111 protein-coding genes, 1 tRNA gene, 4 pseudogenes and 1 riboswitch are annotated in these 107,186 nt (G+C 67.0%); of the genes and pseudogenes, 51 read left to right on the forward strand and 65 right to left on the reverse strand.

The genetic code is table 11. From position 1 onward, the window contains the following. Positions 1 to 475 precede the first annotated feature (475 nt). The 15 genes from hflC to ACYDAT_RS02815 form a co-directional block, all read right to left on the reverse strand. Positions 476 to 1,339, reverse strand: a complete 864-nt coding sequence (gene hflC / locus ACYDAT_RS02745; RefSeq protein WP_461439586.1) for a protease modulator HflC — start codon at positions 1,337 to 1,339, stop codon at positions 476 to 478. Continuing rightward, positions 1,336 to 2,466: an FtsH protease activity modulator HflK gene (hflK, locus tag ACYDAT_RS02750; protein WP_461448413.1), complete on the reverse strand. Its 1,131-nt coding sequence runs from the start codon at positions 2,464 to 2,466 to the stop codon at positions 1,336 to 1,338. Before hflK ends, hflC begins: the two co-directional genes overlap by 4 nt. Positions 2,467 to 2,706: 240 nt before the next feature. Beyond that, on the reverse strand, positions 2,707 to 3,996 hold the full coding sequence (gene hflX, locus ACYDAT_RS02755; protein ID WP_461448469.1) for a ribosome rescue GTPase HflX: 1,290 nt from the start codon (positions 3,994 to 3,996) through the stop codon (positions 2,707 to 2,709). A gap of 5 nt (positions 3,997 to 4,001) precedes the next feature. Beyond that, positions 4,002 to 4,265 (reverse strand): RNA chaperone Hfq, encoded by a 264-nt coding sequence (gene hfq / locus ACYDAT_RS02760; RefSeq protein WP_461439584.1) that lies wholly within the window; start codon positions 4,263 to 4,265, stop codon positions 4,002 to 4,004. A 75-nt stretch (positions 4,266 to 4,340) separates the two neighbouring features. After that, entirely contained in the window at positions 4,341 to 5,318 is a 978-nt protein-coding gene (miaA, locus tag ACYDAT_RS02765) for a tRNA (adenosine(37)-N6)-dimethylallyltransferase MiaA (protein ID WP_461448414.1), read from the reverse strand. A 10-nt stretch (positions 5,319 to 5,328) separates the two neighbouring features. Beyond that, positions 5,329 to 6,942 carry a sulfotransferase family protein gene (locus tag ACYDAT_RS02770; protein ID WP_461439587.1) on the reverse strand — a complete coding sequence of 538 codons (1,614 nt, stop codon included), beginning with the start codon at positions 6,940 to 6,942 and terminating at the stop codon, positions 5,329 to 5,331. Next, the gene (locus ACYDAT_RS02775; RefSeq protein ID WP_461439582.1) at positions 6,942 to 7,592 is read right to left on the reverse strand and encodes a DNA-3-methyladenine glycosylase family protein; all 651 of its coding nucleotides are present in this window, start codon (positions 7,590 to 7,592) and stop codon (positions 6,942 to 6,944) included. The genes ACYDAT_RS02770 and ACYDAT_RS02775 overlap by 1 nt, the downstream gene beginning before the upstream one ends. A gap of 101 nt (positions 7,593 to 7,693) precedes the next feature. Beyond that, complete coding sequence (locus ACYDAT_RS02780) at positions 7,694 to 8,104, reverse strand: DUF423 domain-containing protein (protein WP_461448415.1); 411 nt, start codon at positions 8,102 to 8,104, stop codon at positions 7,694 to 7,696. Continuing rightward, positions 8,101 to 9,213 (reverse strand): hypothetical protein, encoded by a 1,113-nt coding sequence (locus ACYDAT_RS02785; protein ID WP_461448416.1) that lies wholly within the window; start codon positions 9,211 to 9,213, stop codon positions 8,101 to 8,103. Before ACYDAT_RS02785 ends, ACYDAT_RS02780 begins: the two co-directional genes overlap by 4 nt. Next, a complete protein-coding gene (locus ACYDAT_RS02790; RefSeq protein ID WP_461441228.1) occupies positions 9,210 to 11,021 on the reverse strand; it encodes a Gldg family protein in 1,812 nt (603 codons plus the stop codon). Before ACYDAT_RS02790 ends, ACYDAT_RS02785 begins: the two co-directional genes overlap by 4 nt. Then, a complete protein-coding gene (locus tag ACYDAT_RS02795) occupies positions 11,021 to 11,755 on the reverse strand; it encodes an ABC transporter permease (RefSeq protein ID WP_461439578.1) in 735 nt (244 codons plus the stop codon). The genes ACYDAT_RS02790 and ACYDAT_RS02795 overlap by 1 nt, the downstream gene beginning before the upstream one ends. Next, positions 11,752 to 12,735, reverse strand: a complete 984-nt coding sequence (locus ACYDAT_RS02800) for an ABC transporter ATP-binding protein (RefSeq protein WP_461441227.1) — start codon at positions 12,733 to 12,735, stop codon at positions 11,752 to 11,754. Before ACYDAT_RS02800 ends, ACYDAT_RS02795 begins: the two co-directional genes overlap by 4 nt. 49 nt (positions 12,736 to 12,784) lie before the next feature. Next, positions 12,785 to 14,101 (reverse strand): polyketide cyclase, encoded by a 1,317-nt coding sequence (locus ACYDAT_RS02805; RefSeq protein ID WP_461439576.1) that lies wholly within the window; start codon positions 14,099 to 14,101, stop codon positions 12,785 to 12,787. A gap of 179 nt (positions 14,102 to 14,280) precedes the next feature. Then, positions 14,281 to 14,922, reverse strand: coding sequence for a response regulator (locus tag ACYDAT_RS02810; protein WP_297899957.1), 642 nt, complete (start codon positions 14,920 to 14,922; stop codon positions 14,281 to 14,283). Continuing rightward, positions 14,919 to 16,088 carry a sensor histidine kinase gene (locus ACYDAT_RS02815; protein ID WP_461439575.1) on the reverse strand — a complete coding sequence of 390 codons (1,170 nt, stop codon included), beginning with the start codon at positions 16,086 to 16,088 and terminating at the stop codon, positions 14,919 to 14,921. Before ACYDAT_RS02815 ends, ACYDAT_RS02810 begins: the two co-directional genes overlap by 4 nt. Positions 16,089 to 16,237: 149 nt before the next feature. On the opposite strand from ACYDAT_RS02815, the gene ACYDAT_RS02820 reads away from it, so the two are divergent. The 6 genes from ACYDAT_RS02820 to ribBA all read left to right on the forward strand — a co-directional run bounded on the left by ACYDAT_RS02820 (position 16,238) and on the right by ribBA (position 20,718). Then, positions 16,238 to 16,843 (forward strand): GNAT family N-acetyltransferase, encoded by a 606-nt coding sequence (locus tag ACYDAT_RS02820; RefSeq protein WP_461439574.1) that lies wholly within the window; start codon positions 16,238 to 16,240, stop codon positions 16,841 to 16,843. 8 nt (positions 16,844 to 16,851) lie between these two features. Then, positions 16,852 to 17,643 (forward strand): septum site-determining protein MinC, encoded by a 792-nt coding sequence (gene minC, locus ACYDAT_RS02825; RefSeq protein ID WP_461448417.1) that lies wholly within the window; start codon positions 16,852 to 16,854, stop codon positions 17,641 to 17,643. Positions 17,644 to 17,694: 51 nt separating this feature from the next. After that, the gene (gene minD / locus ACYDAT_RS02830) at positions 17,695 to 18,507 is read left to right on the forward strand and encodes a septum site-determining protein MinD (protein WP_461440117.1); all 813 of its coding nucleotides are present in this window, start codon (positions 17,695 to 17,697) and stop codon (positions 18,505 to 18,507) included. A 54-nt stretch (positions 18,508 to 18,561) separates the two neighbouring features. Further along, entirely contained in the window at positions 18,562 to 18,831 is a 270-nt protein-coding gene (gene minE, locus ACYDAT_RS02835) for a cell division topological specificity factor MinE (protein ID WP_461440116.1), read from the forward strand. Between the two features lie 255 nt (positions 18,832 to 19,086). Beyond that, a complete protein-coding gene (locus ACYDAT_RS02840) occupies positions 19,087 to 19,587 on the forward strand; it encodes a hypothetical protein (RefSeq protein ID WP_461448418.1) in 501 nt (166 codons plus the stop codon). Between the two features lie 33 nt (positions 19,588 to 19,620). Beyond that, complete coding sequence (gene ribBA / locus ACYDAT_RS02845; protein WP_297922662.1) at positions 19,621 to 20,718, forward strand: bifunctional 3,4-dihydroxy-2-butanone-4-phosphate synthase/GTP cyclohydrolase II; 1,098 nt, start codon at positions 19,621 to 19,623, stop codon at positions 20,716 to 20,718. A gap of 111 nt (positions 20,719 to 20,829) precedes the next feature. Here ribBA and ACYDAT_RS02850 read toward each other — a convergent pair whose 3' ends face one another. Next, positions 20,830 to 21,039 (reverse strand): phage integrase N-terminal SAM-like domain-containing protein, encoded by a 210-nt coding sequence (locus ACYDAT_RS02850; RefSeq protein WP_461440119.1) that lies wholly within the window; start codon positions 21,037 to 21,039, stop codon positions 20,830 to 20,832. A gap of 681 nt (positions 21,040 to 21,720) precedes the next feature. On the opposite strand from ACYDAT_RS02850, the gene ACYDAT_RS02855 reads away from it, so the two are divergent. From ACYDAT_RS02855 to ACYDAT_RS02870, 4 genes are all read left to right on the forward strand, one after another. Further along, entirely contained in the window at positions 21,721 to 22,104 is a 384-nt protein-coding gene (locus ACYDAT_RS02855) for a DUF302 domain-containing protein (RefSeq protein WP_461440114.1), read from the forward strand. A 267-nt stretch (positions 22,105 to 22,371) separates the two neighbouring features. Then, entirely contained in the window at positions 22,372 to 22,875 is a 504-nt protein-coding gene (locus ACYDAT_RS02860) for a hypothetical protein (protein WP_461440113.1), read from the forward strand. Positions 22,876 to 23,012: 137 nt separating this feature from the next. Further along, positions 23,013 to 23,399 carry a hypothetical protein gene (locus tag ACYDAT_RS02865; RefSeq protein WP_461448419.1) on the forward strand — a complete coding sequence of 129 codons (387 nt, stop codon included), beginning with the start codon at positions 23,013 to 23,015 and terminating at the stop codon, positions 23,397 to 23,399. 34 nt (positions 23,400 to 23,433) lie between these two features. Next, positions 23,434 to 24,186, forward strand: coding sequence for a M90 family metallopeptidase (locus tag ACYDAT_RS02870; RefSeq protein ID WP_461448420.1), 753 nt, complete (start codon positions 23,434 to 23,436; stop codon positions 24,184 to 24,186). 18 nt (positions 24,187 to 24,204) lie between these two features. Here ACYDAT_RS02870 and ACYDAT_RS02875 read toward each other — a convergent pair. From ACYDAT_RS02875 to dusA, 9 genes and pseudogenes are all read right to left on the reverse strand, one after another. Next, a pseudogene (locus ACYDAT_RS02875) lies at positions 24,205 to 24,549 on the reverse strand (ATP-binding protein); the annotation flags it as partial. Between the two features lie 54 nt (positions 24,550 to 24,603). Next, a complete protein-coding gene (locus ACYDAT_RS02880) occupies positions 24,604 to 24,924 on the reverse strand; it encodes a type II toxin-antitoxin system RelE/ParE family toxin (protein WP_461448421.1) in 321 nt (106 codons plus the stop codon). Beyond that, positions 24,921 to 25,199: a ribbon-helix-helix domain-containing protein gene (locus tag ACYDAT_RS02885; RefSeq protein WP_461440109.1), complete on the reverse strand. Its 279-nt coding sequence runs from the start codon at positions 25,197 to 25,199 to the stop codon at positions 24,921 to 24,923. The genes ACYDAT_RS02880 and ACYDAT_RS02885 overlap by 4 nt, the downstream gene beginning before the upstream one ends. A gap of 147 nt (positions 25,200 to 25,346) precedes the next feature. Then, the gene (locus tag ACYDAT_RS02890) at positions 25,347 to 26,744 is read right to left on the reverse strand and encodes an ATP-binding protein (RefSeq protein ID WP_461440108.1); all 1,398 of its coding nucleotides are present in this window, start codon (positions 26,742 to 26,744) and stop codon (positions 25,347 to 25,349) included. Continuing rightward, positions 26,734 to 27,426, reverse strand: coding sequence for a response regulator transcription factor (locus ACYDAT_RS02895; RefSeq protein WP_461440107.1), 693 nt, complete (start codon positions 27,424 to 27,426; stop codon positions 26,734 to 26,736). Before ACYDAT_RS02895 ends, ACYDAT_RS02890 begins: the two co-directional genes overlap by 11 nt. Then, complete coding sequence (locus ACYDAT_RS02900; protein WP_461440106.1) at positions 27,426 to 27,677, reverse strand: PepSY domain-containing protein; 252 nt, start codon at positions 27,675 to 27,677, stop codon at positions 27,426 to 27,428. The genes ACYDAT_RS02895 and ACYDAT_RS02900 overlap by 1 nt, the downstream gene beginning before the upstream one ends. 208 nt (positions 27,678 to 27,885) lie before the next feature. Then, positions 27,886 to 28,272, reverse strand: coding sequence for a helix-turn-helix domain-containing protein (locus ACYDAT_RS02905; protein WP_461448422.1), 387 nt, complete (start codon positions 28,270 to 28,272; stop codon positions 27,886 to 27,888). Between the two features lie 47 nt (positions 28,273 to 28,319). Further along, on the reverse strand, positions 28,320 to 28,577 hold the full coding sequence (locus ACYDAT_RS02910; protein WP_461448423.1) for a hypothetical protein: 258 nt from the start codon (positions 28,575 to 28,577) through the stop codon (positions 28,320 to 28,322). Positions 28,578 to 28,672: 95 nt separating this feature from the next. Continuing rightward, entirely contained in the window at positions 28,673 to 29,701 is a 1,029-nt protein-coding gene (gene dusA / locus ACYDAT_RS02915; RefSeq protein ID WP_461448424.1) for a tRNA dihydrouridine(20/20a) synthase DusA, read from the reverse strand. Positions 29,702 to 29,798: 97 nt separating this feature from the next. Here dusA and ACYDAT_RS02920 point away from each other — a divergent pair, with 97 nt between their 5' ends. The 7 genes from ACYDAT_RS02920 (at position 29,799) to ACYDAT_RS02950 (ending at position 36,294) form a co-directional block, all read left to right on the forward strand. Continuing rightward, a complete protein-coding gene (locus tag ACYDAT_RS02920) occupies positions 29,799 to 30,713 on the forward strand; it encodes an ATP-grasp domain-containing protein (RefSeq protein ID WP_461439954.1) in 915 nt (304 codons plus the stop codon). 101 nt (positions 30,714 to 30,814) lie between these two features. After that, on the forward strand, positions 30,815 to 31,561 hold the full coding sequence (locus ACYDAT_RS02925) for an electron transfer flavoprotein subunit beta/FixA family protein (protein ID WP_461439953.1): 747 nt from the start codon (positions 30,815 to 30,817) through the stop codon (positions 31,559 to 31,561). 17 nt (positions 31,562 to 31,578) lie between these two features. Beyond that, entirely contained in the window at positions 31,579 to 32,520 is a 942-nt protein-coding gene (locus ACYDAT_RS02930; protein ID WP_461439952.1) for an electron transfer flavoprotein subunit alpha/FixB family protein, read from the forward strand. A 94-nt stretch (positions 32,521 to 32,614) separates the two neighbouring features. Continuing rightward, the gene (locus tag ACYDAT_RS02935) at positions 32,615 to 34,591 is read left to right on the forward strand and encodes an acetoacetate--CoA ligase (RefSeq protein WP_461448425.1); all 1,977 of its coding nucleotides are present in this window, start codon (positions 32,615 to 32,617) and stop codon (positions 34,589 to 34,591) included. Positions 34,592 to 34,643: 52 nt separating this feature from the next. After that, positions 34,644 to 35,573, forward strand: a complete 930-nt coding sequence (locus ACYDAT_RS02940; RefSeq protein WP_461448470.1) for a DMT family transporter — start codon at positions 34,644 to 34,646, stop codon at positions 35,571 to 35,573. Between the two features lie 39 nt (positions 35,574 to 35,612). Next, positions 35,613 to 35,924: a YkgJ family cysteine cluster protein gene (locus ACYDAT_RS02945; RefSeq protein ID WP_461439949.1), complete on the forward strand. Its 312-nt coding sequence runs from the start codon at positions 35,613 to 35,615 to the stop codon at positions 35,922 to 35,924. 13 nt (positions 35,925 to 35,937) lie between these two features. Then, entirely contained in the window at positions 35,938 to 36,294 is a 357-nt protein-coding gene (locus ACYDAT_RS02950; RefSeq protein ID WP_461439948.1) for a GIY-YIG nuclease family protein, read from the forward strand. On the opposite strand, the gene ACYDAT_RS02955 is transcribed toward ACYDAT_RS02950, so the two are convergent. Further along, positions 36,240 to 37,424, reverse strand: a complete 1,185-nt coding sequence (locus ACYDAT_RS02955) for a BaiN/RdsA family NAD(P)/FAD-dependent oxidoreductase (protein ID WP_461439947.1) — start codon at positions 37,422 to 37,424, stop codon at positions 36,240 to 36,242. The genes ACYDAT_RS02950 and ACYDAT_RS02955 overlap by 55 nt on opposite strands. Positions 37,425 to 37,733: 309 nt before the next feature. Continuing rightward, entirely contained in the window at positions 37,734 to 38,387 is a 654-nt protein-coding gene (locus ACYDAT_RS02960; protein ID WP_461439946.1) for a Pr6Pr family membrane protein, read from the reverse strand. A gap of 287 nt (positions 38,388 to 38,674) precedes the next feature. Between ACYDAT_RS02960 and dacB the strand changes: the two genes are divergently transcribed. Together dacB and ACYDAT_RS02970 are read left to right on the forward strand one after the other, a co-directional pair. Then, complete coding sequence (gene dacB, locus ACYDAT_RS02965; protein WP_461448426.1) at positions 38,675 to 40,360, forward strand: D-alanyl-D-alanine carboxypeptidase/D-alanyl-D-alanine endopeptidase; 1,686 nt, start codon at positions 38,675 to 38,677, stop codon at positions 40,358 to 40,360. Then, entirely contained in the window at positions 40,261 to 40,704 is a 444-nt protein-coding gene (locus ACYDAT_RS02970) for a phospholipase D-like domain-containing protein (protein WP_461439944.1), read from the forward strand. Before dacB ends, ACYDAT_RS02970 begins: the two co-directional genes overlap by 100 nt. Positions 40,705 to 40,715: 11 nt before the next feature. On the opposite strand, the gene rfaE2 is transcribed toward ACYDAT_RS02970, so the two are convergent. Next, the gene (gene rfaE2, locus ACYDAT_RS02975; RefSeq protein ID WP_461448427.1) at positions 40,716 to 41,780 is read right to left on the reverse strand and encodes a D-glycero-beta-D-manno-heptose 1-phosphate adenylyltransferase; all 1,065 of its coding nucleotides are present in this window, start codon (positions 41,778 to 41,780) and stop codon (positions 40,716 to 40,718) included. 218 nt (positions 41,781 to 41,998) lie between these two features. Between rfaE2 and ACYDAT_RS02980 the strand changes: the two genes are divergently transcribed. Continuing rightward, a complete protein-coding gene (locus ACYDAT_RS02980; protein ID WP_461448428.1) occupies positions 41,999 to 42,577 on the forward strand; it encodes a D-glycero-alpha-D-manno-heptose-1,7-bisphosphate 7-phosphatase in 579 nt (192 codons plus the stop codon). Positions 42,578 to 42,685: 108 nt separating this feature from the next. Here ACYDAT_RS02980 and ACYDAT_RS02985 read toward each other — a convergent pair whose 3' ends face one another. The 4 genes from ACYDAT_RS02985 to ACYDAT_RS03000 form a co-directional block, all read right to left on the reverse strand. Beyond that, a complete protein-coding gene (locus tag ACYDAT_RS02985; RefSeq protein ID WP_461440671.1) occupies positions 42,686 to 43,231 on the reverse strand; it encodes a hypothetical protein in 546 nt (181 codons plus the stop codon). 103 nt (positions 43,232 to 43,334) lie between these two features. After that, the gene (locus tag ACYDAT_RS02990) at positions 43,335 to 46,499 is read right to left on the reverse strand and encodes a valine--tRNA ligase (RefSeq protein WP_461448471.1); all 3,165 of its coding nucleotides are present in this window, start codon (positions 46,497 to 46,499) and stop codon (positions 43,335 to 43,337) included. 168 nt (positions 46,500 to 46,667) lie between these two features. Beyond that, positions 46,668 to 48,818: a M3 family metallopeptidase gene (locus tag ACYDAT_RS02995; protein ID WP_461448429.1), complete on the reverse strand. Its 2,151-nt coding sequence runs from the start codon at positions 48,816 to 48,818 to the stop codon at positions 46,668 to 46,670. A gap of 337 nt (positions 48,819 to 49,155) precedes the next feature. Then, complete coding sequence (locus tag ACYDAT_RS03000) at positions 49,156 to 49,356, reverse strand: hypothetical protein (RefSeq protein ID WP_461448430.1); 201 nt, start codon at positions 49,354 to 49,356, stop codon at positions 49,156 to 49,158. 73 nt (positions 49,357 to 49,429) lie between these two features. Here ACYDAT_RS03000 and ACYDAT_RS03005 point away from each other — a divergent pair, with 73 nt between their 5' ends. The 5 genes and pseudogenes from ACYDAT_RS03005 (at position 49,430) to ACYDAT_RS03025 (ending at position 52,354) form a co-directional block, all read left to right on the forward strand. After that, on the forward strand, positions 49,430 to 49,663 hold the full coding sequence (locus ACYDAT_RS03005) for a hypothetical protein (protein WP_461440221.1): 234 nt from the start codon (positions 49,430 to 49,432) through the stop codon (positions 49,661 to 49,663). A gap of 61 nt (positions 49,664 to 49,724) precedes the next feature. After that, positions 49,725 to 50,741: pseudogene (locus ACYDAT_RS03010) on the forward strand (cytosine permease); the annotation flags it as partial. A gap of 67 nt (positions 50,742 to 50,808) precedes the next feature. Then, positions 50,809 to 51,225, forward strand: coding sequence for a cytosine permease (locus ACYDAT_RS03015; protein ID WP_461448431.1), 417 nt, complete (start codon positions 50,809 to 50,811; stop codon positions 51,223 to 51,225). Positions 51,226 to 51,274: 49 nt separating this feature from the next. Continuing rightward, positions 51,275 to 51,556 (forward strand): annotated as a pseudogene (locus ACYDAT_RS03020) (IS1634-like element ISCARN23 family transposase); the annotation flags it as partial. Positions 51,557 to 51,631: 75 nt separating this feature from the next. After that, a riboswitch (yybP-ykoY riboswitch) is annotated at positions 51,632 to 51,715 on the forward strand. 81 nt (positions 51,716 to 51,796) lie between these two features. After that, on the forward strand, positions 51,797 to 52,354 hold the full coding sequence (locus ACYDAT_RS03025; protein ID WP_461440223.1) for a TMEM165/GDT1 family protein: 558 nt from the start codon (positions 51,797 to 51,799) through the stop codon (positions 52,352 to 52,354). A 111-nt stretch (positions 52,355 to 52,465) separates the two neighbouring features. On the opposite strand, the gene ACYDAT_RS03030 is transcribed toward ACYDAT_RS03025, so the two are convergent. The 5 genes from ACYDAT_RS03030 to ribH all read right to left on the reverse strand — a co-directional run bounded on the left by ACYDAT_RS03030 (position 52,466) and on the right by ribH (position 56,973). Then, complete coding sequence (locus ACYDAT_RS03030; RefSeq protein WP_461448432.1) at positions 52,466 to 54,118, reverse strand: S53 family peptidase; 1,653 nt, start codon at positions 54,116 to 54,118, stop codon at positions 52,466 to 52,468. 266 nt (positions 54,119 to 54,384) lie between these two features. After that, a complete protein-coding gene (locus ACYDAT_RS03035; RefSeq protein ID WP_461448433.1) occupies positions 54,385 to 54,879 on the reverse strand; it encodes a phosphatidylglycerophosphatase A family protein in 495 nt (164 codons plus the stop codon). Beyond that, complete coding sequence (gene thiL, locus ACYDAT_RS03040; protein ID WP_461440539.1) at positions 54,876 to 55,841, reverse strand: thiamine-phosphate kinase; 966 nt, start codon at positions 55,839 to 55,841, stop codon at positions 54,876 to 54,878. Before thiL ends, ACYDAT_RS03035 begins: the two co-directional genes overlap by 4 nt. 185 nt (positions 55,842 to 56,026) lie before the next feature. After that, positions 56,027 to 56,509, reverse strand: a complete 483-nt coding sequence (nusB, locus tag ACYDAT_RS03045; protein WP_461440538.1) for a transcription antitermination factor NusB — start codon at positions 56,507 to 56,509, stop codon at positions 56,027 to 56,029. Then, on the reverse strand, positions 56,506 to 56,973 hold the full coding sequence (ribH, locus tag ACYDAT_RS03050) for a 6,7-dimethyl-8-ribityllumazine synthase (RefSeq protein WP_461440537.1): 468 nt from the start codon (positions 56,971 to 56,973) through the stop codon (positions 56,506 to 56,508). The genes nusB and ribH overlap by 4 nt, the downstream gene beginning before the upstream one ends. 291 nt (positions 56,974 to 57,264) lie before the next feature. Here ribH and ACYDAT_RS03055 point away from each other — a divergent pair, with 291 nt between their 5' ends. Genes ACYDAT_RS03055 through ACYDAT_RS03065 form a run of 3 tightly spaced genes read left to right on the forward strand, consistent with a single transcriptional unit; the run spans position 57,265 to position 59,940 of the window. Further along, a complete protein-coding gene (locus ACYDAT_RS03055; RefSeq protein ID WP_461448434.1) occupies positions 57,265 to 58,278 on the forward strand; it encodes an aminoglycoside phosphotransferase family protein in 1,014 nt (337 codons plus the stop codon). Continuing rightward, entirely contained in the window at positions 58,275 to 58,979 is a 705-nt protein-coding gene (gene murU, locus ACYDAT_RS03060; protein ID WP_461448435.1) for an N-acetylmuramate alpha-1-phosphate uridylyltransferase MurU, read from the forward strand. Before ACYDAT_RS03055 ends, murU begins: the two co-directional genes overlap by 4 nt. A 49-nt stretch (positions 58,980 to 59,028) precedes the next feature. Continuing rightward, positions 59,029 to 59,940, forward strand: coding sequence for a restriction endonuclease (locus ACYDAT_RS03065; RefSeq protein WP_461448436.1), 912 nt, complete (start codon positions 59,029 to 59,031; stop codon positions 59,938 to 59,940). Positions 59,941 to 59,967: 27 nt separating this feature from the next. Here the strand turns inward: ACYDAT_RS03065 and ychF are convergent, their stop codons facing one another. The 8 genes from ychF to ACYDAT_RS03105 form a co-directional block, all read right to left on the reverse strand. After that, on the reverse strand, positions 59,968 to 61,059 hold the full coding sequence (gene ychF, locus ACYDAT_RS03070) for a redox-regulated ATPase YchF (protein WP_461448437.1): 1,092 nt from the start codon (positions 61,057 to 61,059) through the stop codon (positions 59,968 to 59,970). A gap of 216 nt (positions 61,060 to 61,275) precedes the next feature. Further along, on the reverse strand, positions 61,276 to 61,890 hold the full coding sequence (pth, locus tag ACYDAT_RS03075) for an aminoacyl-tRNA hydrolase (protein ID WP_461448438.1): 615 nt from the start codon (positions 61,888 to 61,890) through the stop codon (positions 61,276 to 61,278). A gap of 45 nt (positions 61,891 to 61,935) precedes the next feature. Further along, the gene (locus ACYDAT_RS03080) at positions 61,936 to 62,652 is read right to left on the reverse strand and encodes a 50S ribosomal protein L25/general stress protein Ctc (protein WP_461448439.1); all 717 of its coding nucleotides are present in this window, start codon (positions 62,650 to 62,652) and stop codon (positions 61,936 to 61,938) included. Positions 62,653 to 62,998: 346 nt separating this feature from the next. Then, positions 62,999 to 63,937, reverse strand: coding sequence for a ribose-phosphate diphosphokinase (locus ACYDAT_RS03085; protein WP_461440393.1), 939 nt, complete (start codon positions 63,935 to 63,937; stop codon positions 62,999 to 63,001). 293 nt (positions 63,938 to 64,230) lie between these two features. Further along, positions 64,231 to 64,305 (reverse strand) — tRNA-Gln (locus ACYDAT_RS03090). Between the two features lie 33 nt (positions 64,306 to 64,338). After that, positions 64,339 to 65,217: a 4-(cytidine 5'-diphospho)-2-C-methyl-D-erythritol kinase gene (gene ispE, locus ACYDAT_RS03095; protein WP_461448440.1), complete on the reverse strand. Its 879-nt coding sequence runs from the start codon at positions 65,215 to 65,217 to the stop codon at positions 64,339 to 64,341. Beyond that, positions 65,198 to 65,875, reverse strand: coding sequence for a lipoprotein insertase outer membrane protein LolB (lolB, locus tag ACYDAT_RS03100; RefSeq protein ID WP_461448441.1), 678 nt, complete (start codon positions 65,873 to 65,875; stop codon positions 65,198 to 65,200). The genes ispE and lolB overlap by 20 nt, the downstream gene beginning before the upstream one ends. Continuing rightward, a complete protein-coding gene (locus tag ACYDAT_RS03105) occupies positions 65,872 to 67,617 on the reverse strand; it encodes a tetratricopeptide repeat protein (protein ID WP_461448442.1) in 1,746 nt (581 codons plus the stop codon). The genes lolB and ACYDAT_RS03105 overlap by 4 nt, the downstream gene beginning before the upstream one ends. A 117-nt stretch (positions 67,618 to 67,734) precedes the next feature. Between ACYDAT_RS03105 and hemA the strand changes: the two genes are divergently transcribed. From hemA to ppk2, 4 genes are all read left to right on the forward strand, one after another. Beyond that, positions 67,735 to 69,000, forward strand: coding sequence for a glutamyl-tRNA reductase (gene hemA, locus ACYDAT_RS03110; protein WP_461448443.1), 1,266 nt, complete (start codon positions 67,735 to 67,737; stop codon positions 68,998 to 69,000). After that, on the forward strand, positions 68,997 to 70,079 hold the full coding sequence (gene prfA, locus ACYDAT_RS03115) for a peptide chain release factor 1 (protein WP_461439339.1): 1,083 nt from the start codon (positions 68,997 to 68,999) through the stop codon (positions 70,077 to 70,079). Before hemA ends, prfA begins: the two co-directional genes overlap by 4 nt. Further along, positions 70,076 to 72,163 carry an O-linked N-acetylglucosamine transferase, SPINDLY family protein gene (locus tag ACYDAT_RS03120; RefSeq protein WP_461448444.1) on the forward strand — a complete coding sequence of 696 codons (2,088 nt, stop codon included), beginning with the start codon at positions 70,076 to 70,078 and terminating at the stop codon, positions 72,161 to 72,163. The genes prfA and ACYDAT_RS03120 overlap by 4 nt, the downstream gene beginning before the upstream one ends. A gap of 198 nt (positions 72,164 to 72,361) precedes the next feature. Next, positions 72,362 to 73,159 (forward strand): polyphosphate kinase 2, encoded by a 798-nt coding sequence (gene ppk2 / locus ACYDAT_RS03125; protein ID WP_461448445.1) that lies wholly within the window; start codon positions 72,362 to 72,364, stop codon positions 73,157 to 73,159. A gap of 328 nt (positions 73,160 to 73,487) precedes the next feature. Here ppk2 and ACYDAT_RS03130 read toward each other — a convergent pair whose 3' ends face one another. From ACYDAT_RS03130 to ACYDAT_RS03140, 3 genes are read right to left on the reverse strand one after another with little or no spacing between them, the layout of a single operon-like run. Beyond that, positions 73,488 to 73,760, reverse strand: coding sequence for an acylphosphatase (locus ACYDAT_RS03130; protein WP_461439342.1), 273 nt, complete (start codon positions 73,758 to 73,760; stop codon positions 73,488 to 73,490). Next, positions 73,757 to 74,275 carry a TlpA disulfide reductase family protein gene (locus tag ACYDAT_RS03135; RefSeq protein ID WP_461448446.1) on the reverse strand — a complete coding sequence of 173 codons (519 nt, stop codon included), beginning with the start codon at positions 74,273 to 74,275 and terminating at the stop codon, positions 73,757 to 73,759. Before ACYDAT_RS03135 ends, ACYDAT_RS03130 begins: the two co-directional genes overlap by 4 nt. A gap of 11 nt (positions 74,276 to 74,286) precedes the next feature. Then, complete coding sequence (locus ACYDAT_RS03140; protein WP_461448447.1) at positions 74,287 to 75,555, reverse strand: YihY family inner membrane protein; 1,269 nt, start codon at positions 75,553 to 75,555, stop codon at positions 74,287 to 74,289. An 89-nt stretch (positions 75,556 to 75,644) separates the two neighbouring features. On the opposite strand from ACYDAT_RS03140, the gene wrbA reads away from it, so the two are divergent. The 4 genes from wrbA (at position 75,645) to ACYDAT_RS03160 (ending at position 79,175) form a co-directional block, all read left to right on the forward strand. Then, on the forward strand, positions 75,645 to 76,241 hold the full coding sequence (wrbA, locus tag ACYDAT_RS03145; protein WP_461441201.1) for an NAD(P)H:quinone oxidoreductase: 597 nt from the start codon (positions 75,645 to 75,647) through the stop codon (positions 76,239 to 76,241). A gap of 34 nt (positions 76,242 to 76,275) precedes the next feature. Beyond that, complete coding sequence (locus ACYDAT_RS03150; protein ID WP_461439346.1) at positions 76,276 to 76,602, forward strand: DUF2069 domain-containing protein; 327 nt, start codon at positions 76,276 to 76,278, stop codon at positions 76,600 to 76,602. 203 nt (positions 76,603 to 76,805) lie between these two features. Continuing rightward, a complete protein-coding gene (locus tag ACYDAT_RS03155) occupies positions 76,806 to 78,458 on the forward strand; it encodes an acyl-CoA dehydrogenase family protein (protein WP_461448448.1) in 1,653 nt (550 codons plus the stop codon). A gap of 225 nt (positions 78,459 to 78,683) precedes the next feature. Next, positions 78,684 to 79,175 (forward strand): asparaginase domain-containing protein, encoded by a 492-nt coding sequence (locus ACYDAT_RS03160; RefSeq protein WP_461448449.1) that lies wholly within the window; start codon positions 78,684 to 78,686, stop codon positions 79,173 to 79,175. Positions 79,176 to 79,347: 172 nt separating this feature from the next. Here the strand turns inward: ACYDAT_RS03160 and ispH are convergent, their stop codons facing one another. Genes ispH through murJ form a run of 5 tightly spaced genes read right to left on the reverse strand, consistent with a single transcriptional unit; the run spans position 79,348 to position 86,532 of the window. Beyond that, entirely contained in the window at positions 79,348 to 80,283 is a 936-nt protein-coding gene (gene ispH, locus ACYDAT_RS03165; protein WP_461439349.1) for a 4-hydroxy-3-methylbut-2-enyl diphosphate reductase, read from the reverse strand. A gap of 28 nt (positions 80,284 to 80,311) precedes the next feature. Continuing rightward, a complete protein-coding gene (gene lspA / locus ACYDAT_RS03170; protein WP_461439350.1) occupies positions 80,312 to 80,812 on the reverse strand; it encodes a signal peptidase II in 501 nt (166 codons plus the stop codon). Positions 80,813 to 80,823: 11 nt separating this feature from the next. After that, positions 80,824 to 83,805 carry an isoleucine--tRNA ligase gene (gene ileS, locus ACYDAT_RS03175; RefSeq protein WP_461448450.1) on the reverse strand — a complete coding sequence of 994 codons (2,982 nt, stop codon included), beginning with the start codon at positions 83,803 to 83,805 and terminating at the stop codon, positions 80,824 to 80,826. An 11-nt stretch (positions 83,806 to 83,816) separates the two neighbouring features. Beyond that, on the reverse strand, positions 83,817 to 84,884 hold the full coding sequence (ribF, locus tag ACYDAT_RS03180; protein ID WP_461448451.1) for a riboflavin biosynthesis protein RibF: 1,068 nt from the start codon (positions 84,882 to 84,884) through the stop codon (positions 83,817 to 83,819). Positions 84,885 to 84,915: 31 nt separating this feature from the next. Further along, complete coding sequence (gene murJ / locus ACYDAT_RS03185) at positions 84,916 to 86,532, reverse strand: murein biosynthesis integral membrane protein MurJ (RefSeq protein ID WP_461439353.1); 1,617 nt, start codon at positions 86,530 to 86,532, stop codon at positions 84,916 to 84,918. Between the two features lie 164 nt (positions 86,533 to 86,696). Here murJ and rpsT point away from each other — a divergent pair, with 164 nt between their 5' ends. After that, positions 86,697 to 86,960: a 30S ribosomal protein S20 gene (rpsT, locus tag ACYDAT_RS03190; protein WP_297905734.1), complete on the forward strand. Its 264-nt coding sequence runs from the start codon at positions 86,697 to 86,699 to the stop codon at positions 86,958 to 86,960. A gap of 89 nt (positions 86,961 to 87,049) precedes the next feature. On the opposite strand, the gene cgtA is transcribed toward rpsT, so the two are convergent. The 4 genes from cgtA to ACYDAT_RS03210 form a co-directional block, all read right to left on the reverse strand. Then, positions 87,050 to 88,132 carry an Obg family GTPase CgtA gene (gene cgtA, locus ACYDAT_RS03195; protein ID WP_461448452.1) on the reverse strand — a complete coding sequence of 361 codons (1,083 nt, stop codon included), beginning with the start codon at positions 88,130 to 88,132 and terminating at the stop codon, positions 87,050 to 87,052. Positions 88,133 to 88,348: 216 nt separating this feature from the next. Then, entirely contained in the window at positions 88,349 to 88,606 is a 258-nt protein-coding gene (rpmA, locus tag ACYDAT_RS03200) for a 50S ribosomal protein L27 (RefSeq protein WP_461439355.1), read from the reverse strand. 17 nt (positions 88,607 to 88,623) lie between these two features. Further along, positions 88,624 to 88,938 carry a 50S ribosomal protein L21 gene (gene rplU / locus ACYDAT_RS03205; protein WP_461448453.1) on the reverse strand — a complete coding sequence of 105 codons (315 nt, stop codon included), beginning with the start codon at positions 88,936 to 88,938 and terminating at the stop codon, positions 88,624 to 88,626. Between the two features lie 69 nt (positions 88,939 to 89,007). After that, positions 89,008 to 89,565, reverse strand: coding sequence for a phage integrase N-terminal SAM-like domain-containing protein (locus ACYDAT_RS03210; protein ID WP_461448454.1), 558 nt, complete (start codon positions 89,563 to 89,565; stop codon positions 89,008 to 89,010). Between the two features lie 607 nt (positions 89,566 to 90,172). Here ACYDAT_RS03210 and ACYDAT_RS03215 point away from each other — a divergent pair. From ACYDAT_RS03215 to ACYDAT_RS03240, 6 genes are all read left to right on the forward strand, one after another. Then, complete coding sequence (locus ACYDAT_RS03215; RefSeq protein ID WP_461448455.1) at positions 90,173 to 90,835, forward strand: homing endonuclease associated repeat-containing protein; 663 nt, start codon at positions 90,173 to 90,175, stop codon at positions 90,833 to 90,835. Positions 90,836 to 90,949: 114 nt separating this feature from the next. Continuing rightward, positions 90,950 to 91,345: a GNAT family N-acetyltransferase gene (locus tag ACYDAT_RS03220; protein ID WP_461448456.1), complete on the forward strand. Its 396-nt coding sequence runs from the start codon at positions 90,950 to 90,952 to the stop codon at positions 91,343 to 91,345. 85 nt (positions 91,346 to 91,430) lie between these two features. After that, positions 91,431 to 91,817 (forward strand): hypothetical protein, encoded by a 387-nt coding sequence (locus ACYDAT_RS03225; RefSeq protein WP_461448457.1) that lies wholly within the window; start codon positions 91,431 to 91,433, stop codon positions 91,815 to 91,817. A gap of 104 nt (positions 91,818 to 91,921) precedes the next feature. Then, on the forward strand, positions 91,922 to 92,308 hold the full coding sequence (locus ACYDAT_RS03230) for a hypothetical protein (protein ID WP_461448458.1): 387 nt from the start codon (positions 91,922 to 91,924) through the stop codon (positions 92,306 to 92,308). Beyond that, positions 92,305 to 92,436, forward strand: a complete 132-nt coding sequence (locus ACYDAT_RS03235; protein WP_461448459.1) for a hypothetical protein — start codon at positions 92,305 to 92,307, stop codon at positions 92,434 to 92,436. The genes ACYDAT_RS03230 and ACYDAT_RS03235 overlap by 4 nt, the downstream gene beginning before the upstream one ends. A gap of 1 nt (position 92,437) precedes the next feature. Then, positions 92,438 to 92,956, forward strand: a complete 519-nt coding sequence (locus ACYDAT_RS03240; RefSeq protein WP_461448460.1) for a GNAT family N-acetyltransferase — start codon at positions 92,438 to 92,440, stop codon at positions 92,954 to 92,956. Between the two features lie 198 nt (positions 92,957 to 93,154). Here the strand turns inward: ACYDAT_RS03240 and ACYDAT_RS03245 are convergent, their stop codons facing one another. Beyond that, positions 93,155 to 93,808 carry a DUF2059 domain-containing protein gene (locus tag ACYDAT_RS03245; protein ID WP_461448461.1) on the reverse strand — a complete coding sequence of 218 codons (654 nt, stop codon included), beginning with the start codon at positions 93,806 to 93,808 and terminating at the stop codon, positions 93,155 to 93,157. Positions 93,809 to 93,951: 143 nt separating this feature from the next. Between ACYDAT_RS03245 and uvrA the strand changes: the two genes are divergently transcribed. From uvrA to ACYDAT_RS03285, 8 genes are all read left to right on the forward strand, one after another. Continuing rightward, positions 93,952 to 96,819 (forward strand): excinuclease ABC subunit UvrA, encoded by a 2,868-nt coding sequence (gene uvrA, locus ACYDAT_RS03250; protein WP_461448462.1) that lies wholly within the window; start codon positions 93,952 to 93,954, stop codon positions 96,817 to 96,819. Further along, positions 96,816 to 97,316: an acyl-CoA thioesterase gene (locus ACYDAT_RS03255; RefSeq protein ID WP_461438669.1), complete on the forward strand. Its 501-nt coding sequence runs from the start codon at positions 96,816 to 96,818 to the stop codon at positions 97,314 to 97,316. Before uvrA ends, ACYDAT_RS03255 begins: the two co-directional genes overlap by 4 nt. Positions 97,317 to 97,413: 97 nt before the next feature. Continuing rightward, entirely contained in the window at positions 97,414 to 98,892 is a 1,479-nt protein-coding gene (locus ACYDAT_RS03260; RefSeq protein WP_461448463.1) for a DUF4139 domain-containing protein, read from the forward strand. A 9-nt stretch (positions 98,893 to 98,901) separates the two neighbouring features. After that, positions 98,902 to 99,663 (forward strand): enoyl-CoA hydratase/isomerase family protein, encoded by a 762-nt coding sequence (locus tag ACYDAT_RS03265; protein WP_461438671.1) that lies wholly within the window; start codon positions 98,902 to 98,904, stop codon positions 99,661 to 99,663. A gap of 127 nt (positions 99,664 to 99,790) precedes the next feature. Beyond that, positions 99,791 to 100,318 (forward strand): GspH/FimT family pseudopilin, encoded by a 528-nt coding sequence (locus ACYDAT_RS03270; RefSeq protein WP_461438672.1) that lies wholly within the window; start codon positions 99,791 to 99,793, stop codon positions 100,316 to 100,318. Between the two features lie 73 nt (positions 100,319 to 100,391). Further along, positions 100,392 to 100,859, forward strand: coding sequence for an SET domain-containing protein (locus ACYDAT_RS03275; RefSeq protein WP_461448464.1), 468 nt, complete (start codon positions 100,392 to 100,394; stop codon positions 100,857 to 100,859). Positions 100,860 to 100,882: 23 nt separating this feature from the next. Beyond that, complete coding sequence (locus tag ACYDAT_RS03280; RefSeq protein ID WP_461448465.1) at positions 100,883 to 101,425, forward strand: GNAT family N-acetyltransferase; 543 nt, start codon at positions 100,883 to 100,885, stop codon at positions 101,423 to 101,425. 66 nt (positions 101,426 to 101,491) lie between these two features. Continuing rightward, positions 101,492 to 102,103 carry a HutD/Ves family protein gene (locus ACYDAT_RS03285; RefSeq protein ID WP_461448466.1) on the forward strand — a complete coding sequence of 204 codons (612 nt, stop codon included), beginning with the start codon at positions 101,492 to 101,494 and terminating at the stop codon, positions 102,101 to 102,103. Positions 102,104 to 102,130: 27 nt separating this feature from the next. Here ACYDAT_RS03285 and ACYDAT_RS03290 read toward each other — a convergent pair whose 3' ends face one another. From ACYDAT_RS03290 to ACYDAT_RS03320, 7 genes and pseudogenes are all read right to left on the reverse strand, one after another. Next, positions 102,131 to 102,463: a non-heme iron oxygenase ferredoxin subunit gene (locus tag ACYDAT_RS03290; RefSeq protein WP_461438675.1), complete on the reverse strand. Its 333-nt coding sequence runs from the start codon at positions 102,461 to 102,463 to the stop codon at positions 102,131 to 102,133. Continuing rightward, positions 102,460 to 103,008 carry a GNAT family N-acetyltransferase gene (locus ACYDAT_RS03295; RefSeq protein ID WP_461438676.1) on the reverse strand — a complete coding sequence of 183 codons (549 nt, stop codon included), beginning with the start codon at positions 103,006 to 103,008 and terminating at the stop codon, positions 102,460 to 102,462. The genes ACYDAT_RS03290 and ACYDAT_RS03295 overlap by 4 nt, the downstream gene beginning before the upstream one ends. Further along, positions 103,008 to 103,472, reverse strand: coding sequence for an iron-sulfur cluster assembly scaffold protein (locus ACYDAT_RS03300; RefSeq protein WP_461438677.1), 465 nt, complete (start codon positions 103,470 to 103,472; stop codon positions 103,008 to 103,010). Before ACYDAT_RS03300 ends, ACYDAT_RS03295 begins: the two co-directional genes overlap by 1 nt. Continuing rightward, positions 103,469 to 104,716 (reverse strand): aminotransferase class V-fold PLP-dependent enzyme, encoded by a 1,248-nt coding sequence (locus tag ACYDAT_RS03305; RefSeq protein WP_461438678.1) that lies wholly within the window; start codon positions 104,714 to 104,716, stop codon positions 103,469 to 103,471. The genes ACYDAT_RS03300 and ACYDAT_RS03305 overlap by 4 nt, the downstream gene beginning before the upstream one ends. Positions 104,717 to 104,747: 31 nt before the next feature. Continuing rightward, entirely contained in the window at positions 104,748 to 106,034 is a 1,287-nt protein-coding gene (locus tag ACYDAT_RS03310; RefSeq protein WP_461448467.1) for a SufD family Fe-S cluster assembly protein, read from the reverse strand. Beyond that, positions 106,031 to 106,783 (reverse strand): Fe-S cluster assembly ATPase SufC, encoded by a 753-nt coding sequence (gene sufC / locus ACYDAT_RS03315; RefSeq protein WP_461448468.1) that lies wholly within the window; start codon positions 106,781 to 106,783, stop codon positions 106,031 to 106,033. The genes ACYDAT_RS03310 and sufC overlap by 4 nt, the downstream gene beginning before the upstream one ends. Beyond that, positions 106,777 to 107,186, reverse strand: a pseudogene (locus ACYDAT_RS03320) (SAM-dependent methyltransferase); the annotation flags it as partial. The gene sufC and the pseudogene ACYDAT_RS03320, both read right to left, overlap by 7 nt.

Genomic DNA, 107,186 nt, shown 5'->3' on the forward strand with positions numbered 1-107,186 from the left:
CTATCCGCAGCAGTTCGCAAGCGCGGGCACTCGCCCCCATTGGGCGCCCAGAATGACTACGGATTTACCCATGACGTTCTCGATTTGATGCGCGTTGAAGTTCAGATGTGAGCCCCTTTCCTACCGGGAGACGACCAACGGAAGTCCCTAAGGGACGAACCAACGGAAGTCCCTAAGGGAGGGGTTGGGGTGAGGATACGGCGTCGGCCGAGACTTCAGTGGAGCATGCTGATCGCCGCGTCGCTCCGAACCCATCCGGCGCTGGGCGCCATCCTACGGCAGGCTCAGGACAGGCTCTTGTCCCGACCCTCACGCACGGCGCTCGGGCGTTCGCCAGCCCATGATCTGCCCGCGGAAGATCATGGGCGCGCTGACTCACCCCTGTGGCAAAAGGGGGAAAACAGATCGCGGCGATCAATGCCGCGCGCACAACGGTTCCGGCCCCATCGGGGCTGAAGATTGTGCGGCGTTCAACTCACTGACCCGGCGCGTCGAAGTAGTGCAGGAACTCGGAATTGGGCTTCAGCAGCAGCACGCCATGGCCCTGACCGAAACTGCGCCGGTAGGCTTCCAGCGAACGGTAGAAGACGAAAAATTTCGGGTCTTGACCGTAGGCCTTGGCGTAGGTCTCAGCCGCCTGCGCGTCACCCTGACCGCGCAGCTCCGAGGCCTGGCTATCGGCTTGCGCCACCAGCACCTGCGCCTGCTTGTCGGCGTCGGCGCGAATCTTGGCGGCGGCTTCCTCGCCGCTGGAACGCAACGCGTTGGCCAGGCTCATGCGCTCGGCGCTCATGCGCTTGAATACCGACTCGCTGACCGACTCGGGCAGATCGATCTGCTTGATGCGCACATCGACGATCTGCACGCCCAGCGTGCGCATGGCCGAGGTATTGGCCTGATCGCGCACGCGCTTGGTCACATCGTTGCGGCCACCCGACACCAGCTCATCCAGCGGCAGCGCGCTGAACTCGAAACGCAACGCGTCCTTGACCATGGGGCTGAGGCGCGCCTCGGCCTGGGTCTCGCTACCCGCGGTGGACTGGTAGAACAGCGCCGGATTGGCCACGCGCCACTTCACGTAGAAATCGACGTTGACCACTTTCTTTTCGGCGGTGAAGTAGCGCTCCGGCTGCGCATTGAGGGTAAGAATGCGCTTGTCGAATTTCACGTCCTCCTGCACGAACGGCAGCTTGAAATGCAGACCCGGTTTGTAGTCGCTGCGCACGATGCGCCCGAACTGCAGCAGCAGCGCCGACTGATCCTGGCGCACGGTGAACATGCTGTTGTAGCCGAGCAGCACCAGCAACACGGCGATGGCGATGAGGATGGGCTTGCTCATGACTGACCTCCCTGCGTGCTGCCGGCCGAGGTGATCGGAACCGTGCTTTGCGACGCAGCCGCCGAGCTGCTGCTTGCCGCGGGCGCTTGCAATTCAGCGCCCACACCCGGCAACAGCGCCGTGGGCGTGGTCGGCGCGGGCGCGCTGGGGTGCGGCAAGGGCAAATAGATCAAGTTGCGGCCCGTGCCCTCATCGACCACCTTGGTGTTGGCGGCCATGACCTGTTCGATGGTTTCCAGCCACAGGCGCTTGCGCGTCACCGCGGGCGCGGCGCGGTATTCCTTGAGCATGGCCAGGAAACGCTGCGAATCACCTTGCGCGCGCACCTCGCGCGTGATCTCGTAGGCCTGCGCGCTGGCGACGATGCGCGCCGCGTTGCCGCGCGCCTCGGGCAGGATCTTGCTGGCGTAGGCCTTGGCCTCGTCCTCGATGCGCTGCTTGTCCTCGCGCGCCCTGTTGACGTCGTCGAACGCGGCTTTCACCTCGGCCGGCGGCGAAATGTTCTGGAAATTGACCTCGGTGATGGTGATGCCGGTGTTGTAGCTGTTGAGCAGTTGCTGCAGGGACTGTTGCGTGGCCGCCACCATGGCCGCGCCCTCGCCGGACAGAATCGTATCCATGGTGCTGGCGCCGACCACGCGCCGCACCGCGGCCTCGGCGGCCTGACGCACGGCCTCGTCCGGATCTTGCATGGAAAACAGATACTGCTCGGCGTTGTTGACCTGGTACTGGATGTTGAAATCGACCTGCACGATATTCTCGTCCTTGGTCAGCATCTGCATCTTGTCCGAGACCGAGCGCACCGAGGTCATGTCGACCTTGCGCACGTTTTCAAACGGCCGCGGCAGCACGAAATGGAAGCCGGGTGGCAGGGTGCGATCATAGGCGCCGAAGCGCGTCACCACGCCAACCTGACTGGCATTGATCACGGCCCACGAATCGAACAGCAGCCAGGCCAGCAGCAGGGCGACGATGATCGTGCCCACGCCGCCGGCACCGCCGCCGCGAAAATTGCCGAGACGCTGGCGCAGACGCTTCAGCCAGGCCTCCAAATCGGGGCCTTTACCGCCACCAGTACCGCGTCCCCACGGGTCGCGTTGGCCGCCGCCGGGCTCATTCCAGGCCATGTCGTGTCACTCGTCAGATGAATGTTCAGGGCTGCGCACACCGCGCACAGGCTGCACCAGCGTACGCAATCGAAGCCGCCGTGCTGCTCGGGTTCGACGCCGCACAGAACCCTGCGCGGGAAGCGATGCAGCATCACCAGGCGGCGCGCGCCGCGCATGTCCCCAAGGGCATGCGTCGCGCAGCCGCGGCATTTTAGCAGCCTGCGCGCGTCTGCCGGCGCGCGCGGCGAAAGATCAGGTTCACGGCAGCGGCCCCAGCAGCGCATTCAGCGCGGCGCCAGCCTGGGCGCGTAGCGGCTCCAGCACGCTGCGCGGCGCGTCGATCTGCAAATGCCAGCCGCGGTCGTCGAAGTGCTCCGCGGCGAGCGCGCCCAGCACCTTGAGCCGCGCATGCAGGCGTCCAGCGTGCGCATCGAGATGCAGCTCGCCGCGCACGCGCGCGCCGCCCAGGCGCTGACCCAGCGCGCTGCGCAGCAGATCCAGCCCAGACTCGCGCGCCGCGGCCAGCCACACGCGCTGCGCATCACCGGCGCCATCGCGATCCAGCGACGGCTGCCGATCCAGCAAATCGATCTTGTTCATGACTTGCAACTGGGGCACCGCGCCGGCGCCGATTTCCTCGAGCACCTCGTTGACCACCCGGATGTGCTGCTCGCGCTCGGGATCCGCGGCGTCGGTGACGTGCAGCAGCAGATCGGCGTCGCGCGCCTCGGCCAACGTGGCGCGAAACGCGGCCACCAGATCGTGCGGCAGCTTGCGCACGAAACCGACCGTATCGGCCAGCACCACCGGACCGCAACCCAGTTCCACGATGCGGCGCACGGTGGGATCGAGCGTGGCGAACAGCTTGTCGGCGGCGTAAACATCCGCGCTGGTCAGTGCGTTGAACAGGGTCGATTTGCCGGCGTTGGTATAACCGACCAGCGCCACGCGCAACACACCGGCATCGAGGCGCGCGCGGCGCTGCTGGCCGCGCTGCGTGTGCACCTTGTCGAGCCGGCGCTGCAGTTGCTTGACGCGCTCGCCGAGCAGGCGGCGGTCGGTTTCGAGCTGGGTTTCGCCAGGGCCGCGCATGCCGATACCGCCGCGCTGGCGCTCGAGATGGGTCCAGCCGCGCACCAGGCGCGTGGCCAGGTGCTTGAGTTGCGCCAGCTCGACTTCGAGCTTGCCTTCGTGCGAGCGCGCGCGCTGCGCGAAGATGTCCAGGATCAGCCCGGCGCGATCGACCACGCGCACGCCAAGATGCGCTTCGAGATTGCGCTCCTGCACCGGGCTGAGCGCGTGATCGACCAGCACCAGATTGGCGTCCAGTGCCGCGATCAGGGCCTTGATTTCGTCGGCCTTGCCGCTGCCGATGTAGAAGCGCGGATTGGGCGCATCGACGCGCGCGCCAATGCGTTCCAGCACTTCCGCGCCGGCCGAGCGCGCCAGTTCCTCGAACTCGCGCGCGTCGGCTTCGGCATCGCTGCCGTTGCGCGCGTGCGGCAGCACCAGCAACGCGCGTTCGCCTTTCTTGCCGCGTTCGAACAGGGTTTTCAGGTCTTGTCGTCCTGTGCTTCGGACGCGCTCTCGGCGTCATCTTCGTTGCCTACGCGCACCGCGCGCGACGGCACCACGGTGGAGATGGCGTGCTTGTAAACCATCTGGCTGACCTGGTTGCGCAGCAGCACCACGAACTGGTCGAACGATTCGATGGTGCCCTGCAATTTGATGCCGTTGACCAGGTACACCGACACCGGAATGCGCTCGCGGCGCAATACGTTCAAAAATGGATCCTGCAGCGATTGTCCTTTGGACATTTGACTACCCCTCGCACGCGGGTCGGCCAAAAGAGCACGTCGCACCGGCGACGGTCCCGACCCAACGCCGCGAGTTTAACGCAAGCCTGCGGCGCTGCCGCGATCTGTGGCGCCAAGAAAGTCATGCACCAGCGCCGCGGCGCGCGCGAGCAGATCAGCGGCAAACGGCTCCAGCGCATGAATGTCGGCCTCGGCGCGCAGCCAGGTGAGCTGACGCTTGGCCAATTGCCGGCTGGCGTGGATGGCCTGCATGCGGAACTCGGCGAAATCGGTCGCGTCACGCAGATACGCCCAAGCCTGACGATAACCCACCGCGCGCAAGGCCGGCAACTCGGCATGCAAGTCGGCGCGCGCGCGCAGGCGCCGCACCTCATCCAGAAAACCTGCGCCCAGCATCGCATCAAAGCGCGCCGCGATGCGCTGACGCAGCGCTGCGCGATCCTGCGGCAGCAACACTAGCTTCAGCACGCGCCACGGCAAGGCTTCACCACCGCGCTGCTGCAACACGCTGAGCGGCTCGCCGCTGCGCGCGATCACCTCCAGCGCACGCTGGATGCGCTGCGTATCCGTGGGCCGGATACGTTGCGCGGCCGCTGCATCCAGCGCGGCGAGGCGCGCATGCAGCGCCGGCCAGCCGCGCGCGGCGGCCTCGGCGGTCAACTGCGCGCGCAGCGCGGGATCGGCCTCGGGCAGCGGCGACAGACCGCGCTGAAGCGCGCGAAAGTACAAGCCGGTGCCACCGACCAGCAGCGGCACGCACCCGGCCGCCTGCGCGGCCTGCATCTCGCGCAACGCATCGGCGCGGAATTCGGCGGCCGAGTAAGGCTGCGCCGGGTCGCGCACATCCAGCAGCGCGTGCGGGTAGCGCGCCAACGTGGCCGCGTCGGGCTTGGCCGTGCCGATATCCATGCCGCGATACACCAGCGCCGAATCGACGCTGATCAGCGCCAGTGGAAAGCGCTCGGCCAGCGCACAGGCCAGCGCGGTCTTGCCGCTGGCGGTGGGACCCATCAGGAAGATCGCGGGCGGTAGCGCGGCACCGGCCTTGCTCATGCGCCGCCACTCACGCCCACGACTCGGGAATCGTATCCAGCAGCTCCGGCAGATACGGCGCCCAGGGCTTCCACGCATCGAGCGCATCACGATGCACTTTCTGCCGTGCCTGCCAGACGCTGGCGGTACGGATCGACTCGGGCGCCGTTGACGCCGCGCCAACGGCCGCCTCGGGCAGATCGAGAAACGCATGCAACTCGGCCAGCACCGCGTCGGTGTCGCTGACCAGACGCGTGTAATCCAGTGCGTAGAAAGGCACCGGCAGCGTGGCGCGCCAGTGTCGCATCAGCCGCGCCTCGCCGCGCGCGAACGCGGCGATGTCGGCGAAATCGTAGGCATAGCCGTTGTCCTCATGCGCGAACATCTGCCGATAAATCGACAGCGCGGTAGCACGCGCGCCGCGCTGGCAATGGATCACGCGCAACCCGGGCAGCAGCGCCGCGGCCATGCCCAGATGACGAAAGTTGAGCGGGTTTTTGTCCACGATCACGCGCGCCGGCGCATCGTCGCGGCGCAGTTGCGCCGCGTATAGCGTCGCGGATTCGCGCATCTGCGCGACCTGCCGGCCGCCGGTTTCGACGTGCAAGGCCAGTTGCGCCAGCCAGTTCAGCTCACCGCGATTGCGCACCTCGGGATGCCGCGCCAGCAGACTGGCGGTGAGCGTGGTGCCGGTGCGCGGCAAGCCGACGATGAGCACCGGGGCAAAGCCCAGCCGCTGCGCTTGCGGCGGTGGCGCGGGCTGCACGATCTGGCGCTGCACGAAGGCATCGAAGCCACGCGCCGACCACTCCACGCGCGGGCGCATGGCCGCGTTGGCGGCGCGCAGCTGCGGCACGGCCTGATCGAACGCGCCGACATCGGCCAGCACCTTGGCCCAGGCGAAGCGCGCGGCGATGCCGGCCTCGCTGGACGGATCGGATGCGTGCGCGGCCCGCTCGATCAACCGCGCATCGGCTTCGTCGAGCTGCTGGAAGCGGTGCGCCGCGGCCAGCCGCAACCAGCCCGAGGCGAACTGCGGCTGCATGGCCAGCGCGCGGCGCAAATGCACGCGCGCCTGTTCGAAGCGGCCCAGCTCCAGCGCCAGCTCGCCGGCGGCGGCGTGCATCCCACCATCCTCGGGCATCTGCCTGAGTGCACGCCGGGTGAGATCCAGCGCAGCACGCGCATCGTCGCATTCGCGCATGAATGCCAGCGCATCGCGCCACTGCGCGTCGGTCGGCAACGCTGGCAGTGAGTCCAGCGCCACCTGTGCCGCCGCCTGCAGTCGCCCTTCGCTGCGCAGCAAATGCGCCAGTGAAGCCGCCGCGCCGGCGTGCGTCGGCTGCACCGCCAGCACCGCGCGCAACTCGCGCTCGGCGGCGTGCCGTTCATCGACCATGCGCAGGCCGTTGCCCAGCAGATAACGCAGCTCGATCTGTTCGGGGTGGCGCTGCAAGCCCTGCTCAGCCAGCGCGATGGCGGCGCCCGCGGCCTGCTGCTGCAGCAAGCCCTGCACCAGCGCCGACCAGTCGTCCGCGCGCGGCAAGGCGGCGAGCAGCGCGCGCAACAAGTTGTCGTAGGCACCGCCCACGCCCAGACGCTGACTGTCGCCGCGAAACGTCGTCAGCAGCGCGCTGCTATCCATCACGCGCTTTTGCCACGTGCGTGCGCGACCACGCGCCACAGATAAAACCCGGCCAGGCTGCGGTACGGCGCCCAGCAGGCACCACGCTGGGCCAGCGCGCGTGCGCTGGGCGGCCTGTCCAGTTCATCGACCAGCGCCGCGCCCTGACGCACGCCCAGATCGTCCAACGGCAGCACATCCGGGCGCCCGAGGCGGAACATCAGCAGCATCTCCACGGTCCAGCGGCCGATGCCGCGCACCGGCGTCAGCGCCTCGATGATGGCCGCATCGCTCATGCGTTCCAGCGCGGTTGCGCCGGGAATCGCACCGGCCTGCGCGCGTGCGCCCAGATCGCGCAGCGCCGCCAGTTTGTTGCCGGAAACCCCGGCGGCGCGCAACGCTTCATCCGGCAGCGCATCCAGCCCCGCCGCGCTGATCTGCGCGCGTGGCATCAGCGCGACCACGCGCGCGGTGATCGTGGCCGCGGCCTTGCCGGACAATTGCTGGTGCAGGATCGAGCGCGCCAGCGCGTCGACGCTGTTGAAGCGCGCGCTGAAATCGAATTCAAGCGGACCGATGCGACGCATCCAGCGCGCCAGGCGCGCATCGCTGCGGCGCAGGTGCGCATGCGCGACTGCCAGATCGAACCCGCGCGACGTGCGTATCGTCATGTTGCCATCCCCGGTGCGCGCTGCAAGCGGCGGGCCAGCGTGATTGTCGCCGCAGCTCATACTGCGCTCAAGCCGGGCGCCGCAGGCAAGCTGCGCCGTGCTCAGCCTTGGCGCCGCAAACACGCGGCACCGAGCGCCAGCCAACCGATGATCAAGGCCACGCCGCCGAACGGCGTGATCAGCCCAATCCAGCGCGGCGCGCCCAGCGCTAGCGCGTACAGGCTGCCGCAGAACAGCAGCATGCCCAGCATCAACGCGTTGCGCGCCACTTGCCGCGCGCGGCCAGCGGGCGCTGCCAGCATCACCAGCGCGAGCGCCAGCGCATGCCAGAACTGGTACTCCACCGCGGTGTGCCACACCGCCAGCAGCGACGCGGATAGATGACCTTGCAGCGCGTGCGCGCCGAGCGCGCCCAGCGCCACCGCACTGGCGCCGAAAACGGCCACGGCCCAGGCCTCGAAGCGACTGCTCGGCGCGCGCGCCGCGGCGGATGGGTGCGCCTGTTCGCTCATGGTGTGCCGCGCAAGGCCGCCCATGCGGCCGCGGTGGGTGGCGGCCGCAACGCCGCCTGCGCGGGTGTCCGGCTCGACGCCGCAGACGACGGCGTGACGGGCAGCGCGGGCGGCAGCCGCGTGGCCTTGGCATCCAGCGCGTCGCGCAGCAACGACCAGGTGCCCGGCGCCAGTTGCCAGGTGTGCGCCTGCACGCGCGCAGCGGTGCGCGCCAATCCGGCCGCGGCCTCGGGCGGCAGGCCACCGACCGGCGCCTGAATGCCGATATTGCCCAGCGCATGGCCATCCTGGCCGCGCCATGCGCTCAGCGTCAGCAGGCTGCCATCGCTGAGCAGCGCGCGCAGTTGCAATGCCCGCGGCGGCGTGGCGATGCGCGCATACACGCCGCTGTAATCCAGGCCATCGAAGATGCCCAACAGCAGCGAACCCAGCGCCAGAGGCTGACGCAGACCGCGCGGTGCCGTCACCACGCGCGGCGCGCCATCGAGGCTGCGATCGATCAGGAAACGCGCGCCGCCCGGACCGATCAGGTCGATCTGCAGCACTGCATTGGCGGGCAGCGACAGCAGTGGATGCTGCATCCAGTCCACCGCACGGCTCGGCGGCGTGACATCACCCGCGACCAGCAGGCTTTGCGCGTGCCCGCGCAGGCGCACGAAGGTGCCTTCCTGGCGCGCGTCGTAGCGGCCGATCAGCAACTGCGGCAAGGCCTGCGGGCTGGACAGTTGCAATACCAGCCCGGCGCCCGGCAGGCCGGGATTGGCCACGCCGAGCAGCGCATACTGCGCGGCAAGACGCGTCTTGGCCTCGAGAATGCGCGCGCGCGCCAGCCGCGCCAGCCAGTTCTGCACCAGCGTGGCATCGGCCGGCGCGCCGAGCTGCCGCACCCACCAACCGCGCGTGCTGCGCAGCAGGCTTACGCTGGCGCCTCGCGCCGGCTGTACTTCGATGCGCGTGACACGCCCGGTGTTGGCGGCCAATCGCGGCAGCAGCAGTTGTCCGGCCACACCCGCGGAAGGCAGCGGCGCGTGGCGGCCGGGGCCGAATGCATCCAGCAGCAGCAACAGCAGCACGACCGCGAACAGTGCACCCAGCGCGCGCCAGCTCATGTCGCCATGTTCCCACGCCAGCGCCGCCACGCTGCCAGCAGCAGGCCGAACAAGGCGATCAGCGCCGGCAACAGGAAAATATCCAGCGTCTCGATGTGCCACTGCAGGCGCAGGATGCGCGCATCCAGATCGCGTTCGATGCGCCGCAGTTCGTTGCGGATCTCGCGCTGCTGCTCGCTGGCGGCGCGATACCCGGCCTCATGCAGGCCGATGCTGGCGCCGGCCGCCCTGCGCGCCTGCTCGATCTCCAGCAGACGTTGCTCGGCAGCATCGAGTTGTTGCTGCAAGGCCAGACGGCGTTCGCGGAACGCCTGCTCGGCCTCGGCGCGCAACACGCGCAGGCGCGTGAATGGGCGTGCCGCCACGGCGCGGCCGCGGATCGAGATCAGCGCACTGGAGCCGCTGAGGTTGTCGACCACGTTGAGGAAGAAATCGCCGTTGTTGGCGAATGGACTGGTCAGCGTCTGACCAAAGAACGGCAGCAACTGCACCCACAACCGGTCGCTGAGCAGGTCGGTGTCGGCGACCAGCACGATATCGGCCTGCTGCGCGCCCGGTGCCAGCGCGCCGGTCAGGCGCGCGGCCAGCACATAGCGGCCGCGCGCCTGACGCAAATTGTCCAGCAGCGCCTGCGGATCGGGCGTATCCAGCACGCGCTGCACCGAGGCGCTGCCGGCATCACCGCTGGATTGCAGCAGTGGCACCAGACGCAACCGCGCGTGCTCGGTTTGTTCGAAGCTGCCGACGGTGGACACATTGATGCTGCGCAGGCCGGCGGTGATCACATCGTCGTGGCTGAGCTCGGCACGGCCCAGCCCGAGCACCGCGGGGTCGGGCGCCGGCACCATGCCGGGTTGCAGCGCAACGCTGCGCGCCAGGGTCGGATCAAGCACGACGCGATCCGGGTCGAAACTCACGCCCCACTCCGCGAACAAGGGTTGCAATGCGCGCCAACTGGCTTGCGCGCTGGCCACGGCCCGCGCCGGCGGCAGGGTTTCCGGATCGGGATCGATGAACAGCGCCAGATGCCCGCCGCGCAGCAGAAACGCGCGGATCGCCTGTACCGCACCGGCGCTGAGCATGTCCGGCTGCACCAGCAGCAGTACGCGCACCGCGGCGGGAATCGCGGTCAGCGTGCGCCCATCCAGCGGCTGCACGCGGAACAGTTGCCCGAGCTGCTGAAATGTCGTCCACGGTGGCAATCCTGGCACGTCCGCGCTGCCCGGCGTGCCCTCCACCGGAAGGCCGCTGATCAGCCCCACCAGCGGTCGCTGCGGGGTGACCAGCTCGTGGATCAGACGCGCCACGTCGTATTCGAGAAAAGCCTCCTTGTCCGGCTGCAGGAACGGAATATCGGCGATGCCGGTGGTGGCATTGGTGCCGACCAGACCGAAAATCACGCGCTGTCCCTCCGGTCCCACCGGCAGCGCGCTGAGGCCGGCGGCCAGCGCGCGATCCTCGGCTTCGGAATACGGCCGCGGATCGACCAGCGCCAAGCGTACACGTCCCCGCGAAACGCGCGCGACTTCGCGCAGCAGCGTCTGCACGCGCCGCGCATACGCGCGCAGTTGCGGCAGATCACGCGCCGCGTGGCGCGAAAAATACAGAGTCAGTTGCACGGGCTCGCGCGGCGAACGCGCGATGGCGCGCGTGCCCGGCGCCAGGGTGTAGATGCGATCCCGGGTGAGATCGATCCGCCACCCGCCCAGCAGCCGCGTGCCGACCTGCACCACGGCCACATACAGCAAGGCCAGCGCCAGCAGCGCGAGCACGAGGCGCAAGCCGCGCGTGGATGCAAGCACGCGCATCAATCAGCCTCGACGTGTTTCAGCAGCAGCGCACCGGCGCACAGCCAGACCGCGATGGTGACCACGAAGAACAGCACATCACCCAGATCCAGCACGCCGCGCGCGATGTGCTGGAAGTGCGCCAGCATGCTGAACTCGAACAGCGCTTGCACCACGCCCGGTGGCAACAGCGGCGCCAGCGCGTCTTGCACTTGCGGCGCACCGCTGAGCAGGTAGGCCAGCCCCACCACCAGGCTGAGCATGAAGGCCACGACCTGATTGCGCGTCGCCGCGGACAGACAGGTGCCCACCGCCAGCAGCGCGCCACCCAGCAGCATGCTGCCCAGATAGGCCGCCAGGATGGCGCCGTTGTCCGGATGACCAAGGTAGTTCACCGTCAGCCACAGCGGAAAGGTCAGCATCAGCGCCAGCGCCACGAACAGCCACGCCGCCAGAAACTTGCCCAGCATCGCCGCCAGCGGCGTCAGCGGCAGTGTCAGCAACAACTCAAAAGTGCCACCACGGCGTTCCTCGGCCCACAGACGCATGCTCGCCGCGGGCACCAGCACCAGCAGCAGCCACGGCACGAAATCGAAGAACGCGGTCAGATCGGCCTGCCCGCGCGGGAAGAAATCGCCCAGGAAAAACGTGCACACACCGGCCAGCAGCAGGAACACGATCAGGAACAGCCACGCCACTGGGGTGGCCCAATAGGCATACAGCTCGCGTCCCAGCACCGCGCGCAGGCCGCTCATGTCATGGCCTCGCCGGCGTCGGTCTCGGTCATGCTGCGGAACACATCGTCCATGCGCCCGGCCTCCAGCACCAGTTCACGCGGCTGCACCTGATAACTGGCCAGCAGTGTCTGCACCCTGGGCAGCAGTTCACGCCCGGGTTTGGGCAGCACGGTGACGCGCCCGCTGAGCGCGTCGATCTCGACTGTATCGACCTCGGGCAGCAGGCCCAGCGCGGCGCGTACCGGGCCGGCGGCCGGCGCGGTGAAACTCACCGCGCCGCGATAGCGTGAGCGCGCCACGAACTCGGCCGGCGTGGTGTCGGCCAGCAGCCGCCCCCGCACCAGCAGCGCGAGGCGATTGCACAACTGCGGCACATCCTCGAGCAGGTGCGTGGAGACGATGATCGCGCGCTCGCGCGCCAAACCGCGCAGCAGCTCGCGCACGCTGGCCTGCTGGTTGGGATCAAGTCCGTCGGTGGGCTCATCGAGGATCAGCGCCGGTGGATCGTGCAGGATGGCTTGCGCCAGCCCGACGCGGCGGCGCTGGCCCTTGGACAGCGTGCCAATCGTTTGCGCCAGCAGGTTTTCCAGCTCCAGCGCCTGCACCACGCTTTCGTAGCGCTGCGCCAGATGCGCGCGGCGCAGGCCACGTATGCGCGCCACGAACATCAACAGCGCATGCACGCTCATTTCCGCATACAGCGGCGCGCCCTCGGGCAGATAGCCCAGCACGCGCCGTGCCGCCAGCGCTTGGCGCTGCACGTCGTGGCCGCCGATGCGCGCGACGCCGGCATCCGGCGCCAGCGCGCCGGCGAGCATGCGCAAGGTGGTGGTTTTGCCGGCGCCATTGGGTCCGAGCAGGCCGAGAATCTGCCCCGGACGCACACTCAGGCTCAACCCTCGCACGGCGCGGCGCGCGCCAAAACTGCGTTGCAGGGATTCGGCTTCGATCATGTCGCCAATCGCGCCCTGCGCGCCGCGCACAGGGCGCTCCCGCATGCAACGGAAGCACCCGGGATGTGCACGACGAAAATCAACCCGCGGCGGATCAGCCGGCCGTGGCCGCGGCCGCCGGTGTCACGCTGGCCGCACTGGCGGGAGCACTCGCCGAGGCGCCAACCGCGATGCTGGCCACGATCGCTGGCGCCGCGCTGCCGGCAGCGGCTGGCTGCGCGCTCTGGCCCGGCACCGCATCCGGCGCCCACGTCAACGGCAGGAACACCTTGTAGCCACCCATGCCAGTGTTCGGATCGACTGCGTTCGTGACCACGTCGTACGGGCGATGCGTGTTGGGATCGAAAGCGTAGCCGTGGGTCTGCGCATAGGCCTCGAGATTCAGGCGCATCAGCGGCAAGCTGGCCGGGCTGGCCTGCATGTCGGCTTCCAGCACCTTGCCGCCAAAAGCCATGCGCGCGGAGACGTTGCCATCGACCACGAGCGCGCCGTTCTTCTCCCAGGTGCCGGGGGCGGCCGCGCTGGCGCCGGTGGATGCCACCGCCTGGCCAGGCTGGGTCAGGTCGTAGCTTTGCCCGGCCACGGTCAGCGTGCTGGTATTGATCGGCACGGCCACGTCGAACACGTAGTACTGGTCACCGTAATCGGTGGTGATGGTGATGCGCGGGCCGGCCTGGGTCACGCCCAGCTTTTTCATCGCCGCATCGATTTCGGTCAGCGCTTTCTGCGTGGCGATGGTGACATCTCCCAGCGTGCGCTTGGCGCGCGTGGACACGAACAGCACGGCCTGCGGCTTGGTCACCACGATGCTGGGCTGCAAGTCGTTGTAGGACACGTTGGGGATCGAGGCCAGCACGTTCTGCAGATTGCCCAGCGTGTATTGCACGAACGCCGCCGGCTCGCCGTGGATGTACAGGCGCGAGTAGCGGTCGATCAGGTTCCAGCCATAATCGACCTTGTAGCGCATGGTCACCTTGACCAGACGCTCGCTGCTACCGGAGCGCTCCAGCTCGATGATGATGCGCTTGTTGTGTCCGTCCCAGCCGTTCTTGAGCGCCCAAACGATTTCGGCGCTGCCCAGGGTCGACACCCGGCTGGCACCGGGCGCGTCCTTGGTGATGGTCAGCGAACCGCCACCGACCTTGCGGTTCTTGCTGGTCCAGCTCGTCTCGGCGCCCACGCCATAAGCCGGGCCGGAAAACGTGAACCGGGTGTTGGGATCGTAGGCGCGCAGCACGCCGTAATCGGGGAAGCGCCGGAAATTGCTGAGGATGTCGTAAACCTGACGGAAGTCGTGGCTGACCTCGACCGAGCGCGAGGTGGAGCCGTGGTCCGGCATCACCACCCCGACCACGAGGTACAGGATCGCGACCATGAGCAGGGCGACGATGATTTCAAGAGCACGCATCATTCGGACAGTCTCCGCAGCCTTCGGGGCCGGGCTTGGTGCTCCGGCGGGTTGGGCAAACAGCCGCGGGCACCATGACCCACAGCCGAAAGGCAGATGGTAACGGCAAGATATAGCGAACGCCATCCGCGGCGCAGCGCGATGCGTCGCGCGCGGCATGCGGCGGGCGGACGCCGCCGCGCTCAGACGATACCCAGCTCCAGCGCCTTGAGCACCGCGCGCGTACGATCGCGCACGCCCAGCTTGGACAGGATGTTGGAGACGTGGTTTTTCACCGTGCCCTCGGCCACGGCCAGCGAGTTGGCGATTTCCTTGTTGCTGTAGCCGCCGGCCATCAGGCGCAGGATCTCGGTTTCGCGCTCGGTCAGCGGATCGGGCTGCTCCAGGCTTTGGAACTGCGTGCCCATGCGCTCGATCCCGGCCTTGAGCCGCTGCGTCACCACCGGCGACACCAGCGAGCCGCCCGCAGCCACCGTGCGCACCGCCTCGACCAGTTGCTCCAGCGACACGTCCTTGAGCAGATAACCGCGCGCGCCGGCCTTGAGCCCGGCCAGCACCAGTTGATCGTCATCGAACGTGGTCAGGATCACCGTCGGCGGCAGCGCATTCTTGGCGGCCAGCGCCTGCAGCACCTCGATGCCGTTCATGCCCGGCATGCGCATGTCCAGCAGCACCACGTCCGGGCGCAGCTTGGGGATGGTTTCCAGCGCCTGCGGGCCATCGCCGCATTCGGCCACCACGCGGATGTCGTCGGCCAGATCCAGCAGGGAGCGAATGCCTTGGCGCACCAGGGTCTGATCGTCCACCAGACACACGTTGATCATAGGGACTTCTCCATGGGCAGCCACGCCGAGAGCGCGAATCCGCGGCCGGGCTCGGCGCTGATCAGCAGCCGCCCGCCGACCGCGGCCAGGCGCTCGCGCATGCCGTTGAGGCCGTTGCCGGGTCGAATCGTACCCGCACCACGACCATCGTCGCGCGCATCCAGCTTCAACTCGCCCGCTTCGGTGCGGCTGAAACTCAGCCACAGATTGCGCGCGCCGGCATGGCGCGCGGTGTTGGTGAGGATCTCCTGCACCGTGCGCAGCAGCACCTGCGCGCGCTGCGGCTCATCCACGCTGAATGCCGGCGGCAAGTCCAGATGCACCTTCAGGGTCGGCACGCCCTCGATCAGGCTGCGCAGCGCCTGGCTCAAATCCAGCGCCTCGCCCTGACGCAGCTCGCTGACCACCTCGCGCACATCGCCCAGCAATTGCCTGGCGATGGCCTGCGCCTGGCGCACCGGGCCGACTTCCGCGGCCGCCACGCGGTGGCTGGCGACCTCCAGATTCAAGGTCAGCGCGGTGAGGTGATGACCCAGCAGATCGTGCAGCTCGCGCGCGATGCGCATGCGCTCGCCGATGCGGCTGGATTCGGCCAGCAGCGCGCGCGTGGCGCGCAATTCGGAGTTGAGCCGGCGCTGTTCCTCGCGCGCATCGTCCTGCTGCCGCGCCACCATCGAGGTGACGAACATCAGCGTGGCGAAGCCCAGATACAGCGCCGCCTGCAGCGTCGCCGTGCCCCAGCCGAAGCCGGGAAAACCGACGAACACGGGAATCAGCGCCAGATTCTGCAACACCAGCCAGGCAATGCCGATCGGCAGCGGCAGCGTCCACGGCAACACCACCGCCACCACCACCAGCAGCAGCGCCGACAGCCCACTGTGACTGAACCAGCCCACGCCGATGGCGGTGGCGGTCAGCACGCCGAGGCCAAGAATCTTCAGCGCCGGATGCCGACGCGAACCCAGGCGCCACGTCAGCAGCCAGTACACGATGCCGAACAGCACGTAGCTCAGCAGCAGCAGTACCAGCCCGATATCAGGATGACTGAGCCCGCTGACGCGCTCCAGCGTCCAATCCACGCGCAGCAGCGGAATGCCCGTGCACAGATAAGTGAACAGGCCCGTATACCGCAGCAGGCGGGTGTGATTGATGGCGGGCCAACGCATGCGAGGCATTCATGCACGCGCACACGCGCATGGCAAGCGGCACGGCATGCACGGGCGCTCGCGGCAGCGCGACTTGGCGGCACCGGATCGCATGCGATAATGCCGCGTCGCCGGGCGCAACAATGGCCCCGCATCACCGGGAGTACGGCATGAGTCTGGCGCTGCGCGAAGCTTGCGAGAACGATCTGGACGCCGTGCTGGCGATCAACAACGCCGCCGGCCCCAGCATCCTGCCGCTGGACGGCGAGCGCCTGCGGCGCTTATACGACAACGCCGATTACTTCCGCATCGCCGAGGTCGACGGCCACGCCGCCGGATTTTTGATCGCCTTCCGCGAGCACGCCGCACACGACAGCCCCAACTTTCGCTGGTTCGCCGAACGCCATCCGGCCTTCGTCTACATCGACCGCGTGGTGATCGCCGGCAACATGCGCGGCCACGGCCTCGGGCGCGTGTTCTACGCCGACGTGCACAGCCACGCCGAGGTACGTGTGCCGCTGCTGGCCTGCGAGGTATTCCTGGAGCCGCCCAACGACGCCCTGGTGCTGTTCCACGGCACCTACGGTTTCCGCGAGCTGGGCCAGCAACTGATGCCTGGCGTCGAGCGCCGCGTCAGCCTGCTGGGTAAGGAATTGTGCAGCTTCGCGTTCGTGCGCGATACCTATCTGGCGCAAGGCGGCCTGCCCGACCTGCCCTGGCTGCGCAGCCGCGACGTGCCGGCGCGCACGGCACAGCGCGTTGCGGCGCAGGCCTGAGCGCGCGCATGGCGGCCAAACCCGCGGCGGACAGCATGTGCGACCTGCGCTTCGGCCAGGTCGGCATCGCCAACGTGCGCGTCACCCGCAACGATCCTGCCGCGCTGCAGGCCGCGCTGGCCGAGCGCGTGCACAAGGCGCCGCAACTGTTCGCGCGCGCCGCCGTGGTGCTGGATCTCGGCCATTTGCCACAGGACATCGACCGCGACGCCACCGCCGCCCTGCTCGATGCGGTGCGCGCCGCCGGCATGCTGCCCGTGGCGCTGGCCTACGGCACCCGTCACATCGAAGCTTTGGCCGAGGCGCTGAACCTGCCGCTGATCGCCAAGTTCCGCGCCGCCTACGAACCCGCGCAAGCAAACACCGCCGCAGCGTCGGCGCCAGAACCCACGCCCACGCCGCACCGCGCACGCGCGGCTGAAGCCGAAGTCGCGCCAGCCGCCGTCGTCAGCCCTGCCACCGCCAGCGCCCCGACTCTGCACCACGCCCAGGCGGTGCGCTCGGGCCAGCAGGTGTACGCCGAGGCGCGCGATCTGGTGGTCACCGCCAACGTTGCCGCCGGCGCCGAGGTGATCAGCGACGGCAGCATCCACATCTACGGCAGCCTGCGTGGCCGCGCCCTCGCCGGCGCCGGCGGCAACCAACAGGCGCGCATCTACTGCCAGTCCTTCCACGCCGAACTGGTGTCCATCGCCGGCCGCTATCGCACCTTTGAGGAAATTCCCGATGACCTCGAAGGCCGCGCTGTGCAATGCTGGCTGGAAGGGGAAAAATTGCTGATCGCGCGGCTGGATCGCTAGCCGCGCGATCCATCGACAAACCATGTTCATCGCGACACGGGAGACAATGCTTTGACCGAAACCATCGTCGTCACCTCCGGCAAGGGGGGGGTGGGCAAGACCACGACCAGCGCATCGCTGGCCACCGGCCTCGCCATGCAGGGCAAGAAAATCGCGGTCATCGATTTCGACGTGGGCCTGCGCAACCTCGATCTGATCATGGGCTGCGAGCGGCGCGTGGTGTACGACTTCGTCAACGTCATTCACCAGGAAGCCACGCTCAAGCAGTCGCTGATCCGCGACAAGCGCCACGACAACCTGTACGTACTAGCGGCCTCGCAGACGCGCGACAAGGAGGCGTTGACCCAGGACGGCGTGGGCCGCGTGCTCGATGAACTCAAGGCCGACGGCTTCGACTACATCGTCTGCGACTCGCCGGCCGGCATCGAGAAAGGCGCGTTTCTGGCCATGTACTTCGCCGATCGCGCGCTGGTGGTAGTCAACCCCGAGGTGTCCAGCGTGCGCGACTCGGACCGCATCCTCGGCCTGCTGTCCAGCAAGACGCGCCACGCCGAAAACGGCAAGGGCGGCGTGCCCGCGCATCTGTTGCTGACGCGCTACAACCCCGAGCGCGTCGGCAGCGGGCAGATGCTCAGCATCGGCGATGTCGAGGAAGTGCTGGGCCTGCCGGTGCTCGGCGTGATCCCCGAGCACGACAGCGTGCTCAGCGCCTCCAACCAGGGCGTGCCGGTGATCCTCGACGAGACTTCCAAGGCCGGCCAGGCTTACGTCGATGCCATCGCGCGGCTGCTCGGCGAGGAGCGCCCGATGCGCTTCACCGAGGCGGCGAAGAAAGGCCTGTTCAAGCGCATGTTCGGGAGCTGAGGCCATGGTGACCACATCCGTCCGCGCCACCGGCTCGCGGTGGAGGGCTTGAACATGGGCATACTCGATTTCCTCAGGGCGCGCCCCAAGAACACCGCCAGCATCGCCAAGGAACGCCTGCGCATCATCGTGTCGCAGGAACGTTCCTCGCGCAACACGCCCGACTACCTGCCGATGCTGCGCACCGAACTGCTGGCGGTGATCCGCAAATACGTGCACGTCGATCTGGACGCGATCAACATCCAGGTCGAGCGCGACGGCGAGCACGAGGTGCTGGAGCTGTCCGTGGCGCTGCCCGAGCACAAGCCGGGCGCGACGACCTGACACTCGTCGGAACTCGGGACTCGGGTGTGGACCCCCACCGTCGCGCGGAGCCGCATCATCCTCGTCATCCCCGGGCGCGCGCAGCACGAACCGGGGATCCAGTCCGCTGTCGTGTGGTTTGCAACTGGATGCCCGCCTGCGCGGGCATGACGACGTGAGAGAACTCGGTACTCGGTACTCGGTACTCGATCAAGAGTCTGATACTCCACGCATACGGCTGTTCGGCCACATCTCACCTGTCGTTGCAGCTACTGCATGCCCTCCGTCCTGCTTCTATCTGATCTCGGTTTCGCTGCGCCGCACGCGCTGCTGGCGCGTCACGGACTGCAACTGGTCGAAGTCGCGCCCGGCGCGGCCATTCCCGGCAGCTACTGGGGCGAGTGCGAGGCCGGCGTGATCGGCACGCGCGTGCATGCGCGCCCCGATACGCCCGTGCACTCGCTGCTGCACGAGGCCTGCCACCTGATCGTGCTGTCGCCCGCGCGCCGCGCGCAGGTGCACACCGACGCCACCGACTCGATCGAGGAAGAGGACGCCACCTGCTATCTGCAAATCGTGCTGGCCGATGCCCTGCCCGGTGTCGGCCGCGCGCGCATGCAGGCCGACATGGACGCCTGGGGCTACAGCTTTCGCCTTGGCAGCGCGCGCGCCTGGTTCGAGCAGGACGCCAGCGAGGCGCGCCGACTGCTGATCGCGCGCGGCCTCATCGCCGCCGAACCACCCGACCGCGAACCGCCGCCACACGGCGCGGCGTAAAATCGCCGTTCTCCCCGCGCGGCGACACGCACCATGGCCTTCGACAGCATCCCCGACCTCCTCGACGACATCCGTGCCGGGCGCATGGTGATCATGGTCGACGACGAGGACCGCGAGAACGAGGGCGACCTGATCATGGCCGCAGAGAAAGTGCGCCCCGAGGACATCAACTTCATGGCGCGCGAGGGCCGCGGCCTGATCTGCCTGGCGCTCACCGAGCAGCGCTGCCGGCAACTGGGCCTGCGCCCGATGGTCAGCGACAACACCTCGTCGCACCACACCAACTTCACCGTGTCCATCGAGGCCGCCGAGGGCGTGACCACCGGCATCTCGGCCTACGACCGCGCGCACACCGTGCAAGTCGCCGTGCGCGGCGGCGCGCGCGCCGAGGATCTGGCCCAGCCCGGCCACATCTTTCCGCTGGCCGCGCAGCCTGGCGGCGTGCTCACCCGCGCCGGGCACACCGAAGCCTCCAGCGATCTGGCCGGGCTGGCCGGGCTGGAGCCGGCCAGCGTGCTGGTCGAGATCCTCAACAGCGACGGCAGCATGGCGCGGCGCCCGCAACTGGAAGCCTTCGCGCGCCAGCACGGCCTGCGCATCGGCACCATCGCCGACCTGATTCGCTACCGCCTGGCCACCGAGAAAACCATCGAGCGCGCCTACGCCGCGCCGCTGCAAACCGAATTCGGCGCGTTTCAACTGATCGCCTACCGCGACCTGCTGCGCCGCAGCCTGCACTTCGCGCTGGTGCGCGGCGAAGTCGCCGGCGACAGCCCGGTGCTGGTGCGCGTGCATGCGCGCAACACGCTGTCCGACGTGCTGCACCTGGTGCGCGAGGATTTGGGCCTGACCCTGACCGCCGCGCTGCGCCGCATCGCCAGCGAGGGTCGCGGCGTGGTGGTGGTGCTGGCCGGCGACGACAGCGCCGACGCCCTGCTGCAGCGCCTGCACGGCCCCGCACCGCACGACACCAGCCGCCAGGCCGCGCAACAGGAATGGCGCCAGCTTGGCCAGGGCGCGCAAATCCTCGCCGACCTCGGCGTGCGCCGCCTGCGCGTGCTCGGCACCCCGCGCAAGCTGGTGGGTCTGGCCGGCTTCGATCTGGAAGTGGTGGAGTATCTCAACGCGTGAGCACCCACACTGCGCGCTCAGCCCACCCGATCCAGCGGGCTGCGCTGCGCACGCCACCCGCGCCGTGGTTGCGCACGGTTCTGATTGCGCACGGCTCTTCTAATGAGGCCGTCATTCCCGCGAAAGCGGGAAGCGTTTCACAACAGCGAAGCTGGTCATCCAGCGACTCGCTACGGGCACGCACCGCGAGATCAGACGTAAACCGCTCGGCCTCGGATGCCCCATCCTGCGCGGGTGGCGTTTGCTGCTGCTCAAGATGAACTGGCGTATCCACGCCACATAAGCCCGCTCAGTGCGCAAGCTGTATGTTTGAACCGCAATCGTCGGCGAACCTCGTCAAGCAGGCGCGATTGTTGCGGCTTCTGCCTATGCTCCGATACACCCCCACTTTCGCCTGCGTAAACTATTAAACCATTACGCCCACCGATTCGTTAGATTAGATATGCGGCGCAATCGGGTCGCGGCGAAACGCACGTGCAGTCGGGCAAGGCATTGATTGATTGAGCATAGGAACCAAGCTTGACAGCATGTCAGGAGGAGCGGACGATGCCGTGCAACACCCCGGATGTGGGGTCTACTTCTAGTTGGGCGTAGGAGGCCCTGCATCATGATAACTACACCACTTAATCCTGGGCTCTATCGCCTTCACTGGGTGTTCTTCCTGGCATTTGCAGCATTCGCAGTCATCATGCTTCTCATAGGCCTACTGACCATAATTCGTGGCGGAGAGGATGCTGCCATAGGTCTAGTCGGGTTGGGCCTTTTCACATAGGCATTGCTCATTGGTATGCGGCCAAGGGCGCAAAGGAAGGCAAGAGCTACGGTGTGATAATTTCTCGAATTATCGACACCCTTTGGCTTATTGGGTTTCCCATTGGCGCTGCACCGGGTGTCTATGTCTGGCTCAATATAGGCGTCTAACTCCTGCAAGTGGACGCGTGAAAAGTCGCGCGCCGCTTGATTCGGGCGTTATGTATCAACCACAAAGATCGGGGTGATTCAATGTATTACATCGTTGAAACCAATAAATCATTCAACCAAGCGTCGTCAGACCTTGAATCAGCGGTTATGCGTCATGGTTTCGGGGTACTGCATGTCCACGACTTGGGGACCACACTTCGCGGTAAAAGCATTGTATTTGATGAAGAGTGCAAGGTTTTTGAAGTTTGCAATCCGGGGCAGGCGGCAAAAGTTTTGTCTGCCGATATGCGTCTGAACATGGCGTTGCCGTGTCGTATCTCGGTATTTACGGAGCAAGGCAAAACAAAGATCGGCCTTATCAAGCCCGTGCCAATGCTTTTGGCGCTATCTCAGAATGCAGCGTTGGTTCAAGTTGCCAAAGAGGTCGAGGAAAAGACCATGCTGATGGTTGACGAGGCAAAATAAATATTCCTGATTCGTGCTGAAGTCCAGCTTGTATTCCATTCCCCCCGGAGATGACCAACGGAAGTCCCTGAGGGAAGGTGGCGCGCAGCGCCGGATGAGCAACTGGTCTTGCGCGGCGCGAAGGCAAGGCAAGCCCAGAACCCTCGCCCCAATCCCTCCCTTGGGGACCTCCGTTGGTCGTCTCCCGGCGGGAGAGGGGCTTTTAGCTGCGGAACTTCGCCGCGAATCAGGAAAACCAATTCACTGCTGTTGTGTCAGGAGATGCAAATGAAAATGCTGATGCGTGCGTTCTCGATCGTCCACGGGTGCATGGCAGCCCTGTTTGCCTGCGCGGCTCTCATGCTCATCGCCATCGCCACGAAGGAAGCATGGGTAGCGTTCTTCGGTGGTCTGAACCGAGCTGCCGCGCAGCAGATCATCGAGGCGATAGGCCTGCTCGCTGCCGCAGTCGTGGCGCTGCAGATTTCCCAAACAATCGCCGAAGAAGAAGTGATGCGCGATGCGCATATCAGCGGACCTACTCGCGTACGCCGCTTCTTGTCCCGATTCATGGTGGTGATCGTGGTCGCGATCGCCATCGAGGGACTCGTTGCCACCTTCCGCGCCGCACATGAGAACTCGACGCAATTGGTATACGCGGCCAGCATATTGATCGCCGCTGGTGTACTCCTTGCCGCCTGGGGTGTTTTCATACGGCTGAATCGCTACGCCGAGGAACTGGAACCCGAAGCAATGGCCCAGGCGAAAAGCGAAGACCGAAAACTGGAATGATCCAGCCACGATGCGCCCTGGCGCCTTCGCCGAGGCGAGCTCCAACACCGCTTCTCGACGCCGATGCGGCCCTTCGCTGGCACGCCACGCGTTTATTTGCGAGGATGCCACACTTGACGCTGGTACGGAGCACACGCATGAAGGCTGTTGCCCTGTTCGCTGGTTTGCTGCTGAGCACTGTGGCCGCGTGCGCGTGCGCACAGGCGGCCGATGGCTTGCCCTTGCTGGGCGGCGAACGCGCCAAGCCGGCCGCGACGGGCGAGAACCTGCTACCTGCCGCGCCGAGCGTATCCGACACGCGCGTCAATACGCCGCCGGTGCGCGCCGCGGCGCGCGCGCCGGCCGCCGCGCGTCGCGCACCCCCGGCCCCAGCGCAACCCGTGCCGACACGCGCCGCGGGCGGCGATGCCACGGGTGATGGCGCTGCGCGTCTGCCTGAGGCGAACAGCCGCGCGCCCGCGCAACCGCTGCGCGCGCGGCCGGCGCTGAGCTGGCAGTCGCTGCTGCCCGGCTCGATTCAGTAGCCGGGCCATCACGCTGGGCGGCTGGCTCGCCGCGTTGCGCGCACGACTGACATCGGCGCGCGAGATTCCCGATTCGATCTGGCGCGACGCGCTCGCCGCCGCGCCCTTGTCCGCGGCGCTGGATGCCGCGCGACAAACGCGCCTGCGCGCGCTGTGCGCGCAGTTTCTGGCGCACAAGCGCTTCAGCGCCGAGGCCGGCGCGCAACTCGACGACTTGCGCTGTCTGCTGATCGCGCAGCAGGCCTGCCTGCCGGTGCTGGAACTGGGTTTCGCCGCGCTGCACGGCTGGCGCGAGGTGATCGTGTATCCGGGCGAGTTTCGCGTGCGCCATCCGCACCAGGATCGCAGCACCGGCGTGATCTCCGAGCAGGACGAAACGCTGATCGGCGAAGCCTGGGCGCGCGGCCCGGTGGTGCTGTCGTGGGCCAGCATCAGCCACGATCTGGCGCATCCCCATGATGGCTTCAACGTGGTCGTGCACGAGATCGCGCACAAGCTCGATCAGCTCGACGGCGCCATGGACGGCGTGCCGGCGTTGCCGGCCGGGCTGTCGCGGCACGTGTGGATGGATGCGTTCCAGCGCGCGTTCGATCAATTGCAGCGCCAGCTCGACAATGGCCAGCACAGCCCGATCAACGCCTATGCCGCCACCAATCCCGAGGAGTATTTCGCGGTGACCAGCGAAATGCATTTCTCGCAGCCGGCGCAACTCGCGCAGGCCGCGCCCGAGGTGGCGCGCCTGCTCACCGGCCTGTATGGCACGCCACCGCGGCCGCAAGCGGACTGAGCAACGTCATCACGACGCTCAGCGAATCGGCGGAAAGCGCAGGCGGAAGCGCGCGCCGCCCAGCGCCTCGGAGCGGTCCACGTTGAGTTCAGCGCGATAGGCGTGCACCAGATCGACCACGATGGCCAGACCGATGCCGTGACCCTGCACGCGTTCGTCACCGCGCACGCCACGCTGCAGCAGGCGATCGACGCGCTCGGGCGGGATGCCGGGGCCGTCGTCCTCGACGAGGATCTCGAGGCCCTCGCGCAGCGCCGTGGCTTCCTGCAGGCGGTGCACGCTGAGCAGCACGCGCGAGCGCGCCCACTTGAACGCGTTCTCGGTGAGGTTGCCCAGCAGTTCCAGCAGGTCGCCCTCGGGGCCGAGGAGCGTCTCTCGAGAGGTTCGTGGTTTCCGGGTTGCCTCGGCGGGCTTCCGTCAGGTTGGCAAGTCATCCTGCAAGACGGCCTCGTAATTCTGGCCGCCGTAGAACACGCCCACGATCACCACCGCATCATTGTCGACCGTGAACGCGATCGCCGCACTATCGCGATAAGGCACGAGGCGAAGTCCGAGGCGAATGTCATCGCGCGGCGTGCCGCGCTGCGGGAACGTATCGAGCGACTCGCAAAAACTCACCAGCGCATCCACGTAACGCTCGGCAACTGCCGGGTGACCCGACGCGTCGGCGATGTAGCGCTCGATCGCGCGAAGCTGCTCGAGCGCTTCGGGCGTAATGACGACCGGATAGGCCTTCACCGCTTCGCGGCAGCCTTGCGACGCTCGGCAGCGAGCGTGGCGCGCGCCTTGGCCACAGGAATCCCGCGTGATGGATCGGCCTTGATCGCGTCGTAGGCGGGGGCTGCTGTTTCACGAAGCCATGACTCCATGGCACGGTCGCGTGCCAGCAGTGCGCGCAGGCCGTCACGAATGACCTCGCTCTCGGTCGCGTACTCGCCGCCAGCCACCTTGGCTTTCACCACGTCGGCCATTTCATTGGTCAGCGTGATGCTGAACTGTTGTGTGCTGCGCATGCTGGAATCCTCGGTCGCCGAGCAGGATTCAATCCTACACCGGGGTCCGTTTGCAACACCCGGACGGAACGTGCGTCGTGGCGATCAGGATCATCGCCACGCATGCAACGATGACCCGGCTGCGCCCCGCCGCCAAGGCCAACACGCTCAGCGAATCGGCGGAAAGCGCAGGCGGAAGCGCGCGCCGCCCAGCGCCTCGGAGCGGTCCACGTTGAGTTCAGCGCGATAGGCGTGCACCAGATCGACCACGATGGCCAGACCGATGCCGTGACCCTGCACGCGTTCGTCACCGCGCACGCCACGCTGCAGCAGGCGATCGACGCGCTCGGGCGGGATGCCGGGGCCGTCGTCCTCGACGAGGATCTCGAGGCCCTCGCGCAGCGCCGTGGCTTCCTGCAGGCGGTGCACGCTGAGCAGCACGCGCGAGCGCGCCCACTTGAACGCGTTCTCGGTGAGGTTGCCCAGCAGTTCCAGCAGGTCGCCCTCGGGGCCGAAAAAGCGCGCCTCGGGGTCGATGTCGAACTCGCACAGGATGCGCCGCACGGCGTGAACTTTCTCCAGCCCCTGCACCAGCGCCTCGGCGTGCGTGGCCACCGGCACCGGCGCGGCGAAGGTCTGCCGACCCTTGGCCGCGGCGCGCGAAAGTTGATATGCGACGATGCCGTCCATGCGCCGCACTTGCTCCAGCACGTCGTGGCATACCGGCGGCGGCGGTGCATCCTCGGCGTCGGATTCGAAGCGCGCGCGAATCACCGCCAGCGGCGTTTTCAGGCTGTGCGCGAGATCCGCCAGCGTGTGGCGCTGGCGCTCCAGGGTTTCGCGCTCGCTCTGGATGATCGTGTTGAGGCCGCGGGTGAGGCCGGACAACTCGCGCGGGTAGTCGCTGGACAAGGCGCTGGCTTCGCCGCGCTGCACGCGGCGCAATTCCTGGCGCACGCGACTCAGCGGCGACAGACTCCAGCGCAGCAGCATTTGCTGCATGGCAAGCAGCGCCACGCCCAAGCCCAGCAACCACAGCGCCAGGGTGCGTCGATAGGCGTCGATCTGGCGCTCGAAAGCCTGATCGGATTCGGCGATGTGCAGGGTCAGGCGCAGCGGCGCGCGGTGCGGGATGTCCCAGGCCACGCCCTCGCTGAGCACGAACACATGGCCGATCGCCGCGCTGGACAGCGGGCCGCGAAAATCCACCTGCCCGGGCGCGAGGTTGCCGTTGAACGGCAGCTCGCGCCCGCGCGCCGAGCGCGAGGCCCAGCGCACGCCCTTGCTGTCGGTGATCACCGCGTACAGGCCGGAACCGGGGCGATCGAAATCCGGCTGCGGCGGCGCATCCGGCGCAATCAGGGTGCCGTCGCGGCGCACATCGAAACCGGCCAGATACGCGTAGAAATAGCTTTGCAGGCGGTCACGCTCGGCGGTCAGCGTGCCCTCGTAATAGGCACGATCCAGCGCGAACCCGGTGACCCCCAGAAACGCGACCAGCGCCAACAGCGAGGCCAGCGCCGAGCGCGCAAGCAGCGACAGCGGTCGAGTTGCATCAGTCCTCATCGGCCTCGCTGCGCGGGATGGCGAAGCGATAACCGCGGCCACGCACGGTCTCGATGGGCTTGAGCGCGCCGTCCGCATCGAGCTTGCGGCGCAGACGCCCGATGAACACTTCGAGCACGTTCGAATCGCGGTCGAAATCCTGCTGGTAGATGTGCTCGGTCAGGTCGGCCTTGGACACCAGTTCGCCGGCGTGCAGCATCAGATATTCCAGCACCTTATATTCGTAGCTGGTCAGATCGGCCGGCTTGCCGTCCACCGTGACCGTTTGCGCGGTGGTGTCCAACCGCACCGGGCCACAGCGCAACTGCGGCTTGGACCAGCCGCTGGCACGCCGCACCAGCGCGTTGATGCGCGCCAGCAGTTCCTCGACGTGAAAGGGCTTGACCAGGTAATCGTCGGCGCCGTACTTCAGCGCCTCGACCTTGTCCTGCCACGAACTGCGCGCGGTCAGAATCAGGATCGGAAAGCGCTGCCCGGCCTCGCGCAGGGCCTTCACCAGTTCCATGCCCGAGAGCTTGGGCAAGCCCAGATCGATGATCGCCAGATCGAACGGCACTTCGCGGCCCTGAAACAGACCGTCCTCGCCATCGATCGCCATGTCCACGGCGTAGCCATCGCGCTTCAGGCGCGCCGCCAGCGTTTCGCGCAGCGGTGCTTCGTCTTCCACCAGCAGAATGCGCATCAGCGTTTCTCCTTCAGTTCGGTCTTGATCTGGACCACCTTGACCACGCCCGCGGGCGTGATCACCTTGATGCGGTAAATCACCTCGCGCCGGCCCACGCGCATGCTGTCGGCCGCCAGCACCTTGCCGCCAGTCTCGCGCTGCACCTGGGCCACGGCCTGATCCAGCGTGATCTCGGGTTTGTCGACAGCTTGCGCCAAGCCGACCGATAGCATCAGAACGGGGACCAGCAGGATACGAAACGGTTTCATGGCGATATGGTAGTTCAGCTTGTTCAGCTAGCTTGCCCCGTTCCGGTCGCCCGCGCCGGAATCGCGCCTGAACCGGGGGACGGAACCATCTGCATCACACGTCCCTGGGGCGGCGTCGATCCGACGCTCAGCAACACTCACTCTCTCAGTCGCGCAGCGGACAGATGTCAGATTGACCGGGTGTTGTTGGCCGGGTGTTGGCCGTGGGTCACGCCGCCGCCTCACGCACGATGCGCGGGTGCAGGGTCGCGATGCGCAGCGGCGTCTGCGCGGCACCGGAAGGCTCGCGACGTCCCTGCTCCCAGTCCTGCGGCGTGCGCACCGACACCCCCAGGAGCTTTGCAAACTCGACTTGCGAGAGGCCTGTACCCGCACGCGCCGCGGCAACGACCACGCGACCGGCGGGGATCACCTCGTCTTTCTCGACGGTGCCATCCCTGCGCACAACCCGGCGCCTCATGCGCCCGTCGCCCAAGGACTTGAAGTCGGTCTTGCGTACCCAGCGAGCGCTGTCGTTCAGCGCCTCACGCAGCTCGGCATTGAGGTCGCGACTCGCATCCCGTGTGGCGCGCTGCTTGGCGGTCAGCTTGGTCATGATCAAACCTCGTCTTCAATTGCCTCAACAGTTCCGGATCCACGTTGTCACGCACGTTCTTGGCGTACAGGCAACACCAGGACAATCGAACCCTCTATAGCGGGAAGGAAGTGGATTACCCTGCCGCGTCCCTGCGCGCGCCAGCGAAACTTGCGGCAGCCACCGGAACCCGGGATCACGTCGCCGGACTCAGGCGCGGCGGCAAGCGCCAATTGCAGCTCCGCGAACTCGACATCGTCCATGCCATAGGCCTCACGGGCTCGCACGAACGGCGCCAGTTCGATGAAGCTGTGCAGGAGTCTCATATCCGGCATTGCGCGTCATGCCATCCCAATTCCGCGCGGCGCTCAACGCGACGCCGCTGCATCGCGACCATGCCCGGTGCCGGAAACGGGGTCGCTTACCGCGCAGTCACTGCAGCCGCAGGCTGAATGCGCTCGACCTGCGCCAGCGCCTGCTCGATCAGCCCCCAGTCGGCAGCGGTGCGCGCAGCGCCCTCGGTCAGCACGCGCCGGAACTGGCGCGCGCCTGGTTGGCCGAGGTACAGGCCGAGCACATGCCGGGTGATGTGCTTGAGCGCGGTGCCGCGCGCCAATTCGGACTCGACGTAGGGCTTGAACGCGCGCAGCGCCGCGGCGCGCGCGGGCGACTGCACGCCGCGCAGTTCGGCATCCAGGCAGGCCAGCACCCAGGGATCGTGATAGGCGGCGCGGCCCAGCATCACGCCATCGACGGCATCCAGTTGCGCGCGGCTGCTGGCGACATCGACCAGACCGCCGTTGAGCACCACGATCAACCCAGGATGGCGGCGCTTGAGCCGCTGCACGCGCGCGTAGTCCAGCGTCGGCACGCTGCGATTCTCGTGCGGCGACAGGCCCCGCAGCCAGGCTTTGCGCGCGTGCACGATCAGCACCCGCAAGCGCGTGCGCCGCAGCAGGGTTTCGACGAAGCGATCCAGATCGGCCTCGCCGTCCTGCTGGTCCACGCCGATGCGGCACTTCACCGTCACCGGCACCTGCACGGCGTCCTGCATGGCACGCACGCAATCGGCCACCAGCGCCGGCTCCAGCATCAGGCAGGCCCCGAAGCGTCCGGCCTGCACACGCTCGGACGGGCAGCCCACGTTGAGGTTGATCTCGTCGTAGCCGGCGCCCTCGCCCACGCGCGCGGCGGCGGCGAGTGCCGCCGGATCGCTGCCACCCAGTTGCAGGGCCGTGGGACGCTCGCCCGGCGCCTGCATCAGCAAGCGCCCGGCGGCGCTGTGCAGCAGCGCCTGCGCGTGCAACATCTCGGTGTACAGCCGCGCACCCGGTGCCAGCACGCGGTGAAACGCGCGGCAGTGGCGATCGGTCCAGTCCATCATCGGCGCCACGCACAGGCGCCAGGGGCTGGCAGCGGCTGGCATCGGCAGGGGCGCGGAGGCGTTCATGCGCGCATTGTCCGGTATCCGCCACGGGCGCGCAGCGTGCTGCGACTTGGCGGCACACACGGCAGCGGCTAGCCTGCGCGCTTTGCATGGAACCCGCATGAGCACCGCGCCGCGCATTGCCCTGGTCAGCGCCCGCGATGCGCTGGGTCGCGACGACGACCTCGCCCCGCTGCAAGCGGCGCTGCGTGCGGCTGGCACCACGGTGGAGATCGTGTGCTGGGACGACGTGCAAGTGCACTGGGCGCGCTTTGACGTGGCGCTGATCCGCTCGACCTGGGACTACACCTGGCGCCTCGACGACTATCTGCGCTGGGTCGAGCACGCCGCCGCGCGCACGCGCCTGTTCAACCCGCTCGCGCTGCTGCGCTGGAACAGCGACAAACACTATCTGGGCGAGCTGGCGCAGGCGGGTATCGCGACAGTGCCGACGCATTTTCTTGCGCCGGATACCGCCATCGAGCCTGCGCTGGATGCCGCGCACACCGCGTGGCCGGGCGCCGACCTGGTGATCAAGCCCAGTGTCAGCGCCGGTTCGCGCGACACCATGCGCCACAGCCCCGAGGCGCGCACGGCGATGCGCGCGCACCTCGCCGCGATCCAGGCGCAGGGCAAGCACGCGCTGATCCAGCCGTATCTGGCGCGCGTGGACAGCGCCGGCGAAACCGCGCTGCTGTTTTTCGATGGCGTGTTCAGTCACGGCATCCGCAAGGGGCCGTTGCTGGCTCCCAACGCCGCGGCGACGCGCGCGCTGTTCGCGCCCGAGCATATCCAGCCGCGCCAGCCCGGCGCCGACGAGCTGGCGCTGGCGCAGCGCGTGCTGTCTGCCCTGCCCGCGCCGTTCCGGTCGACGCCCGACGCACCGCTGTACGCGCGTGTGGATTTGCTGCGCGACGACGCCGGCGCGCCCTGCCTGATCGAGCTGGAACTGGTCGAGCCCTCGCTGTTTCTGGACTTCGCGCCCGGCGCCGCGCAGCGCCTTGCCGCCGCGCTGCTGGCGCGCGCCACGCGTTGAGTTCACCCCGCGCTGGCGTCGACTGCGGGTAAAATCGCGGATTGTTTCTCCAACACGCACCCGGTTCGCGCCATGCGCGGGCCGCTGAACAAGGACATGGCATGAAGATCCTGGTCGGTTACAAGCGCGTCGTGGACTACAACGTCCGCATCCAGGTCAAGCCCGGCGGTTCGGGCGTGGTCAGCGACGGCGTCAAGCTCTCGCCCAATCCGTTCGACGAGATCGCGCTGGAAGAAGCCCTGCGCCTGCGCGAAAAGGGCGTCGCCAGCGAGGTGGTGATCGTCGGCATCGGCCCGGCCGATCTGCAGGCGCATCTGCGCAACGGCCTGGCCATGGGCGCCAACCGCGCCATCCACATCAGTACCGCCGATGCCGTGCAGCCGCTGAGCGCGGCACGCGTGCTGCTGAAGCTGGTCGAGAAAGAGCAACCAGGCCTGGTGATCCTGGGCAAGCAGGCCATCGATGACGACAGCAACCAGACCGGACAGATGCTGGCCGCGCTGTGGGATCGTCCGCAGGCCACCTTTGCCAGCAAGCTCGGCATCGCCGATGGCAAGGCCACGGTGGTGCGCGAGGTCGATGCCGGTCTGGAGACGCTGGAGGTCGACCTGCCCGCGGTGATCACCACCGATCTGCGCCTGAACGAGCCGCGTTTCATCAAGCTGCCGGACATCATGAAGGCCAAGAACAAGCCCATCGAGGTACTGGAACTGGCTTCGCTGGGCGTGAGCAGCGGCGATCATCTCAAGACCACGCACTACGCGCCGCCGCCCAAGCGCGGCAAGGGCGTGATGGTCAAGGACGTGGCCGAGCTGGTGGCCGCACTGAAAAACAAGGGCCTGGTGTGAGCGAGGAGCGAGTGACCATGAACAAGATCCTGATCGTTGCCGAACATCACGACGGCAAGCTCAACCCAGCCACCGCGCGCTGCGTGAGCTGCGCACTGAAGATCGGCGGCGAGATCGAGGTGCTGGTGCTGGCCGCCGCGCCCGATGCCATCGCCCGTGCCGCCGCCGCGCTGGACGGCGTGACGCGCGTGCGCAGCGTGAACCACCCGGCCAATGCACGCGCGCTGGCCGCGGTGCTGGCGCCGCAGGTGATCGCCGCGGCCGCGGGCTTCACGCACGTGCTGGCACCCTCGACCACCTTCGGCAAAGACCTCATGCCGCGCGTCGCCGCACTGCTGGGCGTGGCCCAGGTCAGCGATCTGATGCAGGTCGAGGACGCGCACCGCTTCGTGCGCCCGATCTACGCTGGCAACGCGCTGATCACGGTGCAGGCGCCCGGCGACCAGACCGTGGTCGCCACGGTGCGCACCGCGTCCTGGCCCGAGGCCAAGGCTGGCGCCGCGCATGCGCCGATCGAAAACCTCGCGCTCGACGTCGCGCTGCCCACGCATACGCGCTTCGTCGCGCTGGAGTCGGGCAAGAGTGATCGTCCCGATCTGCAAAGCGCCAGTCGCGTGGTCTCCGGTGGACGCGCGCTGGGTTCGGCGGAGAATTTCCAGATCATCTACGCGCTTGCCGACAAGCTCTGCGCCGCGGTCGGTGCCTCGCGCGCGGCGGTGGACGCCGGCTACGTGCCCAGTGACATGCAGGTGGGCCAGACCGGCAAGATCATCGCGCCGGCGCTGTACGTGGCCATCGGCATCTCCGGCGCCATCCAGCACCTCACCGGCATCAAGGACGCCGGCACCATCGTGGCCATCAACAAGGACGCCGAGGCGCCGATCTTCGAGGTGGCCGATTTCGGCCTGGTCGGCGACTTGTTCAAGCTCGTGCCCGAGTTGCAGCAGGCACTCGGTTGATACACCGCTGACGCAAACGCCCCGCCATGCGCGCGGCGTTTGGTTTTGCGCGTGCATGTGCTTAGCATGCGTGGCCTGCAACGAGGAAGCATGCATGGACAAAGCCCATCCCATGGACAAACCCATCTGGGAGCCCAGCCGTGAACGCGCCGAGGCGTCCAACATGGCGCGCTTTCTGCGCTTCGTGCGCGAGCGCACCGGCAACCCGGACCTGGTGCGTTACGCGCCGCTGTGGGAATTCTCGGTGCGCGAGCCGCAGCGCTTCTGGCCGCTGGTGTGGGAATTTTGCGGGGTGCGCGCCACGGGCGAACTCGAGCCGGTGATCGAGAATCCCGAGGCCATGCCCGGCGCGCGCTTTTTCCCGCGCGCCAGACTCAACTTCGCCGAGAATCTGCTGCGCGATCGTGACACGCACCTGGCGCTGATCTTCCGCAACGAATGGGGCCACGCGCGTGAGCTGAGCTACAGCGAACTGGCCGCCGCGGTCGGGCGCTTCAGTCACGCGCTGCGCGCCGCTGGTGTCGGCCCCGGCGACCGCGTGGCCGGGCTGATGCCGAACATGCCCGAGGCCATCGTCGCCATGCTCGCCGCGGCGACGCTGGGCGCCACCTGGTCCTCGACCTCGCCGGATTTCGGCGTACCCGGCATCGTCGATCGCTTCGGCCAGATCGCGCCCAGGGTACTGGTCAGCGTCGATGCCTACCCTTACGACGGCAAGAGCCACGACGTGCTGGCCAAGCTGCGCAGCGTGCTCGATGCGATTCCGGCGATCGAGCGCACCGTGGTGCTGGACTACAGCGGCCATCACGCCAGCCTCGCGGGGCTGCGCGGCGCGCAGGACTGGCAGGCATTCGTCGCCGGCCACGGCGAGGCGCTCGAGTTCACGCCGATGCCGTTCAACCATCCGCAGTACATCATGTACTCCTCGGGCACCACCGGCGTGCCCAAGTGCATCGTGCACGGCGCCGGCGGCACCCTGCTGCAGCACCTCAAGGAACTGGTGCTGCACACCGATCTCAAGCGCGACGACCGCATTTTCTACTTCACCACCTGCGGCTGGATGATGTGGAACTGGCTGGTATCCAGCCTCGCGGTGGGCGCCACGCTGGTGCTGTACGACGGTTCGCCGTTTCATCCGGACGGCAACGCGTTGTGGGATCTGGCCGATGAAACCGGCATCAGCGTGCTCGGCACCAGCGCCAAGTGGATCGCGGCCACCGAGAAGGCCGGCGTGAAGCCGCGGCAGACGCACAAGCTCGGCGCGCTCAAGACGATTCTTTCCACCGGCTCGCCGCTGGCACCGGAGAGTTTCGATTACGTGTACCGCGAGGTGAAGGAGCGCGTGCTGCTGGCCTCGATCTCGGGCGGTACCGATATCGTGTCGTGCTTCGCGCTGGGCAATCCGCTGCTGCCGGTGTACCGCGGCGAATTGCAGTGCCGCGGCCTCGGCATGAAGGTCGACGCCTTCGATGACGCCGGGCAAGCGGTGCGCGGCGAACCGGGCGAGCTGGTGTGCCTGGCACCGTTTCCATCGATGCCGGTGAGTTTCTGGAACGACGCCGACGGCAGCAAGTACCGCGCCGCGTATTTCGAGCGCTTTCCCGGCGTGTGGGCGCACGGCGATTTCGTCGAGATCACCGCGCACGGCGGCGTGATCATCCAGGGCCGCTCCGACGCCACGCTCAACCCTGGGGGCGTGCGCATCGGCACCGCCGAAATCTACCGCCAGGTCGAGCAGGTGCCCGAGGTGCTGGAATCCATCACCGTGGGCCAGCACTGGCAGGGCGATGAGCGCGTGGTGCTGTTCGTGCGTCTGCGCGAGGGGTTCACGCTGGACGAGGCGCTGCGCGCGCGCATCCGTCAGGTGATCCGCGCCAACGCCACGCCGCGCCACGTGCCGGCGCGCATCGAGCAGGTCGCGGATATTCCGCGCACGCTGTCCGGCAAGCTCACCGAGTTGGCGGTGCGCGAAACCATCCACGGCCGCCCGGTGAAGAACACCGACGCGCTGGCCAACCCACAGGCGCTGGCGTATTTCGCCGCGCTGCGCGCCAGCCTCGAGGCGCATTGATGCGCCACCCGCTGCGGCGTGCGTCGCGGCGCGCATGCGCCTCGCGCTGACCATGTCGCCTACCACCAAGGCCCGTCTGCAGATCCATTTCTGCGTGTTCCTGTGGGGCTTCACCGCGATCCTCGGCAAGCTCATCACGCTGGCCGCGCTGCCGCTGGTGTGGTGGCGCATGCTGCTGGTCAGCGCCACGCTGTTGCTGCTGCCGCGCGTATGGCGCGCGCTGCGCGCGATGCCGGCGCGGCTGCGCCTGGCCTACGCCGGCATCGGCGTGATCGTGTCGCTGCACTGGCTCACGTTCTACGGCGCGATCAAGCTGGCCAACGCCTCGGTAGCGGCCACCTGTATCGCCATCGCGCCGCTGTTCCTGGCGCTGGTGGAGCCGTGGCTGGCGCGGCGCCGCTTCGAGTTGCGCGAGCTGCTGCTGGCGCTGGTGGTGGTGCCGGGCGTGGCGCTGGTGGTCGATGGCGTGCCCGCCGCCATGCGTCTGGGCGTGGCCGTGGGCGTGGTTTCGGCGCTGCTGGTGGCGATCTTCAGCGCGCTCAACAAGCGTCTGGTCGAGCACGCCGATCCGCTGGCGGTGACCACGCTGGAGCTGGGCGCCGGCGCCGCGTTTCTCACCCTGCTGGCGCCGCTGCTGCCGCATGCCGGCGCAACCTATCCGCTGCCCGACGCGCACGATGCCGTGTTGCTGCTGGTGCTGGCGTGGGCCTGCACGCTGCTGCCGTTCACCCTGTCGCTGCACGCGCTGCGCCAGGTCAGCGCCTTCAGCATGCAACTGATCACCAACCTCGAACCGGTGTACGCGATCGTCTTGGCGATCGTGCTGCTGCACGAGCAGCGCGTGCTGGACGCGCGCTTTTATCTGGGTGTGGTGGTGATTCTGGCCGCGGTATTCCTGCACCCGCTGCTCACCCACGGCCGCCGTCATGAGGCGCAGCCGGAGCTGCTGGCCACCGCCGAATCCAAGAGCATGATCGACTGACCGCGGCTGCCACGGCTGCCTGTGTGGGACACTGCCGGCATGCCAGTACCTGCCGACAGCGAAGACCGCGCCACGATCAGTTGCAGCCGCTGCCAGGCCTGCTGCTGCCAGCTCAAGGCACTGGTGATGGCCGACGATGACGTGCCGCAGTGGCTGCTGACGCGTGATGCGCATGGCATGGAGGTGATGCGCCAGCGCGACGACGGCTGGTGCGCGGCGCTCGATCGCGACAGCCTGCGCTGCACGATTTACGCACGCCGTCCACGCGCCTGCCGCGATTTCGCCATGGGCGACAGCGACTGCCGCGCCGAGCGTGCCAGTTGGCGGCGCGGCGCCGCCAGCCTCGCCTGATCGGTCGCCACGCATGGCCTGGTTCGTCTATCTGATCGAGTGCGTGGACGGTAGCCTGTATACCGGCATCGCGGTGAACGTGGATGCGCGCTACGCCGCGCATGCGCGCGGCAAGGGCGCGCGCTACACCCGTGCGCACCCGCCGACGCGGCTGCTGGCGCGGTTCGCGTACGCCGACCGCTCCGCCGCATCGAAAGCGGAATACGCGATCAAGCAACTGTCACCGGCGGCCAAGCGCGCACTATGCGCAAACGTCGCCCCGCCCCCGCCACCAGCGTATGCCGCGCAGCAGCAGCGCAACGCGGATTGCCCGGCTCAGACGGCGCTGCCTGCGGCGTGCCCCGAAGCCCATGCCCACTGGAAATTGTAGCCGCCGAGATGACCGGTGACGTCCACCACCTCGCCGATGAAGTACAGCCTCGGCACGTGGCGCGATTGCAGCGTGGTCGATGACAGCGCATCGGTATCGACGCCACCCAGGGTGACCTCGGCGGTGCGGTAGCCCTCAGTGCCGCTGGCGACCAGCGGCCAGGATTCCATCTGCGCCGCGACGGCGCGCAGTTCGGCCTCGCGGTACTGACGCAGCGGGCGGTTGGGCAGCCCGATCTCGCACAGGCGTAGCGCCAGTCGCCGCGGCAGCAGCTCGGCCAATCGCGTGCGCAGCTCGGCGTCGGAATGCGCGCGTTGCTGTTCACGCAAGGCTTCGAACACATCGCAATCCGGCAGCAGATTCAGGCGCAGATCGTCGCCCGGCTGCCAGTAAGAGGAGATCTGCAGGATCGCCGGACCGCTGATGCCGCGATGGGTGACCAGCATGCCGGCACGAAAACGCTGGCCGTTGCAACGCGCCTCCACCGGCAACGCCACGCCGCTGAGATCCTGATAGTGCTGCTGGTGCGTGCCGCTCAGGGTCAGCGGCACCAGCCCGGCGCGAGTCGCGCGCACGGCATGACCGAACTGGTGCGCCAGCACGTAGCCAAAACCGGTCGCGCCCATGCTCGGAATCGACAGCCCTCCGCTGGCCACCACCAGCGCCTGCGCGTGGACCTCGCCCAGCGTCGTCGTCAGCACAAAACCTTGATCACGCTGCTGTACTTGCGCGACGCTGCAGCGCGTCTCGACGCGCACGCCGGCCGCCGCGCATTCATCCAGCAGCATGCGCACGATCTGACTGGAAGAGTCATTGCAGAACAACTGCCCCAGCTCTTTCTCGTGCCAGGCGATGCCGTGGCGATCGACCAGCGCGATGAAATCCTGCGGCGTGAAGCGCGCCAGCGCCGACTTGCAGAAGTGCGGATTGGCCGAGATGAAGTTGGCCGCGGTGGTGCCGGTGTTGGTGAAATTGCAGCGCCCGCCACCGGACATCAGGATCTTCTTGCCAACCCGCTCGGCGTGCTCGATCAGCAGCACGCGGCGACCGCGCAGGCCGGCCACGCGCGCGCACATCAACCCCGCCGCGCCGCCACCGATAATGGCGACGTCGATCTGCAATGCGCCCATGCCGCGGCTCAGTGCAAGCGCAAATGCCGCACGCGGCCAGTTTCGTCAGCGCAGCGCTCCATCACTTCGGCAGAAAGACCTTGGCATCCGTCTTGCCGTGCTTTTCGGCACGCTTTTCCTTCAACGTCTTCTGCGGCTTTTTCTTGGCGTCTTTTTTCTGGTTGAGACTCTTGCTCATGACATGCGCTCCTGAGGGCGGGGAAATTCTCGCAGCAACGCGTGCAACAGGCACTGCTGCGCGTGGCAGTATCACAGGTATCAGCCCCGACGATGCGTCATCTGCGGCACGACGATGCGATGCCCCGCGGCCTAACGCCGCGCGTCGCCATGCAGGCGCAGCAGGCTGCGATCCAGCAGCACCAGCGCCGCGCCCAGCAGCGCGAACAGCAGCAGCAGCAACACCGCGTTGCGCAGCAACAGCTCCACACCCAGGCGCGTGAGATTGAGGAACGGATACGGATACACGTGCAGCAACCGCCCCATCAGCATGGCCCAGATGAAATACAGCACCGGCACCAGCAACCACACGCCAAGGTACTGCCAGCGCAGCCCGCGCACTGGCGCGATCCACAGCCAGCCCAGCGCGTACACGCCGGGCACCACGGTGTGCAGCAGCACGTCGGCCAGCAACGCCAGCCCCCGCGGATGCCAGTGCGCCGCCAGCAGCAGGTGATACACCGCCGCGGTGATCAGGATGTACAGCAGCACCGCGCCGCGCACGCCAGCGTGCGTGCACCAATGTCCGGCGCGACTGCGCGGCGCCAGCGCGGCCACACCGCAAACGAGCGCGACCAGCACGTTGCTCAAAATCGTGAAGTAGCTGAAATAACGCAGCGTCATCCACAGCGCGCCGACGTACTGCGCCTGCGTCTGCATCCACACGAATTGCAGCAGTAAACCCAGCACGGCGATCAATGCGGTCAAGCCCTGCCAGATGCACGCACGGGAGATGAATGGCTGCATGAGATTTCGATTTGTGCGGACGTGAGTTGTGCGGGCGCCACGATGTGCACCGCGCGGCGCGGATGCCGGATACTGCCGCAATATCCAACAGCCAGCGCTGAACCATGTCGAGAATACAGCCGATCGCCTTGCCGGGAACCTCGAACGGCCCTGCCTTGGCGCTTATCGAGGACAGGAAATCCGGCGCATGTCCGGGCTTTTCTCACCCACGACCCAGCGCTGACACGATGGCTGCGGCATGGTCTCCCTCTTGTGCAATGTTCCTCGAAAAGGTCTTCCGAGGCGCCTTGCTGTCGCTTGCCTTGCTGGCGGTTCGCGCACAGGCGCGGCCGGCGCCAGCCACCCGCGCACCCGTTGCCGCCAGCAGTGCCACGACCACGCTGGCGGCGCGCATTGATGCCTTCATCGCACAGCCGCGTTTTGCCAGCGCACGCTGGGGCATCGATGTCATCAACCTGGCCGACGGCAAGACGCTCTATGACCACGACGCCGACAAATTGTTCGTGCCGGCGTCCAACGCCAAACTCTACACCACCGCGCTGGCGCTGCACCTGCTCGGACCCGAGGCGCGCTTCAGCACCACGCTGTACGCCACCGACCGGCCCGACGGTCATGGCGTGCTGCAAGGCGATCTGATCCTGCGCGGCGGCGGCGATCCGGCGCTGGGCACCGATACCGGTGCCGCCGATGGACTCGACTGGGCCGATACGCTGGCCGCGCGCCTGGCCGCCGCTGGCGTCGTGCGCGTCAACGGCGATCTGATCGCCGACGACACCATGTTCCGCGGCCCGCCCTTCGGCACCGGCTGGGGCGCCGAGGATTTGTTCGCGGACTACGCCCCCGCGGTCGGCGCGCTGACCACCGGCGAAGGCACCCTCCGCGTGACCGTCAGCCGGCAAGGCACGCGCTGCTGCACGATCGACGTGCAGCCGGCCAGCGCCGGCGTGCGCGTGGACAACCTCAGCGTGAACGCCACGCCGGATGATCCATCCAGCCTGCTCCTGTATCGCCCACTGGGCCATGACACGCTGTACGTCAGCGGCAGCCTGCCGCAAGGCGTGCGCGCGCGCAGCTACACGCTGGCCGCGCCCGATCCGGCGCGCATGGCCGGGCAGCAGCTCATCGACGCGCTGGCGCGCACCGGCATCGGCTTCAGTGGCCGGCTGCGCGTGCTGCGCTGGCCGCAAACCGATGCCACCCTGGATGACCCGCACACCGTGCGCATCGCCACGCTTCAATCGCCGCCGCTGGCGCAACTGGTGCGGCACATGCTCAAGTATTCCGACAATCTCTACGCGCAGACGCTGCTGCTGCAGGCGGGCCTGATGTGGCAGCACAGCGGACAAGGCTCATGCGGCTGGGTGCTGCACTGGACCGAACAATGGGGGCTGTGCGCGATGCGCACGTTGCTCGGGCAGATCGGCATCAACCGCGAGGCCGTGCACTTCAGCGAAGGCAGCGGCCTGTCACGGCAGGACATGGTCAGCCCCCGCGCCACTACCACGCTGCTGGCGTGGATCGCGCGACAGCCCTGGGCGACCACGCTCAGCGATGCGCTGCCCCATGCCGGCAAGAACGGCACCCTCACCTGGCGCCTGAAAAATCTGCCCGACGGTGACAGCGTGCAGGCCAAGACCGGCACGCTGGCGCACATGTACACGCTGTCCGGTTATCTGGATGCCGGTGACGGCAAGCGCCTCGCCTTCGCGCTGATGCTCAACAACTACCAGCGCCCGATCGAGCCCAACGGCGACTGGGCGCCGCCTTTTCCGACCGATGATCTGGATAGCATCGTGCGTCTGATCGCCGCGCGCGCGGATGCGCCCGCCAGCACCGGCACGGCAGGCCGAACATCGACATCCGCATCCTGCCGGTGGACAAACTCACCGGCGGCGTGTTGCACACCAAGGACTTCATCGTCGATGACCGCATTGTGTTCGTCGGTTCGCAGAACCGGGACTGGCGCGCGCTGACGCAAATTCACGAGATCGGCGCGGTGGTGCGCAACACCGCGCCTGGCGCGGACTTTCGCGGCGGCGTTCGACTTCGAAAGGTGCGCATCATCGTCGCCAACTGGTCGCTGCGCGAGCCGATGCAGGTGTATCTGCAGTCGCTGGCGCTGATGCCCGATATCGAGGTCAAGTACAGCGCCCTGCGCGAGACACCGCAGGGTTTCATTCCCTACGCCCGCATCGAGCACTGCAAGCCGGCAAGGCGCCGGCGCAAACGCTCACCGCCATTTTCGAGCGCGACTGGAATGGGCCAGGTGCACCGCATCGAGCCAGGCGGCCACTACGCGCCACCGCGCGTGGATTAACGGCGGGCGGCTCAGCCGCCGCGGATGCGCTGCACCAGCGCGGTGGTGCTAAACGGGTGCGCGAAGGGAATGGACAGTACGCGCCCGCCGCGCGTGCGCACACGGTCAGCGCCGACGATGGCATCCGGCGCCCAATCGCCGCCCTTGACCAGCACATCCGGCTGCAAGGCCTCGATCAACGCCAGCGGCGTGTCGTCCGCGAAGGGCAGCACGTAGTCGACCGCGCTGAGCCCGGCCAGCACCGCCATGCGATCATCCAGTGCGTTCAAGGGACGCTCATCACCCTTGCCCAGACGCCGCACCGAAGCGTCGCTGTTGACGCCCACGACCAGGCATGCGCCTTCGCGGCGCGCGGCTTGCAGATAGTGCACGTGGCCGCGATGCAGCAGATCGAACACGCCGTTGGTGAACACCAGCGGCTGGCGCCCAAGCAGCAGCGGCTGCAGCGTCGCGACATCGGCATGCACCTTGCCAGTGGGCAGGTGGGCGTCCTCGGCAAACACGCTGTCCAGATACGCGCACAAGGTGTGGATCAACAGCAGATGCACTTCCTGGATGCGCGCAGTGCTGGTCGCGGGCACGCGCAGCTCGATGTCCCCGCCGCGCAGCAAAGGCGCCAGCGCGCCGCCGTCCTTGCCGGTGAGCGCCAGCACCCACAGGCCGCGCGCCTGCGCGCAGCGCACCGCTTCGAGCACGTTGCGCGAATTGCCCGAAGTGGTGAACGCCACCAGCACGTCGCCAGGGCGCCCCAATGCTTCGATCTGACGCGCGAACACGCGCTCGTAGGTGTAATCGTTGGCGATCGCGGTCAGCACGCTGCTGTCCGGCGTGAGCGCGATACCCGGCAGACCGACACGCTCGCGCTCGAAGCGGTTGACCAGCTCCGAGGCCAGATGCTGCGCATCGCCCGAGGAACCACCGTTGCCGCAGGCCAGCACCTGGTGGCCGTCACCCAGCCGCGCTGCCAGTACGCGCGCGGCGCGCAGCGTGGGCTCGGCCAGCGTCGCCAGCGCACGCATCTTGACCGCGGCGCTGTCGGCAAATGCAGCCTGCACATCCTCGAGATTCATCGGCATGTTCGATTCCATAAGCAGCAATTGTTTGCAGCGCTCGAGTTCGCTCCTTGCCACCGGGGAAAGGTGGCGCAAAGCGCCGGATGCAGGGTTCGATCCGCATGGCGCAAACCCCGCGCGCGCAAGCATAGCCAAAGCCGCCGCGCGCGGCCGATCGGTCGTTTCGCTCAACCGCGCGCAAGCGTGGAAGCTGCGAGAATGCGCGCCTGCCCGCCCCACCCATGACGATGCCCGCTGCCGCGCCACGCCCCGCACTGTTCCTCGATCGCGATGGCGTGGTCAACGTCAACCACGGCTACGTGCACCGCGCCGAGGACACCGCGTTCGTGCCCGGCATTTTCGAGCTGTGCCGCAGCGCGCAGGCACTGGGTTGCGCGCTGGTGATCGTCACCAATCAGGCCGGAATCGCGCGCGGCCACTACAGCGCGGCGCAATATCACGCCTACAGCGGCTGGCTGCGCGGCGCCATGGCCGCGCAGGGTGTGCTGCTGGATGGCATCTACCACTGCCCGCACCATCCCGAGTTCGGCGTTGGCCCATGCCGGCGCGACTGCGCCTGCCGCAAACCCGCGCCAGGCATGATCCTGCAGGCCGCGCGCGATCTCGATCTGGACCTCGCGCGCTCCGCGCTGCTCGGCGACAGCGTCAGCGATAGCGAAGCCGGCCGGCGTGCCGGCGTGGGGCTATTGATGCTGTTGAGCGCTGGCGCTGCCGCACGACCCACGCCCGCGGCGGACCTGCAAACCGTGCGCGATCTCGATGCCGCACGCCGCACGCTGCAACGCTGGTGTGCTCGATAGGACCGCGCCGCGCAGATGCGCCAACGCACCACCGCTACCCGCATCGTGTCCTTGTCCGCTGCAGGCTGCGCTGCCGCGGGTCTGTTCGGCGCCGTATTGGCGCCGGCATCAGGGATTATTGGGCCAGTTGCCGTTGCCGAGAGTGCGCATGTGCGCGGCACTGATGCCGATGGTAAGCGCGAACGGATGGGCGGGGTTGCCGAACATCTTGCTCATCTCGACGCTGCCCCCCTCCCACTGCGTGGCGCCGAACGCCTGACTGTAACCCAGACCGCCGGCGACACTGCCGGTAACGGCCCATGGATGCTTGGCACTGCCGAACAGCTTGGTGGCGTTGACGTTGGCGCTCTGCCAGTTGCTGCTGCCAAGCCCCTCGCCGTAACCCACACCGGTGCTGAGGCTGCCCCATACCAGCGGTTTTGAATCGTTCAGCGTGCCGGCTGGCTGCTTGGCTCCAGCCGCTGGCACAAGCGCGCCAGCGCCGGTATCCGCCACGGACGAGGTTTGCGCCGGCGCGGCCAGCACGCTGGCGTAAGACTGCATCGGCAACTGCAGATTCAGCTCAGGCGCAGCAGGCGCGGCGGCAGCTTCGGCCAGGGCCGGTGCGGCCAGCGGCAGTACGAGCGCCCATGCGACGACAAAGCAACGGTTCATGGCGAATCCTCCATCACGGTGCAAGCGTACAACCGCTCGAGCCTGCGCGCGTGAGCGCAACCTGAGCCGGCAGATCCCCCTGCCCTGTTGCACGTGCAGCAAGCTATAGCATGACTGACTCGGCCAGACGCAGCGCCTGCGCGCCGAGCTTGGCGTGATCGTCACGCCACTTGTCCAGGCGCTGGCGCTCTTGCTCGACCACCGCCGCCGGCGCGTTGGCCACGAACGTGGCGCTGCCCAGCTTGGCTTCACACTTGGCGATCTCGCCCTCGACGCGCTTGAGTTCCTTGGCGACGCGCGCGCGCTCGGCGTCGAGGTCGATCAGGCCGACGAGGGGAATCAGTAGTTTCGCGCCCTGGAACGGAACCCCCGCGGCAGCCGGCGCCTGCTCGCCCGCATCCAGATGACGGATGGACTCGATGCGGCACAGCGCGCGCAGCATAGGTTCGATGTCGCTGAAAAGTTTCGGGTCGATCAACGTTCCTTCGATCAGCAACGGCACCTGACGGTTGGGTGCCAATCCGAACTGACTGCGGATGCTGCGCAGTTTCTTCACGCCGTCGATCAGGAACTCGATCCTGCTGGTCTCAAGAGTGGACGCGGTAGCTTTGAAACGAGCCTGTTCCTCGATGCTCATTGCGGCGGTGGCTTCCGGCACCTCAGGGTAGGGGCGGCCGAGGATGCTCGACTGCGTGAGCCCCAGTCGCGGTGCGATTTCCTGCCAGATCTCTTCGGTGACAAAAGGCGTGATCGGGTGCAGCGCGCGCAGGAGTCCTTCGAGGATGTAGAGCAGGGTGTGGCGCGTGGACTGCGCGGCTGCTTCATCGTCGCCATGGAGCGCCAGCTTGGCCAGCTCGACGAACCAGTCGCAGTAGTCGTTCCAGACGAACTGGTACAAGCCCTGCGCAACGAGGTCGAAGCGGTAGTTGCGAAACTCCTTCGTGACAAGCTGCATCGTCGACCAGAAGCGCTGATGGATCCATTGCTCCGCCAACGTGACCGGCGTTGGCTCGCCCGCGGCACTGAATCCCTCGGTGTTCATCAGCACGAAGCGCGCGGCGTTCCACAGCTTGTTGCAGAAGTTCCTGTAGCCCTCGGCGCGCTTGAGGTCGAAGTTGATGGTGCGTCCGTGCGTGGCCAGCGCGGCGAAGGTGAAGCGCAGCGCGTCGGTGCCGACCGCCTTGATGCCTTCGGGATAGTCCTTGCGGATGCGCTTTTCGACCCTGGCGCGCACCTGCGGGATCAGCAGGCTGGCGGTGGATTTCTTCACCAGGTCCTCGAGGCCAATGCCATCGATCAGGTCCAGCGGATCGATGGTGTTGCCCTTGGACTTGGACATCTTCTGGCCTTCGGCGTCGCGCACGATGGCGTTGATGTAGACCTCGCGGAACGGCACGCGGTCCCTCAGTGCCTTCCGTTCCGGTGCGTACGTGCCATCCGGATTGCGGCCGACGAAGTAGGCCGTCGCCATCACCATGCGCGCGACCCAGAAGAAGATGATGTCGAAGCCGGTGACCAGCACCGCGCTGGGCAGGAAGGCTTGATCCTGCGACCAGTCGGCGACTGCCTTGCCATCGATCACGACGGGGCCGTCGGACTTCGGCCAACCCATGGTCGAGAATGGCCACAGCGCGGAGGAGAACCAGGTGTCGAGGACGTCGTTGTCTTGACGTAGTCGTTCGGGCCAGCCGGCACGCAAGAGCTTCTTTTCGATCTCATCATTCGTGTCGTCGGATTGGAGTCCCGCCCGGCCGACAATGCCGCCATTGTTGTTCGCAGTGAGCCACTGCTGGTGGGCTTCAAACGGTGTTTCGGCAACGTAGTAACGACCGTGCTTGTCGTACCAAGCCGGAATACGGTGACCCCACCACAGCTGGCGACTGATGCACCAGTCTTGGATGTTGTCCAGCCACTGCGTGTAGGTGCCGGCCCAGTTCTCGGGCACGAACTTGATCGCACCCGAGCGCACGGCCTCCAGCGCAGGTTCAGTGATGGCCTTGCGCCCACCGGGACGACCGTCGGGCAGCACGTCGCGCGTGAGATCGACGAACCACTGGTCGGTCAGCATCGGCTCGATCACCGCATCCGAGCGCTGGCTGATCGGCACCTGCAACTTGTGCGGCCTGGTCTCGATCAGCAGGCCTTGCGCATCGAGGTCGGCGACGATGGCCTTGCGCGCTTCGTAGCGATCGAGGCCGCGGTAAGGCTCGGGTATTAGCTCAACGGTCGGTCTGCCGACAACCCCCTCGGGATCGGCTTGCTGGATGCCCGCGAGATCGCGTGGACGGTTGTGGAAATCGAAATCATCAAATTCCGAAGATTTAATCTTGGCATCGCGTGTAAGGACGCCAACGAGGCCGCCACTCGGAAGTCCGGCGAAAAGCCCTCGGGAGCGATGGCGCTCCCAAACGGCGTAATCATTGAAATCATGCGCCGGCGTGATCTTCACGCAGCCGGTGCCGAACTCACGATCGACGTAGGCGTCCGCGATGATCGGGATGTGGCGTCCGGTCAGCGGCAGGGTCAGCGTCTTGCCGACCAGATGCGCATAACGCTCGTCCTCGGGATGCACCGCCACCGCGACGTCGCCCAGCATGGTCTCGGGGCGCGTGGTGGCGACGATCAGCCCGCGCTCGCCATTCGGCCCGCGCAGGCTTTCGTCGGTGAACGGATACAGGATCGACCACAGGAAGCCGTCGCGCTCCTCGCTGTTGACCTCCAGATCCGACACCGCGGTCTGCAGCACCGGGTCCCAGTGCACCAGACGCTTGCCGCGGTAGATCAGGCCGGCGCGGTACCACTCGACGAACACCTTGCGCACCGCGGCCGAGAGGCCCGCGTCCATGGTGAAGCGCTCGCGCGAGCCATCGATGCCGGCGCCGAGACGGCGGCTTTGGTTGCCGATGGCCGAACCCGACTGTTCCTTCCACTGCCACACGCGCTCGACGAAGGCCTCGCGGCCGAGGTCGTGGCGGGTCTTGCCCTCGGTGGCCAGCTGGTTCTCGACGATCTTCTGGGTGGCGATGCCGGCGTGATCGGTGCCGCCCTGCCACAGCGTGCGCCGGCCCGACATACGCGCGTGGCGGATCAGCGCGTCCATGATCGTCTGCTGGAAGGCGTGGCCCATGTGCAGCGTGCCGGTGATGTTCGGCGGCGGCAGCAGGATGCAGTAGGGATCGCCCGTGCCCGAGGGCTTGAAGCAGTCCAGGCGTTGCCAGCGCGCATAGCACTGCGATTCGATCGAGCCGGGTTCGAAGCTGGCGGACAAGGGCATGGCGGGCGCACGGATCGTCGGATGAGCCGACGATTGTAAACGCGCGCGCTGGCGCCACGGCGAGATCTTTCGCGCAGCTCAGGATGACATGGCTCGGCGCCAGCACCCGAGAACGGGGGCCAATGGCCCCCGTCATCCGCAAGCAATCGCCGAGACGACGACTCAGGTATCGCTCGCGCCCGCCAGGCCACGCCGTTCCAGCAGCGGCTGGATATCGGGATCGCTGCCGTAGAAGTCGCGGAACAAGGTCATGGCATCGACGCTGCCGCCTTTCGAGAGCAGCTTGCTGCGGAAGGCATCGCCGTTGGCGCGGGTCAGGCCGCCGTGCCGCTTGAACCATTCGACACTGTCGGCATCCAGCACCTCGGACCAGATGTAGCTGTAGTAGCCCGCCGCGTAGCCGCCACCGAAGATGTGCGCGAAATACGTGCTGCGGTAGCGCGGCGGCACCGGGCCGAATGCCACGCCAGCCTTGGCCAGCGCGGCGTGCTCGAAGGCTTCGGCCTGCGTTGCGGCAGGCACCTGCGCCGGGCCGATCTGATGCCAAGCCTGATCCAGCAGCGCGGCCGCCAGATATTCGGTGGTGGCGTAGCCCTGGTTGAATTTTTGCGCGGCCAACACCTTGTCCACCAGCGTCTGCGGCATCGGCACGCCGGTCTGGTAGTGGCGCGCGTAGTGCGTGAGCACTTCGGGCCATGTGGCCCACATCTCGTTGACCTGCGAGGGGTACTCGACGAAATCACGCGGCACGTTGGTGCCGGAGAACATCGGGTAGGTCACGTCGGAAAACAATCCGTGCAGCGCGTGGCCAAACTCATGGAACGCTGTATTGACCTCGTCGAAACTCAGCAGCGTGGGCTGGCCCGCGGGTGGCTTGGGCACGTTGAGGTTGTTCACCACCACCGGCAGCGTGCCGAGCAGGTGCGACTGATCGACGAAATTGTTCATCCACGCGCCACCGCGCTTGCTGGAACGCGCGTAGTAATCGGCAAGAAACAAACCGAGCCTGCTGCCGTCGCTGTTGAACACCTCGTACACCTGTACGTCCGGGTGATACATGGGCAGGTCGGTGCGGCGCTTGAAGGTGACGCCGTACAGGCGCGTGGCGGCGTAGAACACGCCGTCCTCGAGCACGCGCTGCATCTCGAAATAGGGCCGCATCTGGCTCTCGTCGAAGGCGTAGCGCTGCTGGCGCACCTTCTCGGCGTAGTGCGCCCAGTCGGCGGCACCGAGTTGGAACTTGCCGCCTTCAGCCTGGATCGCCTGCTGCAAATCCGCGGCTTCCCTGCGCGCGTTGGCCACGGCCGGCGGCGCCAGCTTGCCGAGCATGGCGTTGACCGCAGCGGTGTCGTGCGCGGTGGAGTCCTCCAGCGCGTAGGCGGCATGGTTGGGATAGCCCAGCAATCGCGCACGTTCGGCGCGCAGGCGCGCGATCTCGGTGATCAGCGCGCGCTCGTCGGTGGCGCCATCGCGCAGCCCGCGCTGCATCGAGGCCGCCAGCAGACGTTCACGCACGCCGCGGTCGTTGAGATCGGTCAGCGTCGGCTGGCTGGTGGTGTTTTGCAGCGCGATCACGTATTTGCCGGTCAGCCCACGCGCCTTGGCCGCTTCGGCCGCGGCGGCGATGGCGCCGGGCGCGAGTCCGTCGAGCTGGCGCACATCCTCGATCACCAGCGCACCCTGATTGTTGGCCTCGAGCAGGCGCTGCTCGAACGCCGTCTGCGCCGCGGCGATGCGCGCATTGAGCGTGCGCAGTGTGTCCTTTTGCGCTGGAGCCAGGCGTGCACCGGCGCGCACGAAGTTGGTGTGATAACGCTCGACCAAACGCAACTGTTCGGGGTTCAGGCCCAGCGTGGCGCGCTGCCGGTACAGCGCATCGACGCGCGCGAAAAGCTTGTCATCCAGCAGGATCGCATCGCGGTGCGCGGCCAGTTGCGGCGCGAGCTGCGCCTCCAGTTTCTGCATCGCCGCGTTGGTGTTGCTGGAACTGAGATTGAAGAACATCAGACTGACGCGATCGAGCAGACGCCCGGAGCGTTCCATCGCCAACAGGGTGTTGTCGAAGCTGGGCGGCGCAGGATGGTTGGCGATAGTCAGGATTTCAGCGCGCTGCTCGGCCATGCCGTGCGCGAAGGCAGGCGCGTAGTCGCTGTCCTTGATTTGATCGAACGGCGGCAACTGGTACGGCAGCATGCTGGCGCGCGCGAACGGATTGCTCGCGGGCAGTGACTCGCGGTTGTGGATTTCGACGGCCTGGGCGCTGGCCAGCACGAGCATGCTGCCGAGCAGACCCAACGATGCGCGCTTGAGCATGACGAACTCCTGGACAAGGGTTGCGCGCACGCTAGCCGATTGCGACCCGGCACGAATGGGCTGAAAGACAGGGTGCGGCATCGTGCAGTGCGCGGTGCACGCACGACAACCCCTCGGTGCCAGGCATCGCCTCGCCGCCTGGCCCGATGCCGACGACGTCGCAACGGGTCGCGCGTGGCGCGCTGCTCGCGCGGATAAATGTAGCCCTCCGGCAACAGCCCCAGCCGCATCAACTGCGCCAGGTGCACGGCGTCGCTGTGGTCATCGCCGTGCTTGAGGCCGTCGTACTGCGGAATGGCGGTGGTGTTGACCAGATGCACGGCATAACCGTGATCCATCAGGCCATCGACCGCCAGTACCCGTTGTACGTCGACTCGACGGCAATGCCTGCCAAGTCGTTCCGGTAGGGCGCCAAGTCAGCCAGCAGGCGCGGCAGTTCGTTGGGCCGTCGACACTGCGGCAGCGCTTTGCCGTCGCCATCCATGACCGCCAACACGCTGTTGCTGGAATGCAGATCGATCGCTGCGTAAAGTGACATGGCTGCCTCCTGTCGCTGGGCGACGTCGAAACGTGGTGTCTCGAACGTACCGCCGAGCGCAGGCGGCGGCGACATGAGTTTTCAAGTCCACTGGGGCTACGGGGAGCGTGAATTGCCGAGAGTCGCCATTCTGCATCATGGCAAGACGCAAGGCCTGACGCGTAGGCAATCGCGCTGTGTGCAGCGGAGTCAGGTCATCGAGCCAATCATCGGACACGTGAAGGTTGACTGCCACATGCGCCGTCGCCAGTTGAAAGGTGCCGAGGGCGATGCCCTGCACGCTCTTGCTTGCGCGGCCCTTGACTGATGGCAAAGCACGCAACTACCGACACCAATCCCATATCCAACCAGTCAGCGGAAACATAATCATGAAAAAAGATACATCACGGAATACCCAGCTCTGGAACGAGGATTTGGCACCAACTTCGGCTGCCCAACGCACTTGGCGCTGGTACCATTTTGCTGCACTCTGGGTCGGGATGGTGGTAATGGTCCCGGGCTACACATTGGCGGCCAGTTTGATCAAGGATGGCATGTCGGCCCCGCAAGCTGTGCTCACAGTCTTTCTGGCAAACGTCATCATCCTGATGCCAATGCTGTTGATCGGCCATGCCGGGGCCAAATACGGTATCCCCTACGCAGTCTTGGTACGCTGCTCGTTCGGCACCCAGGGCGCGAAGATACCAGCGCTGATGCGTGCGATAGTGGCCTGCGGCTGGTACGGTATCCAGACTTGGTTCGGTGGTGAGATGATCTACACCTTGGTCGGAGTACTGCTGGGCCACAGGTTGGGAGGCGGTCCGATCGGGGTCCTTGGCATTAACGGCGTTCAACTGCTCAGCTTTCTTGCATTTTGGGCGATAGAATTTTGGTATATCACGCACGGGGTGATTGCAATCCGTAGTCTCGAAACCTACACAGCGCCGCTGAAAATCCTGGTCTGTTTCGGACTACTCGCTTGGGTTTACCACCGAGCTGGTGGCTTCGGTATACTACTTGATCAACCCTCACAATTTGTCATTGGCGGCAAGATGGCAGGCCAATTCTGGATGGTGTTCTGGCCATCATTGACAGCCATGATCGGCTTCTGGGCCACACTAGCACTAAATATTCCCGACTTCACGCGCTTCGCCAAATCGCAGCGCGACCAAGTTGTGGGCCAAGCGGCTGGCTTGCCAGTGCCAATGGCGCTGTTAGCAATACTGGCTGTGCTCGTCACATCTGCCACTGTCGTCATATACGGTAAAGCGATCTGGAATCCAATTACCCTGGCCAGCCGTATGACCGGGGCTGGAGTTCTGATCGCAATGATAATTTTGGTCATTGATACCATCAGCGTGAATCTAGCAGCCAATTTGGTGGGACCAGCGTACGATTTTTCCTCTCTCGCGCCCAAGCATATATCGTATAAAGGGGGGGGGTTATATCACAGCCGCGATTGGGATTCTGATGATGCCGTGGAAGTTGCTCGAATCGACCCATGGCTATATCTTTACTTGGATAATCGGCTACTCCGCGCTGCTCGGACCGATTGCCGGAATCTTGATTGTCGATTACTACCTCATCCGAAAGACCCAACTTGACGCTGATCAACTTTACCTCAACGACGGCAAATACTCCTATGGTAATGGTTGGAACAATATAGCAATTATCGCACTGATCGTCGGCATCCTGCCTAACATTCCTGGATTTTTGTATGCTTCCTTTCCGGATCTATTCCCTGACGTTGGCAGCGTATTCAGATTAATTTATACTTATGCGTGGTTCGTTGGTTTAACTGTTGCCGCCCTGGTCTATGGCATTTTGATGAAGCGCAACGTACAACCAGCCATCATCATCAATGAAAAAAACCCAGCTCTGCCAGGGTGACTCCCAAAAGTTTGCCTGATTAGCCTCGAACCTCTGCCGGGTACCTGATTCGCGTCGAAGCGACGCCAGCTCCAAACTCGGCGTCCTGCGCTGGCTCGAGGGCGCCCGCATGCCTGGCGTGGACAACGCCTCGGTTACGCATCAGCGCCTGCTGCGCACGATGGACACCCTGGCCGAGCGCGCCGGGGTGCTACAGCACACCCTGGCGGCGGTGCTGCGCCCGCTCATCGACCCGGATCTGTCGATCATGTTCGACGACATGACCACGATCGGCGTGGAAGGACAAAGCGAGATGGCCGGCGACATGCGCCACTTCGGGTTGTCCAAGGACGCGCCAAAGCGCTGCGTGATGAGGTCACGCGCGATCTGTCGTGTCCACACTGCTACACGCTACACTGTGCGCCCTCCCACGGGGAGTAGCCGACCGCGACAGGCGGGGCGCGCGTCAACACACTTGGTCAAAAGCCATGGCGCGCGCGGAGATTTTCTCCGGCAAGACCGCGGGCACGCGGGGCCGCCCAGCCGGGCCGGCCGCGCGCGCCTTGTCGCGGCAGCCCGGCCGGAGCAACCCATGCACACCCTGTGGATCGCCTTCGCCGGCGTGGCGCTGGCCGAACTCGGCGACAAGACGCAACTGCTCTCACTGGTGCTGGCCGCGCGCTATCGCCGACCGTGGCCGATCGTGCTTGGCATCCTCGTGGCCACGCTGGTCAATCATGCCCTCGCCGCGCTGGCCGGAGCGTGGCTGGGCACGCTGCTGACGCCCACACTTCAACGCTGGTTGGTGGGCATATCGCTGCTGGTGGTGGCGACGTGGACCCTGAAACCCGACCACATTGATGCGGACGAGGGCAGTCCGGCGCTAGCGCGCGGCGTGTTCGTGGCCACCACGCTGGCGTTTTTCCTCGCCGAAATGGGCGACAAGACGCAGATCGCCACACTGATCCTGGGCGCCGATTTGCATCCGTACTGGCAGGTCGTGGCCGGCAGCACCCTGGGCATGCTCGTGGTCAACGTGCCCACGGTGTGGCTGGGCGCGCGCTACGCGCAGCGCATTCCGCTGAAGCTCACACGCACGCTCGCCGCGCTGCTGTTCGCCGCGTTGGGGCTATGGGTGTTGCTGCGTTAATCGACACGCGCACACGCGGACCGGGAATGGAAAGCGGGGACGAAGACTGGGATCTGCGCGACAAGCCATCCATGGCTTGCGCGCGGCTCGCACCTTGGGTGGTGTCTGCCCTCACTTGATGTCAGTGATGAAATTGCTGGCACTGACCGAACCCCATCCGGTCGGATGATCCCAGTACGGGCCCGCCGAGAATGCTCCGTTGGAGCCGGTCGTGATGTCGTGGAAGTCGGTGCTGTAGCTGGCTGTATTGGCCAGGTTGTAGACCGCCGAATTGGACTGACCCAAACGCGAACCAGCGCCGGCATTGCGCACCGCGAACAGGGCCGCCATCTGTGGCGCGACGAAACTGGTGCCGCCATAAACCGACCACTTGCCGCCATAGAGCACGGAATAGCCGGTGTTGGGGTCGGCATCCAGCGCGAAGTCCGAGGTCTGGCGATAGCCATCCTCGGGCACGTTGGTCCCAACTTGCCATGAAGGCTCCGCAAAATAATGACTCTCGGCGCCACCGCTACCGGACCACGCCGTTTCCGATGCAATCGTGCCGCTGCCGCTGAGGTTCAAGGTGGTGCCGCCACAAGCCGCGACATAGGGGTCGGATGATGGGTAATCGGCTTCGTCGGTATTGGATGTGCCGTCCGATGAGCCATTGTCACCGGCGGCGGCAAATACCGAAATCCCCTGCGCGGCAGCCTGCTTGAAGATGTTGTCGTCGGCGTTCAGGGTCGTGGTGGACATGTTGGATTCTGCCGTGCCCCAGCTCGTGGTCATGACACTGGCCGCGTTGGCGGTGACGATCGTGTTGTAGACATCGGTGAACGTCGTCAATTGCGCGTTGGCTCCCTCATAGACGAGGATCGTCGCTCCGGGCGCCATCGCACCGCTGCGCTCGATGTCGATCGTGGTCTCGACGTTGGTGCGCGTGGTGCTGCCACCCACCGGTACGATGGTGACGGTGTGATTGGGCAGCCCGTACTGGTTCCAGAATCCGGTCAAATCACTGCTTTTGAACGAATACGCCGTGGCGATGGCGATCGTCTGACCCGCACCATCGCTGGTATTGGCGATGGCTGGCCAGTTGTAGGCCGTGGCGATCTGCTGTGGCGAATAGCCTGACGGTGTCGTCGTCCCGCCGCCTGGCTTGCCCTTGTTGGGCACCACAACGCCATTGCCTGCTGCGGGCACGGACAGTGGTTGCATCTGGTTGAAGTCACTGAGCCCGATCACCGCAGTGATCATGCCGGCCACGGCGCTCGGTAACTGCGGATAGCCGACTGGAGCATAAAAGCTGCGCCCATTGAGGCTGTAGTCACCGATCGCGACATGAAAAGCTGCCTGCAGGGTTGCGGCTGACGCGCGCGCATGCACCAGTTGCCGGTTCGAACTGACAGCGGTCACCCGCACTCCCTCACTCGCGAGGTACTGGGTGACGGCCTGAACCTGGCTCTGACCAGGTCCGAATTCGGCCGTGAACTCGGTGGGCGTCAGGAACGCGTGATAACTGGAGTTGTTCGGGTTTTGCAAGTTGGCCAGCAACTGCTGCAATCCAGCCTGGTTGCGCAGATTCAGCGCGATCACCACATCCATGACCGCATTCGGATCATGGTTACCGATGTAATGCGCAGCGGCGATGCCGCGTGGTCGGTTGTGCGCGAGTACCGTCAATGCCGCGGTTTGCGCGGCGCATGGCAACGCCACGGCCCCCGCCAGAACCGCAATTCCAGTCAAACCGAGAAGCCTGCGTATCCGCCTGTGCATGTGCATGACCAGATGACCTCATGAGCGAAGGAAGGGAACTGCGCTGAGGGGCCGGTTCAATGGCCGCGACGGTGCATCCTGATCCTGCATTGCACGCGTCAGGCGCACCCCGCACTGCACGTGCGAGTGACCTTCGGCAATACGCAATCACCGTCTGAATCCAAGCTAACCACAAATGCGCCATTGCATTCGTTCACAATTGATACAAATTAATCACATTGCAACGCACCGGGAAATTCACGGAGCTGATCGCTTGAGCATGGCTGCAATGCTCAGCCGGTCACATGCACCACCAGCGCCAACACGCCAGCCGTGATCAGGCCGGCGAGCACGTCATCAGCCATCACGCCGAGGCCGCCGTCGAGGCTGCGGTCGGCCCAGCGCACTGGCCACGGTTTCCACACATCGAACAGACGGAACAGCACGAAGCCCAGCGCCATGCCCCACCACGGTCCGGCCAGCACCGGCAGCAGCGCCAGCCATTGCCCGACGAACTCATCCCAGACGAATGCGCCGGGATCATGCAGGCCGACGCGGCGCGCGGCGCGCCCGCACGCCCACACGCCCAGCACGAAAGCCAGCAACAGCGCGGCGAGATAAGCTGGGCACGATAGCAGCCGCAGCGCCATCCACGGCAGCAGCGCGGCCAGTGAGCCTGCGGTGCCTGGCGCCCACGGCGACAGGCCGCTGCCGAATCCCAGTGCGATCCAGCCGTCGATGTGCGCCAGCAGGGCGCGGCGTTGCGCGGGCGCGATCACGCCGCTCACGCGAAATGCTCGTAGCCGCGCCGCGCCGGCTCGAACCTGCGGCCTTGCGCATCGATCACCCGCACGCCCGACGTGGCGACAATGCGGCCGATCGCGCGCGCTATGCAACCGGCCGCCTGCACGCGCGCCAGCGCCGCCTCGACCTGCGCTGGCGCCACGCAGAAGCACAGCTCGTATTCATCGCCGCCGCTCAAGGCCAACGCCTGCGCCTGCGCGCGCGCCACGGTCGCACTCAGCGCGGCAGACAGCGGCAGCGCGCCCAGTTCGATTTCGGCACCCACGTCGCTGGCCGTGCAGACGTGGCCGAGGTCGGCCAGCAGGCCGTCGGAAATATCGATGCAGGCCGTGGCCAGCCCGCGCAGCGCCAGGCCCGCGGCCACGCGCGGTTCGGGTTGATCGAGTCGGCGCCGCAAGAATGCTTCATCCGCTGCAACCACGCCGGACAGCTTGCCCTGCGCCAGCGCCAATCCTGCGGCTGCATCGCCCAGCGTGCCGGTGACCAGCACCGCATCGCCGACACGCGCGCCGCTGCGCAACAGCGCGGCGCCCGGCGGAATCTGCCCCAGCGCGGTCACGGTCAGGCTCAGCGGCCCGCGCGTGGTATCGCCGCCGATCAGCGCGACCTCGTGGCGCGCGGCCAGTTGCGCGAAGCCCTCGGCGAGCTCGGCGACAAAAGCCGTATCGGGCGCGGGCAGGCTCAGCGCCAGCAGCGCCCAGGCGGGCTCAGCGCCCATCGCGGCCAGATCGGACAGGTTCACCGCCAGCGCCTTCCAGCCCAGCGCCGCGGGCGCGGTGTGCTCGGGAAAATGCACACCAACGTTGAGCGTGTCGGCGCAGGCCACCAGTTGCATGCCGGGCGCGGGCTGCAGCAGCGCGGCGTCGTCGCCGATACCCAGCAGCACATCGCCGCGCGCATGCCGGGCGCGCGCGCGGATGTGTTCGATCAGATCGAACTCGGCCATGCTCAGAACCTGAGAATGAATCCCCTGCCGTCGCGAGTCCGGCCCTGGGCGTATCCGGCAAGGTGCGCGGTGCAGAAAATCACGCACGTGGCAAGGCCTACGCAAGCGATTTTCGGGGTCCGCGCAACGCCGCCGGGGACGTCCAGGGGCGGTCGCAACAGGTGAGGGGGTTCTTTCACAAGTTCTTAACCGCGCGCGATGCCGTACTCGGGCGCGCGCCACTGCGCGGCGAGGCGGTCGAGCACGCCATTGACGTAACTGTGGCCGTGGTCAGCGCCAAAGCGCTTGGTCACCTCGATGGCCTCGTTCAGCACCACGCGATAGGGCACATCGGCGCGAAAACGCAATTCGTAGGCGGCGAGGCGCAGCACACCGCGCTCGATCGGATCGACCTGGGCCACCGAGCGATCCAGAAATGGCGTGAGCCCAGCGTCGAGTTCCTCGACGTGGCGAGCGACGCCCTTGAGCAAATCCTCGAAGTAATCCAGATCGGCCACTTCCATGTCCTGCTCGTGGCGGAATTGCTCGATCACGCCGTCGATGGGCGTGCCCGACACTTGCCACGCATACAACGCCTGCAGCGCGCGCCGCCGCGCACGCCCGCGCGCCGCCAGATCCACGCCACCCGGCGCACCGTGCTTGTCACGCGTACCGCGTGCAGCGCTCATGCGCCCAGCTTGGCGTAAAGGTCGATCAACTCGATCGCGGCCAGCGCGGCATCGGCGCCCTTGTTGCCGGCCTTGGTACCGGCGCGCTCGATGGCCTGCTCGATGTTCTCGGTGGTGAGCACGCCGAACACCACCGGCACCGTGCCCGCCTGCGCGGCCTGCGCCACGCCATTGGCGGCGGCGGCGGCAACGTACTCGAAATGCGCGGTGGCGCCGCGGATCACGCAGCCCAGTGCTATCACCGCCGCGTGCTTGCGCCCCGCGACCAGACGCGCGGCCACCGGCCCCAGCTCGAACGCGCCGGGCACGCGCACCAGATCGATGGCGTCGTCGCTGACGCCATGGCGCAACAACATGTCGCGCGCGCCCTCGATCAGCGCATCGACGATATGCCCGTTGAAGCGCGCCGCGACCAGCGCGATGCGCCCACGCGGCGCGGCGAAAGCCCCTTCGATCACATGCATGGCGGCGTCCTCGAAAAGCATGCCAGTCTATCAGGACACGCCACGAACGCTTGCTCTCCACTGTCGTTCCCGCGCAGGCGGGAAACGCTTCACAACAGCGAAACTGGTCATCCAGCTCTTCGGCATCTCCATGGATTCCGGACCGGCGCAAGCGCCATCCGGAACGACAGAGATATGTTTCCCGCGCATGCCAGCACGGTCCGGAACGACATCGCGGAATGCCGGGGCACGTACCACGAGGCCGTCGCGCACCACGCCCGCTATGCTTGTGCTTTCCCGTCCCGCATGCCCATGACCGACGCCACCGACCGCGCCGCCGCGCGCCTGCACTGGACGCGCGATACGCTGCACGAACCCGCGCTGCGGCTCGCGCCCGCCTCCAGCGACGCCAGCTTTCGCAGCTACTGGCGCGGCGCCCGCATCGATGGCCGCAGCGTGATCGTGATGGACGCCCCGCCCGCCCGCGAGGACATCCGACCCTGGCTGGACATCGCCGCGCGTCTGCGCGCCGCCGGTCTGGCCGCACCCGAGGTGTACGCCAGCGACACCGCGCAGGGCTTCATTGCCATGCAGGATCTGGGCAACGCGACGTATCTGCCGCTGCTCAACCCTCAATCCGTCGATCCACTCTACGACGCCGCGCTGGACGCCCTGCTCGCCATGCAGCGCCACACCGATTGCCGCGGCCTGTCGCCCTACGACGCGCCGCGCCTGATCGCCGAGATGGAGCTGCTGCCGACGTGGTTTCTCGAACGCCACCTCGGCCACGAACTGGCCTGCGGCGACTGGGACACACTGGAACTGGCCTTCACGCGTCTCACCGAGGCCGCGCTGGCGCAGCCGCGCGTATTCGTGCACCGCGACTTCCATAGCCGCAACCTGCTGGCGCTGACGCATGGCGGCCCCGGCATCATCGATTTCCAGGACGCCGTGTGCGGTGCGCTCACCTATGATCTGGTCTCGCTGCTCAAGGACTGCTACATCGTCTGGCCCGCGGCGCAAGTGCGGCACTGGGCACTGGATTACCGCGCGCGCGCCGTCGCTGCCGGGCTATGGCCCGCCGCGCGCGATGACGCCGACTTTCTGCGCGCCTTCGACCTGACGGGCCTGCAGCGCCATCTCAAGGTGCTGGGCATCTTCTGCCGCCTGTACTACCGCGACGGCAAGGCCGGCTATCTGGGCGACCTGTCGCGCGTGCTGGCCTATGCGCTGGAAGCCGCGCGCGCCTATCCCGAATTCGCCGTGCTGGCCGCATTGCTGGAGCGCGCCAGCGCCGGCCATGACCTCACGCTGCCTCGGCCATGAGGGCGCTGATCCTGGCCGCCGGCCGCGGCGAGCGCATGCGTCCGCTGACCGACACCACGCCCAAGCCGCTGTTGCAACTGGCCGGCAAACCGCTGATCGGCTACCACCTCGAACGCCTCGCCGCCGCGGGCGTGCGCTACGTCGTCATCAACACCGCGCATCGGGCCGAGCAGTTTCCCGAGGCGTTGGGCGACGGCGCGCGCTGGGGCCTGCGCATCCGTTACAGCTACGAGGGCGCGACGCCGCTGGAAACCGGTGGCGGCATGCTGCACGCGCTGCCGCTGCTGGGCAGCGACGAGCCCTTCATCGCGGTCAGCGCCGATCTCTACACCGATTTCGATTACGCCACCCTGCCGCGCGCAGCGGACGGCCTCGCGTACCTGGTCATGGTGAACAACCCGCCGTACCACGCCGAGGGCGACTTCGCCTTGCGTGGCGGTCTGCTGCACAACGCGGGCGCGCCGCGCCTGACCTTCGGCAACATCGGCGTGTACCACCCCGCCCTGTTCGATCACTGGCGTGACGCGCTGGACGCAAGCCCCGACACGCAGCGCCAACCGCCGCGCTTCAAACTCGTACCACTGCTGCTGGCCGCGATGCGCGCCGGCCAGATCAGCGGCGAGCACTATGCCGGCCGCTGGCACAACCTCGGTACGCCGCAGGAACTGGCCGCGCTGGAGGCGCAATTGCGCGGGCGCTGACTGTGGCCGCATTCGTACCCCGGGCGGCGGTCAAGGCTATCCTCTCGCCATGGCGATTCCCGACTATCAAAGCTGCATGCTTCCCCTGCTGCAATTCCTTGCGGATCGAGACGAGCACACGCTTCGGGATTCCGAAGAGAGCCTGGCGCAGCACTTTCAGCTTGCTGCAGCCGAACGCGCGCAACTACTGCCCTCCGGGCGGCAAGGTCTGTTCAAGAATCGCATCGGCTGGGCGCGCAGCTACCTGAAGATGGCAGGTCTGCTCGAGTCACCCAGGCGCGGCGTATTCAAGATCACCCCGCGCGGATTGAACGTGCTGGCCGACAATCCCGGCCGGATCGACATCAAGTTCCTGCAACGATTTCCTGAATTCGTCGAGCTGCTGGATGCCACGAGGTCCGCCGGCAAGGCAAACGCCCCGGTCGACGCACCCGTTTCGCAAAGTACCCCTGAAGAGACGATCGAAACCGCGTATCAAGGCTTGCGAGCACAATTGGCCGAAGAGCTTTTGTCCCGCATCCTGGCCAGTTCACCCACCTTTTTTGAACAGCTGGTGGTGGAGCTTCTGGTGAAGATGGGCTACGGCGGCTCGCGACGTGACGCCGGCGAGCGCATCGGCCAGACCGGTGACGGCGGCATCGACGGGATCATCAAGGAAGATCGACTCGGGCTCGATACCATCTTCATCCAGGCCAAACGCTGGCAGGGGTCCATCGGCAGGCCCGAGATTCAGAAATTCGTCGGTGCGCTGCAAGGGCAACGTGCCCGCAAAGGGGTATTCATCACCACCTCGTGCTTTACCGCCGACGCCGCCGACTATGCATCACGCATCGACACCAAGGTGGTGCTTATCGATGGCAAGCAGTTGACCGATCTGATGATCGACTTTGATGTTGGCATCGCCGCCGCCGGTTCCTATGCGATCAAACGCGTTGACTCTGACTACTTTGAAGAGAGTTGAAGCGTCGACGCTGAATCCGGTTCGCGCTCACACATTGAAACGGAAGTGCAGCACGTCGCCTTCCTGCACGATGTAATCCTTGCCTTCCAGGCGCAGGCGGCCGGCCTCGCGTGCGCCGGCTTCGCCGCGGTACTTGATGAAATCGGCGAAGCCGATGGTCTCGGCGCGGATGAAGCCCTTCTCGAAATCAGTGTGGATGACCGCGGCAGCCTGCGGCGCGGTGGCGCCCTTGCGCACCGTCCACGCGCGCACTTCCTTGACCCCGGCGGTGAAGTAGGTCTGCAGGCCAAGCAGCCTGTAGCCGGCGCGCACCACGCGGTCGAGGCCGGGTTCGTGCAGACCCATTTCCTCGAGAAACACCATGCGCTCGCTCTCGTCGAGCTGGCCCAGTTCCTCCTCGATGGCGGCGCACACCGGCACCACCTCGGCGCCTTCGGCGGCCGCGCGCGCGCGCACCGCATCGAGGTGCGGATTGTGCTCGAAGCCGTCCTCGCGCACGTTGGCGATGTACATCAGCGGCTTCAGCGTGAGCAGGAACAGCTCGCGCAGTTGCGCGCGCTCCTCGGCATCGAGGCCGGCGGCGCGCGCGGGCTTGCCGGCGTCCAGCGCGGCGCGCACTCTTTCCAGCGTCGGACGCTTGGCCATGGCGTCCTTGTCGTGCGCCTTGGCGGCGCGCTCGACGCGATTCAACGCCTTCTCCACCGATTCCAGATCGGCCAGCGCCAGCTCGGTGTCGATGGTGTCGATGTCCGAAATCGGGTCGATCTTGCCGGCCACGTGGATGATGTCCGGGTGCTCGAAGCAGCGCACCACGTGGGCGATGGCGTCGGTCTCGCGGATGTTGGCCAGGAACTTGTTGCCGAGGCCCTCGCCCTTGGACGCGCCCGCCACCAGCCCGGCGATGTCGACGAACTCGACCGCGGTGGGCACGATTTTCTGTGGCTTGACGATCTCAGCCAGCAACGCGAGACGCGGATCAGGCACCGGGACCACGCCCACATTCGGGTCGATGGTGCAAAAGGGGAAATTGGCCGCGGCGATGCCGGCGCGGGTGAGCGCGTTGAACAGCGTGGACTTGCCCACGTTGGGCAGGCCGACGATGCCGCATTGAATACCCATGGATGGAACTCCTGAATGGTGGTGCGGGACTCGGGACTCGGGACTTGGGACTCGGGACTCGGGACTCGGGACTCGGGACTCGGGACTCGGGACTCGGGACTCGGGACTCGGGGGAAAACCGCGAGCCGCACAAAAAGTTCCTACTTTCTTCTTTCTACTTCCAACTACCGACTGCCGACTGCCGGCTACCAGCTCACCATTTCCACTCGCGCAGGTTCAATCCAAGTCCCGAGTCCCGAGTCCCAAGTCCCGGCTTTCCGCCGTATGCAGCCGCTTCATCGCCTCGTTGAAATCCCCCGCGACGGCCAGCGGCAGCACCTGCAGGGCACGCGCGATGGCGTCGAGGATGGCGTCCTCATCGCCGCGACTGGCGCGGCCCAGCACCCAAGGCGTCACCGCATCCCTGTTGCCAGGGTGGCCGATGCCAATGCGCAGACGGTGAAAACGTCCATGCCCGAGCTGACCGATGATGTCGCGCAAGCCGTTCTGGCCGCCGTGGCCGCCGTCGAACTTGAGGCGCGCGGTGCCGGGGGCGAGATCGAGATCGTCGTGCGCGACCAGGCATTCCTCGGACGCGATCTTCCAGTAGTTCAGCGCCGCCCGCACCGCGCGGCCGCTTTCGTTCATGAACGTCATCGGCTTGAACAGGCGCACATCCTGTCCGGCCAGCGTGATGCGCGCGGCCGTGCCACGCAGGCGCGCCTCGCCTGTGAAGCGCGCGCCTTCGGCCAGCGCCAGCGAATCGATGAACCAGAACCCGGCGTTGTGGCGATGACGCAAATATTCGGCCCCGGGGTTGCCGAGGCCGATGATGAGACGCAGTGTGCTCATGCGGGCGGCGCGCGGGCCGGACCATGACGGTCCGGCCCGGCGGGCTTACTTCTTGCCCTTGGCCGGCTCGGCCTTGGCCGATTCGGTCTTGGCCGATTCGGTCTTGGCCGGCTCGGCCTTGACCGCGGTCGCGGGCACATCGGCGACAGCCGCTGGTGCCGCGGTTTCCTCCTCGACCTCGACGCGCGCTTCCTTGGCCAGCACCACGGCCACGTCGTGCTCCTTGCCCAGACGCAACGCGGGAATCTCGACGCCCTCCGGCAGCTTGATGCTGGACAGATGCACGATGTCGCCCTTCTCCAGTGCCGACAAATCCACCTCGATGTGCTCGGGCAGCATGGACGGCAGGCAGGAGATTTCCACTTCGTTGACCTCATGCATGATCAACGTGCCCGTGAGCTTGCCAGCCGGCGACTTGTCCTGATTGAGGAAGTGCAGCGGCACCTTGAGGCGGATCGGCTTGCTCTCGTCGATGCGCTGGAAATCCAGATGCAGCACGCGCGGCTTCACCGGATGACGCTGCAAGTCGCGCAGCAGCACCTTCTGCACCTTGCCATCGATGTTCAGATCGAGCAGGGACGAGAAGAACCACTCGTTGCGCGCGGCCAGGACTATGTCGTTGTGGATCAGTTGCAGGCTTTGCGGCGGCTGCGAGCCACCATAGATAACGGCAGGGATCAGGTCCGCGTGACGCAGGCGGCGGCTCGCACCTTTCCCCTCGTCCTTGCGGCTCTGGGCCTTGATTTCATGTTTGCTTGCCATTGGAAACGACCTTCGGTTGAAAAACCCGCCTCGCGGCGGAGGATGCTCTACCCGCGACCAGGAGAGCGAATGCTTGTGGAGCCGGGACTCGGGACCAAGAACCAAGAACCAAGAACCAAGAACCAAGAACCAGGGAAGACTAATGACTCACATCAACAGTGCAACTCTTCCGACTCCCTGCTCCGACCCCCTACTCCCTACTTTCGAACTTTCAATTGTCATCCCGAGCGCGGCGAGGGATCTCGGCGCCGAGATCCTTCGGCTACGCCTCAGGATGACAGCGGCAAAACAAACCTCATGCTCTCCAGCTACCAGCTACCGATTTCCCACTTCCGACTCTCCAGCCTCAATCCACATACAACGAACTGACCGACTCGCCAAAGGCGATACGACGGATGGTTTCGGCCAGCAGCTCGGCCACCGAGAGCTGGCGGATGCGCTTGCAGGCTTTGGCCTCGGGGCGCAGCGGAATGGTGTCGGTCACCACCAATTCGTCGAGTTGCGAGGCCTCGATGTTGGCCAGCGCTCCGCCGGACAGCACCGGATGCACGCAATACGCCACCACCTTGCGCGCGCCGCTGGCCTTCAGCGCCGCGGCGGCCGAACACAGCGTGCCGGCGGTATCGACGATGTCGTCCACCAGCAAGCAGGTCTTGCCGTTCACGTCGCCGATGATGTTCATCACCGTGGAAACATTGGGCCGCGGACGACGCTTGTCGATGATCGCCAACTCGGCGTCATCCAGCCGCTTGGCGATGGCGCGCGCGCGTACCACGCCGCCGACGTCGGGACTGACCACGATCGGATTGTCGCCACCGTAGCGGCGCCAGGCATCGGCCAGCAGCACCGGCGAGGCGTACACGTTGTCCACCGGCACGTCGAAGAAACCCTGAATCTGGTCGGCGTGCAGATCGACGGTGAGCACGCGATCGCAGTGCGCGGTACCGATCATCTGCGCGGCCAGCTTGGCGGTGATCGGCACGCGCGCCGAGCGCGGGCGGCGATCCTGCCGCGCGTAACCGAAGTACGGAATCACCGCGGTGACGCTGGCCGCCGAGGCACGCTTGAGCGCATCGATCAGCACCAGCAGCTCCATGAAATTTTCCGCGGTCGGCGCCGAGGTGGGCTGCAGGACGAACACTTCCTGACGGCGCACGTTTTCCTCGATCTCGACCTGCACCTCGCCGTCCGAGAAGCGCCCGACCTGGGCCTTGCCCAGCGGCACGCCGAGCCGATGCGCGACATCCTCGGCGAGGGTGTGGTGCGCGTTGCCGGTAAACAGCATCAGGCCGGAAGGATTGGAGGCGTTCACGTCGCTGACCTGTCACGGATCATGGAAAAATCAATTTTACTCGCGCTGAAACTCGGCAGCGAAAGCCCCCAAGGGAGGGGTTGGGGTTCGGTACAACGCAATCGACATCATGCAATCACCAACGTCATGCTCAGTCCCGCACTCTCATTCGGCGCTGTGCGCCAGCTTCCCTTGGGGACTTCCGTTGGTCGTCTCCCGACGGGAGAAGGGAAAAGCCATCTCAAACTTCGACGCCAGTCAGGAATACCGGGAAAGGAGCGTGGAAGTGGCTGGGGCGGCAGGATTCGAACCTGCGGATGCTGGAATCAAAATCCAGTGCCTTACCACTTGGCGACGCCCCAACGGCAAACAAAAACTGCAAGATCAACAAACACTCAGACCTTGCCAAAATCCTCCAGCGCGGTCAGCAGCGGCGAGCGCTCCGCGCCTGCGACCACCCATGCCTTCCATGGCGCGGGACAGGCGCTGGCGATGCGTTCGGCGCTGGCGCGGTCTGCCAGCTCGGCATAAATGCATGCGCCACTGCCGGACAACCGCGCCGCGCTCAAACCGCCCAGCCAATCCAGCGCCGCGGCGATCGCGGGGTAACGCGCGCGCGCCACCGGCTCGAAGGCATTGCCGCGCGCAGTTCCGCAACTCAAGCGCGCGATTGTCTCGGGCGCGGCATCGCGTGTCAATTCAGGGGCCTGAAACAGCGCCGCGGTGGGCACCGCCACGCCCGGCGCCACGATCACGTACCAGGCCGGTGTCAGGACCAGCGGCGTCAGCACTTCGCCGATGCCCTCGGCCAGCGCATTGGCGCCGCGCACGAACACCGGCACATCGGCGCCCAACTGCTGACCCAGCTTCGCGAGATGGTCGACATCCAGCGCGCAGCCCCAGATCAGGTTCAGCGCGCGCAGCACGCTGGCGGCGTCGGAACTGCCACCGCCCAGCCCGCCGCCCTGCGGGATGCGCTTGTCGATGGCGATATCGGCACCCAGCGCGCTGCCGCTGGCGACTTGCAACGCCTGCGCCGCACGCACCGCCAGATCCTCGGCGGCGGGTACATCAACGGGACCGGAGACACGCACGATGCGGCCATCGCCGCGCGCGCGCAGATACACGGTGTCGCCCCAGTCCAGCAGCCGGAACACGGTCTGCAGCAAGTGATAGCCATCCGCACGCCGGCCGACGATGCGCAAGCTCAGATTGAGCTTGGCGGGCGCCGGCCAAGCGCTCCAGCCCGCGCCCTCAACGCCGGCCGGGAGCATCGCCGCGCGCGCCGGGCGCTGCTTCAGGGCGGGGCGCCATCTCCGGAAACCGCCACCGCTCGACATACAGGCGCACCGAGTACGGCGCGCGCTGCGCCTCGATCAGACGCGGCATGGCCAGCGGTCGTGCCTGCGCGTCCCAGCTACGGTACTGCACTATCCAACCGTCTTGTTGCAGTTGCGCCGGCAAACCATCAGGGCCGTACTGCATGTGGCTGGCGCTGCCGGGCGCGGCCACGCCCAGCACCCACGCGCGCAGCTCACGCAGCGGCAGCACCCAGCCCAGTTCGGCGCGCAGCAGGTTGGCGGCGTCGAACGCGCACACCGGCTGCGGTTTGAGACCGCTGAGGCAGGCGCCATCGGGGCCGCTTTGCAGGCGGAAACTGCGCCCGGTGATCGGCGCGGTGAGGGTGAAATCGAACGACTCGCCATCCTGCGCCCAGTCGAAACCGCCGCTGCCGCCCTGCTGCCCGTCGGCGACGCCGATGCGTCCGCTGGCCTGCCACACCGGCAATTGCGCCAGCACCTGTGCGCGCCGCGCCTGCGCGGCGCGTTCGGAACTGGTGCCAGGGCGCAGCACCAGCGGGGTCGGCGCGCAGGCCGCCAAGAACATGACCAGCGCCAACGGCGCCAACAAGCGCAATGCACGTGGCGTCATGAGCCGATCTGTCCGCGCAGCGCCTGCACGCTGCGGCTGTGCGGGTCGATGCGCCACGCGGCATCGAGAATTTGCCGCGCCTGCGCGCGTGCGCCGCTGGCCAGCAGCGCGTGCGCCAGATGCGCGCCGATCTCGGCGCTGGCCTGCAGATGCCAAGCCTTGCGCAAGACCGTTACCGCCGCGGCGTAATCGCCCAGCCGGTACTGCAGCCAGCCCCAGGAGTCGTTGATCGCGGCGTCGTCCGGACGCGCCGCCAACGCGCGCGCCAGCAGGGTTTTGGCCTCGGGCAGATCGCGGTCGGCATCGGCAAGGGTAAAACCCAGTGCATTCATGGCATCGACGTTGTCCGGCTGTGCCGCCAGCACGCGGTGGAAATCGCGCAGCGCGGCGTCGGTCTGCCCGGCCTCGGCCGCGGCCACGCCACGCGCGTAAACCAGATCCCAGGCATCGGGATCGAACAGCAGCGCGCGGTTGTAGGCGGCGATGGCGCGCGGGTAATCACGTGCGCGCTGCGCCAACTCGGCTTGCAGCACGCTGGCTTGGCGATAGTGCCGCGGATCCTCAAAGGATTCCTCGGCCAGTTCGTCGGCCAGCGCGCGCGCCGACGCGGTCTGTCCGATCTGATCCAGCAGCACGGCGCGGCGGATGTCGGCGGCAAAACCGTGCTCGGCGTCGGCCGGCACCGCCGCGTACCAGTGCAGCGCCGCGCGCGGTTGTCCGAGCAGCTCGGCGAGCTGGCCCAGCAGATATGCCTCGCGGTCACGCTGCGCGGCGGGCAGGCGCGCGAGTTCGGCATACAGCGTGCGCAGCGCGGGCTGCTGCCGGGCGCGCGCCGCGATGGCCGCACGCAGGGCGTAGGTGTCGTGATTCTGCGGACCCGTGTCCAGCAGACGCAGCGCCGCCACGCTGGCGCCGCCATCGGCGAGGTGCGCGGCGCGCACCAGGCGCAGCGGAATATCGCGCGGGTGGCGGCGCAGCCCGGTCTGCAGGCTGGCATCCGCGCCGGCGCGATCGCCATCGGCCTGCTGCAACTGCGCCTGCCACAAATACGCGGCGGCGCTGCCGCCGTGCCGCACGGCCGCCGCGGCCAACGTGCGCGCGTAGTGCCTGCGTCCCAACTGCGCGCCCAGTTGGCTGCACGCCAGCCACAGCGTGCCGGCGTGCGCCGGCAGCCGCTGCGGCGTGGCGATGTGCTCCAGCACCGCGCCGGCCAGGTCGGCATCGCGCGCGCTGGCCAGCGCACGCAGCGCCGCCTTCCAGCCCGGTTCGCCCTGCTGCGTGAGCTGCGTGAACGCGGTCATGGCCGCCGCGCGAGCACCCACGGCCAGCGCTAGACTGGCGCGCGCCTGCCGCACGCCCAGCGCGGGTGCGCCCAAGGCCTGCCAGCGCGCCAGGGCTTGCTGCGCCAGCGGCGCATCGCGCACGGCAATGGCCAGATCGAGCGCGCGTTCGGCCAGCTCGGGATTGCGCGATGCCTGCGCGGCACGCGCATAAGCGCGCGCCGCGGCGGGCAAATCGTTGTGCGCGAGGGCGAAATCACCCTGCATCGCAGCGGCCATGAGCGCCGCCTGCGGCGTGGCCGGCGCGGCCAATCGCGCCAGGGGCTGCGCGGGCGGCGCGGCGGGCGGCGCGTCAAGGTCCGCCGTGCGCGGCGCGGTGCTGGCGCAGGCGGACAGCAGCGCGCAGGCGATCGGCAATGCCAACCCATGCCGCAACTTGAACCCGATCGCGCCTGTCCGCACTATCCTATCCGCCTGCCTTTCGCCTGCCGGCCTGTCCCGGACACGCCCGCGCCCCAGGCGCCGGGCCTTGCTCCGGGTGTTCGCAAAAGCTTACCCGATCGCTGCCACCCATCCCGCATGACGCTGATTGCCTACGGTCTCAACCACCTCACCGCGCCGGTCGCCCTGCGCGAACAAGTGGCTATTGCCGACGATCAACTGGCCGACGCGCTGCACGAACTGCACGCGCAGCCCGGCATCGAGGAGGCGCTGATCCTGTCCACGTGCAACCGCACCGAGCTGTATTGCAGCGTGGCCGCCGACGCCGAGGACACCCCCGCCGACTGGCTGCACGAGCGCCACTGCCTCGCGCCGGGGCGCCTGGATGATTTCCTGCAACGCTGGCGCGAGCAGGACGCGGTGCGGCATTTGTTTCGCGTGTCGGTGGGGCTGGAATCGATGGTGCTGGGCGAGCCGCAAATCCTCGGCCAGATCAAGGACGCCTACCAGCACGCGCATCAGGCACAAACCCTCAACATCACGCTGGAACGCCTGCTGCAGCACACCTTCGCCGTGGCCAAGCGCGTGCGCACCGACACACGCATCGGCGCGCAGCCGGTGTCGATGGCCTATACCGCGGTGCGTCTGGCCGAGCGCCTGTTCACCGACATCGCGCACGCGCAGGTGCTGCTGATCGGCGCCGGCGAAACCATCGAGCTGGCCGCGCGTCATCTGACCGAGCGCAAGGTCGCGCGCCTGGTCGTGGCCAATCGCACCCTGGGCAACGCGCTGACCGTGGTGCAGCGCACTGGCGGGCTGGCGGTGCCGCTGTCCGATCTGCCGACGCAACTGGCCGCGGCCGACATCGTGATCAGCTCCACCGCCAGTCATGCGCCGATCATCGACCGCGGCATGGTGCAGCAGGCGCTGGTCAAGCGCCGCCACCGCCCCATGTTCATGGTCGATCTGGCGGTGCCGCGCGACATCGCGCCCGAGGTGGCCGAGCTGCGCGACGTTTTCCTGTACAGCATCGATGACCTGCATCAGGTGATGGACGAGGGCAAGCGCGCGCGCCAGGCCGCCGCGCAGGAAGCGCAAACCCTCATCGAGCTGCAGGTCGAACGCTTTCAGGCGTGGCGTCAGGCGCTGGCCGCGCACAATCCGGTGCAGACCCTGCGCCACGCCGCCGAGATGCAGCGTGACGAGGTGCTGGCGCGCGCGCAGGCCATGATCGCCCATGGCAAGAGCCCCGACGAAGCACTAGCGTTTCTCGCCAACACGCTGACCAACAAACTGCTGCACACGCCCAGCGTCAAGCTGCGCGAAGCCGCCGCGCAGGGCGACACCGAGCTGCTGCGCGCCGCGGCGCGCCTGTACGGCTGCCCGGCCAGCGACGAGTCATGAACGCGGCGCTGAAGCAACGCCTGCTGGCGCTGGCCGAACGCCACGAGGAACTCGATCGCCTGCTCGCCGAGCCCGGTGCCAGCAGCGACGCCGCGCGCTGGCGCGCACTCACGCGCGAGCACGCGCGCCTGGCGCCGGTGGCCGCGGGCATGGCCGCGCTGGCCAGCGCCGAGCGCGAGCAGGAACACGCACGCGCGCTGCTGGACGATGCCGAACTGGGCGCGCTGGCCAGCGAGGACATCGCGCGCCTCGATGCCGACATCGCCGCGCGCGAGGCCGAACTCGAACTGGCCCTGCTGCCGCCCGATCCGCACGCCGGCGGCGCGCTGTATCTGGAGCTGCGCGCCGGCATCGGCGGCGACGAAGCCGCGCTGTTCGCCGGCGACCTGGCGCGCATGTACCTGCGCCACGCCGAGCGCCGCGGCTGGCGCGTGGAAATCCTGTCCAGCAATCCCGGCGAACACGGCGGCTACAAGGAGCTGATCGCGCGCGTCGAAGGCGTCGGCGCGTGGAACGCGCTGCGCTATGAATCCGGCACGCACCGCGTGCAGCGCGTGCCGGCGACCGAGGCGCAGGGCCGCATCCACACCTCCGCCGCCACCGTCGCGGTGCTGCCCGAGCAGGACGAACTCACCGACATCGAGCTGCGCGACGGCGATCTGAAAGTCGACACGTTTCGCGCTTCCGGCGCCGGCGGCCAGCACGTCAACAAGACCGACTCGGCGATCCGCATCACGCACCTGCCCAGCGGTCTGGTGGTGGAATGCCAGGACGAGCGCAGCCAGCACAAGAATCGCGCGCGCGCGCTGCTGCTGCTCAGGGCGCGCCTGCTCGATCGCGAGCGCAGCGCGCAGGCCGCGCAGCAGGCCGCCACGCGCAAGCTGCAGGTGGGCTCGGGCGACCGCAGCCAGCGCATCCGCACCTACAACTTCGCCCAGGGGCGCGTCACCGACCACCGCATCAACCTCACCCTGCACCGCCTGCAGGACATCCTCGACGGCGATTTGGACGAGCTCAGCGCCACGCTGCGCCGCGCCGATCTGGCCGAACAACTGCAGCAACTCGCGCAGCCGGCATGAGCGTCGAGGCCGAGCTCGATGCGCTCGCGCAGCTCTTGCAACAAGGCCAGCCGGCCGCCGCCGAAACGCGGGCGCGCGCGCTGCGCCGACGCTGGCCGCGATCGGGGGAAGCCGCGCGCCTGCACGGCGTGGCGCTGCTGCTGCTGCAACGTGATGACGATGCCGTGCAGGCGCTGCGCGCCGCCACGCGGCTGGCACCGCAAAACTTCGCCGCGTGGCTGAATCTGGCCAGCGCCGCGCTGGCCACGGGCGATGTCGATGGCGCCGCGCAAGCGCTGGATGCCACGCTCAAACTCGATCCCGCGCACCCGGCCGCGCTCAACCAGCTCGGCAGCCTGCGCCGCGCGCAAGGCGATCTCGACGCCGCCGCCGCCGCGTATGCGCAGGCTTTCGCGCGATCACACGATCCCGGCAGCGCGCTGAATCTGGCCGCAGTGGAACTGCAGATGGGCGCGGTCGCGCAAGCCGAGCAGCGCGTGCGCGCCGTGCTGCAAAACCCGCAGGCACCGCAGGCCGAGGCCGCGCTGCTGCTGGCGCAGGCGCGCGCCGCGCAGCGCGACTGGGCCGGCGCCGAGGCCACGAGCCGCGCCGGCCTCGCGCACGCGCCCGGCGATGCGCGCTTGCACCTGCAAGCCGGACTGATGGCCGAGGAACAACAGCACATCGAGCGCGCTGCGGCGGCTTACCGCGCCGCGCTGGCTTGCGCGCCGGGCGATGTGCGCATCGCCGCGCAATTGCAGTTCGCCGAACGCCAGTGCTGCGACTGGCGCGCGGTCGCTGCGCGCGGTGCGTGGCTGCGCGCGCAGCTCGCGGCCGGCGCGCAAGGCATCGCGCCGTTCGCGTTTCTGGCCGAGGATGCCACGCCCGCCGATCAGCGCCGCTGCGCCGAAATCGCCGCGCAGGCGCTGGCCGCGCGGCTGCCAGCCTCTGCGCCACGCCTAGCCACACGCAGCACCGCGACACCGCTGCGCGTCGGTTTCGTCGCCGCCGGATTCCACCAGCACGCCACCGCGCTGCTGGTCACGCCATTGCTTGAAACACTGGCGTGGGATGCTTCGCTGCGCCTGCATCTGTACGCGCTCAGCCCCGACGATGCCTCGCCGTGGCGTGTACGTCTGGCCGCGTGCGCGCCGCTGCTGGATGCCAGCGCGATGCCATCGGCGCAACTGGCGCAGCGCATCCGCGGCGATGCCATCGACGTGCTGCTGGATCTCGACGTGTGGTGCGGCGGCGGTCGCCCCGAGCTGTTCGCCCGGCACCCGGCGCCGCTGCAAGTCAACTGGCTGGGCTATCCCGGCAGTGCCTGCGCGCCGTGGTACGACTATCTGATCGCCGATGCTTTCGTGGTGCCCGCCGCACAGCGCGCGCACTACAGCGAGTCCGTGGCGCGCTTGCCGCGCTGCTACCAACCCATCGATGCGGCGCGCGTGATCATCGCGCCGCCGCCGCGCGCGACGCTGGGCCTGCCCGCGCAGGGCACCGTGTTCGCCAGTTTTTGTCAGGGCTACAAGCTCGCGCCGCAACGCTACGCGAGCATGCTGGCGATCCTGCGCGCGGTGCCCGGCAGCGTGCTGTGGCTGCTGCAAGGTCCGGACGATGCCGATGCGCGCCTGCGCGCCACCGCCGCGCAGGCCGGTATCGATGCGCAGCGGCTCGTATTCGCCGCGCGCCGCGCGCACGCCGAGTACCTGGGCCTGTATCGCCACGCCGACTTGGTGCTGGACACGCATCCGTACAACGCCCACACCAGCGCCAGCGATGCCTTGTACGCCGGCTGTCCGGTGCTCACCTGCCCCGGCGAAACCTTTGCCGCGCGCGTCGCCGGCAGCCTCAACCATCATCTCGGACTGAGCGAGTGCAACGCGCGCGACGAGGCCGACTTCATCGCCCGCGCCATCGCGCTAGGCCGCGATGCCGACGCGCGCGCCGCGCTGCGTGATCGCCTCGCGCAACTGCGCGCGCGCACCTCGCTGTTCGACACGCCCGGCTACGCCCGCGATTTCACCGCGCTGCTGCACGCCATGCACGCACGCGCCGCGCGTGGCCTCGCGCCGACCGATCTCGAAGACAGCGCGCGGCGCTAGGCCTCGGGCATCACATCAAAAGGGTCGGGTTCTGAGCGAGTGATCCTGCAACAGACTGGCTCTCTCCAGGGTCAAGAGATCGAGCCTCCGGAAAACCGGGGCGGTCGATTGACTTGATGTTGCATGCGGATGCTTGCTTGCGCTCATAGCCATGATTGCTGGCAACATCCGCGGCGTGTCTTCTGCTGGAAATTCGCCATGCCAAAGCCCATCAAGCGCAAGGATTACGAGCACGCGTTGGAGGCAATGCAGATCGAGCTGATCGAACTGCAGCGCTGGGTGAAGCTGCGCGGCAAGCGGCTGTGCGTGCTGTTCGAGGGCCGCGACGCCGCGGGCAAGGGTGGCACCATCAAGGTGCTGACCGAAAAACTGGAGACGCGCAATTACCGCATCGTCGCGCTGGGCAAACCCGGCGAGGCCGAGCAGGGTCAGTGGTATTTCCAGCGCTACGTGCCGCACCTGCCGCAGGCCGGCGAGATCGTGTTGTTCGATCGCAGTTGGTACAACCGCGCGGTGGTCGAGCCGGCCATGGGCTTTTGCAGCAAGGCGCAGTACCGGCAGTTTCTGGACGACTGTCCGGTGTTCGAGGACTTGCTGGTGCGCGACGGCATCATCCTGCTCAAGTACTGGCTGGCGGTGGACCAGGCCGAGCAGGAGCGGCGCTTTCGCGAGCGCGCCGATGACCCGCTGAAGCGCTGGAAACTCTCGCCGGTGGACATCGCCAGCCGCGCCAGGTACGCCGAGTTCGGGCGCCTGCGCGACGTGATGCTGGCGCGCACGCATCGCGCCGGCGCGCCGTGGTTCGTGGTCGACTACAACGATCAGAAGCAGGGCCGGTTGAGCCTGATCCGGCATCTGCTCGATCAGGTGCCCGATCGCCACGCGCCGGCGCCGCGCGTGCGCCTGCCGGCGCTGCGCCATGCACCCGAACGCGAGCATCTGACCGATCCGGGTTTCTGGATTGCGCCGCATAGGTGGGTGTTTGGCGATCCGTGACGCCCCTTTGCGAATCGCGACTATCGCGCGCGATGTGCAACGAGCGCTGCTGCCGGGGTCGCCTTTCCGTTGGTTCCTTTCTTTGGCGCGCAAAGAAAGCGTGGCTTTCCGATGGGGAAGACTCGCGCGGCGGCAGCCGGGCGGAACAAGGGAAATCTTGCGAGACAGCACAAAAGAACGGCCGTTCACGAGCAACGCGAACTGCGCAAGTGCGCACCCTCACCCAGCCCTGCGGGCCACCCCCTCCCGGCGGGAGAGGGATAAAGAACGGACGTTCAAGCACACGCAAACCACAACGCCACTACCGAAGCGGGATGCTTCAATGCACTCAGCGCACGCCGAAGCCGACGCCGGGCGCCTCACCCTCGGCAGCCGGAGCCTCGTGCACGGCCTCCACGCGCGCGGCGGGCGGGCCTTGCCGCAGCCACTGCGCGAGCTGATCGAGCGCGGCGTCATCGCCTTGCGCGAGCACCTCCACACGCCCGGCGGGCAGGTTCTGAGCGTAGCCGCTGAGCCCCAGCGCCAGCGCGCGCGCCTGCGTGTACGCGCGAAACGCCACGCCCTGCACGCGGCCGCTGATCAGCCAGCGGCGCGCGCTCACGGCTTGGGCCAGTACGGATGCAGCGTGCGCGCAGCGGCGATGGCGGCATCGAGCTTGGCGCCATCGATGGGGCCGACGAAATGCTTCACCACCACGCCATCGGGCGCGACAAGATAGGTCGAGGGCAGAACTTCCGGCTCGGGCATGGCCGCGGGCGGAGACTCAAGATCGATCAGCACCACCGGATAGCTGACCGGATGCTTGCGCATGAACTGCGCGAATTCCTGCGCGGTGATGCCGTCGTAGGCCATGCCCAGCGCGGCCACGTGCGCGGCATGCGTTTTCACCCAGGCCGAGAGTTCCGGCATCTCGCGCAGACACGGGCCGCACCAGGTCGCCCACTGATTGAGGATCACCCACTTGCCATGCTCGGCGGCGAGGTTGAAGGTGCCGCCATCGAGGGTGCGCAGCGTGAGTTGCAGCGGCGCCGCGGGTGGCGCGGCCCACGCCGGCATGACGGTCAGAACGGCAAGCAATGCGAGTGACTGCAGTGTTTTCATCGGGATGCTTTGCATGGCGCGGACTTTCATGGCGAAGAACCGTGTGCCGCGGTCCGTGCAGTATCCGTCGCCGGCTGCAGGCTGGCCAGATCGGCGGCCAGCCCCGCCTCCAGCGCCTGCCCCAGCGCCGCGATCTGCGCGGCCAGCGGCGCCGGCAGATCCTGCGCGGCGCTGGCCAGCAGCGCGGCCGAGGCCGGCAGACGGTAATGACCCGCGGCGTACAAATCGGCCAGACGCACGCCATGCAGGCTGCGCGTGAGCAGCCAGTCGCCCAGCTCGGAACGCCGCAGCAGGCGTGCGTGTTCCAGTTCGTCGAGATAGCGCGTCAGCGTGTCCTCGGTGAGAAACGGCAGCGCGCGGCGCAACGCGGCGTTGTCCATGGTCGCGCCGCGTTGCTGCGCATCGGCCAGCACCGCCAGCACGCGCAGCAGGCCAACGAACTCGGCTTCGCGCGGCAGGCGCAAGGCCTGCGGCACGTACTGGAACGCGGCGAAAGCAGCGGTGAGCGAAGCGCCGGCCAGCACGATCACCCACGACACGTATATCCACACCAGAAAAATCGGCACCGCCGCCAGCGCGCCGTAGATGGCGTGGTACGAGCCCATGTGCAGCACATACAGCGCGAAGCCATGGCGCGCGGCCGAGAACGCCAGCGCCGCCAGCAGCGCGCCGCCCAGCGCATGACGCAGCGCCACGCGCCGATTCGGGATCAGCAGATACATCGCCAGCAGCCCGATCCAGGTGATCAGGAACGGCGCCAGATCGAGCAGATCAGCGCCCAGCTCGAGATGCCGATTGGCCTGCGCCAGCCACGGCAGCGCCAACAGGTACGAGCTGATCGCCAGACCACCGACCACCAGCAGCGGCCCCAGCGTCAACGCCGCCCAGTAGGTGAGAAAACGCAGTACCCCGCGACGTTGACGCGTGACCCGCCAGATGCGATTGAAGCGCTCCTCGATCGCCGCCATCATCAGCAGCGCAGTGAACAGCAGCACCACCGCGCTGGCCGCGGTCATGCGGCTGGCGTTGCCGGCGAAACGCAACAGCGCCTGCTCCACCGCCGCGCCGGTGGCCGGCACCAGATTGCGAAACACGAAGGCCGAAATCGTATCGCTCCAGTGTGTCCAGGCCGGAAACATCGCTACGATGCCCAGCGTCGTCGCCAGCAGCGGCACCAACGCGAACACCGTGGTGTAGGACAGCGCGCCCGCGGTTTCCAGCAGGCGGTCCTCGCGCAGCCGCTGCCAGGCGAAGGCGATGAAGGCGCGCATGTGTTCGCGATCGACCGGTTGCATGCGCGCAGCGTATCGATATGGAACCTCGAAAAACACCATGCTGGCGTTTTTCAGGCGCCCAACCCATCCCACCCGCGAGAGCCGCCCGCATGACCGAGATCCTGGTGCTTTATTACAGCCGCAGCGGCCACACCGCCGATCTGGCGCGGCGCGTGGCGCGCGGCGTCGAGGAAGTCGCCGGTTGCAGCGCGCGCCTGCGCCAGGTGCCGCCGGTGGCGCCGATCACCGCAGTAGCCGCGCCGCCGGTACCCGCAGATGGCGCGCCCTACGCCACGCTGGATGACTTGCGCGCCTGCGACGGCCTCGCGCTGGGCAGCCCGACGCGCTTCGGCAACATGGCCGCGCCGCTCAAGCATTTCCTCGACGGCACCGGCGCAGAGTGGGCATCGGGCACGCTGGTGGGCAAGCCCGCGGCGGTGTTCGCCAGCACCGCCACCCTGCACGGCGGGCAGGAATCCACCCTGCTCAGCATGCTGCTGCCGCTGCTGCATCACGGCATGCTGATCCTTGGTCTGCCGTTCACCGAGCCGGCCTTGAACGCGACGCAGAGCGGCGGCACGCCTTACGGCGCCAGCCACGTCGCCGGTCTCAAGGGTGAGCACGCGCTCAGCGCGCACGAACAGGAACTGGCGCGCGCGCTGGGGCGGCGTCTGGCGCAGGTCGCCGCACGCCTCGCGCCACGATGAGCGTGGCGCTGCACAAACGCCCGGTCGCGGCGCGATGAACGCGCTGCGCATCGGCCAACTGGCGTGGCTGCTGCTGGCGCTGCTGCAAGTGCTGTGGCACGGCTGGCTGCGCGCGCCACCGCCCGCGCTGCTGATCGCGGTGCTGCCGCTGGCCCTACTGCCACTGGCGCTGCCGCTGCTGGCGCGCGGCGCGCAACGCCGCCTGTGGTGGGCGGCGGTGGCGGCGCTGCTGTATTTCAGCCACGGCGTGATGGTCGCCTGGGCGATGCACGGCGTGCCGCGCGCGCTGGGTTGGACCGAGCTGCTGCTGGCGCTGCTGCTGATCGGCGCCACCGGAGCCACGGGGCGACGCGCGCGCTGAGTGTGACGGCGCGCGCTGCGTGCGCATGGCGTTGTCTGCGCGAGTCTTCTCGCAACGCGAGGCGGAATGATCACGCGAAGCAACCGCGCGCAACGACACGGAATCGACAACCAAGGTGCACCCAACCGCCGCTTGTGCGTCGCGCCTCGCCATCGCGCGCCGCGCAGCCTAGCATGCACGTATCCATGGTCCGGGAGCGTGTGATGAATTTCATCCAGGAAGGCCCGCAACTGGCGCATCCGCTGCACCACGACCGCGTGTTGCGCGCCTGGCTGCAGCAGAACCTCGACGATGCCGCGCGCGCCGCGCTGCTGCCCGATCTGCAGGCGCTGGCCGATTACGCGCTGCTGGCCTATGCGCGGCGACAGAACACGCCGCGTCGCGAGCCCGTGCTCACGCAATGGGATGCCTGGGGCCGGCGCGTGGATCGCATCGCGCTGACGCCGACGTGGGACGAAGGTGCCGCGCTCACCGCGGCGCATGGATTGCTGTGGGCCGGACACGCCGCCGATGCGCGCGGCCTGCAGCGCGCCGCGCAATTCGCGCGCGTGTACCTGTATCACGTCGCCAGCGAGTTCTATACCTGCCCGCTGGCGATGACCGACGGTACCGCCACCACGCTGAAGGCCAGCGGCGCTGCCGCGCTGATGCAGCGCGCGTTGCCGCGTTTTCTCAGCCGTGACGCCGCCACGCTGTGGTTGTCGGGACAGTGGATGACCGAGACCATCGGCGGCTCGGACGTGTCGCGCAGCGAGGTCGAGGCGCGTCAGGATGCTTCCGGTCAGTGGCGCCTGTACGGGCGCAAGTGGTTCACCTCGGCGATCGTCGGTGAAGCCGCGCTGGCGCTCGCGAGACCAAGCGGCGCTGGCGCCGGCAACGACGCGCTGGGCTTGTTTTATGTGGAAACGCGCGCGGTCGATGGCGCCTGGCAGCCGGAGCTGCGCATCCAGCGCCTCAAGGACAAGCTGGGCACGCGCGAGCTGCCCACCGCCGAGATCGAACTCGACGGCCTTGCCGCCACGCCCGTGGGCGAACCGAAGCACGGCGTGCGCCACATCGCGCCAATGCTCAACATCACCCGCACCTGGAACACGATCTGCGCGCTGGCCGCCATGCGCCGCGCGTTGGCGCTGGCCGGGGATTACGCCACGCGCCGCGAGGCCTTCGGCGCCAGACTGATCGACAAGCCGCTGCACCGCGATACATTGGCCGGGCTGGCCGCCGAATTCGAAGCCGCGTTCGCACTGGGCTTTGGCGTCGCGCGCCTGCTGGGCGAAGTCGAGTCCGGCGTCGCCGATGCCGACAGCCAGGCTGCGTGGCGGGTGCTCACGCCGCTGGCCAAACTGTGGACCGGCAAGCTCGCCGTGCGCATCGCCTCGGAGTGTCTGGAAGCCTGCGGCGGTGCCGGTTACATCGAGGACACCGGGCTGCCGCAACTGCTGCGCGACGCGCAGGTGTATCCGATCTGGGAAGGCACCACCAACGTGCTGGCGCTGGACACTTTGCGCGCGCTGGGCGGCAACGATCTGGCGCCGTTCGCGGCCTGGCTGCGGCGGCAGTGGCCTGCTGCGGATGTACCCGGCGCCGCGCTGGCGCAGACCGCGCTGGCTGCGGCAACGCAATGGCTGCAGCACGCCAGTCGCGAGCGCGCGCAGATGGAGGCCGGCGCGCGCAATCTGGCGCTGACGCTGGCGCGCTGCGCGGCGGCCACGCTGCTGGCGCGACAGGCACGGGCCGCCGCGGTGCACGATGATCTGCGTCCGGCGGCGTCCCTGCGGCGTTTCCTCGGCCACGGACTGCTGCGCCTGAGCATGGCCAGCGATGGCGACTGCGCGGCGATCCTGGCGCAGGATTGAACGCGCCGCGCGGCGCAAGCCACGGGTGCGCTATGTCGCGTAGCCGGGTACGCGCGCCTTGATTCGACGCGCGCCAGGCCATGGATGACCGGGCTGGCCATCTCGCGCAGCAGGATGCGCCGCGAGGATGGGTGCCGGACTCGGCGCGACACATGCATTTTCTTCTGCGCATGCCCACCATAGGACTTGTTCAGAGGTTCACCATCATTCCTGCCCGAGCGCACCATGGACCAGCTTTGCATCGTCACCACCGGCGGCACCATCGACAAGATCTACTTCGATGACAAATCCGATTACCAGATCGGCGAGCCGCAGATCGGCCAGATTCTGAGCGGCATCGGCGTGGCGTTTCGCTGCAACGTGATCCCGCTGATGCGCAAGGATTCGCTGCACATGGACGCCGCCGACCGCGCGCTGCTGCGCGAGGTGATCGAGCGCCAGAGCGAGCGCCACGTGCTGGTCACCCACGGCACCGACACCATGGTGGACACCGCGCTGGCGCTGCATGGCATCGTCGGCAAGGTGATCGTGCTGACCGGCGCGCTGAACCCGGCGCGCTTCACCGGCTCGGACGCGGTGTTCAACATCGGCTGCGCGGTGGGCGCGGTGCAGGCGCTACCCGACGGCGCGTGGATCGCCATGAACGGCCGCGTCTGGAACCCTACCAAGGTGCGCAAGAACCGCGAGGCGAACCGGTTTGAGGCGGTGGGCACTTGAAAGCGGAGACGGGCCGCAGCCGATCCGCAACGGTGCCAGCCCTATCCTTGTGCTGAAACCGCGACGTCATGCTGAGGTCGCAGACCGAAGCATCCTGGCGTGCACTGCCGCGTCGCGCTCGCAATTATCGTCACGCAAGCCCCGGCTGTCGCGAGTGCCGAGTCGCGGCGGCTCAGACGCGCAATTCGCGTGGCAGGGCAAAGGCGATGGTTTCGGCGGTGCCATCCAGCTCGTGGATGGCGCTGGCGCCGGCGTCGCGCAAATGGGCGATGACCGCGCGCACCAGTTCCTCGGGCGCGGAGGCACCGGCGGTCAAGCCGACGCGGCGCGCGCCGGTCAGCCACGCGGGATCGATCGATTCGGGGCCGTCGATCAAGTGCGCCGGCACGCCCTGCTTCGCCGCCAGCTCGCGCAGGCGGTTGGAGTTGGAGCTGCTGGCCGAGCCCACCACCAGCACCAGATCAACCTGCCCGGCCAGCAGGCGTACCGCGTCCTGGCGGTTTTGCGTGGCGTAGCAGATGTCGTCCTTGCGCGGCCCGTCGATGGCGGGAAAGCGCGCGCGCAGCGCATCGACGATGGCGCGCGTGTCCTCGACCGACAGCGTGGTCTGGGTGACGTAGGCCAGATTGCCGGGCTGCGCGGTGTGCAAACCGGCGACATCGACCACGCATTCGACCAGATGGATGTGTCCGCCGAAGCGCGCATCCCACTGGCCCATGGTGCCCTCGACCTCGGGGTGTCCGGCGTGGCCTACCAGCACCACGTCCTTGCCGAGCCGGCCCAGGCGCGCGACCTCCATGTGCACCTTGGTCACCAGCGGGCAGGTGGCGTCGAACACGCGCAGGCCGCGCATTGCGGCCTGCACGCGCACCTGCTGCGGTACGCCGTGCGCGCTGAAGATCAGCGTGGCGCCGTCGGGAACGTCGTCCAGATCCTCGACGAAGATCGCCCCGCGCGCGCGCAGACCTTCGACCACGAAGCGGTTGTGCACCACCTCGTGGCGCACGTAGATCGGCGCGCCGTAGGATTCCAGCGCGCGCTCGACGATGGCGATGGCGCGATCGACGCCGGCACAAAAGCCGCGCGGGTTGGCGAGGATTACTTCCACGATGCGGATACCGTATGAACCGCGCGCATTATCGCCCCGCCGCGCGCGATGTGCCGAACAGCGCGAACCACACCAGCAGCACCGCGCCCACGGTGATGGACGAATCTGCCACGTTGAATGCCGGGTAGTACCAGTCGTGCTTCCAGTGCACGAGGATGAAATCCACCACATGGCCCAGGCGCAGGCGGTCGATGAGATTGCCCAGCGCGCCGCCGATGATCAGCGCATACGGCAAGGCGCTGCGCCAAGCGCCGCGCGGCGTGCGCGCCAGCGCCACGCCCAACGCCGCGCTGATGCCCACGGCCAGCAGCGTGAACAGCCAGCGCTGCCAGCCATCCGCGCTGGCCAGGAAATTGAAGGCCGCACCGCGGTTGTAGGCAAGGGTCAGATCGAGCAGGCGCGGAATCAGCACCTGCACCTGCCCCACAGCGAAGTGCGCCACGATCAGCGCCTTGGTCAGTTGATCCAGCGCGATCACCGCCAGCGACAGCAGCAACCATGGCAGGGCGTTGGGACGTGGCAAAGACATGGCGCGCGCGCTCAGAAAAAGCGCCGGTCTTCACCCGGCCCTTCGATGTTGTCGATACAGCGCCCGCACAGCTCGGGATGCTGCGCGTGCGTGCCCACGTCGGCGCGGTGATGCCAGCAGCGCACGCACTTGGGCGCGGCGCTTGGGCGCATAGCAAACCTGAACTGCATGCGCCCACTCGGAAGCTCAACCGCCGTCAGAAGCAAATCACTGGGCGCTTGCTCCATCGGATGCACGTTGAACTCTGAGGTGATAAAGAAGAATCGCAGTTCCTCGCCGAAGGCTTGCAGCTGCTGCGCACGCTCGGCATCAACATAGAGGTCGACCACAGCATCGAGCGAGGCGCCGATTTCGCCTTCGCGGCGCATCTGCTCAAGCCACCTCGCCAGTTCGTCCCGCAGACCCCGCAGATCGGCCCAGAACACCGCATCGGTGGCCTCCATTGAGGCCCCCTCGAGACCCGTGTACCAAGTCTCGAACAACACCGACTCGTCGCGCACGCCGGGCAGGTGCCGCCAGATTTCCTCGGCGGTGAAGCTAAGCATCGGCGCCAGCCAGCGCACCATCGCCTCGAGGATGCGGAACATCGCGCTCTGCGCGCTGCGTCGGCCGCGGCTGTCCGCGGGCATGGTGTACAGGCGATCCTTGGTGATATCCAGATACAGCGCGCCCAGCTCGTTGGTGCAGAAGTTCTGCACGCGCTGCACCACCTCGGCGAAGGCGTAACGGTCACAGGCCGCGACGATCTGCTGCTGCAGATCGTGCGCCCGCGCGATGATCCACTGATCCAGCAACAAGCAGTCGGCCACCGCTAGCAGGTGCCGCGCCGGATCGAAACCATCGAGATTGGCCAGCAGGAAACGGCTGGTGTTGCGCAGGCGCCGATATGTGTCGGACACGCGCTGCAGGATCTGCTCGGACAGCGCCATCTCGTTGCTGTAATCGGCCGAAGCGATCCACAGGCGCAGGATGTCGGCGCCGAGGCGCTTCATCACGTCCTGCGGCTCGATGCCGTTGCCCAGCGACTTGGACATCTTGCGGCCTTGCTCATCCACGGTGAAACCATGGGTGAGCACCTGCCGGTAGGGCGCATGGCCGGTCATGGCCACGCGCGTCAGCAGCGAGGACTGGAACCAGCCACGGTGCTGATCGGAGCCTTCCAGGTACATCACGCGCCAGTCGGCATGGCCGTCCTGCGCCAACTCGGGCCGCGCATCGATCACGCAGGCATGGGTCACGCCGGAGTCGAACCACACATCCAGCACGTCGGTGATCTTCTCGTAGTGCTCGGCTTCCTCGCCCAGCAGCTCGCGCGCATCCAGCGCGTACCAGGCATCCACGCCACCCTGCGCCACGCGCTGCGCCACCTGCTCCAGCAGCTCGATCGAGCGCGGATGCGGCGTGCCGCTGGCCTTGTCCACGAACAACGCGATCGGCACGCCCCAGGTGCGCTGGCGCGAGATGCACCAGTCCGGACGCCCGGCCACCATGCCGGCGATGCGCTCCTTGCCCCAGCCCGGAAACCACTCCACTTCATTGGCTATGGCCGCCAGCGCATCGCGGCGCAGGCCGGCCGTATCCATGCCGATGAACCACTGCGGCGTGGCGCGAAAAATCACCGGCGTGCGGTGCCGCCAGCAGTGCGGATAGCTGTGCCGCAGCGTGGCGTGCGCCAGCAGCACGCCGCGCGCGCGCAGGGTATCGATGACGCTGGCGTTGGCCTTCCACACGTGCTGCCCGGCGAACTGCTCGGTATCGGGCAGGAACACGCCCTTGCCATCGACCGGATTGACCACCGCAAGACCGTACAACTGGCCCACGGCGAAGTCTTCCTGACCGTGACCGGGTGCAGTATGCACGGCACCGGTGCCGTCCTCGGCGGACACATGCTCGCCGAGGATCAGCGGCACCGTGCGCGCGTAGAACGGATGCTGCAGCAGCACACTCCCTTCTCCCATCGGGAGAGGGGTTGGGGGTGAGGGCAGAGGGATTGGGGGTTCGGTATTCGCGCCATGCTCGGCAGTGAGCGCACCCTCACCCGCCCTGCGGGCACCCTCTCCCGGTGGGAGAGGGGCGAGCTGCGCGCCCTTGGCATGACCCAACGCCGACGCGGACTCGATGCCGTAACGCTTCAGTGCCGGCTCCATCAAGGCTGCGGCCAGCACCAGCAATACGCGCCGCTCGGCGCGCGCCGGACCTTCGACCAATACGTAATCGATCCCGGCATTCAGCGCCACCGCCTGGTTGGCCGGCAGCGTCCACGGCGTGGTGGTCCAGATCGGCACGGCGACGATGGCGTCGCCGGCATCCACGCCAAAGCGCGCCGCCAGCGCCTGGCCATCGACGGCATCGAAGGCGACGTCGATCGCCGGCGAGTCCTTGTCCTGGTACTCGATCTCGGCCTCGGCCAGCGCCGAGCCACAGTCGAAGCACCAATGCACCGGCTTGAAGCCGCGCGTCAGATGCCCGCGCGCGATGATGCGCGCCAGCGCGCGCAGCATATCGGCCTCGTAACTGAAATCCATGGTGCGATAGGGATGCTCCCAGTCGCCGAGCACACCGAGGCGTTTGAAATCCGCGCGCTGCACGTCGATCTGCCGCGCGGCGTATTCGCGGCATTTCTGCCGGAACGCGGCGGCGTCGAGTTTCTCGCCGGCCTTGCCGAATTTCTTCTCCACCGCGATCTCGATGGGCAGGCCATGGCAATCCCAGCCCGGCACGTAGGGCGCGCGAAAACCCGCCAGCAGCCGCGACTTGACCACGATGTCCTTCAGAATCTTGTTGACCGCGTGGCCCAGGTGAATGGCGCCGTTGGCATACGGCGGGCCATCGTGGAGCACAAAAGTCTTGCTGCGCGCCGCAGTGTGCCGCTGGATCTGCGCATAGCGTCCGACGCGCTCCCACTCGGCCAGCCACACGGGCTCGCGCCTGGGCAGGTCGCCGCGCATGGGGAAATCGGTCTGCGGCAATTGCAGGGTGTGCTTGTAATCCATGCGGCGATGACTCAGGCGGAAACGGAAAGGGGCAGGCCCAGCAGTGCACGCGCCGCGGCAGCGTCGCGGTGCATTTGCCGGGTCAGATCGTCGAGGCTGGCGAATTTTTCCTCGTCGCGCAATTTGCGCACGAATTCGACCGCCAGATGGCGGCCATACAGATCGCCGTGGAAATCAAACAGATGCGCTTCCAGCAGCAGTTCGCGCCCATCCACGGTGGGCCTCAGCCCGAGACTGGCAACGCCGGGCAGGGATGCCCCAGTGTCGCGAGCACAGGATGTGCCAGAGCGACCGCCGGGCAGGGATGTCCCAGTGTCGCGGGCGGCTCCGCACTCCCTACGGTCGCAGGACGCGCCAGAGCGACCGCCGGGTCGCGGCGCGTCGTCCACGCCATGCACACGCACCGCGAAGATGCCCTGGATAGGACTGACGCGCCGGCCCAAGCGGATATTGGCAGTGGGGTATCCCAAAGTGCGGCCCAATTGCTGACCGCGCACCACGCGCCCGCCGATGCAAAACGGATGCCCCAGCAACACCGCCGTGGCCGCGAAATCATCCGCCGTCAGCGCCGCGCGGATCGCACTGCTGGAGATGCGCGCGCCATCGTGCAGATGCGTTTCCAGCACGTGCGCCGCGAAGCCCAGCTCGGCGCCCATGCGCTGCAGCAGCGCCAGATCGCCGCTGCGCCGGTGGCCGAAGCGGAAATCCTCCCCCACCCACACTTCACGCGCGCCGGCACGCGCCAGCAGCACGCGGCGCACGAAATCCTCGGCGGGCAGCGCCGCCAGCGCGGCATTGAAGCGCAGCAGCAGCAGACGCTGCATGCCGGCGCGTGCAAGCCCTTCGATCTTGTCGCGCACCGAGCCCAGTCGCGGCAACGGCGTGCGCGAAAAATACGCGCGCGGCAACGGCTCGAAGCTGATCGCCAGCGGCGGCAGACTCAGCGCCGCCGCACGTTCGCGCACGCGCGCCAGCAGCGCCTGATGGCCGCGGTGCAGGCCATCCAGCGCACCCACGGCCAGCACGCTGCCATGCGGCGCGAGGCAAGGCCCCGCCACGTCCCGGGCAATACGCATCATCGGATGAGTATGCTGCAGCGCCACAGAGCGCTCAAGCCTCGTGCAGCTCGCGCCAGCGGAAACCCAGCGCGAACAGCACCGCCAGATACGCCAGCCCACCCGCGGTCAACAGCGCCAGCAGGCGCCACAGCCGCATCAGCGCCGGCGGCGTGGTCCAGTCCGGCCACAGCAGCAGACGCCCCAGTAGCAGCACCGCCGCCATCACCGCGCAGGCCAGCAACGTGCGTCCGAGGTGCCACAGCCAACCCGGCTGCGCCTGATACACGCCCTGCCGGCGCAGCGCCAGCCACAGTTGGGTGAGGTTGAGATAGCCGGCCAGTGCGCTGGCCATGCCCAGTGCCATGTGCAGGCCGGGCGTGTGCGCCAGGGTCTCCAGCACGCCGCTGCGGTGCAGTTCGGGCGCGGCCCAGGCCCACACTAGCGCGCCCACCAGGATCACATTCAGCGCCATGTTCACTACCATCGCCACGATCGCCGCGCGCACCGGGGTCTTGGTGTCCTGGCGCGCGTAAAACGCCGGCGCCAGCACCTTGACCAGCGCGAATGCCGGCAGCCCGCAACTGAGTGTGGTCAGCGACAGCGTGGTCATGTCAGTATCGAAAGCGTTATAGCGACCGTGCTGAAACAACGTCGCGATCATCGGCTTGGCCAGCAGCACCAGTGCCACCGTGGCCGGCAGCGCGATCAGCAGCGCGGTGCGCAGCCCCCAGTCCAGCGCGCGCTGAAAACCCGCGCGATCGGTGCTCAGGTGGTGTCGGGCCAGCGTCGGCAGGATCACCGTACCCAGCGCCACGCCAAACACGCCCAGCGGGAACTCCATCAGGCGATCGGACAAGGCCAGCCAGGTTTGCGAGCCGACGAACAGGAACGAGGCGATCACCGTATCCAGCAGCAGATTGATCTGCGCCACCGACGAGCCAAACAGCGTCGGCAGCATCAGACGCATGATCTTGCGCACGTCCGGGTGCGTCGCGCCCCAGCGCGGCCACGACAGCACCCCCAGTCTGCGCAGCGCCGGCAACTGCATGGCCAGTTGCAGCACGCCCGCCAGCAAGATGGCCCAGGCCAGCGCGCTGATCGGAATGCGCAGATGTGGCGCCAACCACAGCGCCGCGGCGATCATGCACAAGTTCAGGATGACCGGGGTGAATGCCGCCAGCGCGAATTTGGAATACGCGTTGAGCACGCCCGCCGCCAGCGCGGTGAGCGACACCAGCAGCAGGAACGGAAACATGATGCGCAGCAGGTCGGCGGTCAGCGTCAGGCGCGCGGGATCCTCCGCCAGCCCCGGCGCGAACACGTGCACCAGCGCGCGCGCGCCCCAGATGCCCAGCGCCGTGACCACCAGCAACACGCCGCCCAGAGTGCCGGCGACGCGCGCCACGAACTGCTTCAGCGCGACATCGTCGCCGCGCGCGCGCACCTCGGCGAATACCGGCACGAACGCCAGCGAAAACGCGCCCTCGGCGAACAGCCGGCGCATGAAGTTGGGAATGCGAAACGCCACCCAGAACGCATCCGTCGCCGCGTTGGCACCGAACACCGCGGCGATCACTGTCTCGCGCAGCAGACCGAGCAGCCGCGACAGCAGCGTCATGCTGCTGAACGCGGCCATGCCACGCAGCAGGCTGGAGCGCGGGGCGGTCACGGGGCGACCCCCACGGGCCGGGACTCGGGACTCGGGACTCGGGACTCGACGCGCTTCCAGCAAACCGGGGCACTCGCGCCGGCGCGCCGGCTGCGATTGACCGCAGCGGGTGGCTCCAGCATAATTTCGCTCTTTTCCATTACACCCGCGTCTGGAGTCATCCTTTGGCCAACATCAAGTCCGCGAAAAAGCGCGCGCGCCAGTCCGAGCAGCGCCGCATGCGCAACGTCAGCGCCCGCTCCATGGTGCGCACGGCGATCAAGAAAGTCGTCACTGCCATCGAAGCCAAGGACAAGGCCGCCGCCGTGGCCGCCTATGCCGCCGCCGAGCCGGTCATGGATCGTCACGCCTCGCGTGGTTTGATCCACAAGAACAAGGCCAATCGCCACAAGAGCCGTCTGACCGCACATATCAAGGCGCTGGGCTGAACCGATACAGGTTGAGCCCGAGCGGATCATCTCCGCGCGCGCTCGCCTGATACGAAGGCCGGCTGATGCCGGCCTTTTTGCTGCGCCGATCACGCGCCGGCCCCGTCCCCGTCCGCCGCAAAACGCGGGTCGACGGCCTCAGCCGCGGCCTCTTCGCGCGCCTTGCGCTCGGCGTCAAAAAAGCGCTGTACGGCCAGACATGCGTCCCAGGTGCCCTCGCGCACCGCCGCCGAAATCGCGAACCATGGCGCTGTCCAGCCCAGATCCGCCACGATGCGCGCCGCCATCCGCGCGCGTTGCTCCTGCGGCACGAGATCGATCTTGTTCAACAGCAGCCAACGCGGGCGCTGCAGCAGACGCGCGTCGAACTGTTCGAGTTCGGCCTCGATCGCGCGCACTTGCTGCACCGGGTCGCTGTCATCCTGCGGCGCCATGTCCACGACGTGCAGCAACAGGTGCGTACGCGCCAGGTGCTTGAGAAACTGGATGCCGAGCCCGGCGCCCTCGGCCGCGCCTTCGATCAGGCCGGGAATATCGGCCACAACGAAACTCTTGTCGGTCTCGATGCGCACCACGCCCAGGTACGGATGCAGCGTGGTGAATGGGTAATCAGCAACACGCGGCGTGGCCGCGGAAACCGCGCGGATAAAGGTGCTTTTCCCTGCATTGGGAAAGCCCAGCAGGCCGACATCGGCCAGCAGCTTGAGCTCCAGACGCAACTCGCGCGCCTCGCCCTCGCGGCCCGGCGTGGCGCGCCGCGGAGCACGATTGACCGAGCTTTTGAAATGCACGTTGCCGCGCCCACCCTCGCCACCCGCCGCCACGCGCAGGCGCTGGCCGTGCACGGTGAGATCACCCAGCGACTCGGCGGTTTCGGTGCCGACCACTTCGGTGCCCACCGGCACGCGGATGACGCAATCCTCGCCGCCACGGCCGCTCATCTGGCGGCCCATGCCGTTTTGTCCGCGCTGCGCGCGAAACACGCGCTGGTGGCGGAAATCGACCAGCGTGTTGAGGTTCTCGTCGGCCACCAGCCACACTGAACCGCCATCGCCGCCGTCACCACCATCAGGGCCACCGAAGGGGATGAACTTCTCGCGTCGAAAACTCACGCAGCCGTTGCCGCCGTTGCCGGCGTGCACGCGGATCAGGGCTTCATCAACGAATTTCATGGCGCAAGAATAGCCCAGTGGTGATGCCGCAAAGCCGCATGGCGATCAGATTGCAAAACCGGGCATCCTGCCGCGATTTGGCAAGCAAACGGTCGCAGCGGAGCCGCGCCACCTTTGTCGCGACAGGCGCTTGCGCGCCCATCGCGGCGACTTTGCAAACCGCTAAAACACGAAGCCCCGCACGCGGCGGGGCTGGGTGCGCGAAGCTGACGCGGATCAGGCCGATACGACGCTGATCATGCGGCGCTTCTTGGGACCCTTCACCGAGAACCGAACCTTGCCCTCGGTCAGCGCGAACAAGGTGTAATCGCGACCGCAGCCGACACCCGCGCCCGGATGGAACTGGGTGCCGCGCTGGCGCAGAATGATGTTGCCCGGCTCGACCGACTCGCCGCCGTAAATCTTGACGCCGAGGTATTTCGGGTTGGAATCGCGGCCGTTGCGGCTGGAACCTACGCCCTTTTTATGTGCCATGACGGATGCTCCTGGACTCAGCCGGCCTGAATGCCGGTGATTTCGACTTCGGTGTAATGCTGCCGGTGGCCCATCTGCTTGCGATGGTGCTTGCGGCGGCGGAATTTGACGATGCGGATCTTGTCGGCGCGGCCGTGCGCGCGCACCTTGGCGCTGACGCTGGCTCCGCTGACGGTCGGGACGCCGACCTTGACGGTCTCGCCCCCGCCCACCATCAGCACCTGTTCGAACTGGACAGTGCTGTCCACGGCGGCTTCCAGCAACTCCACGCGCAGGATCTCGCCCTGCATCACGCGGTACTGCTTGCCGCCAGTCACGATGACTGCGTACATGATTGGCCTCGAATGTAGTTCTTCTGGGAGGTAAAGCAGCGGAATTCTAGCGGCGGCGCGGTGGTGCGGTCAAACGCGGCCTCGCGCATCCGGCCACGCCCGCGCCGCTCGGCGGACATGGCGCAGGGCCGGGCCGCAACCCCACCGGCGAGCCTCCCGCCAAACCATCAGCCGCATGCCGGTGCCGTACAGCAGGCTGGCGATCAGCCACGGGCGGCCATCCATCGCTGCGAGCAGGCGCCGTGCCTCATCTTGCGACAGCACCGTGGGCGGGCGCTGCGGCCGTTTCGCGCGCACCACGTTGTCCAGCCACGGCAGGTCGATGTGCAACACCTCGCGAGACAAGAACAGCAACGCCGACAGCGCTTGGTTCTGCGTGCTGGCGGCGACACCCCCATGCATTGCCAGCTCGGACAGGAAGCGTTCGACTTGTATGGCGCCCAACGTGCGCGGATGGCGTTTGCCATGGAACAGGATGAACCGCTTTATCCACGCCACATACACCTTCTCGGTGCGCAAGCTGTGGTGTTTCAGCCGCAAACGGCGACGAACTTCGTCCATCAGGCGGGGGGCTGGTGCAGCCGGCACGGCGGCGCTTATACCCTCGGAACCGGAGTGATAACTCATAGCCCCTCGCCTTGCGTGATATGCACGGCGATGCTGACCCAGCCGAAATACAGGCGCTATAGTCCAACTGCCTGATCGTTGTAGGGATTTTCCGGTTGACATGGCACCGAATCAAGCTGAACATCCGGCGCTATCCCCCGGATCCGGGGTCTACTTCTTGTTAGGTCGCACTTATCTTTGCCGCTAGTATGGATGTTCCTTAACATTTTTTGTCATCGGAGGTCGTATGCTTATCTCGGAAGTTCAAGGCTGGTATTACTTCATTTCATGGGACAACCCAATCCCAGCCGATTCAAGTGCCATACTGAAAGCGCTTCGTAAATTGGGGAAGGTTACAACGCTTCAAACAAAAACATCTGTCGCGCTTGCTCCAAGGTCAACTGTGTCTTGGCGCGATGTTCGCAGCGCAATCGAACAGAATATAGACTCAAAGAAAGGTAATGCTTTCTACGTTAACTTGCGCTCTGGCAAAGGCTTCAATATCGGAGCAACAACAAAACGCAAATGGAAGAAAGTTGCTTAAGCAACCTAACCTGCCGTTCGAGAGGGACGCCGCAAAAGCGCGGCGCCCCTCAACTTTACGTTGGGCGGCATGACAGGGGACGCTGTGACTGATGGATTCAACTTCGATCTGAAGGCAAAGCGCATTCGCCTGAGCGACGGCGATCTAATCGTTGCGTTGCAGGCCGCCGCTGAAGCTCTTGGCGAAGGCTACTTTACGTCTCCGCAATATGACGGCCTTGTTGGAAAGCGTCCTCATTCCGCAACAATCATAGACAGATTTGGTTCTTGGAAAAAAGCCCTCGCTCTAATTGGCATTACGGGTGGAAGAGAAAGAAGGCACTCACCCGAACAACTGATTGCCAATCTTGAGGCAGCATGGAAGCAATTGGGATACCCGCCAGGCAAGAGGCAAATTGCAACGATGGGAGAGAAAATATCGGAATCGCCATACAAACGGCATTGGGGCAGCGTGCGTTCCGCTTGCGAAGCACTTGCGGCCTTTCACGAAGGCAAGATGTCGAGAGAACAGCTCCTCGCGGGCAACCCAGATGAGCCAACCCGTACAACCATCCCCCTCAAAGACAGATGGGCAGTATTGAAGCGCGACAATTACCGATGTGCCAAGTGCGGCGCAAGTCCATCAAATGACCACAAGGTGGAGCTTGAAGTTGATCATATACTCCCTGTTGCAAGAGACGGGGGAAATACACTTGATAATCTTCAAACGCTTTGTCGCCCTTGCAACCAAGGGAAGAAGGATCGGTGATTCCGCCCAACCCGGCAGTCAAGAGGGACTGCGCAAAAGCGCGCAGCCCCTTACTTTTACGTTGGGCATCATACTCGGCACGTCACACGCTTTAGACAATGGAATTAATGTCGAATGATTGAGTACCGCGAGAACCAGCCACTTGAGCCTGTCGAAATTGCTCGTGTCTTCGAGGCATCGGGCATTAGCAGACCAACGAAGGATATTCCGCGCATCGCGCAAATGTTTACGAACGCAAACGTTGTCATTTCAGCATGGGACGGAGCCCGCTTAATTGGCGTAAGTCGGGCGCTCACGGACTACAGCTATTGCTGTTACCTCTCCGATCTTGCAGTTGACGTCGCCTATCAGAAGCATGGCATCGGCCGGGAGCTAATTCGACGCACTCAGTCCATTATTGGAGAAGAGGTATCCCTTATCCTGATGTCCGCGCCCGGTGCGATGGCCTATTACCCCAAGGTCGGTTTTGCGTTGGCAGACAACGCCTATATCATTCGGCGGAAGCGTTAATGACGCCCAACCCTACATTCGAGCGGGACTGCGCAAAAGCGCGCAGCCCGTCAATTTTACGTTAGGCCGCTATGGGGAAAGCGTCGTGATCATCCTGCGTACACATCCAGAGCACATCCCCATGGTCGTTGAGCGCTCCATGCACGCGCTCGCCCGCTCGCCCACCATCTCGCCTGGCGACCTGATCCTAATTTCCCTGGCTATTGCAAAGATCACTGATGGGCTTCCGCCCATTCGTTACGCCATGGAGTTCGTAAAGATCCGGGCTGATCGTACTGGTGATACATCACGTGAGATCTGGGGCAAAAAATGGCCGTACGTTCTCTACGGTCAAGGCTGCCGCAAGCTAGCCCGGCCATTCGATATTCGTGACTATCAAGTCTCCGTCCATAACTACGGACAAGGTGGTCCGTTCGTGTACGTTGATCCAAAAGATGAGGCTGTTCTCTGGCAACGCGGACTTCTGGCGTAGCTGGTGGCGCGGCCTAACAGTTCAAGCGGACGGCTGCGGGTCGGTTGCGGTAGGTAGTATGTTGCGCACAGCGGCAGCCGCCGCTTAACTCAGGCGTTAGGGCCATGCAAATGAACCGTATCGTTATTGCTGCTCTTCTTGTTTGCTCCCCTGCCTTTGCTGCTGACTTCGCATCTCGCGTTGCCGAAGCAAAGCAAGCGGCCGCCACGCGGGAGGGCGCTCAATATGACGCCGCTTTGGGGCCATTCATCGGCGCAGCCATGCAAGCATGCGTACCGCCTGGCTCCGCCAACAGCAAAAACTTGGGTTCTTTCACATTGGTTGGTTATGTCACAGCCGCCGGCGCGTTGCGCTCTGTCGCCGTCGAGCCTCAAACCAAGGTTTCATCCTGCTTTGCCGAGCGCTTCGGGAAGTCCATGCTCCCGAACCCGCCGAGAACAACTCAAGGCAAGGTCTATCCCGTTGTCGTTGAAATGAAGGTTACGCCATGAAACATGGCCCATCATTCAAGGCGGACGGCTTCGCCGCCGCTCAACTTGATGATGTTGGTGCGCGCGAACTCCAGCGCATCCCATCATTCAAGGCGGACGGCTTCGCCGCCGCTCAACTCCAGCGTTAGGTTGCAGAAGATCGAGATGGTCCGCCCCGCTACCGCTCAAGATGCGGCATCCGCAATTGAGGTCGTGCGTCAATCAATCACGGTGTCATGCGAGGCCGACCATAAGAACGATGGGGCTACGTTGGATCGATGGCTCGCAAACAAGAAGCCAGAGTCATTCGAATCGTGGATCGCCAACCCTGAAAACTTCTGCGTGGTCGCGGAAAGTGAAGGGGTCGTGAGAGGAGTAGGGCTCCTCCATTGCAGCGGCGAGGTACGCCTGTTTTACGTATCCCCTGGTTATCAGCATCGGGGCCTCGGGCGCCGCATCCACTCGGCCCTCGAAAGTCACGCACTGTCCCTAGGCTTGCCGAAGCTGCGGCTGGAAAGCACGCTGTTCGCGTGCAAGTTCTACGAGGCGCTGGGTTACATACCCGCTGGCGCCGAGAAGTCGTTATTTGGTGTGTTGCGCGTGTACCCATACGAGAAGCCGCTGCAACCCAACAGCTCCATCCACGCGACCACCTTCGGCGGTGCGTGATGTGAGGGCGTTAGGCATCGCGAAGCAACACATGAGCGACTCAATTGCGGACGTTATGTTTCAAGAGACATTTCGGACTCACTTCTTGATCCGGCAGCGTAAGCCGGATTGGTCGCTCGCCCCGGATTGCCTCCGCGCCGCAGATGCGGGCGCGGGGCAATATATCGTCAAGACTCCTCCGCCCGATCGGGCAAGATTTCAATGGCCGGCCGATGCGTTCCCGGCCGGCGCCACGGGGCAACTGCCCTGTGCGGTGAGCTTGCCTTCGGACTTCAACTGGCCGATGCGCTGTTCGACCCGCTGACGGCCCCAATGCTCACCGGCCAGCATGGACTCGCGCATGATCACCGGCTGCACCTTCAGCAGCTTCTGCCCGAGAGGCGTGCGGTAAAAAGCCAACAGGCCGTGCACGTCCTGCTCGGTGAAGTTGTGCTGGTAGATCGGCATGACCAGGTCGATCAACTGCTGCGTGGCCTGCGGAGCGGTCAGCGCCGACGAAACCGCGCTGGGCGACAGGCAGGGCAAGCGTTGCTTCACCATCACATCCAGCTGCTGGCCCATCTGCTGCATGGCCTGCTGCATCATCGCGGTGACATGGGTGGCGGCCAGCAATTCACGCACGCTGGCGGCACTGGCTCCGCCTTGCGGCGCATCCGCCGCCGTCGCCGTTCCCGTGCCGATGCCAAGTGTGAGCAGCAGTGCGCCTGCTGCGATCCATCGATGCATTGTCTTCTCCTTCCCAAGGGATATTCGCCGTCCTTCTGACAGCGGCGCGATTCTACGCCCAGTCAGTGATCGGCCACGCGCGGCAGGAGAAGCCGCAGCCTGGCGGCCTTGCGAGGCCCGCCACATTGCGACCGCGTCAGCATCACGCGTGGTCGCGCTGATCCATCGCCGCCGCTGTTATTCTGTATCCGCGCCGGCATCGCCACGCGCCCCTACGCCGCGCAGACGCCCGCCGGTTTATAGTTCCGCACTTGCCTCCGGACTCCGCCATGGACTCGATCCGCATCCGCGGCGCGCGCACGCACAACCTGAAAAACATCGACCTGACCCTGCCGCGCGACCGGCTGATCGTGATCACCGGCCTGTCCGGCTCGGGCAAGAGCTCGCTGGCCTTCGACACCCTGTACGCCGAGGGCCAGCGCCGCTACGTCGAGTCGCTGTCGTCCTACGCACGGCAGTTCCTGTCGATGATGGAAAAACCCGACGTCGACGCCATCGAGGGCCTCTCGCCGGCGATCTCGATCGAGCAGAAGTCCACCTCGCACAACCCGCGCTCGACTGTCGGCACGATCACCGAAATCCACGATTACCTGCGCCTGCTGTACGCGCGCGCCGGCACGCCACGCTGCCCCGAGCACGGCATCCCGCTGGCGGCGCAAACCGTCAGCCAGATGGTGGACGCGGCGCTGGCGCTGGACCCGCAACGGCGCTGGATGCTGCTGGCGCCGGTGGTGCGCGAGCGCAAGGGCGAGCACGTGCAGGTATTCGATGCGCTGCGCGCGCAAGGTTTCGTGCGCGCGCGCGTCGATGGTGCCGTGGTCGATCTGGATGCGGTACCGGCGCTGACCCTGCGCCAGAAGCACAGCATCGAGGCCGTGGTCGATCGCTTCCGCCCCAAGCCCGAGATCAAGCAGCGTCTGGCCGAGTCGTTCGAGACCGCGCTGCGTCTGGGCGAGGGTCTGGCTATCGTCGCCGATCTCGATGATCCACAGGCGTCAGCGCAGATTTTCTCCTCGCGCTACTCCTGCCCGCTGTGCGACTACTCGCTGCCCGAGCTGGAGCCGCGCCTGTTCTCGTTCAACTCGCCGGTCGGGGCCTGCCCACGCTGTGACGGCCTCGGCACCACCGAGTTCTTCGATCCGGCGCGCGCGGTGCTGCATCCGGAACTGTCGCTGGCTGGTGGCGCGGTGCGCGGCTGGGACCGGCGCAACCCGCACTACTTCCAGATGATCCAGTCGCTGGGCAAGCACTACGGCTTCGATGTCGAAACACCATGGCTGGACCTGCCGCCTGCTGCGCGCGAAGCCGTGCTGCACGGCTCAGGCGAGGAGGAAATCGCCTTCCGCGATCTGGCCCAGGGCGGACGCAGCGTGACACGCAAACGCCGCTTCGAGGGCATCGTGCCCAATCTGGAGCGCCGCTACCGCGAAACCGACTCGATCGCCGTGCGCGAGGAACTGCGCAAGTACATCAGCGTGCGCGCCTGCCCCGAATGCGGCGGCGCGCGCTTGAATCGCTCGGCACGCAGCGTATCCGTGGGCGAGCGCACCTTGCCCGAGATTTCGGCGCTCTCGGTGCGCGCGGCGCTGGACTTCGCCGACACGCTGAGCCTGCCGGGCTGGCGCGGTGAGATCGCCGCCAGGATCATCAAGGAGATCCGCGAACGCCTGCGCTTTCTGGTCGACGTGGGTCTGGATTACCTCACCCTGGAGCGCACCGCCGACACGCTGTCCGGCGGCGAGGCGCAGCGCATTCGCCTGGCCAGCCAGATCGGTGCCGGGCTGGTCGGCGTGATGTACGTGCTGGACGAGCCCTCCATCGGTCTGCACCAGCGCGACAACGCGCGTCTGCTGGGCACGCTCAAGCGCCTGCGCGATCTGGGCAACACGGTGATCGTGGTCGAGCACGACGAGGACGCGATTCGCACCGCGGATTTCATCGTCGACATGGGTCCCGGCGCTGGCGTGCACGGCGGCGAAGTGGTCGCCGCAGGCACGCTGGCCGACGTGTTGGCCGCGCCGCGCTCGCTTACCGGCCAGTATCTTTCCGGCGCGCGCCGCATCGAGGTGCCCGAGCAGCGCCGCAGCGCGCCGCGCGAACGCTGGCTGCAAATCGACGGCGCGCGCGGCAACAATCTGCGCGCAGTCTACCTGCGCGTGCCGGTGGGCCTGTTCACCTGCGTCACCGGCGTATCCGGATCGGGCAAGTCCACACTGATCAACGACACCTTGCTAGCGCACGCCGCCAGCATGCTCAACGGCGCCGGCACGCAGGCGGCGCCGTTCACGGCCATCGCCGGTCTGGAGCATTTCGACAAGGTGGTGGCCATCGACCAGTCACCGATCGGACGCACGCCGCGCTCCAACCCGGCGACCTACACCGGCATGTTCACGCCGCTGCGCGAGCTGTTCGCGCAGGTGCCCGAGGCGCGCGCGCGCGGCTACGAGGCCGGACGCTTCAGCTTCAACGTGCGCGGCGGCCGCTGCGAGGCGTGCGAGGGCGACGGCATGATCAAGGTGGAGATGCACTTCCTGCCCGACATGTACGTGCCCTGCGACGTGTGCCACGGCAAGCGCTACAACCGCGAGACGCTGGAGATCCACTACAAGGGACACAGCATCAGCGACGTGCTGGAGATGACCGTCGAGTCCGCGCTGCAACTGCTGCAGCCGGTGCCGGCGATCGCGCGCAAGCTGGAAACACTGATCGCGGTGGGCCTGGGTTATCTGAAGCTGGGGCAAGCCGCGACCACGTTGTCCGGCGGCGAGGCACAGCGCGTCAAGCTGGCCAAGGAACTGTCGCGACGCGACACCGGCAACACTCTTTACGTGCTGGATGAACCCACCACCGGGCTGCACTTTCACGACATCGAACAACTGCTCGATGTGCTGCACCAACTGGTGGATCAGGGCAACACGGTGATCGTGATCGAGCACAATCTCGATGTGATCAAGACCGCTGACTGGATCGTGGATCTCGGCCCCGAAGGCGGTGCCGGCGGTGGCCAGATCATCGCCAGCGGCACGCCCGAACAGGTTGCCGCGACGGCCGGCTCGCATACCGGAGAATATCTGGCGCGATTGCTGCCGCAAGCCGCCACCAAGCCCAAAATCACCGCGAGGAAACGTCGCGCATGAGCCGCTCCGAGCAACCCGCAAGTCCACGTCGCCGCGCCAAGCGCCGTGCCAGCGCCCAGGTGAGCGCAGGCAGCCCGGCAACATCTGATTCCGCAGTCACGTCGCTGCTGTTCACAGCGTCGCTAGCGGTGCGCTGGCGCGACCTGGATGCATTCAATCACGTCAACAATTCGGTGTTCCTCACCTATCTCGAGGAGGCGCGCCTGCAATGGCTGAAGGACGTGCCCGGACCTTGGTTCGACGCCCACGCCATGCCGGTGCTGGCCGCCAGCATGCTCAACTACCGGCGTCCGATCGAATGGCCGGCCAGCCTGCACGTTGAACTGCGCTGCATACGCCTGGGTAGCAGCTCGGTGGCACTGGCGCACCGCATTCTCGATGCCGGCGATGCAACGCATCTCTACTGCGACGGCGAGGTGACCCTGGTGTGGATGGACCCAACCAGCGGTCGCAGCGTGCCGCTACCGGAGGCGATCCGCAGCGCTTGCGCTGCTTGATTGCAACGCGGGCTCTCGAAGACACATCCAGCACGCGCGCAGGGTAAGGATTTATCCTCGGCCAAGATGGTCAGCATCGCAAGCGGAGGGCTTGGACATGCGCAACATCACCCGCAATATGCGGACACTGGCGATCGCCTGCACGCTGGTCATCGCCGGTGCCGCGTGCACGGCGCGCGCCGTCGATGCCACGGCGCTGACCATTTATCCGTCGCGCGAAAGCGGCTTGTTCGCGCCGGGTGACTTCGCCACCCAGAGCGGTTACGCCATGGTCCATCAACAGCGCAGTTTCGCGCTGCGCGCCGGTACGCAAACGCTGACCTTGCAGGGCCTGGCCGAGCGCATCGACCCCAGCGCGCTGCTACTGCATTTTCCCTCTGACAGCGGTGTGCGCTTCGCGGATCTGAGCGTTCTGTCGCCCGTGCGGGGCGTCGCGGCAGTGCTGCAGCAAGCCGTGGGAGGCAAGGTGACGATCACCGATGCGCAGGGCAAAACCACCGCCAGCGGCATCCTGCGCGCCATTGATGGCAATCACTTGCTGGTCGAGGACAGCAGCGGCGCGCTGCATCTGGTTTCCGGGGAGGTAACCCTGCCCGCCCGTCTCAAGCTTGGCCCGCCCGGCCAGCAGGCCAGCATCAGCGTGTATGCGCCGCGCGCCGGCACCTATCGCGCCGAGCTGGTGTATCCCACCGCCGGTATCGGCTGGCGCGCCAATTACGATCTGCTGCTGCGGGCGGGCGACGCCTGCCGCGGCGCGCTGCAGGCGCGCGCAACGCTGGCCAATCACAGCGGTACGCGCTTCGAGGACGCGCGCGTCACCCTGCTGGCCGGTGCGGTGCAGGCGCCGAACGGCATGGCTGCAATGACCGGCCCACGCATGCTGATGGCGGCTGCATCCGCCGCACCACCACCACCTGCACCGGCGCAAGGCGGCCTCGCCGACTATCGCAGCTACCGTCTGCCCGCGCCGATCAGCCTGGCCGAGGGCGCCGTGGTGCAGGTTCCGCTGTATGCGCCGCAAACGATCGAGTGCACGCGCAACTACGTGTTCGGCGATGTTGCGCCACCCGGCTGGAGCCCGCAGCAGCCCGACTTCAACCCTGACAACCGTCAGGATGGGGCCGGCAACCCGCGTATCGAGATCGCCTTCAAGGCACCCGAGAATCTGCCCTCCGGCGAGGCGCGGCTGTATCTGCCCGATGCCGACGGCAGCCTGCAGTTCATCGGCGCCAATGGCATCGAGGACACGCGCGCCGGCGATCGCGTGGTACTGGTCCCCGGCGCTGCCTACGACTTGAAAGTCACCCGCAGCCGCACGCGCTGGCAACTCGCTGGCAAGGTGTTGACCGAGGGCTTGCGTTACACACTCAGCAACACCGGCCGCAGCGCGCGCACGATCACCGTGTATGCGCATCCGCGCCGTTGGCGCAACTGGGAGTTGCTGCACAGCGCGCCGCAGCCCGCCGAACACGGCATCGATACGCTGATGTGGCGCGTGCGCGTGCCCGCCGACGGCAGTACCCGCATCGACTACACGCTGCGCTACGATGCCAGCCTCGCGCCCGCGCTCCACTGACGACGCCCCATGCTGCACATCACTGAACATGCCCACGGCATCCGCGAGCTGCGCCTGGCGCGACCGCCGGTCAACGCACTCAACGCCGAGCTGATCCGCGCGCTGCGCAAGGCCATCGAAGCCGCGCCCGCAGAGGGTGCGCAGGCGCTGCTGATTTCCGGCAGTTCCGGCATGTTTTCGGCCGGACTGGATGTGCCCGCCTTGCTCATGCTCGACGCGCCGGCTCTGCAGCGCTGCTTCGAGGATTTCTTCGGCATGGCTGCGGCCTTGGCGCAATGCCCGATCCCCGTCGCCGCCGCCGTCACCGGCCACAGCCCCGCCGGCGGCGCGGTGATCGCGCTGTTCTGCGACTACCGCGTGATGGCGCGGGGTCCGTTCAAGATCGGCCTCAACGAAGTGCAGGTGGGCCTGACCGTGCCCGCCGTCATCCGCGATGCGCTGGCGCGTCTGCTCGGGCCTTACCGCGCCGAGCGCCTGCTGGTGTCCGGCGCCATGCTGGAATCCGATGCGGCGCTGCGCATCGGCATGGTCGATGAACTCGCCGATGTCGATCAGGTGCCGCAACACGCGCGCCTGTGGCTGCAGGCGCTGCTGGCGCTGCCGCGTCAGGCCATGCTGGAAACTCGCGCCGTGGCGCGCGCCGATCTGATCGCCGCGACCCGGCGCGAACATCTGCCCATCGCCCAATTCGGCGCGGTATGGCAACGCGTCGAAACCCAGGCCACGCTGCACGCGCTGGTGGCCAAACTCAAGGCCGGCAAGCCCGCTTGATGTGCGCAGCGGGCGCGCTCTGACGCGTGTCGTAGGCATCACCGCACAACCCGCGGCGGCCTGTGCCGCTGCCGCATCCACGCGCGGCGGCCTAGCTTGAATCCTCGTCGCGGCGAGGAATTCAGACATGCGCAGGCAAGCTGGCTGGACCCTGATCGAGTTGATTCTGGTCATGACCGTGATCGGCGTGCTCGGCGCGCTGGCCGCGCCAGCGCTGGGTCATGCCATCGCGCGCCAGCGCGTGCTGGGTGCAGGCAATGAGTTCACCGGCGCGCTGCACTACGCGCGCACCGCAGCGGTGTCGGCCGGTGCGCGCATCATTGTCTGTCCCAGCAGCGACGGCATGCGCTGCGCGCCCGATACGCGCTGGGACGGGGGCTGGCTGATCGCCGTGGACCGCGATCGCGATGATCAGCCCGATGCCGCGCCACTGCTGCGCGGCGGCGGCGATGCCGGCCTGCGCATCCTGTCCACGCGCGGACGCACGCGGCTGGCGTTCCGGCCCAGCGGCGGCGCGGCGGGCAGCAACGTCACCTTTACCCTGTGCCAGGCCGGCCGCGCCGACACCGCGCGACAACTGGTGATGAGCAACTCCGGACGCCTGCGCAACGCCACCGCAAACCCGGCGATCGCCGCGGCCTGCGCGGCCTTGTAAGGCACCCATCCACGCGCACGCAACCGCACACCGGCGACGGGACTACAATCACGTCCCCGAGTTGGACACACGCATGATTCTCACGCCTTATCACATCGCTGCGTCGCGCATTCCCGGCGCTGGCAAGGGCCTGTTTCTTGAAGCGCCCGTGGCTGCCGGCAGCATCGTGGTGGCGCCGAATGCGATCGATCGCACCTACACCTTCGATGAAATCAGCGCCGATCCCGCGCTGTCCCGCCTGCTGCACACCAGCGCGCGCTGGTTCGAGCAACGTTACACGTTGTCGCCGGAATGGCCCGATGAGTGTTTCGTCAATCACAGCTTCACGCCCACCGGGCTGTGGCACCTGGGCTTCATCTTCGCCAACGGCCCCCTCGATGCCGGCGCCGAGCTGACCGTGGACTACCGCCATTTGCTGGCGCCGGGGCAGGTCGAAGAGTTCAGCGATGCCGATACCGGCCAGAGCATCGTCGGCTATGCCTGGCACGAGAGCATCGCATCCTCGACGGCGCAGCTCGCCGCCCTGCTGGCCGCGCCGTGATGCCGACGCGCGCGCGCAGCACCATGAACATCGACATTCCCGAATTGCGCACTCCGCGTTTGCGTTTGACCGCGCTGCGCGAGGATCACTTCGACGCCTACGCGCGCATGCTCGCCGACCACGCCAGCACGCGCCATGTCGGCGACGGCAAGCCGCTGGACCGACTCAATGCCTGGCGCTCGATGGCCATGCTGCTGGGCCACTGGGTACTGCGCGGCTACGGCATGTGGGCGGTCGAACTGCTCGGCGATGGGCGCTTCATCGGCCGCGTCGGCCTGCTCAAACCCGAGGGCTGGCCCGATCTGGAACTGGGCTGGATGATCGAGCCCAGCGCGCGCGGCCAGGGTCACGCCACCGAAGCGGCCAGCGCCGCACTCGAATACGCATGGCGTGAATTGCGCGCCGAGCGCGTGGTGAGCCTGATCCGTCCCGCCGATGTGGCCTCGGAAAAATTGGCCGCGCATCTTGGCGGCGAGCGCGTCGACACACTCGATTTCTGCGGCTGGCCGGCGCACGTGTTCGCCTATCATCCACCGCTGGCGCACGCGCGTACGGCAACAGGCTGAGACCCACGCAGCATGCGCGTGGCATGCTGTCGGCGAGGCGCATTGCGCCGCTCGAACCCTGCGCCCATGCTGCAACGCCTGCCTCTACCTCTGCTGCGCGACGAGCCCTGGGCCAACGGCGCCGGCACCAGCACGGTGCTCGCCGTCGGCCCGGATGCGCAGGCATGGCAGTGGCGTATCAGCATCGCGCGCGTCGTACGCGCTGCATACTTCTCGAACTACGCGGATACGCTGCGCCAGATGACGCCGCTGGATGGCCGCCTGCATCTGCATTTCAGCAACGCGAGCACACCCGCTGTGCTGCACCTCGACCGCTTGCAGGTTGCACGCTTCGATGGCGGCGTGGCGCCGCGCGCCAGCCTGCCCGATGGCTCGACACGCGTGTTCAACCTGATGACGCGCGCCGATGCCGCAGCCACGCTGACGCTGCTGGCACGCCCGCTGGTCGGTGCCCTGCTGCTGCCCGAGGCGTCGCGCTGGTTCGTGCATGTGCTCACCGGCCACGCCGAACTGCACCAGGTCAGCGACGAACGACTTGACCTGCAAGCCGGTGACAGCGCCTGGGCCACGGGCGCCAACTGCATCAGCGGCCATGGCGAAGTCGTGCTGGTGCGTTTCGATGCACAACCACCGGCATCCGCATCCGTGTCGACGGCCAGTACCGCACCCGGCGCTTGATCGCCGCTCTGACGCGTGCAGCCTCGTTCAGCCGCGATCATCGCGCGTGTAAATCACGCCTTCGTGTTCGCGCACCGGAAAACTCGCGGTGGGCGCATAGGCCGGCGCACACAAAGCCGCACCCGTGCGCACATCGAATCGCGCGCCGTGACGCGCGCACTCCAATTCATAGCCGTGCAGATCGCCGCCGGCCAGTTCACCGTCATCGTGGGTGCAGCGATCCTCGATCGCGTACAGGTCGCCGTCGATGTTGTAGACCACGACCGGTGTGTCGCCGTCCCACACGGTTTTGAACTCGCCGGGTAGCAGCTCGGTGCGGGTGCAAACGCGAACCCAGCCGTTGAGTGATGCAGCGTTCATGCGCACGCCTTGGCCAGCGGCTTCAACAGCAGTTCAAAGCGCAGATCAGCGCGCCTGGGTATCCCAAAGCGCGCGTCGCCATAGGGGAACGGCTTGTACTCGCCGGTGCGGTGGTAACCGCGACGCTCATACCATGCGATCAGCTCGGCGCGCGCGTCGATGACGGTCATGGCCATGTGCGTGCACTGCCAGGTTTCGCGTGCGATGCGCTCGGCCTCGGCCAGCACGCGCCGGCCCACGCCACCACCCTGCGCACCGGGTCGTACCGCGAACATGCCGAAATAGGCGTTGTCCCCGCACTCGCGCGCAAGGTGGCAGCAGGCCAGCAGGGCTTGGGCATCGGGCGGTTGCGCCAGCAGGATCATGGAATCATGCGCGTGGATCAGCGCCAGCACCGCCTCGACATCAGTGCGCCGCCCATCGAGCAGATCGGCCTCGGTGGTCCAGCCGACGCGGCTGGCGTCGCCGCGATAAGCGCTTTCAACCAGCGCAACGACCGCCTCGGCGTCGGCTGGTGTCGCGGGGCGGAACAGCAACTCGTGCATCAGGCTTCCTCGGTGCTGGCGCGGGCATTCCCATGCAGCGCCGCCAACAAGGTGGCAAAGGGCAGGCGCGCGCACTTGCGCCGTGCCGGAAAGGCGACCAGTTCGGCGAACGCCGCCAGATCGCCCAACTCGGCGCCGGCCTCAACCGCGACGCTGCCATCGAGCAGTTGATCGAACTGCACCGCCAGCGCCTGCACCGCGCGCAGATCAAAACCGCGCACGCACTCGCCCAGCATCGAGGCCGCGGCCACGGTCAGCACGCACGCATCGGCGCGGAAAGCATAGTCAGCGATGCGGCCCTCACGCAGCGTCAGTTCGATGCGAATGTTATCGCCACACAGCGCGTTGCGGCCCTCGGCGGCGGCATCACAACGGGTCAATGTGTGCTGATGCAGCGGCGCCCGCGCGTGCGCCAGCACCTGCGCGCGATACGGACTGCCGGCCTCGGCACGCGCCTCGTTCATGCCAGCAGGCTGCGCGCCTTGTGCACGGCCGCGACCAGCGCATCCGCTTCGGCGAAGGTGTTGTAGAAAGCGAATGAAGCACGGCAGGTGGCCGGCACGCCGTAGAACTGCATCAGCGGATGCGCGCAGTGGTGGCCGGAGCGCACCGCGACGCCTTCCAGATCCAGCAGCGTGGCCAGATCGTGCGCGTGCGCGCCCTCGATCAGAAACGAGATCACCGCCGCCTTGTGCGCGGCTTCGCCGATGATGCGCAGGCCCGGAACCTGCTTGAGCCGCGCCGTGGCGTAGGCCAGCAGCTCCTGCTCGCGCGCGGCGATGCGCTGCATGCCGATGCCTTCGAGATAGCCCACCGCCATGCCCAGCCCGGCGAACCCGGCGATGTTGGGCGTGCCGGCCTCGAAGCGTCCGGGTGGGTCAGCGAAGGTCGAGCCCTCGATGCGCACCTCGCGGATCATCTCGCCACCGCCGAAGAATGGCATCATATCGGCCAGGATCTCGCGCCGCGCCCACAGCCCACCGGTGCCGGTCGGCCCGCACATCTTGTGCCCGGTGAAGGCATAGAAATCGCAGCCCAGCGCGCGCACATCCACGGCCATGTGCGGCACCGCCTGCGAGCCATCGACCAGCAGCGGAATGCCGCGCTTGCGGCAGGCGGCGGCGATCTCGGCCAGCGGATTGACCGTGCCCAGCACGTTGGATACATGCGTCACCGCGGCCAGTCGCACCTCGGGGGTGAGCATGGCGATGAACTCATCCACGCGCAGTTCGCCGCGCGCGTCGATGGGCGCCGCCTTGAGCGTGGCGCCAGCGCGCTGGCCCACCAGTTGCCACGGCACGATATTGGCATGGTGTTCCATGCGCGTGACCAGCACGCTGTCGCCAGACTTGAGCCGCGGTAGCAGATAGCTGTAGGCAACCAGATTGGTGGCCATGGTGGTGCCACTGGTCAACACCAGCTCCTGCGCCGAACCGGCGTTGATGAAGCGCGCCAGCGCATTGCGCGCGCCCTCGTAGAGATTGGTGGCTTCCTCGCTGAGCACATGCACCGCACGCGCCACGTTGGCGTTGCGTTCGCGATAAAAACCAGACACCGCATCGATCACGCAAGCCGGCTTCTGCGCGGTATTGGCATTGTCCAGATACACCAGCGGCTTGTTGCCGTGCACCGTGCGCGCCAGCAGGGGGAAATCGGCACGCACGCGGTCGATGTCGAAACCCGCGGTGGCTGCGCTGGAGGTACTCATGTTCGGCTCCCAAGATGCCCGCGGGTGCGGGTCAGCGCAGCGACTGTATGCGCGCGTCCAGCGCTTGCATAGCCGCAGTGCGCAAATCGGCGTGGACGATGTCGTCGAGCACGGCGCGGCAGTGTGCCGCGGTCAGCAGCGCGCGCGCCTCGGCCTCGGGCAAGCCGCGCGCGCGCAAATAAAACAGCATCGTCGCATCGAGCTGGCCGACGCTGGCGCCATGCGCGGCGCGTACTTCATCGGCATGGATTTCCATCACCGGACGCGCGTCGATCTCGGCTTGATCGGACAGCAGCAGATTATGCGTGCTGAGCGCGGCATCACTGCCGTCGGCGCCAGCGGCGATGGTGATCGCGCCCTGCAGCACGGCGCGGGAACGCGCGGCGGCCACGGCGCGGCAGCGCACATCGCTGCTGGTTTCGCCAACCTCGTGATGCAGGTTCATCTGCAAGTCGGCGTGCTGGCGACGATCCAGCACCACCACGTGGCGCAGCTCCGCACGCGCCTGCGCACCCTGCAGACGCACGCCGAGCGCATGGCGCGTGAGCGCCGCGCCCAGATCCAACGCGTGCATGCGCAACGTGGCGCGCGCCGCCAGTGTGAGCGTGCTGGTGCGCAACAGGCTCAGCGCCGCACCGGCTTCCTGCATCTGGACCAGGTCGAGGCGCGCATCCGCGTGTACGTGGTACGCCGTGTGCAACGTGGCCAAGCCCGTGCCGGGACCGAGTTGACGCTCCAGCAAGATCACCCGCGCGCCCGCGCCCAGCAGCACTCGACTGCGCGCATGCCAGGCGCATGGTTCCGCGACCACGCCGAGATAAATCACCTCGATCGGCGCATCCACGACCACGCCAGGCTGCACGTCGAGCAGCGCGCCAGCGCTGGCCAGCGCAAGGTTCAGCGGCTCCAGCACATCGCTCCCGCCACCGACGAACTGCAGCAGCGCGGCATGCGCCTGCCAGTCCTCGGCGCGCAACGCACTCAACGGCTTGAAATTCACGCCAGCCGGCAGATCCGCGAGCTGCGAGTGTCGCGGCGCGTAGTGCCCGTCGATGAACACCAGCCGCGGGCCGAGCGCGGGCGGCAGCGCGACCACTTTTGCGTCGTCGACCGCGGTCGCCAGCGGCAAGTCCCGCGCCTCCAACGCGCGCAGGCTGGTATAGCGCCAGGCTTCGGCGCGCGCATCAACCAGCGCCGTGTGCCGCGCCAGCAACGCGCGCGCCGCGGCGCGCGCGGCATCGACCTGGGCGATGCCCGCACCAGGCAAATCCGGTGCGCCGGTCTGCTGCAGCACCGCCGCCAGCAGTGCCGTGCTCACGCCCGCGCCTCCTGCGGCACGCCGGCATAGCCTTCGGCTTCGAGCTTCTCGGCCAGTTCCACGCCGCCGCTGGCGATAATGCGACCCTCGGCCAGCACGTGCACCTGATCGGGGCGGATGTGATCAAGCAGGCGCTGGTAATGCGTGATCACGATGAATGCGCGACTCGGCGCGCGCTGCGCATTGACGCCCGCCGCGACCTGACGCAGCGCATCGATGTCCAGGCCCGAGTCGGTTTCATCGAGGATCGCGAGCCTGGGCTCCAGCAGCGCCATCTGGAAAATCTCGTTGCGTTTTTTCTCGCCACCCGAGAAGCCCTCGTTGACACCGCGATGCAGCAGCGCGTCGGGCAGTTCCAGCACCTTGAGTTTCTCGCGCACCAGCTTGAGAAACTGCATCGAATCCAGTTCGGCCTCGCCGCGCGCCTTGCGCTGCGCGTTGAGCGCCGCGCGCAGGAAATACGTGTTGTTGACGCCGGCAATCTCGACCGGGTACTGGAACGCCAGAAACACGCCGGCAGCAGCGCGTTCCTCGGGCTCCAGCAGCAGCAGATCGCGGCCCTCGAACAGCACGCTGCCAGCGGTGACCTCGTAGCCCTCGCGCCCGGCCAGCACGTTGCCCAGCGTGGATTTGCCGGCGCCGTTCGGTCCCATGATGGCGTGCACCTCGCCGGCGTTCACCTGCAGCGAGAGCCCCTTGAGGATCTCCTTGCCGGCGACACGAACGTGCAGGTTCTCGATCTTCAGCATGATGCGGACTCGGTGACGATGGCGGTGCCGCCGCGACGGCGCGGCAGCACATAGGTGAACGGCTGTGTGGCACCCGCTGCGGCGTGGTGTTCCTCGCGGTTATCAGCGATGCACTCGAAATGCGGCGCGAAGCAGGTCGCCAGCGCGGTTGCCGCGTAACGCATCACAGGCAGGCCGCTGCAGCGCTCGGGGCCATCCGCCGCGAAGGTGGCGATGATCGCGTGGCCGCCCGCGCGCACGGCATGCGCCGCGCGCGCAACGTAAGCATCGCGCGCCGCCGCGTCGATCAGAAAATGAAACACGGCGCGATCGTGCCACAGCGCGTAATGCGCCGCGGGCAGATCGGCTTCGAGAATATCCGCGCACAGCCAGCGCACCTGCACACCCGCTGCGCCCATGCGCT

It is taken from the genome of Metallibacterium sp. (genome assembly GCF_054637675.1).

Excerpts from the sequence above, each read along its gene's own strand:
- rpmA (WP_461439355.1), bottom strand. The coding sequence starts at position 88,606 with ATGGCACATAAAAAGGGCGTAGGTTCCAGCCGCAACGGCCGCGATTCC.
- ACYDAT_RS02795 (WP_461439578.1), bottom strand. The coding sequence starts at position 11,755 with ATGAGCGGCCTGCGCGCGGTGCTGGGACGCGAGCTGTATGCCTATTGG.
- ACYDAT_RS02995 (WP_461448429.1), bottom strand. The coding sequence starts at position 48,818 with ATGCTCAAGCGCGCATCGTTGGGTCTGCTCGGCAGCATGCTCGTGCTG.
- ACYDAT_RS03085 (WP_461440393.1), bottom strand. The coding sequence starts at position 63,937 with ATGCTGTTTACCGGCAACGCGCACCACACCCTCGCCGAGGATGTCGCG.
- ACYDAT_RS03275 (WP_461448464.1), top strand. The coding sequence starts at position 100,392 with ATGATTCTCACGCCTTATCACATCGCTGCGTCGCGCATTCCCGGCGCT.
- ACYDAT_RS02855 (WP_461440114.1), top strand. The coding sequence starts at position 21,721 with ATGTATTACATCGTTGAAACCAATAAATCATTCAACCAAGCGTCGTCA.
- ACYDAT_RS02985 (WP_461440671.1), bottom strand. The coding sequence starts at position 43,231 with ATGAACCGTTGCTTTGTCGTCGCATGGGCGCTCGTACTGCCGCTGGCC.
- ACYDAT_RS03120 (WP_461448444.1), top strand. The coding sequence starts at position 70,076 with ATGAGCGTCGAGGCCGAGCTCGATGCGCTCGCGCAGCTCTTGCAACAA.
- ACYDAT_RS02960 (WP_461439946.1), bottom strand. The coding sequence starts at position 38,387 with ATGCAGCCATTCATCTCCCGTGCGTGCATCTGGCAGGGCTTGACCGCA.
- ACYDAT_RS02900 (WP_461440106.1), bottom strand. The coding sequence starts at position 27,677 with ATGAAACCGTTTCGTATCCTGCTGGTCCCCGTTCTGATGCTATCGGTC.
- minE (WP_461440116.1), top strand. The coding sequence starts at position 18,562 with ATGGGCATACTCGATTTCCTCAGGGCGCGCCCCAAGAACACCGCCAGC.
- wrbA (WP_461441201.1), top strand. The coding sequence starts at position 75,645 with ATGACCGAGATCCTGGTGCTTTATTACAGCCGCAGCGGCCACACCGCC.
- ACYDAT_RS02930 (WP_461439952.1), top strand. The coding sequence starts at position 31,579 with ATGAACAAGATCCTGATCGTTGCCGAACATCACGACGGCAAGCTCAAC.
- lolB (WP_461448441.1), bottom strand. The coding sequence starts at position 65,875 with ATGACGCCACGTGCATTGCGCTTGTTGGCGCCGTTGGCGCTGGTCATG.
- ACYDAT_RS02785 (WP_461448416.1), bottom strand. The coding sequence starts at position 9,213 with ATGAGCTGGCGCGCGCTGGGTGCACTGTTCGCGGTCGTGCTGCTGTTG.
- ACYDAT_RS03015 (WP_461448431.1), top strand. The coding sequence starts at position 50,809 with ATGCCGTGGAAGTTGCTCGAATCGACCCATGGCTATATCTTTACTTGG.
- cgtA (WP_461448452.1), bottom strand. The coding sequence starts at position 88,132 with ATGAAATTCGTTGATGAAGCCCTGATCCGCGTGCACGCCGGCAACGGC.
- ACYDAT_RS02790 (WP_461441228.1), bottom strand. The coding sequence starts at position 11,021 with ATGCGCGTGCTTGCATCCACGCGCGGCTTGCGCCTCGTGCTCGCGCTG.
- ACYDAT_RS03300 (WP_461438677.1), bottom strand. The coding sequence starts at position 103,472 with ATGAACGAGGCGCGTGCCGAGGCCGGCAGTCCGTATCGCGCGCAGGTG.
- ACYDAT_RS03080 (WP_461448439.1), bottom strand. The coding sequence starts at position 62,652 with ATGGCAAGCAAACATGAAATCAAGGCCCAGAGCCGCAAGGACGAGGGG.
- ACYDAT_RS03295 (WP_461438676.1), bottom strand. The coding sequence starts at position 103,008 with ATGCACGAGTTGCTGTTCCGCCCCGCGACACCAGCCGACGCCGAGGCG.
- ACYDAT_RS03230 (WP_461448458.1), top strand. The coding sequence starts at position 91,922 with ATGCAAATGAACCGTATCGTTATTGCTGCTCTTCTTGTTTGCTCCCCT.
- ACYDAT_RS02955 (WP_461439947.1), bottom strand. The coding sequence starts at position 37,424 with ATGGGCGCATTGCAGATCGACGTCGCCATTATCGGTGGCGGCGCGGCG.
- ACYDAT_RS02840 (WP_461448418.1), top strand. The coding sequence starts at position 19,087 with ATGCCCTCCGTCCTGCTTCTATCTGATCTCGGTTTCGCTGCGCCGCAC.
- ACYDAT_RS03055 (WP_461448434.1), top strand. The coding sequence starts at position 57,265 with ATGACCGACGCCACCGACCGCGCCGCCGCGCGCCTGCACTGGACGCGC.
- ACYDAT_RS02920 (WP_461439954.1), top strand. The coding sequence starts at position 29,799 with ATGAGCACCGCGCCGCGCATTGCCCTGGTCAGCGCCCGCGATGCGCTG.
- ileS (WP_461448450.1), bottom strand. The coding sequence starts at position 83,805 with ATGGATTACAAGCACACCCTGCAATTGCCGCAGACCGATTTCCCCATG.
- ACYDAT_RS03270 (WP_461438672.1), top strand. The coding sequence starts at position 99,791 with ATGCGCAGGCAAGCTGGCTGGACCCTGATCGAGTTGATTCTGGTCATG.
- ACYDAT_RS02945 (WP_461439949.1), top strand. The coding sequence starts at position 35,613 with ATGCCAGTACCTGCCGACAGCGAAGACCGCGCCACGATCAGTTGCAGC.
- rplU (WP_461448453.1), bottom strand. The coding sequence starts at position 88,938 with ATGTACGCAGTCATCGTGACTGGCGGCAAGCAGTACCGCGTGATGCAG.
- ACYDAT_RS02890 (WP_461440108.1), bottom strand. The coding sequence starts at position 26,744 with ATGAGGACTGATGCAACTCGACCGCTGTCGCTGCTTGCGCGCTCGGCG.
- ACYDAT_RS03245 (WP_461448461.1), bottom strand. The coding sequence starts at position 93,808 with ATGTGGCGGGCCTCGCAAGGCCGCCAGGCTGCGGCTTCTCCTGCCGCG.
- ACYDAT_RS03260 (WP_461448463.1), top strand. The coding sequence starts at position 97,414 with ATGCGCAACATCACCCGCAATATGCGGACACTGGCGATCGCCTGCACG.
- ACYDAT_RS02885 (WP_461440109.1), bottom strand. The coding sequence starts at position 25,199 with ATGCGCAGCACACAACAGTTCAGCATCACGCTGACCAATGAAATGGCC.
- hflK (WP_461448413.1), bottom strand. The coding sequence starts at position 2,466 with ATGGCCTGGAATGAGCCCGGCGGCGGCCAACGCGACCCGTGGGGACGC.
- murU (WP_461448435.1), top strand. The coding sequence starts at position 58,275 with ATGAGGGCGCTGATCCTGGCCGCCGGCCGCGGCGAGCGCATGCGTCCG.
- ribF (WP_461448451.1), bottom strand. The coding sequence starts at position 84,884 with ATGATGCGTATTGCCCGGGACGTGGCGGGGCCTTGCCTCGCGCCGCAT.
- ACYDAT_RS03005 (WP_461440221.1), top strand. The coding sequence starts at position 49,430 with ATGAGTTTTCAAGTCCACTGGGGCTACGGGGAGCGTGAATTGCCGAGA.
- ACYDAT_RS03025 (WP_461440223.1), top strand. The coding sequence starts at position 51,797 with ATGCACACCCTGTGGATCGCCTTCGCCGGCGTGGCGCTGGCCGAACTC.
- sufC (WP_461448468.1), bottom strand. The coding sequence starts at position 106,783 with ATGCTGAAGATCGAGAACCTGCACGTTCGTGTCGCCGGCAAGGAGATC.
- ACYDAT_RS03305 (WP_461438678.1), bottom strand. The coding sequence starts at position 104,716 with ATGAGTACCTCCAGCGCAGCCACCGCGGGTTTCGACATCGACCGCGTG.
- ACYDAT_RS02805 (WP_461439576.1), bottom strand. The coding sequence starts at position 14,101 with ATGATGCGTGCTCTTGAAATCATCGTCGCCCTGCTCATGGTCGCGATC.
- ychF (WP_461448437.1), bottom strand. The coding sequence starts at position 61,059 with ATGGGTATTCAATGCGGCATCGTCGGCCTGCCCAACGTGGGCAAGTCC.
- ACYDAT_RS03065 (WP_461448436.1), top strand. The coding sequence starts at position 59,029 with ATGGCGATTCCCGACTATCAAAGCTGCATGCTTCCCCTGCTGCAATTC.
- ACYDAT_RS02865 (WP_461448419.1), top strand. The coding sequence starts at position 23,013 with ATGAAGGCTGTTGCCCTGTTCGCTGGTTTGCTGCTGAGCACTGTGGCC.
- ACYDAT_RS03290 (WP_461438675.1), bottom strand. The coding sequence starts at position 102,463 with ATGAACGCTGCATCACTCAACGGCTGGGTTCGCGTTTGCACCCGCACC.
- ribH (WP_461440537.1), bottom strand. The coding sequence starts at position 56,973 with ATGCATGTGATCGAAGGGGCTTTCGCCGCGCCGCGTGGGCGCATCGCG.
- minC (WP_461448417.1), top strand. The coding sequence starts at position 16,852 with ATGGCGGCCAAACCCGCGGCGGACAGCATGTGCGACCTGCGCTTCGGC.
- nusB (WP_461440538.1), bottom strand. The coding sequence starts at position 56,509 with ATGAGCGCTGCACGCGGTACGCGTGACAAGCACGGTGCGCCGGGTGGC.
- ACYDAT_RS03155 (WP_461448448.1), top strand. The coding sequence starts at position 76,806 with ATGAATTTCATCCAGGAAGGCCCGCAACTGGCGCATCCGCTGCACCAC.
- ACYDAT_RS03150 (WP_461439346.1), top strand. The coding sequence starts at position 76,276 with ATGAACGCGCTGCGCATCGGCCAACTGGCGTGGCTGCTGCTGGCGCTG.
- ispE (WP_461448440.1), bottom strand. The coding sequence starts at position 65,217 with ATGCTCCCGGCCGGCGTTGAGGGCGCGGGCTGGAGCGCTTGGCCGGCG.
- miaA (WP_461448414.1), bottom strand. The coding sequence starts at position 5,318 with ATGAGCAAGGCCGGTGCCGCGCTACCGCCCGCGATCTTCCTGATGGGT.
- ACYDAT_RS02800 (WP_461441227.1), bottom strand. The coding sequence starts at position 12,735 with ATGCGGGAGCGCCCTGTGCGCGGCGCGCAGGGCGCGATTGGCGACATG.
- ACYDAT_RS03220 (WP_461448456.1), top strand. The coding sequence starts at position 90,950 with ATGATTGAGTACCGCGAGAACCAGCCACTTGAGCCTGTCGAAATTGCT.
- hfq (WP_461439584.1), bottom strand. The coding sequence starts at position 4,265 with ATGTCCAAAGGACAATCGCTGCAGGATCCATTTTTGAACGTATTGCGC.
- ACYDAT_RS02925 (WP_461439953.1), top strand. The coding sequence starts at position 30,815 with ATGAAGATCCTGGTCGGTTACAAGCGCGTCGTGGACTACAACGTCCGC.
- ACYDAT_RS02910 (WP_461448423.1), bottom strand. The coding sequence starts at position 28,577 with ATGAGACTCCTGCACAGCTTCATCGAACTGGCGCCGTTCGTGCGAGCC.
- ACYDAT_RS02950 (WP_461439948.1), top strand. The coding sequence starts at position 35,938 with ATGGCCTGGTTCGTCTATCTGATCGAGTGCGTGGACGGTAGCCTGTAT.
- uvrA (WP_461448462.1), top strand. The coding sequence starts at position 93,952 with ATGGACTCGATCCGCATCCGCGGCGCGCGCACGCACAACCTGAAAAAC.
- ACYDAT_RS02980 (WP_461448428.1), top strand. The coding sequence starts at position 41,999 with ATGACGATGCCCGCTGCCGCGCCACGCCCCGCACTGTTCCTCGATCGC.
- ACYDAT_RS02905 (WP_461448422.1), bottom strand. The coding sequence starts at position 28,272 with ATGACCAAGCTGACCGCCAAGCAGCGCGCCACACGGGATGCGAGTCGC.
- ACYDAT_RS02895 (WP_461440107.1), bottom strand. The coding sequence starts at position 27,426 with ATGCGCATTCTGCTGGTGGAAGACGAAGCACCGCTGCGCGAAACGCTG.
- ACYDAT_RS02820 (WP_461439574.1), top strand. The coding sequence starts at position 16,238 with ATGAGTCTGGCGCTGCGCGAAGCTTGCGAGAACGATCTGGACGCCGTG.
- hemA (WP_461448443.1), top strand. The coding sequence starts at position 67,735 with ATGACGCTGATTGCCTACGGTCTCAACCACCTCACCGCGCCGGTCGCC.
- lspA (WP_461439350.1), bottom strand. The coding sequence starts at position 80,812 with ATGTCTTTGCCACGTCCCAACGCCCTGCCATGGTTGCTGCTGTCGCTG.
- ACYDAT_RS03255 (WP_461438669.1), top strand. The coding sequence starts at position 96,816 with ATGAGCCGCTCCGAGCAACCCGCAAGTCCACGTCGCCGCGCCAAGCGC.
- ACYDAT_RS02860 (WP_461440113.1), top strand. The coding sequence starts at position 22,372 with ATGAAAATGCTGATGCGTGCGTTCTCGATCGTCCACGGGTGCATGGCA.
- ribBA (WP_297922662.1), top strand. The coding sequence starts at position 19,621 with ATGGCCTTCGACAGCATCCCCGACCTCCTCGACGACATCCGTGCCGGG.
- rfaE2 (WP_461448427.1), bottom strand. The coding sequence starts at position 41,780 with ATGCCGATGAATCTCGAGGATGTGCAGGCTGCATTTGCCGACAGCGCC.
- ACYDAT_RS02770 (WP_461439587.1), bottom strand. The coding sequence starts at position 6,942 with ATGGATAGCAGCGCGCTGCTGACGACGTTTCGCGGCGACAGTCAGCGT.
- ACYDAT_RS02810 (WP_297899957.1), bottom strand. The coding sequence starts at position 14,922 with ATGATCAACGTGTGTCTGGTGGACGATCAGACCCTGGTGCGCCAAGGC.
- ACYDAT_RS03265 (WP_461438671.1), top strand. The coding sequence starts at position 98,902 with ATGCTGCACATCACTGAACATGCCCACGGCATCCGCGAGCTGCGCCTG.
- pth (WP_461448438.1), bottom strand. The coding sequence starts at position 61,890 with ATGAGCACACTGCGTCTCATCATCGGCCTCGGCAACCCCGGGGCCGAA.
- ACYDAT_RS03000 (WP_461448430.1), bottom strand. The coding sequence starts at position 49,356 with ATGTCACTTTACGCAGCGATCGATCTGCATTCCAGCAACAGCGTGTTG.
- ACYDAT_RS02935 (WP_461448425.1), top strand. The coding sequence starts at position 32,615 with ATGGACAAAGCCCATCCCATGGACAAACCCATCTGGGAGCCCAGCCGT.
- ppk2 (WP_461448445.1), top strand. The coding sequence starts at position 72,362 with ATGCCAAAGCCCATCAAGCGCAAGGATTACGAGCACGCGTTGGAGGCA.
- ACYDAT_RS03160 (WP_461448449.1), top strand. The coding sequence starts at position 78,684 with ATGGACCAGCTTTGCATCGTCACCACCGGCGGCACCATCGACAAGATC.
- ACYDAT_RS03285 (WP_461448466.1), top strand. The coding sequence starts at position 101,492 with ATGCTGCAACGCCTGCCTCTACCTCTGCTGCGCGACGAGCCCTGGGCC.
- ACYDAT_RS02780 (WP_461448415.1), bottom strand. The coding sequence starts at position 8,104 with ATGAGCGAACAGGCGCACCCATCCGCCGCGGCGCGCGCGCCGAGCAGT.
- ACYDAT_RS02815 (WP_461439575.1), bottom strand. The coding sequence starts at position 16,088 with ATGCGTTGGCCCGCCATCAATCACACCCGCCTGCTGCGGTATACGGGC.
- hflC (WP_461439586.1), bottom strand. The coding sequence starts at position 1,339 with ATGAGCAAGCCCATCCTCATCGCCATCGCCGTGTTGCTGGTGCTGCTC.
- ACYDAT_RS03280 (WP_461448465.1), top strand. The coding sequence starts at position 100,883 with ATGAACATCGACATTCCCGAATTGCGCACTCCGCGTTTGCGTTTGACC.
- ACYDAT_RS03030 (WP_461448432.1), bottom strand. The coding sequence starts at position 54,118 with ATGCACATGCACAGGCGGATACGCAGGCTTCTCGGTTTGACTGGAATT.
- ACYDAT_RS03235 (WP_461448459.1), top strand. The coding sequence starts at position 92,305 with ATGAAACATGGCCCATCATTCAAGGCGGACGGCTTCGCCGCCGCTCAA.
- ACYDAT_RS03140 (WP_461448447.1), bottom strand. The coding sequence starts at position 75,555 with ATGCAACCGGTCGATCGCGAACACATGCGCGCCTTCATCGCCTTCGCC.
- ACYDAT_RS02775 (WP_461439582.1), bottom strand. The coding sequence starts at position 7,592 with ATGACGATACGCACGTCGCGCGGGTTCGATCTGGCAGTCGCGCATGCG.
- ACYDAT_RS02940 (WP_461448470.1), top strand. The coding sequence starts at position 34,644 with ATGTCGCCTACCACCAAGGCCCGTCTGCAGATCCATTTCTGCGTGTTC.
- ACYDAT_RS03210 (WP_461448454.1), bottom strand. The coding sequence starts at position 89,565 with ATGAGTTATCACTCCGGTTCCGAGGGTATAAGCGCCGCCGTGCCGGCT.
- ACYDAT_RS03135 (WP_461448446.1), bottom strand. The coding sequence starts at position 74,275 with ATGCAAAGCATCCCGATGAAAACACTGCAGTCACTCGCATTGCTTGCC.
- dusA (WP_461448424.1), bottom strand. The coding sequence starts at position 29,701 with ATGAACGCCTCCGCGCCCCTGCCGATGCCAGCCGCTGCCAGCCCCTGG.
- prfA (WP_461439339.1), top strand. The coding sequence starts at position 68,997 with ATGAACGCGGCGCTGAAGCAACGCCTGCTGGCGCTGGCCGAACGCCAC.
- thiL (WP_461440539.1), bottom strand. The coding sequence starts at position 55,841 with ATGGCCGAGTTCGATCTGATCGAACACATCCGCGCGCGCGCCCGGCAT.